The following is a 112,745-nucleotide window of genomic DNA, read 5'->3' as shown; positions in this document are numbered from 1 at the left end:
GGGCATCTATCTGACCCGTCCGGTTTTTCGATACATCCACGCCGCCAACCTGCGCGAAATGTACACCGCACTGGCCCTGCTGATTGTTGTGGGCATCTCATTTCTGATGACTTTGGTCGGGCTATCCCCTGCCCTTGGCGCTTTCCTGGCGGGCGTCGTACTGGCCAACTCTGAATTTCGGCATGAACTGGAAAGCGATTTAACCCCCTTCAAAGGTTTGTTGTTGGGATTGTTCTTTATCACTGTGGGCGCTGGCATAAACTACCAGCTGTTTTTGGCCGATCCCGCTGACTTGATCGGATTGGCGCTGCTGGTGATCCTGGCCAAAGGCACGATTTTGTACTTCGTAGGCCGCGCCTTTGGCCTGAAGCGACGCAATCGCTGGCTATTCACTCTGGGGTTGGCCCAGGCTGGTGAATTTGGATTTGTACTGTTGTCCTTCTCACGGCAACTCGACGTCATCCCACCTGCGCTGACGGAAAAGCTCTTGTTGATCGTTGCCTTATCAATGCTGATCACGCCCCTTCTGTTCATCACCTACGATATTCTCTCTAAACGGCTTGGAGAGGCCAAAACTGAACAAGAGCCAGATGAGATCGACGAAGAAGGCCCCGTTATCATCGCAGGCATCGGCCGCTTTGGTCAGATCGTCAACCGACTGGTTAGCGCCAGTGGCATCAAAACTGTGGTGCTGGACTACGATATGAAAGCGATCCAGTTGATGCGGCGCTATGGGGTCAAGGGTTTCCTTGGTGATCCAACGCGTCCTGAACTTCTTAAAGCAGCAGGTCTGGCCAAGGCGCGGGTACTGGTGGTGGCGCTGGATGATCCCAAGAAGACGATCCAGATGATCAGTCAGGTGCGTAAAGTTAGGCCCGACTTACATATCATCGCCCGCGCCCGCGACCGCACCCATGTGTTCGAGCTATACAAGGCAGGCGCCAATGACATCGTGCGCGAGGTGTTCGACAGTTCCCTGCGTGCGGGGCGCTATGTACTTGAGAACATCGGCCTCAGCGAATACGAGGCTGCACAGGCTGAACAGACCTTCTATGCCCATGACCGGATGACCGTCCGCGATCTGGCCGACTACTGGAAGCCCGGCGTTCCCTCCAGTCTGAACAAAGCCTATATCGCCCGTGCGCGAGAGTTAGAGAAAGATCTGGAAACAGCTCTGCTCGAACTGGCCGAGCAGAAGGATCAGAAACAGGCGTAACTGCGCCTGTTTCTGAATTTGGAAACGGCAATCAGCCGTCAGTGACACCAGCTTCGGCAAAGGTTGCCATACCGCTATGGCAGACCACTGCCCCCTTCAGGATCTGAATAGCCAATGCCGCGCCTGATCCTTCGCCAAGCCGTAATCCCAGCGACAGCAGTGGCTCTTTCCCCAGCTTGGCCAGAAGCACAGGATGCGCGCCCTCTGCGCTCTGATGGCCGGCAACACAGTGATCCAATGCACCATCTGAACTTTGCGCCAGACAGGCCGCGGCCGCACAGCAAATAAACCCATCCAAAACGACCGGGATACGCAACATGCGCGCAGCGGCAATTGCGCCTGCCATGGCGGCGATCTCACGCCCCCCCAAACACCCCAACGCATCCACGCCATCTTTGATTTCGCCCTGATGCAAGGCGACACCTTCAGCCACCACACGGGTTTTGTTCGCCAGACCAGCATCGTCAACGCCGGTGCCTCGACCAGTCCAGTCAGCTGCCTCGCCGCCAAACAACACACAGGCCAGTGCCGCCGCCGGGGTAGTGTTACCAATGCCCATCTCGCCAACCACCAACAGATCGGCGTTTGGATCGACCGATCCCCACCCGGCCTGCAGGGCTGCCAACAAGTCGCCGTCCTCCATTGCAACACCCTGAGTGAAGTCCCCGGTTGGTCGGTCTAATTCCAGCGCCAGAACATCCATCCGTGCTCCGGCCAGCTTGGCCAACTGATTGATCGCTGCCCCACCGTGTTCAAAGTTGATCACCATCTGTGCGGTAACCTCAGCCGGGAACGCAGAAACGCCCTGAGCCGTGACGCCGTGATTGCCGGCAAATATAATCACTTGTGGGTTTTCGATACTTGGACGTCCTGTTCCGCGCCAACCACCGTACCAGATCGCAAGATCCTCAAGTCTCGCCAGCGCTCCGGGCGGTTTGGTCAATTGGCCGTTGCGTTCAGCCGCAGCAGCCTGCGCCGCTGGGTCAGCGGCTGGCGCCTGGGCAAGCAGGGAACGGAAGTGATCAAGATCGGTCAGCTCTGGTAGCATAAAATGCCTCGTTGCATCAAAGGGGGGGACGCGGGTATTGCGGATGCAGACTGTTTAACCCCTGCACACCATACCGCAAGTCCCGCAAGAGGCCCGCAAATGCGAAAAAACGACATCATCCGGGATATTGCACTGGCCCAGGTTCTGCTGACCCGCTTACCGCTCCCCAAGTTGCCCGAACCCTGGTTTCAGCGGCAGGCTCGGGCCGCATGGGCCTTTCCACTGGCCGGGCTGGCGATCACCCTGCCCGCCTGCGCCACAGCTGCCTTAGCCCTCTGGTTAGGCCTGCCTGCGCCTGCCGCTGCCGGACTGTTGCTGGTTATCCAAATTGTTTTAACCGGAGCCATGCACGAAGACGGGTTGGCCGACACCGCTGATGGGTTTTGGGGCGGCTTCACAACGGAACGCCGGTTAGAGATCATGAAGGACAGCCAGATTGGCACCTATGGTGTACTGGCGCTGATCATGTCACTTGGGCTGCGTTGGCTGGCCCTGTCTGCACTGCTACCCATGGCTGGTGTTTGGCCAGTTCTGGCCTTGTCCCTGCTCAGCCGCGCAACGATGCCGGTTCTGATGGTCGCTTTGCCGAACGCCCGCAAAACCGGGCTCTCCCAATCCGTGGGACGCCCTGAAGTTTTTCCCTGCGTCATAGGCATCTCACTGGCCGCTTTTCTTTCGGCACTGATGATTGGCGGTATCACAATAGCGCTTTTTGCGATGCTCTCAGCAACCACTGTTGGCCTTGCCTTTCTGGCCCACAGGAAAATTGGCGGCCAAACAGGGGACGTGCTGGGCACCAGCCAGCAGCTCGCTGAACTCTCGGGGTTACTCCTGCTTCTCCTGGTTCTCTAACTGCCTTAGTTGGAGGATTAGACCAGACAACGACTATTCCACACCCAGCGTGCGGATCTTGATCAGACTGCCACAATGCTTGCAATGCACCGCATCAAGGTCATGGCGCAAAAGGCCGCAATCCTTACAGGTGTGTTTCACCTTTTGCGGGTGAAACAGCGTCTGTGCCAACCGTACAAAAAGCGCGACCCCAACGGCCATAATAAAGACGGAAAACAGCTTACCAACCGCAGTATCCAGCGTCACATCGCCATAGCCAGTAGTCGTCAGTGTGGCCACAGTAAAATACAGCGCATCAATGTAGGGCGTTGGCGTGCTTGTGCTGTCGATAAAGAAGACCAACACGGCTGTGGCCGTCACAAAAACAAACACGAACAAATTGATAGCGGCAATCACCGCATCTTCATGGGCACTGAAGAACCGGCTGTCACGACGCAGATCGCGGACCAAATGATAGGAATGGATAAGCCTGAGCAACCGCAGGATACGCAGAAATGCCAGGTTCCCTGCCAAAAACGGATCCAACAGCAACGACAACACGACCAAGACATCAGCGATCGAATAGATCCGTTTCAACAAAGCCCAGGGATCCGGGTCGATCCACAATCGCGCAGCAAGATCCACGGCAATGACCACCCCGACCAGAGCACTTAGCCCGACAAGGCCCAAGCCATGTTCAATATGTGCGGTTGCAATAAAAAACAGGATGGTAACGACATCAAACGCGATCAGCCCATAGCGAAACCGAACTGCGGCATGGGACCGGCCTCGATATAGAACTCGCAACCTTTTCTTGAGCTTGACCATCAGCGCTCCGGTTTTCCGACGTCCTCTAAGGGTGATATGTTATGGCGTCACAAAAGGCAGGACCAGATACAAAAAGGGCCGTACCACGCGGCACGGCCCTTTTTAGAATAAGGTAGCGGTTTATCAGGCTGCAGCAGCAGGTGCGCGGGATGCCAGTACATCACCAACCTGTTTGGCGGCGAGGATCTCGTCACCGCCAGCAACAGCAGCCACTTCGCGCGTTAGCCGCTCCAGTGCAGCTTCATACAGCTGACGCTCGGAATAGCTTTGCTCGCGCTGATCATCGGTGCGGTGCAGGTCGCGGACCACTTCGGCAATGGCAATCAGATCACCCGAGTTGATTTTTTGCTCATATTCCTGAGCCCGGCGAGACCACATAGCACGTTTGACCTTGGCCTTACCTTTCAGGGTCTTCATCGCATGTGCAATCACATCTGGCGAGCTGAGCGAGCGCATGCCCACTTCGACTGCCTTGTTGGTTGGCACCCGCAGTGTCATCTTGTCCTTTTCAAAGGTGATCACGAACAGCTCCAGCGCAAAGCCGGCTACTTCCTGCTCTTCGACTGAGATGATTTGGCCAACGCCATGGGCCGGGTAGACCACAAACTCATTCGGGCGGAAGTCGAGCTTCTTCGATTTACTCATTCAGATCTTTCCTTACTATCAATCGGCCGCACGGGCCAAAAACCGATCACACCAAACACTCAATCTGGACGGGCCACATAGTGTGACCTGAGAACCCAGATTATGACGTGGTAAAACCAACCAGATGTGCACCAAAATTGGCACACGATCGGGATGAAGACCGGTCGGTGAGTATATTTACCCCATCAGTATAGCACAAAAAACACCTTACCAAAAGCCAAGCACCGACAAAGGATGGTGAAAACTTGTATCTTCAGCGCTGCAATACGCTTTCTGACGGCTCACCAGCACAAAGCGGAGCGAATCGGTAGCGGTGAGCTTTAGCCGCCCTCGCCGGGTGCTTCGGAGAAATACTTCTCCAATTTACCGGTTTCACCGTCTTTTTCTTCGGCACCAGGCATGGGGTCTTTTTTGGAGATGATCACCGGCCACAATTCGGCATACTTGCGGTTAAACTCGACCCATTTGTCCATGTCTGGCTCTGTGTCAGGGCGGATTGCATCAGCCGGGCACTCCGGCTCGCAAACACCACAATCGATACATTCATCAGGATGAATCACTAGAAAGTTTTCGCCTTCGTAAAAACAATCCACCGGACATACCTCGACACAGTCGGTGTATTTGCAGGCGATACAGTTATCCGTAACGATGTAGGTCATGAAGCTCGGTCCCGAATGTCGATTGTCGCCTAGCTAAATCAGAGCCGCCGACACTGCAAGATGTCAATACACGTCATGTTTGCGGCTAAGATCAAGTGCGCGGCGATCTTTCTTACCAGGCCGACCTTTTCCCTCAAAGCTGGGGTTGCGCGGAACATCCGTTCGCTTTTCAGTCATATCAAAGTACAACGCCTGAGCCTCAGGGGCAGGTCCACGTCGCGTGCCGATGGCCTGAACGCGAACCACCCGGACCTGCCGCCCCTGAGTAAAGGTTAGCACATCGTCCGGCGCAACCATCTGCGCCGGCTTAGAGATTTTAGTGCCGTTGAGGCGAACATGACCCGCACTGATCTGTTTGCTGGCCAGGCTACGGGTCTTGAAGAACCGCGCCTGCCACAGCCATTTGTCAATTCGGATCTTAAGCGCCGCGTCCGACATCAGATCACTTGCCCTGCTTCAGCCCCATCAGCGCCGCCGCAAAGGGGTTGTCAGGATCGATCTTCTTTTCCGGCTTCGGAGGACGAGATGAGAAGGTTTTAGCGTTCTGCTGAGAACGCGCGCCCTTCTTGCCACCTTTGCCCTGCGGTTTGCCACCACGACCTTTACCCTGAGGTTTACCACCGCGACCTGCACCACCACCTTCATTCTGTTCACGGCGCTGGCCACGTTGACCGCCCCCCTGACGATTGGTGCGACCCCAGGTGAAGGTAAAGAACTGTTCCATTTCAGGTGCAGCTTCAGCTACGTCTGAAACTACGGGTTCAACAGCTTCAGCATTGGCAGCTTCTTCTGCTGCAACATCCGCTTTCGGGGCCTCGGTTGCCGCCTCGGTGGTCTCAGTTGCCTCGGCTGGCGCCTCGGCGGTTGCGGCAGTTTCCGCAGATGGAGACTGGTCGCCATCCGTATTCACTACAGCTGCATCGTCAGAGCCACTGGCCGCTACAGGTTCGGGTGCAGCTACGGCTTTCACTTTTGCCCGCTCACCTTTTTCAGCCTTATAGCCCAGACCAGTCATCAGATCTGCAAACTGTTCCAGCGTCATACCGGTGATCGACAGCATATCCGCCTTGGCCTCAAATCCACCACGGCTGTCTTCGCCGCGCAGCATGTCAGCCAGACGTTCCAGCATGTCGATACGAATGGATCGCTCACCCGCAGCACGGTAGCCACACATGGTATCATAGCCCTTGGGCGCGTTGGCCGGCGTAGGCACAGTGACCAATCCCGGAGGCGGTGCCTCGGGAAATTCCTGCAAGCCCTGCGCCAGCGACCACAAAACCAGGCGCAGACGCGTCGGTGCGGGCTTTAGCAACAGGGGCATGAAAATGGTGAACTGGCCAAACCGAATGCCGTGCTTGCGCAGAGCGCCACGCGATTCCTGGTCCAGGTCTTTGACCTCTTGTGCAACTTCAGCACGCGGCAGGATGCCCAGTCCTTCAACCATGCGAAAGGCAAAGCCCCGTGCCAGACCGGTCAGCTCAGAGTCATTCTGCAGGTTCTGTAGGGGTTCGAACAGGGCAGCAATCTTGCGGCTGATGAAATGCTGTAGCCGGCGTTCAACTTTTTGGGCGACATCAGCGCCCGCTGCATCGTCCACAAAAACAGTAATTGTAGGGTTCAATGGGTCGGCGCCAGCAGTCAATTTGCCAACAGCATGTTCGCCCCACATCAATCCCCCCTGTTCGGTAAAATCAATTTCGGTATCGGGTGCATTATAAAAGCGGTCCGCGCGCAGATGGAACTGCGGCGCCAAAGCCTGCATTGAGGCAGATTTCAAAGCTTTTGCCTCGGCCCCCTGTGCGCTTTTGTCCGGTGAGAACCGGAACCCTTCCAGCCGACCGACGAATTCACCTTCGACGGTCACATCACCTTTATCATTCACTTCGGCCAAGAGGGCCTCCTTCTGTTTGAGCCGGCGCAAGAGCACGGATGTGCGCCGGTCCACAAATCGCTGAGTCAGACGCTCGTGCAATGCGTCCGACAATCTGTCTTCTACAGCGCGGGTTTGCCCACGCCAATGACTTTCGTCACGAAGCCATCCTTTCCTTTGTGAAACATAAGTCCACGTACGAATAAAGGCCAACCGCTTGGACAAAGTATCGATATTGCCGTCAGTGCGGTCAATCAATTTGATCTGCCGGGCCACCCAGTCATCCGGGATCGCCCCTCGTTCGACCAAATGATCAAAAATAAGCCCTAAAAGATTGGTGTGTTCGGCATGTGACACCCCTCTAAAATCGGGTACTCTGCAGACATCCCAGAGCAGCTTAACGCCGGGTCCAGAGCGGGCACGGGCTGTAACCAGCGGGTCTTGCGACAACATTTTCAACGTACGCAGGTCATCTGCCTCACGCGCCTTGACCAAATACTCGCCTGTCGGGCTGACTTCCAATGAGCGGATAAGCGCCTCTGGCGTGCCAAATTGCAGATTCGCCGAGCGCCAGTTCAGCTTTTTAAGCGGATCAAACTGATGATCCATGATCGAACCCGCGACCTGATCGTCCAGCGGGCGCGCGTCTCCGGTAACACCAAAGCTCCCATGGCTCATCCCGCGCCCAGCCCGACCTGCAATCTGAGCCAACTCGTTCGGCGCCAGTGGGCGCATGCGCTGGCCATCAAATTTGATCACCGAAGAAAAGGCAACGTGGTCGATATCGAGGTTCAGCCCCATGCCAATGGCATCGGTGGCGACGAGGTAGTCAACTTCGCCATTCTGGTACATTTCAACCTGCGCATTACGGGTGCGCGGACTGAGCGCCCCCATCACCACCGCCGCGCCGCCTTTTTGACGACGGATCAACTCGGCGATGGCATAAACATTGTCCACAGAAAACCCAACAACGGCGCTGCGTGGTGGCATCCGGCTTATCTTTTTAGATCCAGAGTACACCAGTTGGGACATACGCTCGCGGTGCATAAACTGCACGTCGGGCACCAGCGCCGCGATAGGGCCACGCATCGTGTCCGAGCCCATAAACAGCGTCTCGTTCAATCCTCGGGCCCGCAACAGCCGGTTGGTAAAGACATGGCCCCGCTCTGGGTCAGCGCACAACTGGATCTCGTCAATGGCGAGAAAATCGCACCCCATGCCTTCGGGCATCGATTCGACGGTGCAGACCCAGTATTTTGTACGCGGTGGCACAATCCGTTCTTCACCCGTCAGCAATGCCACCACCGAAGGGCCCCGGATCGCGACGATTTTGTCATAGACCTCGCGCGCCAGCAGCCGCAACGGCAAGCCGATTACCCCGGTGCGGTGCCCCAACATACGTTCGATCGCGTAATGAGTTTTGCCAGTGTTGGTCGGGCCTAGGACGGCCACAACCCGAGATGCGCTCGTCATTGCATCAGCCCTAATTACAGTTCTTTGCCCACAATTGCAGGCTTTAGTCGTTCCAGCGCACTGGTTACGTCACCGTGATGCGGATGTATAGCCTGAGCGCGCAGATAGGACTGATAGGCCCGCTCCGGGTCGCGGAAATGTTCGAACACATTGCCCAGCGCAAAAATTGCGTTGTAGTCATTTGGGTTCAAAAACAACGCCCGCTCCAGATCCGCCACCGCAGGGCCGTATCGTTCGATCAGGTAGTAGACACGCGCACGCTGATACCACCCGTAGGCAAAATTCGGCGCATGATCGGTCAGCGCAGTCAGATGTTCGACCGCCTGTTTCATATCGCCACGTTCAATCGCGTCCAGACTGCGCTTCAGCAACAGATCCATCGCCGCCGAACCACTATTCCCCCACAACGCCTGCAACTGCCGGTCTAATGCAAGTGCCGCAGCCGAATCTGCCTCGGCAAGTGCCTCCAGTAAGGCGGACTCATCGGTAGAATCCTGTGCATTTGCCGTAAAAGGCGAGAAAAAAGTGACTGTCAGCAGCGTTGCCGCCACGATAGCTTTGAGGTTCTGAGATTTTAAGACCATGATACAAGCCAGTGTAACGACGCTTGCCACGAATTCTAGTGCTGACGGAACCGCCGTCACATAGACGTGTAAGTGCAGATCAGAGTTAAGGACACAAGATGAGCGATATACTTGCCAAGGCTGCAGATGCGCTAAACGACAAGTTTACTGGTGGAGAATTCGACGCCTCGGCAAAATTTGAAATCAATGGGCTGGGTGCCATCGTCATAGATGCCTCCGGTGCGCGGGTCAGTGATGACGAGGCTGACGTAACACTTTCCGCTGATGCGGAAACATTTGAGGACATACTCAGTGGCGAGTTGAACCCCACCAGCGCCTTTATGTCCGGCAAGCTCAGCATCGATGGTGACATGGGTACAGCCATGAAACTTGCGGCGGTTCTGGCCTGATGGACGCGCGCCCGATGGATCTGCAGCCCGCCCCGTTCTTTGCTGATATCGCCAAAGGACCGGCAGGCGGCCAGGCCCATTGGGTGACCACCAGCGATGGTCTGCGCATCCGTGTAGGCCATTGGCAGGCAGAGACTGCGACCAAGGGTACCGTTTTGCTGTTCCCTGGACGCACCGAATACATCGAAAAATATGGGCCAGCTGCCGCAGATCTGGCTGCGCGTGGCTATGCCACCGTGACTGTTGACTGGCGTGGACAAGGTTTGGCCGACCGGATGCTGCCCGAACGCCAGTTGGGGCACATTGATCACTTTCCCAACTTCCAAAAGGATGTCGCCGCAACCCTGGATCTGGCCGACAGGCTTGCCCTGCCAAAACCCTATTTCCTAATCGGCCACTCAATGGGTGGCGCAATCGGCTTGCGCGCTTTGATAAAGGGGCTGCCGGTAAATGCCTGTATCTTCACCGGACCAATGTGGGGTATTCATATCTCCCCTGTGATGCGCCCAATAGGTAAACTCATGGGGAAAATCGGCCCCGCAATTGGGCTGGGAGGGAAACTTGTTCCAACCATGGGGCTGCAAAACTATGTGCTGGCCAATCCGTTTGAAGGCAACACGCTGACCAACGATCCGGAAACATATCAGTTCATGCACGATCAAATGACTGCGCAGCCAGATCTCGTACTTGGTGGCCCAACCATCAGTTGGCTGGGCGAAGGACTAAAAGACTGCACAGAACTCGCCGCAATGGCTTCACCTGCCCTGCCCTGCATCACCTTTTTGGGAGCGCTGGAACAGATTGTCGACTGTCCTGCTGTACATGACCGCATGGCGCGTTGGCCGGGCGGCGAATTGGTTCTGTTAGACGATGTGCAGCACGAGGTCATGATGGAAACACCCGATGTCCGAAAAGCGGTGTTTGACCAGATGTGCAGTCTCTTTGACCAATACCGCTAGCTGGCATCTACATCCGTTCAGCAATGCCTTTGGTGTTCAACCCGTCCGCCAATCGTTGGTGAACACCCAATGTTTTATGAACATCCCTTTGCGTTCAAATCATTGACAGGTGAACTCCGATCGCGGGAAATAGGCATAACATTTTAGAGAGTATTTTTTACATTCATGCGACTTGCACTTTACACATTTGGGATGTTCATCCGCCCTTCCGAAGACCCGGCAAATGATGGGTTTCATGCCTTAAATGACCCCGTATTTGAAACACTTGATCGCGCCAGTGGATTGATCGCCCGATCTGGATACGCGTCCGATCCCGGTCCCGAACCTTGGGGACAAGAGGTTTATCCGAAGTTCTACGAGGAGCGAGGCGATGGGTTTTCGCCAGCCACTTTATCGCTTTGGACTGATTTGGAATCTTTGTTCAGTTTCACCTATTTTGGCTTGCACGCAACGGCTTTGGCTCGCGGGCGCGAGTGGTTTGAAACTCCAAAATGGCCACCGCTTGTATTGTGGTGGCACACAGGTGGCGAATACCCGCAATGGGTTGATGGTGTGGCAAAACTTGAATACCTGCACGAACACGGATCATCGCCCGCGGCTTTTACATTCAAAACCCCATTTGATCCTGACGGCACTCCCACAAAACTCGACAAGAAAAAGGTTCAGCGGGCGCAGGCTAAGGCGTAAGAAATCAACTAAAACCGCTTGCGGACTTACTTGTTCGGTGTAGCTGCACACGCTCCAAACCAATGTCCAACAGTACATGAGCAGTGGTAAAATTCCCTCTTGTCTTTGCAAAACAGCTTTCGTGCGCAGAGCCTCATCTGGTGAGCTTGGAACAGATTGAATTGCCGCCTTCAGTCCAAAACCTTGGCTAGCCTTATGAAAGTGGCATTTTCTAGCTGTTGCTCCGGCTTGTGATCCGCCCGCGCGCAACTTAGATGTTTTGCGAACACAAGACATCGAGGTGACACATGTTTCAACTTCCCTTCCCCGTCCGCGACGCCAATGCCGCCTCTGGATCTGACCAATTCGGCGACCTTCCCGAATGGGACCTAACCGATCTCTATGCCAGCGAAGACGCCCCAGAACTGAAGCGGGATCTGGAATGGCTGGAAAATGAATGTGCCGCCTTTGCCAAGGATTACGAAGGCAAACTGGCAGATCAAGACGCTGCTGACCTATTGAACTGCGTGCTGCGTAACGAAAAGATCAACGGCATCGCTGGCCGCGTCATGTCATATGCCGGGCTGCGCTATTATCAACTGACCACGGATGCCGACCGCGCCAAATTCATGTCCGACATGCAAGAGTCCATCACGGTTTTCACCACACCGCTGGTGTTCTTCACGCTGGAAATCAACCGCATTGACGACGCAGTGCTTGCTGCACATTTCGACGCCAACACTGATCTGGCCCGCTACAAACCTGTATTCGACCGCATCCGCGCGATGAAACCCTATCAGCTGTCGGACGAGCTGGAGAAGTTCCTGCACGATCTGGGTGTGGTCGGCGACGCATGGGAACGGCTGTTTGATGAAACCATCGCCGGCCTCACCTTTACCATCGACGGTGAAGAGCTGAACATCGAAGGCACCCTGAACTTCCTGACAGAACAGGACCGCTCCAAACGCGAAGCTGCCAGCCGTGAGTTGGCCAGGGTGTTTCAGGACAACATCAAGACCTTTGCCCGCGTCCACAACACCCAGGCCAAGGAAAAGGAAATCATCGATCGCTGGCGCGGCATGCCCAGTGCGCAAATGGGCCGTCACCTGTCCAACGATGTAGAACCCGAAGTGGTCGAAGCTCTGCGCAGCGCCGTGGTCGCCGCCTACCCCAAGCTGTCGCACCGCTATTACGACCTGAAACGCAAATGGCTGGGCTTAGACCGCATGCAGGTCTGGGACCGCAACGCGCCGCTGCCTATGGAAGACACCCGCACCGTCAGCTGGGCCGAAGCCGAACAGACAGTCATGGAGGCCTATGCCGCCTTCGATCCTCGCATGGGTGAACTGACCAAACCCTTCTTTTCCAAGGGCTGGATCGACGCAGGCGTCAAACCCGGCAAAGCCCCGGGCGCCTTTGCCCACCCCACCGTCACCGACGTGCACCCCTATGTGATGCTGAACTATCTGGGCAAACCCCGCGATGTAATGACCCTGGCGCATGAACTCGGCCACGGGGTGCATCAGGTGCTGGCCGCTGATCAGGGCGAAATGCTGTCATCGACCCCGCTGACCCTAGCCGAAACGGCTAGCGTTTTTGGTGAAATGCTCACCTTTCGCAAGATGCTGGACAAGGCCGAAACCAAAGAGCAGCGCAAAATTCTGCTGGCGGGTAAGGTTGAGGACATGATTAACACCGTGGTGCGCCAGATCGCGTTCTACGATTTTGAATGCAAATTACACGCCGCCCGCGCCGAAGGTGAGTTGACCCCAGACGACATCAACGCCTTGTGGATGTCAGTTCAGGCTGAAAGCCTTGGCGAGTGTTTTGACTTCATGGAAGGCTATGAAACCTTCTGGGCCTATATCCCCCACTTCGTCCATTCGCCTTTCTACGTTTACGCCTATGCCTTTGGCGACGGCTTGGTCAACGCGCTCTACTCGGTCTATGCCGAGGGCGACGAGGGTTTCGAGGACAAGTATTTCGACATGCTCAAAGCCGGTGGATCTAAGCACCACAAAGAGCTGTTGGCCCCATTTGGGCTGGACGCCTCGGACCCCAAGTTCTGGGACAAGGGCCTGTCGATGATTTCCGGCTTCATTGATGAGCTGGAGGCGATGGAAGACTAAGTTTTTCCACTTGCCCATTGGCCCGGCGACATCGCCGGGTCTCACCTGACTTTCCCGTCGATATGGAAGGGCGCATTACGCCACCTTAAGGTCAGGCATACCCTTCTATTTTTCACGGATATTTCATGCATCCCATTGAACTACGCCCAATCTCAAAACAGGACTTCGATCTGGTGCGCCACATTCAGGTCACGGACGATCAGACCCTCTACTCGGGCACCATCCTCCAGGCATTCAACTCTCCGGAAACAGATCTCGACTTTCACGCCATCTTTGCTGAGGATCGCACCGTAGGTTTTTTCAAGATCGACCGGGGGTTCGGCGTCAAAAATGACTTTGCCCGAGATGGTGAAATTGGCCTGCGCGGCTTTATGATCGACATCAACCAACAAGGCAAAGGTTTGGGCAGGACTGCGGCCTGTGCCTTGCGTGACTACCTCCCAAACCTCTACCCTTCGGCTCCTTCAATCGCGCTGCTGGTCGATATGATCAACCCTGCAGCCTATGCCTGTTATGCAAAGGCAGGCTTTGTCGACACCGGAGAATTGCTATCCAAAGGCCTGACAGGACCTCAACACATCATGCGGATGAGCTTGTCGCAGACCGCTTAAAACAATTCATTTTCTCCTTAACGGATAGGCATCATGACATCTTTTGCAAAAAAATACGCTGCCGGGCAGTATGCAGAGGTCTGGCGAGAGATGGATCAGAACTGGGCGTCTTTTTCTGAATCGATTGCGTTCGAGCAGGGAAGCCATTGGCAGCGTTCCTTCACCGTTGATCGAGAGGATGCAGAAGACGTATTACGGCAGACATTCGAACGTGTTGCACATAATTCCGATCTGTTAATCCAACGCCTTCGCGAAACAGGTTACCGGTTTGAGTGCGAGTCTGGCCGCTATGGGCCGCCAGTTTCTCCGCGTCAGAGCGCGGTAGACCAGGTTGCGCTTTGCAAGGCGTCTCTAGAAGCCGACTTTGGTGATCTTTACGTATTTGACAAAGATCTCTCACCATTTCCTCTTGCATTAGAACGCTTTGGCCAGATTGTCGGCACCTTGGATTTGGTGTAACGGTTTCCTCCATCAACCGCCATAGATCTGGATGCCCTTAAGAAAAACCCGCGCCCAGAAGGTTTCAAGTCATCCGCTGGTTTCAGCTCGGAAGAATGGCTCTCTATTGCAAATAATTTGAGCGCTGCAGTTGAAACCTACGCGCCGGAAAAAACAGAACAGCAAATCCAACTTGAACAAGAACTGGATGACCAAGACCGCCAACCTCACCCGCATGCCGGTGACCCGGTCCTGTCTCGTCTTGGCGATTGGGATCCCCTCACTGTAAGTTTTGAATATCTGTCTATGACATTGACGGACGAAGAGGCCGAACCTCAGATTTTGTCCAGTGGTGGCTTGGCATACGTAGGTGGGATCGCCGCCAGTTTTGAACACAAGGCCAATATTGGCGGTGCCGAAGCCGTCTCATTCGATTTCCCTTCAACGTCGCTCGACCCACTCATAACGGCAGAGGGCATCAAAATACCCTTCACAACTTACCTCCGCTGGGCGTTTGCGCGTGGTGGTTTCTTCGGCGTGCCTCGGCCGGTCCACAGCGAACTCGGGTCCATGAGAGAAGTGGAGCACGGTATGTTTATTCCAGACCATCCAGTGTTTGCGAGCTTGAAGAGAGATTTCCTGCCTTTCTGACAGCCTACTTCAACTGGCTATCCTTAGACCCACGCCGGTTGAACCCACCGCGAGCCTTGTAAACCCCATCCCGTTCCTGCTGGCATTCAACACACAGCTTGACGCCGGGGATTGCAGCCCGGCGCCGTTCGGGGATGGGGTCCTCACAGTCAGCGCAATGGGTCAGGCTGTCCCCCACCGGAACCTTACGTGTTTGCATCCACGCCAACTCATCACTGATTGACGCCTCGATCTGTTCGCTGACTGCGCCGTCTTTTGCCCATCCAGCTGCCATACCCGTTCCTCCAGAATACCCACACGTGCGCTCAGAGAGGCGTCGCCACCTCTAACACCCTATCAATCATCACCTGCGTTCCGCGCGAGAATTCTAGCGGACACGGGTAGTCGACACCGTCACGAACCGAGCGCCCAAAGGCTTCGACCTGCAATTTGTAATGGTCATCCCCCGGAAAGCGGGTCACCTGCACCTCTAACCCAGCGCGATGCAGCTCTACCCGTGCCTCGCCAAAGACCCGCGCATTAAACGGTGCCGTTAGCCTAATCACACCAGTTTCGCCGTGGAACACCATCTCTTGATAGGGGTGCATGCGAATGCTGACATAGGCGGAATAGGAAAAACCGGGAAACTGCGCCTGCACTTCTGTCAGTGTGTCGACACCATTTTCCCAACGGATACGGGCCGAGATCTCGTCAGGTTCCTGACCTGTGGCATAGCGAGCTCCGCCGAAAACATAGACACCGATGTCACGCAATCCTCCGCCGCCAGTCTCGGCTTTGTTGCGGATGTTGCCCATATCCGTGCGGTTATCGTAGGAAAACTTACCGCTGACATGCGCCAGCTTGCCAATGGCACCCTCGTCAATCAACCGCCTCACCATCTGCCACTGCGGATGATGCACGATCATGTAAGCTTCGGCCGCCAGCACACCGGTCTCGTCACGCTTGGCAATCAACTGATCGAACTCAGCTGCCCGCATGGTCATCGGTTTCTCGCACAACAAGTGTTTGCCTGCGGCCATCGCCTTCAGGCTCCACTCGACATGCAGATGATTGGGCAGCGGTACGTAAACCGCATCGATGCGAGGATCTGCCAAAAGCGCATCATAGTCATCATAAACATTGAGGTCCGGGCAGAACGCCTGGAATGGCTCTGCTTTTTCAGGGCTAGAGGTTGCCAATGCCACCAATTGCGCCCCTTCGGCCGCGTGAATCGCAGGTGCCATATATTGACGCGCAAACTTAGCCGCCCCTAAAATTCCCCACCTGACCGGTCTTTGCATCATGTTCCTCCTGATTGAACCGCCAGCTTACCTTGGTTGTGGTCGGCAGCAAGGGATCTTGACCTGATGTTTTGCTTTGCGCCGCTTCTTCACTGCCTTAGGCTGAACAAAAAACGACAGTACAGGTGTTTTTGATGCGCAAATTTGGAAAATGGCTGGGCCGGTTGCTGATCCTCGCCGCCATTTCTGTGATCGCCGGTTTGATCTTCCTGCCAGGCTATTTGGAAGAAAGCCGCAATTTGGTGGCTGAACACTCCCCCTACCCAATCTCACCCGAGGCGGCAAAGCTGCACAACGATCTTATCATCGGCGATTGGCATGCCGACCCTTTGCTGTGGAACCGCGATCTGAGCAAACGGGGCGACCGGGGCCATGTAGACATCCCGCGCCTGATCGAAGGCAACGTCGCGCTGCAAATGTTCACCGCTGTGACCAAATCCCCGGCAGGTCAGAACTATGATCACAACGATACAGATGCGATGGACAATATCACCCTTCTGGCCCTGGTGCAGATGTGGCCACCACGCACCTGGGGATCGCTATACCAGCGCGCCCTGTATCAGGCCGAAAAACTGCACAGTGTACAGGCCCGTTCAGAGGGTCGGTTGCGGATCATTCGAACAGAAGCAGACCTTGACGCTCTCATGGCCTTGAAACTGGCTGGCGTGCCAGTTGTTGGCGGCCTTCTAGGGATCGAAGGCGCCCATCCGCTAGAAGGTGACCTGAGCAATCTACAGGGGCTACAGGACGCCGGGTACCGGATGCTCGCACTACAGCATTTCTTTGACAATGAACTGGGGGGCTCCTTGCATGGCAGTGGCAATGCCGGGTTGACTGATTTTGGCCGCAAAGTGGTGCAGGCTGTGGTGGATCGTGGGCTGATCCTGGATGTCGCCCATTCCAGCCCACAGGTGGCACGGGATGTGCTGAGGATGACGGATATTCCATTGGTTGTGTCACATACGGGAATTTACAAAAACTGCGAGGTAAAGCGCAATTTCCCAGATGACCTGATGCAAGAGATCGCCGCCACAGGTGGTGTGATTGGTATTGGCTACTGGGCGGATGTGACCTGCGACGACAGCCCGGCCGGAGTGGCCAAAACGATCAAAACCGCCATCGAAGTGGTGGGTGAAGATGCGGTCTCGCTAGGATCGGATTTTGACGGGTCAGTGCAGGTTTCGTTTGACACCTCGGAACTGGCGGCCCTGACTCAGGCGATGATGGACGCCGGACTAACCGAGGGTCAGATCCGCAAAGTTGCTGGCGAGAACATGCTGCGCGTGCTGAGGGCGCGACTGGAATAATCGACATAGGTTCTCGTCCGAAATCAATTCCTGACAATTACAGTCAACTATTTGATTTGTAAGGTTTTTTATTGACGCCCCTCCACCACGCAGTTACCAAGAAGACAGAACACACAGCAAGCCAGAATCATCCGGCCTCCAGCTCCTCCAGCCAGCCTTTTGGGCCAGCCAGACAGCCAGATACCCACTCTTACATGATGATTTCAGCCAGCCACGCCAGCCAGGGCATATGACCCTCGCCAGCCGGTGATCTTTCGCACAATAGCCAGCTACCCCGCCAGCCTTCGTGCTTTTCTGTCCGGTGCGTTTAGACGATCTCAGGTTTAGAATTGAGAACGGGCATGAAAAAGGGCGATGCTATTGCACCGCCCTTTTCTATCCAACATCGATGCACCCGGATCAGGCTGTGGCCAACATACCTTTGGCCTGCGCCAATTCACGCATCTTGGTTTGCAGCTTCTCAAAAGCGCGCACCTCAATCTGACGGATCCGCTCGCGGCTAACATCATATTGCCCGCTCAGCTCTTCCAACGTCTTGGCTTTTTCAGCCAACCGCCGCTGGGTCAGAATATCCTTCTCACGGTCGTTCAGCACATCCATCGCTGCTGCCAGCAGCTCACGCCGTGCCTCCAGCTCGTCGCGTGCCTCATAGTCGCCAGCCTGATCAGCGTCTTCGTCTTCCAGCCAATCCTGCCACTGCATGGTGCCTTCGCCTTCGGACCCAACCGTGGCATTCAACGACGCATCCCCACCCGACATCCGCCGGTTCATCGAGATCACCTCAGCCTCGGTCACACCCAGATCAGTGGCGATCCGCTTGACGTTCTCGGGGCGCATATCGCCATCTTCCAACGCACCAATACGGGCCTTGGCTTTACGCAGGTTAAAGAACAGCTTCTTCTGCGCCGAGGTTGTGCCCAGTTTCACCATCGACCACGAGCGCAGGACGTATTCCTGGATCGAGGCACGGATCCACCACATTGCATAGGTCGCCAGACGGAAACCCTTTTCCGGGTCAAACCGCTTAACAGCCTGCATTAGTCCAACGTTGGCCTCTGAAATCACTTCGGCCTGGGGCAACCCATAGCCACGATATCCCATAGCAATTTTTGCCGCCAACCGCAGGTGCGAGGTGACCATGCGGTGCGCCGCACCGCTGTCTTCCTTTTCCACCCAGGCCTTGGCCAGCATGTATTCTTCTTCTGGCTCCAGCAGCGGAAACTTACGAATTTCCTGCATGTAGCGGTTTAGACCGCCTTCGGGTGTTGGGGCCGGTAGGTTCTTATAGTTCGCCATTTGGTGTGCCTCTCCCTAATGTATAAGGACTTAACATGTCAGCATATGGGTCAGCATTGTGTCCCTTTCAAGGGGTGCTGTTACTTTCTGATACCCTATCACGGGAAACACCGTCTGTGACCTGCTTCACAGGGATGTGCAAATAGTTGCCAGATCATGCTCTGCTCTCAGGCTACTGCATTACTTCAATCAAGAACTGTGCGCAGTCGCGCGCAAATACGGTCTTTCGGGCGGATATCCCAAGTGTTCGAAAGACCTGCGGTGCATTGCGCAAGGGTCGCAGAACGACATGTGCATGTGCACCGTCGTGCGACATCGGTACAAAGGCAATGCCAAGCCCCGCCGCCACAAGGTCCAGGACCTGTTGATCATGAACCGCTTGGGCCAGCGGCAAGGGAGGCAGCTCGGGCTCGCTCGGCAACCTGTCGGCATTGGGACAATACGGGCGGTGGATCCGCGCCTCCCCTGCCAATTCGGCAAGATCGACGCTCTCCCCGTCAACAAGCGGATGCTGCCGATTCAGTGCGACCCCATAGGGATCACGGCGCAGCGGCTGAAACGTATGGCTCTCCGGAGCACATCCATCACAAACAAACGCCAAATCAGCCTCGTCAACATGCGGCGTAAAGCCAAGGAACAGCTCTGGGTGGGCCCGCTTCAGCAAGTTTATCCCTGCTGCAAACGGGGTAATCAGCACATCCGGGTGGCAATATATCCGCAGATCGCGGCGGGTCTCTGGCTGTAGTCGATGTACCACCCCGCTGAGTTGGGCAACGCTTCCTGACACTTCGGCATAAAGCCGATCGCCCAGTGGGGTCGCAGTCAACCCGCGTCGATGACGATGGAACAAACTGCCCCCGACCAGCACCTCCAGCTTTTGGATCGCAGCCGAGATCGTCGGCTGGCTCACTCCATTTGCCTTGGCCGCATGGCTGAACGAACCGGTTTCAAAAGCGCTCAGAAAATACTTCAACGGTGTCAATTCCAACATAGCCAATGCCTATGCTGCCTATAGTTGATGCCAGAATATCTTATATCTGAAAGTTCTGCCACTTCTTTGATTACTCCAAGTACAACCAAAGGAATGTCTCAATGCTCCCGAACCAATCCCCTACCAGCGCCATTGAAAGTTTACTGCGCAAGTTTGTCGCCAACGACCCTACACTGATCAGCTATATGGCGCCTGACATCGACTTTCGCATCGACCACTTTCGCGATGAATCAGACGCGAGCTGGCAAGTCGGCAAAGGTATGAAAGACATTGGCCAAATTCTCACCCGTTTGGCCTCTGACATTTTTCCAAAAGGCACCGAAGCATTGGCAATCACAACCCAGGCGCTGCCGCAAGACGGCTGGATGTTCACCACCTTTGAGCAAAAGTTCTTTTACGGGGTGCGCGGGCGTATCTGCACGAGTGTGACCCTTATCTTGTCTCACGAGAGCAACGGCCAAGTTGACTATTTTCGCGAGACTGTAACCAACATCGTCAATGTCGACGAGGCTCCCCAAGCCTAACCGCCATAGTTTACAGGATGCTCACCCTCATCCCCGCTTCAGGCTCTGCCCGAAGCGGTTCATTTTAGCCGCGAGGTTCTGAAATCAAGCCCCAGCCGACAGCCGCAGTTTCACCATCAGCGCTTCCATGTCTTCCGGCATTGGCGCTTCAAACCGCATTTCCTCACCGGTAACCGGATGCACAAACCCCAATACCGCTGCATGCAATGCCTGACGTGGAAATGCCCGCAATGCGTCGTGTGCCGCCGGGGCCAGTGACTTGGCTGCCAGCTTGCGTTTACCACCATAGGTCGGATCGCCCACCAGCCCGTGGCCTGCATGGGCCATATGCACGCGGATCTGATGAGTACGACCCGTTTCCAACCAACATTCAACTAAGGCTACGACGCCCGGGTTGCCAAAGGGTTCAACAATCCGTGCCCTCGTCACCGCATGGCGCCCGCCCTGAAACATCACCGCCTGTTTCTGGCGGTCATGCTTGTGTCGTGCCAGCTGGGTGGTCAGCTTCAGAATATTGCCTGGCTCAAAACTGGTGCCTTTGATCCCGCGCAGACGGGGATCGTTGGCATCCGGCACACCGTAACAAATGGCCCGGTAGTAGCGTTCAACAGTGTGTTTCTCGAACTGCTTTGCCAGCCCCTGATGCGCAACATCCGACTTGGCCACCACCAGCAACCCGCTGGTTTCCTTGTCGATACGGTGCACGATACCGGGACGTTTCACGCCCCCTACCCCTGACAGGTTTTCACCACAGTGATGCAACAACGCATTCACCAAGGTACCCGACGGCGTGCCCGGTGCCGGGTGCACCACCATGCCAACCGGTTTGTTGACCACAATCAGATCATCATCTTCATAGACAACATCCAATGAGATATCTTCAGGACCAATATGGCTGTCTTCGGCTTCCTCGACGCTGACAACAATCACCGCGTCTTCGGCCACCTTGGCCTTGGGATCATCGACCACAACGCCATCCACAGTGACGGAACCAGCGACAATCAGCCGGGCCAGCCGGGTGCGCGACAGGGTTGCTTCTGCTGGCACATCTCGCGAAAGCGCCTTATCAAGCCGGTTAGGCGGATTATCCGCAATGACAAACTCAATTTGGCGGCTGCCCATGACACGTCCTTCCGAACCCGAAATCCAAGAGCCACCACAGCTGAAATTCCTGCGGCGGCTGGTGACCACGCTCACCGCGGTCATGATTGGCGGGCTTGTAGTGGTTATCAGCCTGCTTGTCATCCGTTTGTCTGATAAAGGCGTGACACTTCCCGAAAACATCACCCTGCCCGATGGCACCACACCTACAGCCGTGACCTTTGGCAACGGCTGGATCGCCGTGGTCAGTAATGACAATCGCATCCTGATCATGGATGCCACCAGCGGCGAACTTCGCCAGACAATTGACATCGACTAAAGCAACCCAACAGGCGCGCGTCTTTCTGCACTTTTAGGCCTCACCGTGAACACTGCTTGATTCATCGCGCAGATGGACACAACATGTGCAAATGAAGCCATAAGCTTCGATACGAACAAAGCTCGAAATGAATGAGTTGCAGATGATCAAAACCAAGAAGCTGTCAGCCTTTTTTGCCATAATTTGCTTCGCATTACTTGGTAATCCGGCAAAGTCACAGGAGCTCGACTTTGCGACCATGGATCTGGTTCCCTATGCCTTGCGCGATGACTCCAGTGGTCGCCCTGGTCTGATCGTCGAAATCAACAAGATGATAGCCGAACAGGCCAATGTCTCAATCACCGACGAAATCCTACCGATTGCCCGGGCTCTGAAAAATCTGGAACATGGCGTCACCGACTGCGCAGTAATTGCTCTTACCCCATGGAGCGAAGAGAACTTTATTCCAATAGCTGAGGTGTTGGACAAATTCGATGGTACGGTTGTCACCCGAGCGGGGCTTCCCATCTCAAAAATCGAAGACCTGCACGGACAGCGGCTCGCAATACCGCGCGGGAGCTTCCGGAAATTCCCCATTTCTACAGACCCGAAAATCGAACGCGTGCTGACAACGGGCTACGAGCAAAGCGTACGCTTATTAAAGGCTGGTCGCGTTGACGCAATTGCTGGTTCCGAAATCAGCCTTTTCTTCTATCTCCACTCCGAAGAAATGGATCAACAAGATATCGGCGGCATCTTACCCTTCCTGCAGTCCTCACTGTGGCTGCATTGCGCCAAAGGACAAGTCTCGCCCGAAGCAAGAGAGCGGCTTAAACAATCGACAAACTCATTAAGAGATCGAGGTATTTTCAAGAGGCTGTTGAAATCCTACATCCCCGAAGATTTCAGCTAGATCTATGTCACACTGAAACTTGGAATTCCGAAGCAACGACCAGTTAAACCAGCGCATACCCTCATGTGCTGACGGCGCGATAATGAGCAGATGTAGCATCTTTGAAACTTCAGTTGTGTGAAGGGGGATACCACCCCCACCGCCGTGACCTTTGGCAAAGGCTGGATTGCAGTTGTCAGTGGCAACGACCAAATCCTGCTTCTGGACGTCGGCAGCGGTGAACTGCGTCAAACCATGCCTATCGAATAAGACCAGCCTATACGATTATGATCGCAACAGCACTTTGGTTGAATCTATAGCCTGAGAAATCTGGGCATATTGAATGGACCGGCTGTTGGACCCTTCAGCGCTGCGCAGCAGCTGTGTCTGCGCCTGTTCAAGAATGGCAATCGCCTGCCGCCCAACCTCAGCTTGTGCCGAACTGGAAACAGGCGTGAGAGCCCGTGTCGTCCGATCTGACGAATCAGTGCGACGCGATGCCGGTGCTGATGGCAGGTTCGGGTCCCTATTTGTGCGCGCCAGCCGGGCCAAATCCGCTGATGTTTCGTTCAAGACCTGACGAACTTCATCGTAATCGCTGCCTTCGGGAATAGTCTCAGACACAACTTGCAGCCGTTCAGCCAGGCAATCAACCCGGTACGCCGCCTTGTCTATTCCACCGCAGAACACCTTGGCTGATGCCAGACTGGAAACGAGTTCGCGGGTAAAATTGATGGAGCCAAAATCTCCGGCAGGAACCACAACTGTATATAAAACATTGAGACTTCCCTGCGCCAGCACCCCTACTGGCAAGTGACCAACAGAGAGGACAGCGAGTGCCAGCCCAACCAAATGAAAACGTTTCGACATGACCCAAACTCCTCATTACGCCAACAACAAACCAACGTCGCCTCGATCAAAATGGATCCATTCCCGTGAAACAAACGGCAACAAAGCGAAAGTTGGAGAACAACACAAATAACGGTGATTACCACAATGCAGTTTCCCGGCTATCATAACCTAATAACCGCCAATGAGGGGTGAGAATTATGTTAAAGGAATATATTAATGCTATTGTGATTGGCGCAGCCGTAATGGCAACAGCTCAAACAGTCAATGCACAGGGGTTGGATCAGGCGTTGAACGAAGCCAAATCTCGTTTAGCCTGCGGCGCTGGAACACCCGTATCTGCCCAGTATATTCCCGGTGGACTATTACAGGTGACATGTCGGCAAAACGTCACCAATGAATCGCTCCCAAACGAGTTACAGGGAACCGGGCTGACCCCTGCTGTAGAGGTCGGGCTAGTAGCAGTCGTGACAACTCTGGTCGTTGTCGCCGGCAGCAGTAGCAGCACAACAACGACAACCACAGGAAACTGATCTCGCGCAGTAAACGTACTGGCTGGCTCATTTTCTGAAACTTCTTAAGTGAAGTGGTACCACCTCCCCGGCTCGAACGGGGGACCTCCTGATCCACAATCAGGCGCTCTAACCTACTGAGCTAAGGCGGCACTGAGGGCGATTTAGCCAACCCCCCAGGCAAATGCAAGGGGCTTAAAGCATAACACGCCAAGTTTGTTCAATCAAATTTACTCCGAAAGAAAACACGGGTTTGGTTTCGGTCTTTTGCCAACCGAATGCCCGGTACAATGACCCAGAGCTGCGACGGCTTTTGTGCGTCCGCAGTACCATCTCGCGATACCCCGCTTGTCGCGAAAACCCCATACAGTCGCGCAACAAGCGTTGCCCCAATCCTTGACCACGGGCCTCAGGGGTAAGTAGGAACAACCGCAAACGGGCAACCTCTCCGGTTTCTCTGATACAAAAGATGCTGCCGATCCTTTGTGAACCTTTGGTGGCAACCCACCCTTTTTCGCATAGTGGGTCATGCGCGCTGCAAAAATGATGCAGAACCCCAGCTATAAGCTCGCCATAGCTGGCATCAAACCCTTCCTCGCGCGCATATAGATCCTGGTGGCGCGCGGCCAGCCAGTGCAAATCGCCAGCAACGAATCGGCGTAAACTCACATCAACCATATGCTATCAAACACCGAAGCATGCTTGTCTTTCAATGGTGCGCGCGGTAGCACCTGCAATCAGCCACCAGTGACCTCAGGAGTGCAAAATGGGTATCAACAGCGAACGTGACATCGAGGCAAATATGCAAATTGGCCCAACCGATGCCGGTATGGTGCGCATTTTTATCGAGGCCGGTGGGGTAGAGATTCCAATGGATTTCGATCCCGACGAAGCTGACGAAATCGCCGAAGAGATCCGCGCTGCTGCACAAGCCGCCCGTCAGGTCAAAGGCTAAAGCCAACATCCGGATCACCACTCTATCGGGTTTCGGCCCGAATAGGATGTGGCCAGTCCCCAGATCCCTTTGCCCTGGCTTGTGGGCATTTCGATTGCATGGCAGTTCGTCTAAAGACAAACCAAAACTGTTTACCTGCCCCTATAGCTTTTGCCGAATTGCGGTTTCAACGTCTGTGAATTCCACATCAACGTTGAGGCCAATGACAGCTATAGCCAACAGGGTTGTTACTGCAAAGAACCCACAAATTCTGGCCACGAGTTAGGCAAAACTCTGATTGTCTTGCCTTTTAAAACTTTAACAAATTAACGACCGAAGTTTGTCACCGTTCTAAACGATTTCAAAACGTTTTCCCTGCAAGGCTCCATTTTGAAGGGAACGCAATGTCAAATGCCATTCTAATCACAGCCGCGGCGGCTCTTGTGATCAGCTCACCAATTTTGGCGCTGCTCTCTCAGGGAAGGCCTCAAGCGGGTGACATTGCCTTGGTGATTGCCGCGCCCTGGGGCGGAAATGCTGCACAGATCGCCGCTCAGGCGGGTTTGCAGGAAATTGCGCCAGCGCGCGCACCTCTCGGAATCCTTGTTGCGTTAGACAACGCTCAAAGTGTCGACCGCCTTTACTCAAACGGAGCTTGGCTGGTCATCGATGGAAAAAAGGTTTTAGAACTATGTTCAATTTGACTCCCGCAACGGGAAATCAGGACACCCCAACACCCCACCTTGCAAGCGAACGCAGAATTCAACAAATTTCAAGTTGGTTGATGATGCCTGCCCCTGCTCTTGCAGCGTTCTACCTGAATGGCTCTGCAAACTGGATGTTGTTTGCTGTCCTAAGCCTGACACTTGGTGGCTTGGCCTATGCTTCAAAGATGATGCCTCATTCGACCCGAGACTACGTGTTGAGTTTCTGTTTCGTCGGACACGGTATCCTGTTTACCGCATCGCTGAGCGGCCATGCTTGGCAGCTTGATGCACATATGCTCTTCTTTGCCACACTGGCAATCGTGTCCACGCTCTCCAATCCGCGTGCCTTGATTTTTGCAACGGTATTGGTTGCTTTGCACCATATTTCATTCAGCGTGCTTCTGCCCAAACTGGTCTACCCCAGTGGTAACATGATGCAGAACCTCGAGCGGACAGTCCTGCACGCGGTCATCGTTCTTTTGGAATCCGGGGTGCTTTTGATCAGCATGCTGAAAAGCAATGCAGCCGACGCAGAACTGAAACGCCAACAAGACACCGCGCGTGAACAGGCCGTCGCTGCTGAACAAGCTCAAGCCATGGCGACCCAGAGCCAGAAAGACGCGGAACATGTTGTTGCTGTTGTTGGTGAACACCTAGGCGAAATGGCAAGCGGGCGGTTAGACTGCACCATCGAAGAGAGTTTCCCCGCAGAATATGACCAGCTGCGAGAGAATTTCAACACCACTCTGGGCACTCTAAAAGAGACCATTGAACAAGTTATGGAATCGACCAACAGCATCAACAACGGTGCTATGGAAATAAGCCGCGCCTCTGATGACCTGTCCACCCGCACGGAAAGCCAGGCTGCAACTCTGGAAGAAACCGCCGCCGCGCTGGAAGAACTGACAGTCTCGGTCACATCAGCAGCCGAAGGTGCGCGCAACGTTGAAAACACGATGGGTGAAGCACGTACTGAGGCAGAAAGCAGCGGCAAGATCGTAAAAGAAGCCGTCTCTGCAATGACTGCCATAGAGGCGTCATCCGCCCAGATTGCTCAGATTATCAGCGTCATCGATGACATCGCATTTCAGACCAACCTGCTGGCCCTGAATGCCGGGGTCGAAGCGGCCCGTGCTGGCGATGCAGGCAAGGGATTTGCCGTGGTTGCGTCCGAGGTCAGAGGGCTTGCGCAGCGCTCAGCAGACGCTGCGACCGAGATCAAAACGCTGATCACCGAAAGTTCGCAACAGGTAGATCACGGGGTTGGTCTTGTTGGCAAAGCTGGTGACTCCATCAGCAACATTGTGCAACGGGTCAACCATATTTCGCAGTTGATTTCCAACATCGCCGAAGGCGCCGTTGAGCAATCAACCGGGTTGGGGGAAATCAACACTGGTGTATCCCAGCTGGATCAGGTGACCCAACAAAACGCCGCCATGGTGGAAGAAGCTACCGCCGCAGGTCATTTGTTGCATTCGGACGCCGTGAAACTGTCCGAACTGATGGGACGTTTTCAGTTGGAACAGTTTCCTCCAATGGTCAACGCAGAGGCCGCCTGACGCCCTAATAAGCAACTAAGAACACATTCGGGCATCTGGTGATCATAGTCAGATGCCCGGAGAGCGCCCTGTTAGGCCCCATCATTTCCGCGCATGATCAACCCACTGTCCTGACCGGGGCGAGGATCACGCAGGCAGTGCAATCGCCGGGCGGCATCACGGGCAATTTTCAACGTCAGCTTTTTGCGCCGTGCTGCTGCGAGCTTGTCTTCTGGGGCCATACGGATCACCTCGGCATCATAGGCATCCGCGATAATCAGCCCAGTACCCTCAGGTAACAGATCGGTTGGAAACTCCGTATCCACTGCCCAAAAGTACCGGTCACACCACTCCAGATATCCCTGCCATTTGCTGTCGGACTGAAAATCCGCACGGCTGGATTTGCATTCGATCACCCAGATCTCCCCCTTTGGACCCAGCGCCATCACATCCACCCGCAACCCTCTTGCTGGGACAAATTCCTCAACCGAAACATAGCCCAAGCTCAGCAGATAGCGCGCCACGCCTCGTGCTAGTTTTTGTCCGGGCTGCAGATCTGCGGTCATGATTGGTAATGTGAACATTTCATGAACAAAAGGCAATAGCTGATCGCGCTTGACGTGATACCATTTGGTATCATACAAAAGAGACACCAAATGGTTTCATATCAACGCGAGAGACTGACATGTCCCAACTTACCTTCCGGGCTCTGGCCGACCCAACCCGCCGCGATATCCTGCAACTCTTAGCAACCCGCGACATGACCATCGGCGAGGTGTCCGAGCAATTCGACATCACCCGCCCTGCGGTCAAAAAGCACCTGACCATCCTGCACGAGGGCAACCTGATCCGCATCCAGGCCAATGGACGCGAGCGGATCAACTCACTGAACCCTGACGGCATGGCGCCGGTTTTTGACTGGCTGAACTACTTTGACACCTTCTGGGATGACCGTCTTGGCGCCCTGAAAACGCTTATTGAAAAGGACATACAATGACTGACCTGACCTTGAACAAATCCATTTACCTGAAAGCTGAACCAACAGTTGTCTGGGAATACCTGACGGATCCAGACAAACTGGCGCTTTGGTTCCACGCCCCCAAAGTCCCGCTGAAGCAGGGTGAACCGCTGTCGATGTATGGCACTGAAAGCGGCGACAAACTGATCTGGGGTGAAGTTCTGGTGGCCCATCCGCCGGAATATCTGGAGTATTCGTTCACCGTCAAACCGATGGGCGACGCGGTTAGCCTGGTGAAATGGACACTGACCCCAGTGGCTGGCGGCACCCGGCTGGCGCTGGAGCACAGCGGCCTACCACAACAGGCCGAAGCCTTTGATCTGATGCTGGCCCTGGATAAAGGCTGGGACGATCATATCAGCCGGATGCGGGCCTCGATCCACGAAGTTACCGCCTGACCCCTTGTCGTAGCTCCCGTCAGCGCCTAAATAGGGGCGTGGCGGGTTCTGCCCCTCTCGTGACAGGCAAGCATTCCAGTGGCCTTAAGCATTTCCAAGGGAGCTGGCTCTGTTTGGATCCTGGTCTAATTACCTGGCGCCCACCTGTACATACAGGTCCTCGGGAATCAAATGTCTGACGGTTGAACTCTGGTGGTCCCGCCACACCTACACCAATTCACGAGCACTTTCTTGGTGCTTATTGATTGTGAAGATGTATCAAAAAAACACAATAAAAATTCACGGAATCGAAATGTAAATCAGACACTTTGGCCTCTCAGGAGATAACCAAATGTCAATTTTTACTTTCACACCACCTGACTATGAATTCGCCGCATCAAGTGGAACGAATGTCAATTTTGATTCCTATTATAGCACCTTTGACTATCCTCCGAATTCAACATCCGATCTAACAATCACGTCAAACATGGGGGACGACAATCCAGCCCTGTTCGAAGTGGGCGAGACTTATGACCTGACTTGGGGTGGTCACGGTGGCGGCACGATGGAAGATGCCATGATCATTCGGAGTGATTATCTCGGGACTGAACAAGGCGCGATTGTATTCGAAGGAATCAACTCGAACACTGGCGAGCTGTATCAGATGATGTGGACGCCGAATTTTGATCTGGAGCAATGGTTCTGGGACAATGGCGGCGCTTCGAACCCGCCCGGTTTTTATACATCTGAACAAGATTCCGATAGCTACCTATATCCATGCTTTGCAGCCGGTACATGTCTCAAAACGCCGGGCGGATCAGCGCGCGTGGATGATCTGCGGCCCGGGCACATGGTCACAACGCTGGACAATGGTCCGCAAAAGATACTGTGGATGGGTAAGCGGACCATTCTGGGCGTAGGAAAGTCAGCGCCCGTTGTGATCAATCCAGGTCTGCTCGACAACGAACAAACCCTGGTCGTTTCCCAACAGCACAGAATAATGCTCAGCTCAAAACAAGCCGATCTGCATTTTGGCGAAAATGAGGTCTGGGTTCCGGCCAAATCACTAATAAACAATACGAAAATCCACATCGAAAACCGAAAATCGGTGACGTACTACCATATTCTATTGGCGCAGCACGACGTTTTACTTGCAGACGGTCTTTCGACTGAGAGCCTGTATCTTGGTGACGTGGCCAAAGGATTGATTGGCCTTCAGGCAAGGGAGGAAATCGCTCAGATTGTCCCGGCTACACAGAAGATGCACAGCTCTCGCCTGATGCTGACCACAACTGAAGCGGCACTTCTTGCAACGACTATGGGGATCAGCCCCCCCCAAAAAAAACAGGTCAGAAACAAAGCCGCATAGCGTCTCAACGGCCTGAGCATAGGCTCAATCGGGTCAGGTGGTCTTGAGCTTGTGCAGCGACCGAATTAGCGGTTGCGAAAATGCTGCGGCTTTCGGTCAGAGGATTTAACAGGCACCGGAATGGCCAGAAATTCATGCGCAGCAGGTGTACCACCACGAGGGCCACTGTCCTTTTCAGCCAGTGCCATCACCGCCCAGCCAAACTGCACACCGGCAAACACAATTCCATTCATGAACCACAGGATAAACACCGCCAGCAGCCCCGCATCACTGGTAGATACCAGATGCCACAGGTTCATCACATTGAACCACAACAGCATCCCAACAAAGGCCGCCGCGATGGCAAACCCAATGGCCACATTGCGAATATAGAGCGTGATCAGCTTAGGCATTTATGTGTCTCCGTTTAGCAGATTAGAGGTTAGCACTCTGCAGACCAAGGTCTAGCCAAATAAGAAAATTTCGGCGGATTTTGTCGCTCCACTCGTTATACTCTGACCAAGTGCCGCAGGCGCACCAAAAGAGGGACAGTCAGTGAAACGCATTAGCAAGTTGCTTCTCAAGTATCCTCATCTCGTTTCGGCCTTGGTCACGGCGGCCGTTTTTGCTCTTCCGCTTGCTGTCTGGCTCGATGTTATGGCGATAACAGATCAAAGTATCCGTCGTCAGACCGCCGCGCTTCACTCTGTCATGGACAACCTACGCGTCTACTACACACACAATGTCATCGACCAATTGGCTTCGGATTCACCAACCGTAGCCAAACATGATCACCACGAAGACGAAGGGTCCATTCCACATCTGGACTCTCTTTCGATTGAGCTGGGCGAAATGATCAACTCGGATCAGGACCACCAAGGCTTCAATTTCGAATATCGCTTTCTCACGGATACGCCTTATGCCGATCACGCGCCTTCCGAATTATCCGAAGCCGAAAAAAGAGCCCTGGACAGGTTCCGCAATGGCTTTCCCGATGATCACATTTTCTTCAAGGCCGACGATAGTCCATGGGATCACGCCGTATCCATGGTTACCCCTGTTGTTATAGTTGAAAACTGCGCCGATTGTGAGTCAGAAAGCCCAGGCGCAGCCTCGTCTGACCTGCAGCAAAGTGACATTCTGGGCATGCAGTCTTTCACCGTTCGCCAACCCATTGCGTCGAACCTTTTAGCCCTAAAGTATCTATTGCTCTACATGATCGCGGCAGGAACCTTTGGCATCCTGTTCTCCCGATATCAATTGCGTCTGGCCGCCAAGTTTAAGTCGCAAAGTGAAGAGCTGGCGCAGAACAACGAGTTTCTGGCCGGCATTTCGATGAAGATCTCGCGCTATCTTTCACCACAGGTCTATCGCTCCATCTTTTCCGGCGAGAGTGATGCGTCGATCTCCACTGAACGCAAAAAGCTGACTGTGTTTTTCTCGGACATCAAGGATTTCACCCAGACGACAGAAACCCTGCAGCCAGAAGAGCTGACGGCATTGCTGAACGAGTATTTCAGCGAAATGTCAGCGATTGCCGAGAAACATGGCGCAACTATCGACAAGTTCATCGGCGATGCCATTGTCGCCTTTTTTGGAGATCCCGAAACAAAAGGCACATCTGAAGACGCTCGCGCCTGCCTGCGTATGGCACAGGAAATGCAAGAGCGTTTGGGTGAATTGGCGGGCCAATGGCGGGCGCAGGGCATCGAACATCCATTTCGTGCCCGCATTGGTATCAATACCGGCTACTGCAACGTCGGTAACTTTGGCTCAGAAGCCCGGATGGATTACACCATCATAGGTGCAGAAGCGAACCTCGCAGCGCGGCTAGAAGCCTCGGCTGAGCCAGGGGGCATCGTCATGAGTTACGAGACCTACGCCCATGTCCGTGACATCGTCAGTGCCCGCCAGTTGCCCCCGATGCGGTTCAAGGGCATAGCCCGCGAGGTCATTCCCTATGTAGTGGACCCCGGTCGCAACCGCGCACCGCTTAGCGAAACCACGGCGGATGGTCGGCGCATGACTGTAAATTTAGATCAGCTTGATGACCACACCCGTGAAACGCTTAATAAACTGCTGAAGGATCACCAGTAGAGTTCTCTCATAGATCTGCAGACCCATCTCGGCAATTGTCGCAAAACACAGCTCTCCCCTTCGTCTCATGGCGAACGGCATCATGTTACTGCCTGCAGCCGTTCCGCCCCGGACACCATGCCCCATCTACACGCGTGCTGAACTTGACCTTGGGCAATACGGGTTAACATATATTGGAGAGCTTCATTTGTGCGTGCAGGAAGAAAGAGATGAAAAGGATAGCTTCATTTAGGGTGCTGCCAATCTGATTGCTTGTCCGATGGCAGGTATTTGAGGTGTGGAATGGTAAAGAAGGCCAACAATAAACCTGACTTCAACGGCTCGGATAAGGACCAGCGCACCGTGCAGCTGTCCGCTCTATTTGCCGCGCTGCCTGACAACTATTTTCTCATCGACCAACAGGGAACTATTCTGAGCTATCGAGTTCGCCCGGGGGTTAGCCTTATCGATGACCCTGTTGCTTACATTGGCAGTAACGTCTCCGATATCCTACCGCCTGCGCCATCCGCCCTGTTCAAAGAACACATGCGTAAGCAACATGACGCGCAGGATGTTGTGACCTGGGAATACCACATAGATCTGGAGGGAAAGAGGCGGGATCGCGAGGCACATCTTTGCCCTCTCTCTGGATCCGGCGAAATGGTTCTGGTGGTTCGCGATATTACCAGACGACGTCAGGCCGAGAGAGAACGAGCTGAAGCTGAAGATCGTCTAGAGCGGATTATTTCCAATTTACCCGGCGCTGTAATTAGCCGCAGGTTTGATGGTTCAGAATTTCCTTACCACGACACCAATTTCCCAAAAGTTGTCTACGCAAGCCCGCAGACTGCAGAGATTTGGGGAGTCTCAGCAAAAGACATGTGCGACATCAGGGGCCTTACAGAACCCATGGTGAACACTGACGATATAAAAGATTTCTCCAAGAAAGTACGCAAAGCGCTGGAGAATTTTGAAGCCTATTCATTTCGCTTCAGGATCACCACGTTTGCAGGCGAACAAAAATGGTTAGAGACCAATACAAAAGCGTACAAACACAAAGATGGATACACCTATACAGACGGGTTTGTTCTCGATGTAACCAAAGAAGTCCAGGCACAAGAGCAGCTGGAGGCCCAAAGGAAAATAGCTGACCGCGCCCAGAAGCTTGACAGCATTGGTCAGCTAACGGGTGGTATGGCGCACGATTTTAACAATCTATTGGCGGCAATCATGTTCAGCCTAGAGATGTTACGCGAAGAAGAAACCAATGAAGGCCATCTGTCCCTGATAGATAATTGCCTTACCGCAGCTCAGCGCGGGGCCGATTTGACACGTAGCATGTTGGCCTTTGCAAGCAAGGCAAGCCTGGATCCCAGTGTGATTGATCTCAACAAGTTGGTGGAGGAGACCCGCAATTGGGCTGGGCGCACCTTACCATCGAATATCGAAATCGAAACATCACTGTCGGAAGAGTTAAGTCCCACCATGGTTGATGTTAGTTCGACCGAAAGCGCTCTTTTGAACCTGCTGGTAAACGCCAGAGACGCTATGCCTGATGGCGGCAAGCTGACCATTGAAACTCAGAACGTACAGTTGGATGAGGCCTCTCTGGACGCACACCCAAAAAAGGTTGCTCCAGGTCAATACATCATGCTGGCTGTCAGCGATACCGGGCACGGCATTCCAGCGGAAATAGTAGCGCGTATCTTTGAACCCTTCTTTACCACCAAACCCCCTGACAAAGGTGCAGGCCTTGGCCTGTCGATGGTTTTTGGGTTCATGCAACAGTCGGGCGGGACCGTTCAGGTCACTTCTGAAGCAGGCGTAGGAACGGTTTTCAAGCTCTACTTCAAGGCCTACCTAGAGGAGGACGAAGGCCTGGTGGAAGACACCATCCAAATAAAAAACCTGTTGGGCGACGGACGGAAAATACTGGTTGTTGAAGATGATAAGATGGTACTGTCGATACTTGTGAAGACGCTCGAAAAAGCAGGTTATCTCGTGACGTCCGCCAAAACTGGTGACGAGGCCCTTGCACTATTTAAGGCTGATCCTCGGTTCGATCTTCTTTTGACGGATATCATGATGCCAGGTACCCTAAAGGGACGCGCATTGAGCCGTGCAGTTCGTGAATTTGTTCCCGATCTACCCGTAGTTTTCATGTCTGGCTACGAAAACGAAGCGATTGACCAGAACAACGAACCATACTCGGGTGATATTCGGCTGACAAAACCAGTCTCGCGAATTGATATGTTGACTGCAATTAAGACCTCTCTGACCGCGCAACTCAAAGACTAAGGCTTTCGACGAGATCTCATAAAGAAATTGTCTTGAATTTTCAGCCCGCTTGCCGGCCCTGACCCCAAACCAGATATCAAACAAAACAGGCCTTTCGAATACCGAAAGGCCTGCATCAATAGATGACGCGAAGACGCTATTTCCAAGAGTTCACCGAGCGTTAGAACGTTTCGGGTTTGGCCTCATGCGCCATGTGATCCAGTACAGCGTTAACAAACTTTGTCTCTTTGCCATCCGGGAAAAACGCCCGTGCCACATCGACATATTCGTTGATCACCACTTTGGGCGGAGTGTCCGCCTGGGTCAGCTCTGCACCAGCAGCGCGGAACAAACCGCGCAGGGTTGGGTCGATCCGGGCGATTGGCCATTTGGCCACCAGCGCGCGGTCGGTCATCTGGTCGATAACCGCCTGATGATTGACGGCATCCTCGACCAGCTTGCGAAACAGCTTGGCATTGCCTTCGGCCATTTCTGCACCGTCGTAGCTAGCCCCAAAACGGTGATCGAGAAACTCGACAATCACCGCGTCAAATGTCTGATCACTGTGTTCCATCTGGAACAAAGCCTGCACCGCATAAAGCCGCGCTGCTGATTTCATCTGACGTTTCTGAAGTCCCTTGTTCAGGGCTCCACCTTGGCTGTCCGTGCTCATGCGTTTTTGGGTCCGTTGCTGGTTTCGGCCAATATAATGGCGTCCGAGCGGGCCTTGAAGCCAACGCCCTTGGTCTGGGCGCCCCACTTACGCCCCAAGGCGATCAGATGCAAGGCCGCCGCAGCAGCTCCGCCGCCTTTGTTTTGATCCTTGGGATCGGCGCGCACTTCGGCCTGAGTGCGATTTTCGACCGTCAGGATCCCATTGCCAATGCACAAGCCCTGAAGGCCAAGTAATTGAATAGCGCGGCTGCTGTCGTTGCAGACTGTGTCGTAATGAGTGGTCTCGCCGCGGATCACACAGCCCAGCGCAACGTAGCCGTCAAAATTGGACGCACGATCGGAAATACCAATGGCTGTAGGGATTTCCAGCGCACCGGGGACTTGGATAACATCGTAAGTCCCACCCGCGGCTTCGATCTCGGCAACAGCGCCGGCAACCATGTTGTCGGCGATGTCTTTGTAATAAGGCGACACCACGATCAGCACTTTGACCGGTTTGTCGAACTGCGCGCGTGGCATGATGTAATGTTGCTCGTGACCAGCCATATCAGGCCTCCGACAGGATTGGGCGTGTGCCGGTGATGGACAGACCATAGGCGTCCAGACCCAGATAGCGCGTTTCGGGAGAATCGGTTAACAGCACCAGTTCGTTGACGCCCAACTTGGACAGAATCTGAGCGCCAAGGCCGGTTTGTTTGATGGTGCGCGGACCTTCGTCCTCGACCGCATACAGCGAATTCCGAGGCTGCCGGAACAGACAAACCACGCCACGCCCCTCTTCCGCAATCAGTTGCATCGCCTTGGGCAATTCACTGGTTGGTTTGGGACCAAGCCCCAGCACATCGGATGCTTCGTGCAGGGCATGAGTACGGCACAAAACGGGCTCAGGCGTCGTGATATCGCCCTTGATCAACACAACATGTTCAATGCCGTGGGTCTGGTCGGTGAACAGACGCATATCCCAGTCACCGCCAAATTCAGAGGTCACAGTTTCGCGCGAGGTTTCTACCACCAGATTGTCATTGCGCGAACGATAGCTGATCAGGTCGGAAATGGTGCCGATCTTCAACTCGTGGGTCTTGGCATAATCCAGCAGATCCGGCAGTCGCGCCATGGAGCCGTCTTCGTTCATGATCTCACAGATCACTGACGAGGGGTAACAGCCTGCCAGACGCGCCACGTCACAGCCAGCCTCGGTATGGCCTGCCCGCACCAGCACACCGCCGTTGCGCGCGCGCAGTGGGAACACATGGCCTGGGGTCGCAATATCAGCAGCACCCTGATCAGGGTTGATCGCTGTAGCCACCGTCAGAGCACGGTCAGCAGCCGAAATTCCGGTGGTGACACCCTCACGGGCCTCGATCGAAGTTGTGAATGCGGTTTCGTGGCGCGAGGAATTGTGCATCGCCATCATTGGCAGGCCCAGCTCATCAATCCGCGCGGCAGGCAGGGTCAGGCAGATCAAACCACGGCCATGAGTGGCCATGAAATTGATCGCTGCCGCATCGGCGTGCTGAGCGGGAATGATAAGATCACCCTCGTTTTCACGGTCCTCATGATCAACCAGAATGAACATACGGCCTTGGCGCGCATCCTCAATTATCTCTTCGATAGGGCTGATTGCAGCGCGCAGGTCTGTTTCGACCGGACCGGGGGTTTCAAAGCTCATAAGGGCAGCCTTTCGATGGGCAGGAGTCAGGGACTCTCATGTACAAAGGGCAGATAGTGCAGATGAGGGGAAAATGCCAGACCCGGTAACGGCATGGCAGGGGTAAATCGCGGCGTCGATTATGTGTTTTCACAGTTCAGCACCGCCTAATAGACTTAACCCCCACACCTAATCTGCCGGGCACGCAGAAGCGCCCCACGAGGCCCTGCCCCGTCGGTTGGTCATCTTGTTTAGAAATGTCGGTTCATCTTGATAAAAAGGCGACGTCGCCAAAGCGGAGGCGGACGGGAGCAGTGCCCCCGTGCGTGATCCAGATCAGATGCGCCCCGGCGCACCCCGGGGCCCTGTTTCCTGTGCCGGGGTGATAGGCCCAGCGGTAATCGCGATTGGCAGGCACCCTGCCATAGCCCGGTTAAGCCTGCCTCAACTGGGTGTACGCCAGCTGCGCAACGCTTGGCTGGTTACTCTGCGCCTACACCACTCAAACCTGTCTCAAGATCGGCGATCAGGTCATCGACATGTTCAATGCCAACCGACAGACGCAGCAGGTTGACCGTGACACCCAGCATTTCGCGCCGTTCAGGCGGCAGGATAGCATGGGTCATGCTCGCAGGGTGCTGAACCAGACTTTCAACGCCACCCAGACTGACCGCATAGGCAAACAGCCGCAGAGATTGTGCAACTTTGTTGGCGCGGGCCTGCCCCCCGGTCAGCTGCATGGTGATCATTGCGCCAAAGCTGGTCATCTGACGCTTGGCAAGCTCATGCTGTGGGTGTGAGGCAAGGCCGGGATAGGTCAACCTGGTGATACCCAACCGTTCCTTGTTCTGATCCAGAAACTCGGCAATGGCCATAGCGTTCCCCGCATGACGTTCCATCCGCAATGGTAGCGTCTTGAGCGAGCGCAGCAGGGTGGAACAGGCAATTGGGTCCATCACAGCCCCGGTCGAGTTTTGCAAGAACCTGAGCTTCTCTGCCACCGCTGGATCTGTGTTGGGAGAAACCGCTGCCACACCGGCCAGCAGATCCGAATGTCCGTTCAGGAACTTCGTGGCTGAGTGCATCACGATATCCACCCCCATCTCCAGCGGTCGCTGGCAATAGGGCGAACAAAAGGTGTTGTCGCAGACCGTCAGGGCCCCAACTTTGCGGGCTTGCTCTACCACAAAGGCAATATCGACCACTTCCAACAACGGGTTCGACGGAGTTTCAAACCATAACATGGCAGTGTCCGGACGGATGGCCGCCTTAACCGCATCAGGGTCCGAAAAGTTGACAAATGTAACATCCAAACCTGCGCTACGGCTGCGCACCAGCTCCAGCAGCCGGTAAATACCACCATAGACATCATGGTGTGCAATAACATGCGCCCCAGATTCCAGCAGCTCCAGAATGGTCGAGGCTGCGGACAGGCCAGTTGGGCAAGCAATGGCAGTCGCCGCGCCTTCAAGGTCCGCAAGACAGGCTTCGAGCACCAGACGGGTCGGATTTGCAGATCGGGAATACATGAAGCCACGATTTTCACCGATGCCATCCTGCACAAACGTACTTGCGGTATAGATCGGTGTCACAACTGCGCCTGTCAGCGGATCGGGGTCTTGGCCTGCATGAATAGCCCGGGTTTCAAATGCATCTCGGTTACTGGATCGGTTGGTCAATTGGTATTCCCCTAGAATAGTCGCGCTGTGAGCGACAGGCACTTGAGCACATGAACTCAAGGGCGACAATGCGTAAAGAACGGCTATTCTTGAATATTTCCAACGTCCAGATTACCCGGATCTGACAACCGTTACAGAAGAACGACAACTCAATAAATCTCGATATCCAACGCCCAATAGTAAACTGGATTAGCTATCTAACGTGCGGATTTTAACAATCATATGGCAATCGAAAACAATCGACACAGATTGTTTCCAAGGAAAGCTTAGATGTCTTCCCCCAAATACAGTAATTTGTCGACAAGTTGACCGCAAAGTGAATTTTCCAAAAGGCGCGAACCGGTAGGGTGAATTCATAGTAGCGACCCGTTCAAGAGGACTGGAGAGCCCAATGTCAGATCATTCCAAGGTATTTAATTACGAGATAGAGGGACTGTCCTATACGGTTACCGTCTACGAAGAAGCCGGCGCGTTTTATGCGGACATCCAAATGACCGAAGGCTCCATGGATGTAAACGCGATCTATTTTGGAGATGATGACTCCTCCGGACCGAGTGCATCTCTGGACGGCCCACTCAACATGAACGGTGCCAAGCTCGACGGTGAGAATGTGCAATGGGATGAGGCTGTTGCGCTAAGCGATCCGGGTCTGGGGACCGAAGGATCTGATAAGGAAACCTACCTTACAGACGGCGATACTCTTACGGTTTCCCTAGATATCGACAGCCTAGATGAGATTGATATCTTTGGCATCCGCGCCACTTCAGCCACCAATGATGCAGGTTCGATCAAGGGCGTCAGCGATGATCCAGAGGATCCAGAAGACCCCGAAGAAGCGTCCTATGAAAAAGTGTTCTTTGGCGAAGTGTTTTCCGACGAAGGCGATCCACTGGGTGGCACATTCATCTTGGATGAAGAGCCCGACCCAAACCCCTATAGCATTCCGTCGCTGCCGGAGGGAACCGAACCGACATTTGAAAACTATGTGAATTATTTCGTGTCTGACGAGATTGGCGGCGAAGTATCCTCACTTACTTCAGTTGTGTTTTATGAAACCGATGATGATGGTGATCTCTCAGAAGTGTTCCGCTTAGATGCGCCGGATGGTGGATTTCAGGACGTCGACGAACTGCTGACCGCTTATGACGAAGCAACCGACGGCAGCTCTTTGACTGATGAGTCCTCAGAGAGCAGTGACGGCCAGGACCTGCTTGCTGCGCTCACTGTCGATGGAAGTGCCGACACTGAGGTCGATGCCGGCGAAGACTTCGAAGAAGACGATCTTGAGATTGTTTAACCTCACGTAACAGAAAACCGTCGAATTCCCCCCCCAACACGATCTGTTTTAGACAGATGATGGGGGGGGCGACAAAACGCAGAGAACGACAGGTCGACAGTCTTGTCTTTAGGGTGTTTTTGATTTGCAGCGCTCAATCACCTGAAGCTGCCATCTTTCAAATCTGTTTCCCGCCCTTTCCAGACGCCTGTTAATCAGAGCCAAAACAAATGACGATGCGCCCCTTTTCCCGGTGCGTCACAAGTTTTTGCACAGCGTCCCTGATTGCATCAATTTCAAACGGAATGGCGGCAGACACGGGCATTCGAATGTTGTGCTCCAGTAATTGCTCAACCGCGTCATCTACAACCAATCGGGGGAACTTTGCGCCAAAACTATACTTTGGCCCGGTGGCGAGACGTGTCACCAGCATGCGCCATCCGATATGCGACATCACCTTGAGGACTGCAGGCCAAGACAGTTTTTCCTCGCCAATGTACTGACGCGGACCAACCACCGTTACAAAAGTACCGCTATTTTTAAGGCACCTGAAAGCGCTGGTTTCGATGTCTCGCCCCCCCACGCAGTCAAACACTGCATCGACAGGGTCATTGCCTACAGAAAACACCTCGCCGAAATCATCCTGCGTATAATCGACCACCTGGTCTGCGCCGTGGCTGCGAACAAATTCTTCGCTGGCGCCACTGCAGACCGCCGTCACCCGGCAGTTAAGCGATTTGAGATATTGTAAGACCATGACCCCGATCGCTCCGGAGGCGCCAACCACGACACAATTGTCGCCCGCATTCACCTTCGCAAATCCAATTGCGCCCCAAGCCACGCAGGCCGCCATAACCGCAGCCGCTGCCTCTAAATGCGACAGCTGATCCGGTTTGTGCATGATCCATTTTTCATCAAAGCACTGGTAGGTCGCCCAAGACCCGGCCTGCGGATATTCCGACGGGATTATGATGACGTTATCACCAATTTTGAAGTTTTCGGCCCCATCACCCAGTCCAACAATCGTGCCCGTTGCACAGGACCCAATGCGCGCGGGGTTGGATTGGGATACGTTCTTTGGGCCATAAAACCGGCCAAGGGCAGTCCCCTGCGCAGCATATATTTCGTCAATATGCATCGAAGAGGCTGCAATTTTGACGGTCACCTCCCGCTTGACAGGGCGCGGTGTAGACACCTGCAGCATTTGTAATTCGCGGGCGACCTGGCCAATCGCGGGATCATTCACCATCCCTACGGCCTGCATTTCAGCTGCATCGTTATAGGCATCGACCAAAGGCTTGATGTGGTCTTCCATTTACGTCTCTCTGATTTTTCCGCTTTGACACAGAATGAGATGATGATGTGGGACTTGCTACTCTGGTTGAGGTCTGCAGGCTGGAATCTACTCCCCTGCCTCAATCATTTCACGCACCTTCACCGCTTTTTCAAAATGATCCAGCGCATGCGTTTCGATCCACCATGTCGCCGCCTCCATCAGCAGCTCGGGATTGTCATTTTTGTTGGCAAAGAAGGCGTAGAAGGACAGCCCTACGCCCTCGCCCTTGGCGGCGATCTTCTTGTTACAGATCTCAATCGCTTTGAAACGTAAACTGGCTCGCATCTATGTCGTTTCCTTCTCTTCACAATCGGAACTGGTCAACCTGAAGCACATCCAGCGCGCAGCACCGGAGCCCAAATCCAGTTCCTCTTCGCCCATGTTGACTGCCCCCAGTTTGGCGGTGGCCTTTTGGGAGCGGATGTTTGTCGGATCTATGTGAAACCAGACCTCGGGCCGGAATTTGAACACATGACCCATCATTAGTGATTTCAGCTCAGCGTTCACCGTGCCGCCCCAACAGGCGCGCTCGAGAAAGGTATAGCCGATCGAAATGTCCTGATCCGATGTAGGTGCCTCGTAATAGCGCGAGCAGCCGATGACCTTGCCTGTGCTTTTTTCCAGCACAACAACTGTTGCCTCAGTTGCAAGCAGCATATCGAAATATGGCCTGAAGACTTCCTTTTCGTGGCGGTCCTTGGCCGGGTGCCCCGCCCAAACCAAGGGATCACTTGCGGCCAGATACAACCCCTCAAAATCATCCGCCTTTAGCGGGCGAACAACCAGCGTTTCACCAATTATGTAAGGTTGGAAGTCAAAATCCATGTCTCAATCCACTTCTTACAAACTGCGACCGTTGTATAACCAAAGTCGTTCTTCAGGACGTTACGCGCTGGCGTTAAACTCGCCCAGCCGGGCCACATAACGGGCCAGCGTGTCGATCTCGAGGTTGATCTGCGCTCCCAGCTTGACGTCCCCCCAGGTGGTCACTTCTTTGGTGTGGGGGATGAAATTGATGTCAAAATCACAGCCCCGCACATCGTTCACCGTCAGCGAGGTACCGTTCAGCGCAACGGAGCCTTTAGGGGCAATGAATTTGGCCAGAGCTTCGGGTGCACGCAACGTGACACGGGTGCTGTCGCCTGTTTCAACCATCTCGACCACTTCGGCGACGCCATCGACATGGCCCGACACAATATGACCGCCCAATTCGTCGCCCACTTTCAAGGCGCGTTCCAGATTGATACGTTTACCAGCATGCCAACCATTGCGGCCAATATTGGTCTTGGACACGCTCTCAGCCGAGATTTGCACGTCGTACCAATCCTCACCCAGCGCGATCACTGTCAGGCAAACACCATCGCTGGCAATTGATGCCCCTATATCGATGCTCTCTGTGTCATATCCCGTACGGATCCGCGCCCGCAGGTCGCCCTTTTGCTCGAGCTCGACAATGGTGCCGACGTCAGTGATGATACCTGTGAACATGGCGTGCCCCTTGATGGTCTGAAACTATATTCGAAACAGGTAGTCAGTGCGCCACAGCTGCACAAGCCCAGATCATCCTCCACTTGCCAACCGCCCCGCCCCGGACTTAGTTTCGCCGCAGTGATGCGTTAACCATTGTGTTATTCCGCAGGGCTAATATGAGTGCCAATATGCCGACACCATGCGACACCAACCGCGTTTTTTTGTTCCTGCAGGGACCACACGGGCCGTTTTTTAATGCGCTTGGAAAAATGTTGCGCGCTGCCGGATGTGATGTCTGGCGGGTCGGGTTTAATGCCGGGGATCGCGCTTTTTGGTTTCATCCAGCCAGCTACATCCCTTTTCGTGGCACCCCAGAAGACTGGGTACAGACGCTAGAAGATCTGTTCGAAGACCGTCAAGTCACCGATATCGTGCTCTACGGCGACACGCGCCCCATTCATGCGCAGGCTGTTGAGCAGGCCAAGGCCCGCGGCATTCGCGTACATGTCTTTGAAGAAGGCTACTTGCGCCCTTATTGGGTCACCTACGAACGGGACGGTTCAAACGGCAATTCAAAGCTGATGAACATGTCGATCGAAGACATGCAGCAGGCACTGGAACTGTCGGATATGGAGGCTCCACTGCCGCCGTCGCATTGGGGTGACATGCGCCAACACGTTTTCTACGGGGCACTATACCACTGGTTTGTGATGTTCAGAAACGGTGACTACCGCAATTTCAAGCCTCATCGGTCCATCCCTGTGACCAAAGAATTTCAACTCTATCTGAAACGCCTGCTGTTGATGCCTGTACTGGCGGTCCAGCGCCGCCTTGCCACCTGGCGCATCCGCAGCGGTGGCTTCCCCTATCATCTTGCCCTGCTGCAACTCGAGCATGACAGCTCGTTCCAGAAACACTCACCGTTTTCCACCATGAACGAGTTTTTGAGCGAAATCATCGAGGGCTTTGCCAAAGGCGCCCCGCGGCATCATCATCTGGTGGTCAAAGCCCATCCGCTGGAAGACGGACGGGTGCCGCTACGCCGCGAGGTCAAACGGTTGGCGCGCGAACAGGGCCTTTCTGACAGGGTTCACTATGTGCGGGGAGGCAAGCTGGCACAGCTTCTAAACGAAGCCCGAACCGCAGTGACGGTGAATTCGACCGCAGGTCAGCAGGTCTTGTGGCGCGGCATTCCGTTGAAGGTGTTTGGACAGGCTGTCTATGCCAAGCCACAGTTTGTTTCGACCCAGGCCCTCCCAGATTTCTTTGCTGCGGCGTCGCGCCCAGACAACCGCGCTTACAAGGATTATCGCCGGTATTTGCTGGAAACCTCGCAGTTACCGGGTGGTTTCTATTCGCGCAAAGGACGCCGCCAACTGATGCGTCAGGTGGTCGATATGATGCTAAGTGGCGACGATCCTTACGACGCCTTGCGATCAGGCACCGCGGCCCCGCGGCAACAGTTACACGCGGTGAACTAGACCGAAACAGTTGCAGCACTGGATTTTTGTTCCGCATTACGCTAGTTTGGCAAAAAAAGACCTGAGGCAGAACAATAATAGGTCGAGGAGACCGAGCAGTGAATTCCGTTCCCTTTCGGTGGGCACGCCCCATCGCTATGCTGGCCGCGCTTGCGCTTGCTGCCTCGTGCAGTCTGCCCAAAGTTGGCCCCAACAAGCGTGAAATTTTTGCCGGATCGGTGCAAAAAGAGGGTGATGCCTTTATTGTATCAGTAAATGATCGGGTGACCCGCGCCACAGCTGTGGTCCCTGCCCTTGGCTTTTCCAATGGGTTCCAATCTGCCGGGCAGCTGACATCAGACACTATTCGCCCTGGCGATGTCCTGGGTCTAACGATCTGGGAAAACGTTGATGACGGGCTGCTGGCCGGCGAAGCCACAAATTCAACAGTTCTGGAAGAAGTCCAGGTCGACAGTGCCGGATTTATCTTTGTGCCTTATGCAGGCCGCGTGCGTGCATCGGGCAATACGCCGGATCAATTGCGTGAAACCATCACCACCAAGCTGGAAGACCAGACCCCGGACCCACAGGTGCAGGTGCGTCGTCTGGCCGGTGATGGCTCAACCGTCAGCCTGATTGGTGCCGTTGGTGCACAGGGCGTCTACCCAATCGAACGTCCGACCCGGACACTGGCCACCATGCTGGCCAACGCTGGCGGTGTGGCGATCCAACCAGATATCGCTCAGGTCACAGTGATCCGTGGCAATGAAAGCGGCAAAATCTGGTTCCAAGATTTGTATGATCACCCAGAGCTGGACATTGCACTGCGCGGTGGCGACCGGATTCTGGTCGAAGAAGACACCCGTGCCTTCACTGCATTGGGGGCAACCAGTGCGCAAGCCCGTGTTCGGTTTGAAAGCCAGGATCTGTCAGCCCTTGAGGCAATTGCCCAGGTCGGCGGCCTGATCTCCACCGCCTCTGATCCCACTGGCGTATTTGTGTTCCGCAATGAACCAGCCGAAATTGCAGGTCAGGTCCTGGGCCGTGATGATCTGGAGGGGGCACAGCGCATGGTCTATGTGTTAAACCTGACCCAACCCAACGGGTTGTTCATCGCCCGTGACTTTGTCATTCGCGACGATGACACGCTCTATGTAACCGAGGCTCCATATGCGCAGTGGACCAAGACCATCTCGCTGCTAGCCGCACCACTGACGCCACTGGCAAACGTCAATACTCTGTTCGGCGGCTAACACCGATGACCCGTCTTGACGACAGACATCAGGCCGGGGGCAAACGCTCCCGGTTGTTTGTTTATAACGGCGGATTCGTCAGGCAAAAACGACTGCGCCGAATCCTGAAACTAGCGGGTTATGATATCCGGCTCGGACTACCCGACCCTGAAGATCTGGTTGGCATCTGGGGCAATTCCCCTACCGCCCACCGTGGACGGACCGTCGCCAAAAGACGCGAGGTGGGGCTGCTAAGGGTTGAAGACGCCTTTTTACGGTCCATCCACCCCGGACGCGCCGGTGAACCACCCGTAGGTCTGCAACTGGACCATTCCGGCGTTCATTTTGATCCGGCAACGCCATCAGATCTGGAACAGCTACTTGCGACCCATCCGCTGGATGACAGCGCCCTGATGCGTCGCGCCCGTGATGCGGTGGCGCGCCTGACCGAAGTGCAGCTGAGTAAATACAACGCCTTTGATCCTGCCTCTCCAGCCCCCGAACCCGGGTATGTACTGGTGGTTGATCAGGCGCGCGGCGATGCCTCGGTTCGCGCCAGTAACGCGGATAAGGCCCGGTTCCTTGAAATGCTGGTCTTTGCGCAAGAGGAAAACCCCGGCGCCCGTATTGTCATCAAGACCCACCCGGAAACCGAGCAAGGGTATCGGCCCGGCCACTATGGCCCCGAACAGGCCAACGACCGTATCACCCTCCTCTCTGCACCTGTCTCCCCTTGGGAGCTGCTGGACGGAGCCATCGGCGTTTACACAGTGTCGTCACAAATGGGGTTCGAAGCCATTCTGGCCGGTCACAAGCCCCGTATTTTTGGGCAACCGTTCTATGCAGGCTGGGGTCTGACACAGGATGAGTTCCCACTGGCACGCCGCCAGCGAAACCTTACCCGGCAACAGCTTTGTGCAGCCACCATGTTTCTGTACCCAACCTGGTATGATCCATTTCAGGACCAGCTCTGTGAGCTGGAGACCGTGCTTGATAATCTTGAAGCTCAAGTTGGTGCCTGGCGGCAAGATCGCCACGGTTGGGCGGCATCTGGGATGCGGCTGTGGAAACGCCGCCCCATGCAAAAGATGTTTGGCCGCGAGAAAAAGGTTCTGTTCACCGAGGATGTCCACAAGGCGCAGTCCAGCGGCCGTAACTGGATGATCTGGGCGGGCAAAGCCACTGCGGATCACATCGGTGTCACACGGGTCGAAGACGGATTTCTGCGCTCACGCGGTCTGGGCGCCGAACTGGTGCCGCCCTTGTCGCTGGTGACGGATCGCCAAGGCATCTATTACGACCCAAGCCAGTCGAGTGATCTGGAAGATCTGATTGCCCAACGCACCCGCCTGACCGAAACGCAGGAACGTCGTGCTGAAAACTTGCTACGCAGTTTGGTCCAATCCAGTCTGTCCAAATACAATCTGGGTGGCGATAGTCCGGAGCTGCCCGCTGGTCGCCGTATTCTGGTGCCGGGTCAGGTCGAAGATGACGCGTCGATCCTGACCGGTGCGGGCAAGGTCAAAAGCAACCTCGATTTACTGCGTACCACTCGCACAGCGAACCCTGATGCGGTGATCATCTACAAGCCGCACCCAGACGTTGAGGCAGGCCTACGCAACGGCGAGATAGAGGCCAAAGAACTGGCCGATGTCATTGCCACCAAGGCGGATCCGGCTGCGCTGTTTGATCATGTGGACGAGGTCTGGACCATGACCTCTTTGATGGGGTTTGAGGCGCTGCTGCGGGGGGTAAAGGTCACCACGCTGGGGGTACCATTTTATGCAGGCTGGGGGTTGACCCAGGATCTGGGCAAGATCCCTGAACGCCGCAAAGCCCGCCCCGGACTGCTGGGGTTAGTCCATGCGACGCTCATCGACTACCCACGCTATTTTGACCCGGTCACTGGCCTGCCCTGCCCGGTTGAAGTGGCTGTTCAACGGTTACAAACGGGTGAGATCCCACATCCCGGCGCAGCCAACCGGATTTTATCCAAGCTGCAGGGCCTGCTGACCACCTACGCACATATTTGGCGGTAATGGCCGTGACCATCCAGGCTGTCGGCGTCCGCCAAGCAGGGGGATGGTTTTAAATATTTTTGCTTGTTAGAGGCTTAATTCAATCATGTTCATCGCACATCTTCCAGCGGGCTATTTGACCGCTAACCTGCTTGCCAGGAAACACAAAAACAGATCTAGTTTGATAGCTGTCGGGCTTGTTTGCTCAATTTTGCCAGACTTTGACTTATTATGGTTCTATCTGGTCGATAACCGGCAAACCGCGCACCACGAGTATTTCTTTCACTGGCCATTGTTCTGGTGCTTCCTTGCCTTTGCAACTTGGATTCTGTCATGGATCCTGGGGCAAGGACAAATACGACGCTACATTTTGGTAGCACTGACATGCTTACTTGTTCACATGCTGCTAGATAGTTTTGCAGCAGAAATTTACTGGCTTAGGCCCTTCTCAGATTTTCATCTCAATGCTGTCGAGGTCCCAGCAAAATTCGAATGGTGGGTTTGGAGCTTCGTCTTTCATTGGACCTTCGCCGTTGAGATTGGCATCTGTTTAGCCGCAGCAATTGTATTTCTGCGCAACAAGAAGAACGCGATCTGAGATCTGACTGACATACCTATACATTCAGCCAAGCATACACTGCCAAACCAGACGAGGATCCTAATTAGGGTGCCGTTGTCGCGGTTAGCCCACTCGTGGCTTCTGCAGCCTATTTGAGCGCCCGTGTCCAACGGTGTTCAATGTCTTGCCCAATCTGACGTGTGCTGACCAACTGAAACTTTGGCGCTTGCTCCAGGCGGCTCAGCCCAAGCGCACCAATCATTGGCAGACCTTCAGCACCGATACCCAACCCAGCAGTAAAGCCTACCAGTTCATCCACCAGATCATTGGCCAGCAAAGAGGCTGCAAGCGCACCGCCGCCTTCGCAGAATACCCGTGTCAGCCCAGCCCGACCCAATTGCTGCAAGATGTCAGATGCATCCAGCTGCGTTCCCTGCACCGCACAGGGGATTAATCGGGCGCCTAACCCCTCCCAGGCTCGCAGCCGCTCTGTATCCGCTCCGGGACCATGGCAGAGCCACAGCGGGATCTCTGTTGCGCTGCGGGCAAGTTGACTAAGCAGGGGCAGATCCAGATGCCGTGAAATCACGACACGGGTCGGCTGCTGATCAATCCCCAGATCCCGCACTGTCAACGAAGGATCGTCTGCCCGCGCGGTGCCCGCCCCGACCATCACCGCATCATGACGCGCGCGCATGGCATGGGTCGCGCGGCGTGCTTCGGGGCCGGTGATCCATTTGCTTTGACCGGTTGCAGTGGCAATACGGCCATCAAAGCTGCTGGCCAGCTTTAATGTAACCAGGGGGCGCCCTTGCTCGGTTTTCAAAAAGAAGCCAGCGTGGTCCTGCGCGGCCTGTTCAGCCATCACGCCAGTTTTAACATCAATCCCAGCCCGGCGCAGGATCTCAAACCCTTGCCCCGAAACCCTTGGATCGCTGTCTTCAATTGCCGCCACAACCCGTGTGATGCCTGCATCGATCAGGGCCTGCGCACAGGGTGGCGTTTTGCCGTGATGCGAACAGGGTTCAAGCGTCACGTAAGCGGTAGCCCCCTGCGCCAATTCCCCGGCCTGCAACAAGGCCATGGTTTCCGCATGTGGGCGCCCCCCCGCCTGTGTCCAGCCACGTCCAATGATCCGACCATCCAGAACAACAACACAGCCCACCGCCGGGTTGGGCCAGCATAAGCCCTGCCCGCGCCGCCCCAAACTAAGGGCCAGCGCCATGTATCTGTTGTCAGCGTCGCTCACTCTTCTGGCGGCAAATCTGGCCGCAACTCGTGGACAAAGTCCTCAAAATCATCAGCCGCCTGGAAATTTTTGTAGACACTGGCAAAGCGGACATAGGCAACGGTGTCAATCCGGGCCAGAGCCTCCATCACGATCTCACCAATACGGCTCGACTGAATGTCGGTATCGCCCATGCTTTCCAGGCGCCGTACAATACCCGAGATCATCTGATCAATCCGTTCAGGATCAACCGGGCGTTTCTGCATCGAAATCCGGATTGAGCGCTCCAGCTTGTCACGATCAAAATCTTCGCGTTTCCCCTTGGATTTGATCACCACCAAATCTCGCAGTTGAACCCGTTCGTAGGTGGTGAAACGGCCACCACAGGCCGGGCAAAACCGGCGTCGCCGGATCGCTACATGATCCTCGGCAGGGCGAGAGTCTTTGACTTGGGTATCAACATTTCCGCAAAACGGACAGCGCATCAATCGTTCCCTTCATCCAATTCGACTATAAATTGTACGTAATTCCGTACAGTTATCCACAGTTATAGGACAGCCGCTAGGATTTGGGTAGAGGGATATTCACACCGCTAAATAAGGCCCTCATGACAGGTGCGCCACCACCTTGCGCAGGTGTGGTGCTGTCCGGTGTTCAAACAGATAAATGCCCTGCCAGGTCCCAAGCATCAGCTGACCGTCTTTGACTGGAATAGACAGGCTAACCGGCATCATCGCCGCCTTGATATGGGCTGGCATATCATCTGGACCTTCATAGGTATGGCGCAGGTAATGCATCGAAGGATCGGTGCTGGGCGGCACCAAACGACCAAAAAACGCCTGCAGATCCCCCTGCACTTCTGGATCAGCATTTTCCTGGATCAAGAGCGAGCAAGAGGTGTGCTGGACAAACAGCGTCAACAGGCCGCAATGATCTGCCTGGCTGGCAACCCACTGTGCGGGTTGCCGGGTGAATTCGTACAAGCCGGCTCCATGGGTTTTGATTTCAAACAAAGTGTGCGGCATAGGCGGTTGATCAGAACCAATAGTTGATCAAAATCCGGCGATCACAATGATGAAAGGCAGCCGTGACACTTCGCCCATACCCAACGGTAAGAACATCGCTGACCCAACTTTTTTCGTACGGCTCGATCCCCAGCGCATCCGGGTTGAGAGTAAACTGCACTGCAGATCTGGCGCCTGTGGTCACACTTCGCCCAATACCACTGACCACATAGATCTTAGTATTCCATGGCAGTTGTAATTCACGCCGCAGATAGTCACCTGCGCCACACCAATAGTCGTCTTTAATGGCAGCAGGGCGGCCTATGACTTCGAAAATGTTTGCATCTACACGATTGACATCAAGTGTATTGATAGCGCGAAAGGCCAATGCCGCAGTTGGAAGGGCCACAGCAATAGCAGCAACTAAGGCAAGAGATTTAAAAACTGATTTCATCAATATGACTCCAAAGTCCACTAGACAATATGTGCACGGCAACTCCCGATAGTCACGTCACAAGTTAGGGACCAGATCGTCAGCGCCTTTGCTCGGATCAATACCAGCGCGGAAAAACATTACACTGATTGTCGCCTTGTTGGACGGTCATCGAGTCACCAACGTTGAAGGCACTAACCCGCCAAAACTGACTTTGCGGCGCAGCAGACGCAACGGGATTCAGAGTAAACAAAACTGTTGATCTGCGATCTGCGACTTCGCCTGGGGCCATGCTCCGATAGACATAAATTGGCATCTGCCATCCGGCTCCAAGATGGCGGCGGGCATAGTCTGAGGCTGCACACCAATAGTCAGGACCACCACCGCCAGATTGAGGGACCACTTCAAATACACCGCCCTCTAGTGGGTAAACGCGCGCTCCCAATGTGGTTCGCTTGAAATTGCTGGCTTCGCTGGAACATCCGGAGAAAGAAAAGGCGAAAACAGCAACTAAAGACAGAAAACTTTTCATCTGTTTACCAATGTTAGCGGCACCCAAATTGGCACCCTTATAACGTTGGTCCATCATAGAACACAGCTACGGTGCTGCGCCACCCCTACCCTGGTCGATTTGTGAAACCAGCCATTTATGGCGCAAAAGACGGCCTATCTGCGGGGATCACCTGCTCGGAAAGGGAATGATATCTGCTGACTGACGTGGTGCGAGTATCTGTTCGAGCAGAGCCAGAACCTCTTCATGGTTCTCATCTTCGCCAAATCTTGCCCTCGCCGATTGGCGCAGAAAACCACGGGCGCCTTCGGCGTCGAGGGCTTTTAGCACTGGTTCTTTTTCCCGTAAGGCATCGACCAGGAACTGGTTGGCCTCTGTCATAGCCTGCAACGACTGCAGCTTTTCATCCAGCACACCCAGCGCTGTCGTAAGATTTGAATTTGCAGACATCGGATTCCCCAGTCGAGTTTTCATCACCACCGGGAACAGTCTACGTCCGAGACCAGTGCAGAGCAACGCATCGGGTTAGCAAATGGTTAACGCCTTGGGTGGTGCGGAGCTGTGTTGAGTGGGCTCAGTTGAACAACCGGTCGCCCATCTGGTCGATCACAAGTTTTGCTTTCTGGATCGCAGCCTCGCCAGCAGCTTCGCTTGTATTGAGCGTGTCGGCCCGGATGAGCCTGTGTATCTTCAGCTCGCCATCGATCTCTTTCTCGATCCGTGCAGCAAGACGGTAGTTTTTATCCTCTGCGATAGGATCGGGGAAAATTGTGAAATCCTTGTAGATTTCAGGCTCGGGACCCTTGGGCACCGCCGCGTCAGACCCGCCAAAGAGTTTTTTCAAAAGGGACATGTCAGGCTCCTTATACTTTTGATGAATGGTGACATATCGGGTGGGGCTTGGAAAGTGAACGGGCGGTATTCTCTGAAGGGCGCTTGACCTTGGGGAGGTGCAAAGCGCCTTCATCTGGCTGAAAGCACGCCTGCGGCGTGACAGGAAGGTCAGGCACGGCCCGGCGGTGCCGGGCTGAAGATCAAATCATTCGCCGCAGTGTTCTTCTCAAGTGTCCTATAATTGCCTTGTAGCAATATCGCTGCACAGAACCAGGAGACTAGAATGACGGAATTTCAATGGGGTGCCACCCAGAAAACGCAGATCGAAATGGAATGGAAGACTGGCGACGCAATTTGGAAGTTGAATGATTACATTCATCATTCTTCACTGCCGAATGGGCACGGCCTCGTTGGCCAAGTACTACCAGACCGCTACAAAACCCCAAGCGGAAGTGTGAAGATCACATATGAAATCTATCCCATGTGATCCTCGCTAAAAAAAGGACGCCCAACAGGGCGCCCTCATAATCACTGATCCAGGAAACTCCGCAGCTTCCTGCTTCGGCTTGGGTGCTTCAGCTTCCGCAGCGCCTTGGCTTCGATCTGACGGATCCGTTCGCGGGTCACCGAGAACTGCTGGCCGACTTCTTCCAGCGTGTGGTCGGTGTTCATGCCGATACCAAAGCGCATCCGCAACACGCGTTCTTCGCGCGGTGTCAGCGAGGACAGAACCCGCGTGGTGGTTTCCTTCAGGTTCTCCTGAATGGCGGAATCCAGCGGTAGAACCGCGTTCTTGTCTTCGATGAAATCGCCCAGCTGGCTGTCTTCTTCGTCGCCAATTGGGGTTTCCAGTGAAATTGGTTCTTTGGCGATCTTCATCACCTTGCGAACCTTCTCCAGCGGCATCTGCAGCTTTTCAGCCAGTTCTTCCGGTGTAGGCTCGCGACCGATTTCGTGCAGCATCTGACGACCGGTGCGGACCAGTTTGTTGATGGTCTCGATCATATGCACCGGAATACGGATGGTGCGGGCCTGATCGGCGATCGAGCGGGTGATCGCCTGACGGATCCACCATGTCGCATAGGTCGAGAACTTGTAGCCGCGGCGGTATTCGAACTTATCCACCGCTTTCATCAGGCCGATGTTACCTTCCTGAATGAGATCCAGGAACTGCAGGCCACGATTGGTGTATTTTTTGGCAATCGAGATCACCAGACGCAGGTTGGCCTCGACCATTTCTTTCTTGGCAGCGCGGGCTTCTTTTTCGCCCTTTTGAACCTGCTGAACGATGCGGCGGAATTCCGAGATGTCCAAACCAACATACTGACCGACCTGAGCGATATCAGCGCGCAGCTCTTCGACCTTGTCAGTTGAGCGTTCGATGAACATTTTCCAGCCGCGACCCGGCTTTTCGCCCATCTCGGCCAACCAGTTTGGATCCAGTTCACGACCACGGTAGGCCTCGACAAACTCACGGCGGTTGATACGAGCCTGGTCAGCCAGTTTCACCATCGAACCGTCAATCTGCATAACCCGGCGGTTGATGCCGTACAGCTGGTCGATCAGCGCGTCGATACGGTTGTTATGCAGGTGAAGTTCATTCACCAACTCGACGATTTCAGACCGCAGGGCCTGATATCTGGCCTCGTCCTTTTCGCTAAAAGATCCGTCTTCGTTCAGGGTGGCCGAAATCCGGCTGTCCTGCATTTCCGACAGTTCAGCATAGTCAGACGAGATCCGCTCCAACATGGTCAGAACCTGATCCTTCAGCGCGGCTTCCATCGCAGCCAAAGACAGGTTTGCCTGATCGTCTTCATCATCATCGTCGTCGTCGTTGCTGATTGCATTGCCATCAGCGTCCAGCTCGGGGTTCCCGCCTTCAGGCTTTTCAGCTTTTGTCGCTGTACTTGCGACAACCGGTTCCTGAGGTGTTCCATCCTCATTCATCGTATTGCCAAAGGTGGTTTCCAGATCAATGACGTCGCGCAACAGAATATCTTCGGTCAGAAGTTCGTCATGCCAGATCGTAATCGCCTGAAAGGTCAGAGGGCTTTCACATAAGCCAGCAATCATCGTGTTGCGGCCAGCTTCGATCCGCTTGGCGATGGCGATTTCGCCCTCGCGGCTGAGCAGTTCAACCGAGCCCATTTCCCGCAGGTACATGCGAACCGGATCATCGGTACGATCCAGTTTCTCAGACGCAGCAGAAGCTACAGCAACTTCACGGGTACCCTCAGCAGTGACCAGCTCGGTCGAGCCTTTTTGCTCTTCCTCTTCGGCTTCCTCGTCCTCGATGATGTTGATGCCCATTTCCGAAAGCATCGACATCACGTCTTCGATCTGTTCCGAGCCCACCTGATCGGGTGGCAAAACCTTGTTCAGCTGATCGTAGGTGATGTAACCCTTTTCACGGGCCTCAGCGATCATCTTTTTGACGGCGGCCTGACTCATATCCAGAGAAGTTTCCGGTTCCTGGTCGTCACGTTTGCGGTCGTCGGTGTCTTTGGCGGCCATTAAAAGCTCCTGCAGGGACTAAAGGCGATTCGGTTCACGTTAGTGATTCGCGTGAATCGAGTGATTCGTTACCCGGTTTACCCGGTTTTTTTAAGCACTTCCTTATCAAAACGACTCAGCGCTGTTTTCGTGAGAAGTTGATTCCATCTGTTAGCGCACTTAAGAGGTCACGTTCTTCTCTATCCAGACGCGCGCCGTTGTCTGCAATGTCATATTGAGCGCGGTCTTCGTTTTCACTGCGGACGGCCTTGTTTCGGGCTTCGGCAGCCTGCCCCAAACGCCAGGTTACTGCTTCATCTGCCAGACCTGACAGATCCTCCTCTGCCTCGGCAAGTTCAGCATCCAACCCATGTCGCGCTTCGATTTTGGCGAATTCTTCACTTAACGTCAGGCTGGCGATTTCCAGATTGCCGGGTTTGCGCAGGCAGGGGCTGATTGCGACATGGCGAAGCGCATGCAGGTTTTCAAGGGCGTACGGTCCCAAAGCATAGAGTATTTCATCGCGAAGCTGATCCGGTGCACCCAGTCCATAGCGCAGGATCAGGTCGCGCAGGATGGCATGATCCGGGTCCGCGCAGGGCATGCGTTCAAAATTGGCTTCGAATTCAACGATTACCGCCGGAGTGGCAATGGCACTTGCCAGGATCACGGCCTCGCGCATTGCAATGGCCGCCTGATCGTCAGCAGCGGCTAACATCGAGCTCTTGGTGCTGGCCAGAGGCTGCGGCACTGGCTTGCCAGGCTTCCATTTCCCGCGTGCACCATCCTTGAAGCCTCCACTGGGGTTAAACCCTGCCCGCGGTGGTTTGCGGCTGCCCCGGAACAACGCCCAGCGCATTTCCTTGATGTCATCGCCATAGTGTTTACGGATTGAAGGATCGCGGATCAGTTTGATCTTTTCGCGCAGGCTTTTGTCCAACCCGGCCTTGCGTTCGGGACTGTCAAACACCTTGCCGTCAGTTTCGCGTTGCCACAGCAGCCGCACCATTGGGACCGCCTGATCCAGTAGCGCCTGTACGGCCTGCGGCCCCTGACTACGGATCAAATCATCAGGGTCTTTGCCCTCGGGCATCATGGCAAAGCGTAGCGACTTACCAGCCTCTAGCAGCGGCAGGGCCAAATCGATCAGCCGCATCGCTGCGCGCAGACCCGCAGTATCACCGTCCAGCGCAATGATCGGCTCATCCGCGATGCGCCACATCATCATCAACTGGTTTTCTGTGACAGCAGTGCCCAGTGGGGCCACTGCTGCTTCGAACCCGCCATCCGCAAGGGCAATCACATCCATATAGCCTTCGGCCACCAGTAGCGGTTGACCTTTACCGGCCGAAGTGCGCGCGGGTGCGTGATTGTAAAGACTGCGGCCCTTGTCGAACAGTTCAGTTTCGGGAGAGTTCAGGTATTTGGCATTATCATTTGGATCCATCGCGCGACCACCAAAGGCAATGGCCCGCCCCCGTGCATCACGGATTGGGAACATGATACGATTGCGGAAGGTGTCATAAGGTTTGCCGCCCTTGGTTGACGGTTTCGCCAGACCGGCGCCAATGATCAGGTCTTCCTCAACACCTTTACCACGCAGATGATCCCACAAGTTCTGCCAGCCATCGGGGGCAAAGCCGATCTCCCAGCGCTCCAGCGATTGGGCCGACATGCCGCGCCGATCCAGATAAGCCCGTGCATCATGCGCCCGACCAGTGTTCAGCTGCAGACGGAAGAATTGTACCGCCTGTTCCATCACATCCACCAATAATGTGCGGCGGTCCTGTTTCTGTTGCGCTTTGGGGTCGCGGGCGGGCATTTCCATCCCAGCTTCGGTTGCGATGATTTGGACCGCTTCCATGAAACCGACATTTTCGGTTTCCTGTACAAATCCAATTGCATCGCCCTTGGCCTGACAGCCAAAACAATAATAGAATCCCTTGCGGTCATCGACGTGAAAACTAGCGGACTTTTCATGGTGAAACGGGCACGGCGCCCACATGTCGCCCTTACCCATATTCGATTTACGCTGATCCCACATGACTTTACGCCCGACAACCTGGCTTAGGCTGACACGGGTGCGCAGTTCATCAAGGAAACCTGGAGGCAAAGACATAGAAACAGTGTGCCAGAATAGAGGGCGAAATCCAAGACCGAGACAGGTCTGGAGCGACGTCGTTCAGAGAAAAGCTAGAGGCTTACTGGGACTGCGCCAGACACTGTTCGTTCCAAACAGCGCCCAGATCCTCATTGCGGATCACTTTCATTTTCTGATCATAGATCCAGGGCGCGATCAGCGGAATGGCAGCATTGTAATTCTCGGGCCAGCTTGTTTCATCAGTGATCAACACATCACTCAGATCGCGTTCTTTGACACGGTCCAGCCGTGCCTGCTGAATCGCCGCCACCACGTCCGCCTGATACCCACAGGTTTCCTTGGCGCTTTCAGCGGCGACGACAGGTGAGGCCATTACAACCGCAGTCAGAACGGGGATCAGGGCAGTTCGGATCGTCATTGGGGCAGCTCCGGTGAATCAGATAAGTTGCGCACAGACTAACCGCGTGCATCCACCGCCGCCATCGCTGTTTTCAAATCATGCACCAATGTACGGGCCATAGAGCGAAACACCATGATCTGAAACGCCTCTGGCCCCACCCGAGTGATCGAGCCCATCATGTGCGACACTTCACAGCGTGCGGTGTGTCCTCTTTTGAAAAGGTGACTACGAAGGTCAACGGGCGCCAACCGGGCCAAGACTGCCGCTGCGGATTCACCCTCCAGCCGCACCACGGTCCAAGCGTCGCTTTGGTCGGTAAGCGCTGCGATATCCGCCAATTCTTGCGTCGCAGCAGGTCCTTGCAGCAACGCTGCCCCCTGTCCAAACCAGATGGCCCGCGCACCAGCCTTACCGGTGCTGCGGTTTACTGCGGGAAATGCCATGCCGTGTGCGGCCTCCATCGTCGCGCTCACCGCCTCTTCCTGTCCTGCACAGGGCGCGATCAGGGTCATGGCCGCTGGGACATCTTCGGTCAGGTTTATGCTGCCTATGGTTACAGGCAGAATTCCGTCACAGGGTGTCAATGCTATTAGATCAGCCACGGGCACGGGTTCCTTCCGGGTCAAAGAATACCGGATCGACCACCTCGCAGAGCGCATCAATGCCCCGCAGATGATCCACCAAGCGCACGGTATCACCGATGCGGTCGGGGCCGGATTTAAGGAATGCCAGGCCAATCATATGGCCCAGCGCCGGTGAGAACCCAACCGAGGTGACATAGCCCTGATCATAGATCCGTTCAACTGGATCATCAGGGTTGAACAGATGAGCACCGCTGGTCAGTTGCTTCACTGCACCGACGGGTTTCAACCCCACCAGCCGCTGGCGATCTTCAGCCATGAGCCCCGGACGCGCCGACATCGGTTTGCCGATACAGTCTTTCTTTTTCGACACCATACCCTGCAGTCCAAGATCAAAGGCGGTGACGGTGCCGTTCAGCTCAGCATGGGTCAGAAAGCCCTTTTCAATGCGCAGGACATTCAGGGCCTCCATACCGTATGCCCCACCGTCAAGGGCTTTGGCTCGGCTTACCAATTCACGAAACAGCGCATCGCCATAACGGGCTGGCACCGCCAGTTCATAGGCCATCTCCCCCGAGAAGGAGATCCGGAACAACCGCCCCTGCACCCCCATCACATCAACCGTCCCGCAGCCCATAAAGGGCCAGCTGTCGTTGTCGATTTTTTCGCTCAAGATACCGTTCAACAGCTCGCGCGACTTGGGACCAGCCACAGCAAACTGCGCCCATTGCTCGGTCACCGAGGTGATTTGCACATCCCATTCAGGGCGCAGCGCCTGACGCACGAACTCCAGATGCGCCATCACCTGCCCTGCGGCCGCCGTAGTGGTGGTCATCACATAGTGATGGTCGCCCATGCGCGCAGTGGTGCCATCATCCATGACAAAACCATCTTCGCGCAACATCAACCCATAACGGACCTTGCCAACCTTCAGGGAGCTGAAGGTGTTGGTATAGACGAAATCCAGCAGTTTGGCCGCGTCTGGTCCCTGAATATCAATCTTACCCAGGGTGGAGACATCGCAGACACCGACATGATCACGCACCAACCCAATCTCACGATCACAGGATTGCCGCCAGTTGCTTTCATCACCTTCAGGGAAGTAACTGGCGCGGTACCACAGCCCGACTTCGATCTGCTCTGCGCCCAGTTCCTTGCTGGCCAGATGGGAAGTAAGGAACCGCTGTGGTTTGAACCCCATGCCCGCGGCCCCTGCCCCCATGGCCGCCATGGACACTGGCACAAATGGAGGGCGGAAGGTTGTTGTTCCGGTTTCCGGTATCCCCCGACCAGTTGCATCCGCCAGCACCGCCAGCGCCGCCACGTTCGAGTTCTTGCCCTGATCCGTCGCCATACCTTGTGTGGTGTAGCGTTTCATATGCTCGACCGAACGAAAGTTCTCGGTCGCGGCCTGCTTCACATCTTTGACCGTCACATCATTTTGGAAATCCAGCCAAGCGCGCCCTTTCCCGGGCACGGCCCATATTGCGGTCATGTTATAGGCATCATCCCCCGCCTGCGGCAGCGTGGCATCAACACCCTCCAGCCCGAGCTCCTGCAAGGCCTGCCCGGCGACCTCAGCCCCTTCACGCAGCGCGCCAGCGGTTGAGAATTCACCGTTGCAAGCCCCGGCGCAGGCCAGTCCCGGAACAGTTCCTGGCGTTGGCACAAAGCTGGCGATATCGCGGTTCCACTGGGGGCGGCCGTTCAAATGGCAGGTCAGGTGCAGCGTCGGGTTCCAGCCGCCGGACATCGCCAGACAATCGGTCTGGATACGTTCTTCACCCGCCACCGAACGCACGGTGATACTGTCAATGCGTTTGCGCCCGCCTGTGTTACAGACCTGAGCGCCCTTCATCACTGGGAACAAATCACTATCCGGGGCATCATGGCGACTGTCCACCACCATTGCCACATGCATCCCTGCCTGCACCAAGTCGCGCGCGGTGTGATGGGCCTGATCGTTGTTGGCAAACAGCGTCACCCGCTGCCCCGGTGCGACGCCCCAACGGTTCAGATAACTGCGCACCGCACTGGCGGTCATGATGCCGGGACGGTCGTTGTTGGCAAAGGCAATGGGGCGCTCTATCGCTCCAGCCGCTAAGACAGCCCGCTTAGCCACGATACGCCAAAAGCACTCGCGCGGCAGGCCGGCACGGCGGGAGTGATGATGCGCCACCCGTTCCAATGCACCATAAGTGCCCTGATCATAAGCGCCGGTAATGGCGGTGCGCGGCATCAGACGGACATTATCCATGTCCCCCAGCTCTGCCAGAACCTGTGCCACCCAGTCCACTCCGGGCAGACCGTCAACTTGCTCAACCTCGGACAACAGCCGACCACCCATGCTGGCATCTTCTTCGGCCAAAATCACGTCAGCACCAGCGCGACCTGCCACCAGCGCCGCCATCAACCCCGCAGGGCCAGAGCCAATCACCAGCAGATCACAAGAGGCATAGGCTTTTTCCGAAATATCTGGATCCGGCTGTCCCGATAATGCCCCTAGTCCGGCTGCCTTACGGATAGTGGGTTCATAGATTTTTTCCCAGAAGGCTGAGGGCCACATGAATGTCTTGTAATAAAACCCGGCCCCAAAAAACGGCGCGGCCAAATCGTTGACCGCCTGCACATCATATTCAACCGAGGGCCAGCAGTTCTGGCTGCGGGCTTCTAATCCTTCGAATATTTCTTGCTGGGTGGCACGGATATTTGGATCCTGCTGCGCACCCGACCCAACGGTCACCAGCGCGTTTGGCTCTTCACTGCCTGCGGTCAGAATTCCGCGCGGGCGGTGGTACTTGAACGAGCGTCCAACCAGATGCACACCATTCGCCAACAAGGCCGAGGCCAAGGTGTCGCCTTCCAAGCCCATCATGTGGCGACCATTGAACGAGAAGGTTACAGGTTTCGCGCCCTGCAACAGACCTTTGCCAGCGATCCTCATCGTTTGCCCCCCAGATCCGCAGTTGAAGCCAACCGCGTAGACACAATTTCATGGCTAACGGTACTGCGGCAGACTTCGATCCAGGCACTGCAACCCATTTCGTGATACCATAGCTCTTTGATTTCACCTGCGGGGTTATCGCGCAGATTCACATGGTCGTGCCAGTCTTCCAGCGTTGCGCTGGCTTCGGGTCGTGCCAAGGCCGCGCCTTTGACATAGAATTCACGTCGGTCCCGGTCGCCGCAAATGGGACATATAATCCTCATACGCCAAGCCCCTTCTTTTTGCTAAAACTACTCCGGGGGTGAGGCCCCTGTGCCGAGGGGGCAGAGCCCCTTAGCCGATGGCCGTTCATCAGATCAATGCAGGTTGTGTTGCGCACCGGTCCCCTCCTCATCCATCAACCCCTGCCCCGAGCGGAACCGGTCCAGTTTGAATTTGGTGGCCGCCCCATGCGGGCGGTCCGTGGCAATCAGATGTGCATAGGCATTGCCGGATCCGGGAATTGCCTTGAAGCCACCATAGCACCAACCACAATTCAGGTAGAGCCCTTCAATCCCCGAATGATCAATGATCGGAGAGCCATCCGGCGTCATATCCATGATGCCCCCCCAACTGCGCAGCACCTTGGCCTTTGCCAGTGCCGGAACCATTGAAACGCAGGTTTCCATCGTGTGTTCGACCATCGGCAAGTTGCCCCGCGCCGCATAAGAACTATAGAAATCAAGGTAGCTGCCAAACACCAACCCGCCCTTATCGGACTGGCTGACATAGAGATGGCCTTCGGCAAAGGACACAACATGGTTCAGAACAGGTTTGATGCCTTCACTGACAAAGGCCTGCAGAACGTGGCTTTCGATCGGCAATCGCAGCCCTGCCATCGCCGCAACCTGCCCTGACCGGCCCGCAGCGGCCAGTGCAACCTTCTTGGCGCGGATGACCCCACGGCTGGTTTGCACTCCCCGCACCTTGCCATTCTCAACGTCGATCCCAGTGACTTCGCAGTTCTGGATCAGGTCCACCCCGCGCTGGTCAGCGCCGCGGGCAAATCCCCAGGCAACGGCATCATGCCGGGCCGTACCCGCGCGACGCTGCAACAAGCCACCCATGATTGGAAAACGTGCATTGTCGTAATTCAGAATTGGCACCAATTTGCGCAGCGCTTCGCGGTTTAACAATTCCGCATCGTCACCCTGATTGATGATTGCATTGCCGCGCCGCACCATGGCATCGCGCTGACCATCGTTGTGATACACCATGATTTGACCACGCTGAGACATCATCACGTTATAGTTCAGCTCTTCTTCCAGCCCTTCCCACTGTTTCAGTGAGTGCGAATAGAATTCAGAGTTGCCCGGAAGATAATAATTGGCGCGCACGATGGTGGTATTGCGGCCCACATTGCCGCCGCCAAGATAACCTTTTTCAAGCACTGCCACATTGGTAATGCCGTGTTCTTTGGCCAGATTATAGGCTGTGGCCAGCCCATGGCCACCACCGCCGATGATTACCACATCGTATTCAGGCTGCGGTTCAGGGTCCCGCCAATGTGGCGCCCAGCCTTTGTTGCCTGTCAGCCCTTCCTTGAGCACGCGCCAGCCTGAAAACCGCATGGCATACCTCCAAATTCAAAATATTGGGACACCACCAAACTGGCTGCCGTATCCCGCTAGAGCATTGCTAGCCGCTTTCCCGGCGTGCTCCTACCCCTATTGAAAGAAACACTTTGGTCCGGCCGCTGGTCTCGGTACAAGTGCATGCACTGGGCAGATCTGTCTAGTGAAGATTGCGACATCCTGCGTCGTTCTTTGGCGGCACCCAAATCTTACCCCTGGCGCAGGCTCAACACTGATCAAATGCCCCCATTCGATAAGGCCTGAAGAACACCCAAGAATATGATTAGGAATGGAGCCGATCTGGAAAAGACGGTCACAGCTGTGATATTTTAGCTGCCGCTAAGGTTTCTGGCCCTGGATTTCATCAGCCCGCTTTCAGCGTCTCAGATGGGCTAAGAGACATCATAACGTAAAACGGCGCACTGATGTCAGCGCGCCGTCTTAATCTTATGATTGGTGGTTTACAGTCCTTTGGCGCGGTAGCTGGCAGCCACCTTGCCGATCGACACCAGATAGGCAGCGGTCCGCAGATCGGTGACATCATCACGGCTGTGCCAAACTTCACGCATTGACTGATATGCAATCCGCATAGTGTCATCGAGGCCCGAACGCACCAGTTCCAGCTCACCCGCACCACGCAGATATTTCTGGCGGAAACCGGGTGACATTGACCAGCGGCCTTCCATCACGTTTTCCAGCTGTTCCAGTTCGTTCAGAACCAGCTGATGGCGTGCTTCTTCCTGGCGGCGTTGCATCCGACCAAAGCGGATGTGCGACAGGTTTTTAACCCATTCAAAATAGGACACCGTCACACCACCTGCGTTGGCATACATATCTGGGATTATCACGATACCCTTGTCCCGCAGGATCTCGTCTGCGCCAGCCGTCACAGGACCGTTGGCTGCTTCGATGATCAGTGGGGCCTTAATACGGGCTGCGTTGGAGAGGTTGATCACCCCTTCCAGTGCGGCGGGCACCAGGATGTCGCACTCGGCTTCGAGCAGTGGTGAACCATCCTCGGAATAGGTCGCGTCAGGGTAACCCTTAACGCCTCCGTGCTGGCCAATCCACTGACGGACAGCTTCTACATCCAGACCGTTGGCGTCATAAAGGCCACCATCATATTCAATAATGCCGATGACCTTTGCGCCGTCTTCTTCGCTCAGGAACTTGGCGGCGTGGTAGCCCACATTCCCCAGTCCCTGCACAATGACCCGTTTGCCATCCAGCGACCCAGTCAGGCCAGCCTGTTCCATATCACGCGGATCACGGAAGAATTCCTGCAGCGCATATTGAACGCCACGCCCCGTGGCCTCGACGCGGCCAGCAATGCCGCCAGCATTCAGCGGCTTACCCGTAACACAAGCACGCGCATTGATATCAGTTGTATTCATGCGTGCATATTGGTCAGCGATCCATGCCATTTCACGTTCTCCCGTGCCCATATCTGGCGCGGGAACGTTCTGGCTGGGATGGATCAGGTCTCGTTTGGCCAGCTCATAGGCAAAGCGACGGGTAATCCGCTCCAGCTCATGTTCTTCATACTGGCGTGGATCAATGCACAGCCCACCTTTGGAGCCGCCAAACGGGGCCTCAACCAGCGCACATTTGTAAGTCATCAGCGCCGCCAGCGCTTCGACCTCATCCTGGTTCACGCCCATCGCAAAACGAATACCGCCTTTGACCGGCTCCATATGTTCGGAGTGCACCGAACGATATCCGGTAAAGGTCTGGATCTCACCGCGCAGGCGCACACCAAAGCGCACGGTATAAGTGGCGTTGCAGACCCGGATTTTCTCTTCCAACCCAGGTGGTAGGTCCATCAGGGCGACTGCCCGGCTGAACATCAGGTCCACACTTTCGCGGAAACTGGGTTCGTTGAGATTGCTCATTAGCTGTTCTCCATGATCTTGAGGCGACTCGCCTCCCTTTGTCACAACCAAGTTATGACGACTTCTTTAAGAAGTGCGACCTTTTTGACCATTCCCATTCCAAAAATCTTGTTTTTGACGATTCGACGCCAGCATTCCCCCTAACCGTCAGGAGACGGCGAACCAAGAGGCCAATCAAATTCAGCACAAAATTGCCTTAATTTTATAGCTTAATTGAATATTAACACCATATGAGCGCCCCATTTCCGCCATCTTCATCAAGCATTAACGATTTGAATTATTGCAACTGTATCCATGCGGGCCCAATTCCGTTTATGGGCCGGAGAGGATTGAAATGCTAACGCGCCTTCGCGAAACAACTGCCCTATCCACAAACATGACCCGCCCCTGTTGGGTCGCCTTGCGACGGTACGCACGGGAAGAAGACGGCGTCCTGATCAAACCCACCATTGCGACATTTCTTTCGATGTTGGCGGTGGGTGGCATTGGCGTCGATCTGATGCGGATGGAACGTGACCGCACACAGTTACAGTATACCCTGGACCGGGCGGTTCTGGCTGCAGCAGATCTGGATCAGACCCAGACGCCCGCAGCAGTGGTTCTCGACTACCTGACCAAATCGGGCATGGCTGACTATTACCAGACACCAACCTCGGAAATCGGTTTGGGATACCGTCGGGTATCAAGCACAATCGAAACAGATTTCATCACACAATTCCTAAACTTCACAGGTGTTTCCACTATGCCGCTCAATGCGGTTGCGACGGCTGAAGAAAGTATTGATGGGTTGGAAATCTCACTGGTGCTGGATGTCTCTGGCTCGATGAACTCAAACAGTCGCCTCAGCCGGCTAAAAGTCGCGGCGAAAGACTTCATCGATACAATGGTGGCCAATACCACCGATGGTAAGATGTCTATTTCGATCATCCCCTACGCTACGCAGGTGTCTGCACCTGATGAGTTGTTCAACCAATACAACGTCACAGATGAACACAATTACTCGCGCTGCATTAACTTTGAATCGTCCGACTATAATACAACGGTCCTGTCAAACACCGCCGAGCTGGAACGCACGATGCATTTCAGCCCTTGGGCGAGTTATGACTACCGCACCAGATATACGACACCTAGATTGGTGGACAAACCTGTCTGCGATCCCCGTGAGAGCCGCGAAATGTTACTCTTCGAAAAGAGTGCTGCAACGCTGAAAGCCTTTATTGGCAATCTTTCGGCCTGGGGTAACACCTCTATCGATATCGGAATGAAATGGGGAACGACATTACTGGACCCCAGTGCTCAGCCTGCGATCAGTGCACTTACCTCGGGCCCTGACGCAATTATTCCAGTCGACTTTGCTGCCCGACCATCCAGCTATACTGACGGAGATACGATCAAAATTGTGGTGCTGATGACTGACGGTCAGAATACCTCACAGTACTACATCGAAGATGACCATCGCCGCGGTGACTCGAACATATTCTATACGCATAACTCTGACAGAGACAGGCGGCGGTACTCCACCTACGTCCCGGCCTACAATCAATACTATTGGGACCGGAGAGCGGACTATAGCTATGGTCAATGGGAAGATCATCCGTTTGGCGAAGGGGCATCGTTGTGTACCAGCAGCAGCTGTTACAGCCGTGTTGATGAACCGGGAGACCCGGTGCGACTTAGCTATGCTGACCTTTGGGCGTACACGTCTCTGAAGTACAACTACAATTACATCTACGGCGATTGGATGGGTTCCAGTTCTGCCAGGAGTGAGTGGTACTATGGTGTTTACGACTCTTACGGCACCAGCACCAAGAACGCCCGAACCAAGAGCATATGCGACGCAGCCAAAGGTGCCGGTATAATCGTCTACACAATTGGCTTTGAGGCCCCCAGCGGTGGACAGGCAGTGCTCCAAGACTGTGCCAGCTCGGACGCCCACTACTTTGACGTGGACGGTCTAGAAATCTCGGAGGCGTTTGCCTCGATTGCAACGTCGATCCGCCAACTGAGGCTCACCCAATGATTACGCGCATTCAAAACTCGATCCGCAACTTTCGCTCCCGCGAAGACGGCAGCTCCACGGTTGAATTTGCCCTCGTGGTCCCGGCCTTTATCATAATTCTGTTGTCCACAGTAGAATTGGGACTGATTACGATCCGGCAAACGATGCTTGAACGGGCTATGGACCAAACTGTGAGAGACCTGAGACTGGGGACCGGCACGGGTCAAACCCACGACGGTATTCGTAACGCGATCTGCGATCGGTCTGGTTTCATCGACGATTGCGGCACCTCATTGCGTTTGGAAATGGTTCAGGTTGATCCCTTTAACTGGGCCGGCATCAACGAGGTTCCGGACTGCATCGATCAGGCCGAAGTCGTTCTGCCTGTGCGCGAATTCACCAATGGCCAGTCCAATGAACTGATGTTCATTCGAGCCTGTATGAAATTTGAACCCATCTTCCCATTCTGGGGCTTGGGAAACAGCTTGCACAAAGATGGCGAAGGTCGGGTTAGCCTGTTTGCCTCCTCTGCATTTGTTCAGGAACCGAGGTAGTCATGAAAAAACTTTTCACAAACCGCCTAAAAGCATTCCGCCGCGAAACAGAGGGGATGGTCTCAGTCGAATTTGCCTTCTACGCTCCCTTTTTGCTGTTGATCTTTGCGTCGATCTACACCTTTTTCGACGCGTTCAAGCAGGAAAGTGCAAACCTGAAGGCCGCCTATACGGTATCAGATCTGATCTCTCGCGAGACCAATGCCATCAACAACGATTACATTGATAGCATGCATAAACTGACTGAGCTTCTCATCCGCTCGGACTCGGCAATCTCATTGCGTGTTTCGGTCATTCGCTGGGATGAAGAGGATAATCGCTACTATGTTGACTGGTCAGTTGTACGTGGCACGGCCCTCAGTGCCTGGTCGGATGGCACAATCAGCGATGTTGAGAGCAGTTTGCCCACCATGCCAGACCAAGAACGGGTCATTTTGGTTGAAACGCAAAACAACGTCGACACAGCTTTTCAAATTGGCCTCCCAAGCATGGAAATCTTCAACTTTGTCTTCACCCGGCCACGTTTTGCCCCACAAATCGTGTTTGAAGGGTCAACACTAAGTGGCGGAGCTCATGATGACGCCGTTGACGCAATAGACTAAAGTTTACCATCCCCTGCCTGGTCGCGCATTGCTAGCATCGCGGCCAGGATTTCCGACATCGCTTTGCTCTGGGATCCTGGTGTCACTCCGCCAACGCCAATCTGTCGACCGAAACGCCACCACAATCCAGGCCGCCAGATACGACTGGCTGGAGTTTTGGTTTTGATCAGAAATCCATTCGATGGTTTGAACGCAAAGAACCCCCGGTCGATGTTCTGAATATCGTCAATCCGCGCAATTACGTTGCCATCGGTGCAGCGCAGTTCAGTCTTGGTCAGCTCGATCTGAAATTGGGTGGCTTGCCACATTCGCGCCGCCAGCCAGAGTGCGGCCGACCCGACCACCAGCAGAAAGACCAGCCAGGCCATCGAAGGTGGTGTAGATAGCGCCACATAGATGACCAGTCCGCCGACCATCGAGAGCATCCCTACCCCCATATATCGGCGTGCTTCGGAGGCCTTTACCGTTGCCACGATTTCGTCGCTCATCATTCACTCCCCATGTCGCGCCGATCAAAGGCGCGCGCTGGGTTTAGCTTGAAATGGATAAAACGAACAGCCCCCACAATTGGGTAGTCTATTGCGCTGCTTCACGGTTGATCACCACCTCATAGCCTGCCTCTTCTGGCTCATCGTCGATCAGTTCAGTTGGAAAGCCATCTGCCAGAACCTTATGCCCGGTCACCTCTTCCAACCGTTCGATAATGCGATCAGACTGAGCCCGCTCCCCATAACGTTGCTGCCCGTCTTTCATGATACGAATAATTTCAGGGGACAATTCCAGCGGAACGTCATTGCGATCTGCAATGGCCTGGAACAATCCGATATCTTTGAGTACCAGATCAATGGTGAAATTTACATCTCTTGCCCCGGACAGGATCAGCTGGCTTTCCGTTTCGTGGGTGAACGATGTGCCCGAGCTGATCTTGATCGCTTCATAGGTGGTTGCCATATCCAGTCCAGCGGCTTTCATCGTCACCATGGCCTCTGATAGTGTCAGCAAGTTAGCAGTGGCGAGATAGTTGGTCATCACCTTCAAGATGCTGGCCGTTCCTATCTCGCCTGTGTGCAACACACGACGCCCCATCAGGATGAGCAGCGGCAAGATACGTTCAAACGTGGGGCGGTCGCAGCCCGCAAAGATTGAGATATTGCCGGTATCAGCCCGATGACACCCGCCCGAAACCGGGCATTCGACCGCTGCACCGCCACGTGCAATCACTGCGGCCCCCAAACGTCGTACTTCAGCCTCATCGGTGGTGGACATCTCCATCCAAACCTTACCTTCGGTCACCTCAGGCAACATTTCCTGCAGTACCGCATCTGACGCAGTTGGCGAGGGAAGACAGGTGATCACGACGTCACAATCCCGCATCAGCGCCGCAGCGCAATCACCTGCCTTTGCACCTCTAGCAACAAAACCCTGCACAAGATCTGGATTCAAATCATGCGCAACCAAATCCACACCATTGCGGAGCAGGCTACCCGCCAGTTTGGCACCCACATTGCCAAGGCCGATAAAGCCTACGTTCAGTCCCATTGTCATGTGTTCATCCCCTGAAGATCACTGCTGATCCACGGCTAACTTGACCCAACCTGATAATGAAACGAATAATAACACCTCCTGACCCCAATAAAATTAGCAACAGATGTCCGATCTTCCCAATCTTGTCTGGCTGCGTGCATTTGAGGCGTCAGCCCGGTTGCGCAGTTTTACCGCCGCCGCCGAAGAGCTGGGGTTAAGCCAAGCCGCTGTCTCGCATCAGATCCGCAGTCTGGAGGCGAGTTTCGGCGTCGCGCTCTTCCTGCGTCGTGCCCGTCATCTGGAATTGACGGCATTGGGTCATGCCTATTACCCAACCGTCGCGCAGGCACTGGATGATATTGCCTATTCCACCCGCGGATTGCTGCGCCCCATGGAAGCCCGCGTCATTACCCTGCGGGCCCCGATCTCAACCGCAGTCTTGTGGATCGCACCGCGTCTTAGTGAATTTCAGATCCAGCACCCACACATCAAACTGCGGCTGATCTCTGCAATCTGGGCGGATAGCACCAGTGACAATGATGTGGACATCGACCTGCGCCTTGGGCCCTCCAGCTGGTTTGACCGTCGCGCTCATCTGCTCTCCACTGAACATGTGATTCCAGTGGCCTCGCCGAGACTGGCCGCCCAACTGACCAATGCCCGCGATATTCTCAGCCAAAACCTGATTCACATTCATGGCTACCAAGACAATTGGCTGCGCTTCTCCAAGAGCCACGAATTGGACCCAAAGGATGGTCACGCCGACTTGTTGACGGATACATCACTGGCCGCCATCGAGATGGCCGCAGCGGGTGCAGGTGTGGCAATGATCATGCACCGGTACGCGCAAGCAGCTTTGGATCAGGGTCGGATTACACGGGTGAAGGATTTTGAGATACCTATGGGTCAGGGACATTACTTGATGCCGACCACAGGATCGGGCCCCAACAGCGCCGAAGAAATGCACGTACGGGATTGGATCACTGCGATTTTCTCCTGAAAACAGGGCGGGATACTTCCCGGGGATTGGCGGCCACAGAAGATGTTGCGCCCCCCTGCACGGGTCGCTAGCTTCGCGACATGGTCTGGCCCAACAACACTCCGCCCCAACGTGATGGCGACGCCAACGCTGGCATCGACGTCACCGATGATTTTGAGGGCTTTGCCCAGCGCAACGACATTTTCACCCGTGCCTTTTGGGATGATCGGGTGATCTCAAAACACAGTGCTAAATTCTTTGCCTCCTACCGGATGGAAGCCGCGCCACGCCGTGGTGATGGGTTTAGCCGCCGTGATTTCGCCCTGCGCAACGCCTCTTGGCTGATCTCGGACATGGTGTCGAACCGCACCGCAGATCAGGGCCTGCGTCAGGGGTTTCAGGCGCCGATCCAATCTGACACCCCTGTTGCCGATGAAACCATTGAGGTTGATGACCCGACGCAAATGTCGGCTGAGATCAAACGTATCGCCAAGTTCTTTGGTGCTGATCTCTGTGGTGTCACCGATCTGGATGAACGCTGGCTGTATACCAGCCGCGTTGATACTCGCGACATGACTGACGCGCCGCATGATTTGCCAGAGGGCCTGACAAACGTGATTGTTCTGGGCCATGAGATGGACGAGGAGCTTGTCGCCACCTACCCGTCTGCACTGGCCGGGGCAGCGACGGGGCGCGAGTATAGCCACGAAGCATCCATTGTGATGCAACTGGCCGCCTATATCCGCAATTTAGGGTATGAGGCTGTCCCCTCAATGAATGACACCGGGTTGGTCATCCCCTATGCGGTCAAGGCCGGTCTGGGCGAATATGCTCGCAACCAGATGGTCATCACCCCTGAATTTGGCCCCCGTTTGCGGTTCTCCAAGATCTTCACCAACCTGCCGCTATCCCATGACAGTGCCAACCCCAAAGGTGTGCGCGATTTTTGCGACATTTGCACCAAATGCGCCACTGCCTGCCCGGTCAAAGCCTTGCCCTTTGGCCCGCCTGAGGTGGGCGGCAGCAATGTCTCGGCGATCAAAGGCGTGCGCAAATGGACGTCTGATGCCGAGAAATGCTTCTCGTTCTGGGCCAAGCTGTCCTCGGACTGCGCCATCTGCATGCGGGTTTGTCCCTTCAACCGCGACTATACCAAGCCACAACATAGGTTGTGGCTCAAACTTGCCCTGTCCCCACTGCGCCATCTGGCGTTGCGGTTATCCAAATCCCATGGAGCGCGTAAAAAGCCCGGAGGGTGGTGGACCAAAAACGCCAACTAGCGCTTTCAAAATTCAGCCCAAAAAGCCAGCCAAATGATAATGCCAAACGCCCGCCCCATAGCCCTGATCACCGCCCATGGCCAACCTTCGGCCCCTAAGTCACCCGAGGCAGCACTGGCGCGGTTGGCGGCACGGGTGCAGGATCTATTGCCAGACTGGCAGATCCGGTCGGCCACTTTATCAACACCGGGTCGGTTTGAATCTGAACTGACACCCGGCACTGTCATCTATCCGTTTTTTATGGCCCGCGGCTGGTTTGTTGGCAAAGTACTGCCCAGCCGGATCGGCGACATCCCACATCAGATGGCCTGCCCCTTTGGGCTTGACCCTGCCCTGCCCGCGCTTGTCGCTTCAGCACTGGATCACGAAGTTGCCCAACGCGGCTGGACCGGTCAAACCTATGACCTGTTACTGGCTGCACATGGCTCGGCGCGTGGCCCCAAGGCCGCCGAGGCCGCCGAAGTTTTTGCAAAGGTCCTGCGTCCCCTGCTGCCCTGCGCCCGGATTACGCTTGGATTTGTGGAACAGGATCCAACAATTGAGGCAGCTGCCAGGATCTTGACAGACCGCGCCCTGTGCCTCCCCTTTTTCGCCCAAGCCGGGGATCACAGCCGCACCGATGTTCCACAGTCCCTTATCGCGGCAGGGATCCACGACACGCCCTTGAACGTGACCGGCGCCCTCCCCGGCACCGCCGCGTTAATTGCTAGAGCCCTCCAGGCTTGCGCGGGTGCGGCTGGGACCAGGTAGAAAACACAACAGTGTTGTTGCGAGAATTGAGCCTTCGCACGGCACGGACGCTTGTCTTGAATCACACCACACGGCTTAGGCGGCGCGTTGACGGCGTGGTGGCACAATTGTTTTTTGTTGAAATAGGACAAATTATTGACAACCTTAAAGTGAGAAAGCTCTTCAAAACGCACGGATAGGATGCTTTTCTCAGGCAACCAACATCAAGCTAATACATTGAAAAAACATAACTTCATGTGATTTACACCTATTTTGAACTCTCTCAGCTCCCGAGCAAGAACATGCGATAGGATTTTCGCCGACCACGAAATTTTGTGTGCTTTCTCTAAATCCGAATTTGCGTTAGCGATTTGTTTTCTTGTCTACAACTAGTGTCCAATTGCACCTTGTACCAAGGGTGGCATGCAGACCTGAGGGTCAAGCGTAATGTCAGAATGACCCCCATCAACAGTTTCGAAGAAGACCTCAAAGCGGGCCCCTATTTCGAGCAAAAGTGACCACTAGGAGCACTACAAATGACAAGCATTCTGACAAACAATGGCGCAATGGTTGCACTTCAGACTCTGCAGTCTGTGAATGACAATCTGACCACTGCCCAAAACGAAATCTCCACCGGTAAACGCGTTGGATCCGCCAGCGACAACGCCGCTGTATGGGCGATTTCGAAAACAATGGAATCCGATATCGCGGGTTTTGAAGCCATCTCCGAAAGCCTGTCAGTTGGTGAAGCCACTGTTTCGGTTGCTTCGGCTGGTGCTGAACAGATCGTTGAAAAGCTGACTGAAATCAAAGAGCTGATCGTATCTGCTCAGTCTGAAAACGTCGACCACACCAAGATCCAAAACGACATCGACGCGAAGACTGAACAGGTTGCTGCCATCATTGGTGCCGCCCAGTTCAATGGTGCCAACCTGTTGGCCACTGACGTTGATGGCAATGGTGCTACCTCCTTGGGTGTTCTGGCATCCCTTGACCGCGTTGGAGCAACAGGCACCCCAACAGCAACCGAAATCACAGTTACTACAGTAGATTTTGAAGCCAATGTTGACTTGGCAGCTAACCTAACATCAATTGCAGATGTCACCACTGCGGCCACAGCTTTAGGTGAAATCGAAGGCTTCTTGACCGTGGCCATCACTGGTGCCGCCGCACTGGGATCCGATACCGCGCGTCTGAAGGACCAGGGTGATTTTGTCGGTAAGCTGACAGACTCCATGAAGATGGGTGTCAGCTCGATGACCGACACCAACATGGAAGAGGCTTCTGCTCGATTGAAGGCCCTGCAAACCCAGCAGCAGCTGGCTGTGCAGTCCCTCTCAATCGCAAATGGTGCGCCACAGTCGATCATGACACTGTTCCGCTAAGTAAAATAAACCGGGGCGCTTGATCGCCCCGGTTTTCCAATCGCTCTACCATGTAATGCTGGACTGGAGGCACACTTGCTACAGAAATGAATGTAGCTCGACATTCGAAATGTAAGAATAACTTCAGGCCCGTCCAACATTTCCGGTACGAATTCGCTCCGCCATTGACCTTTGTATTGCTTTCTGGCTTGCTTCTCGACCGACTAACGGCACCTTGACCTTCTGCTTGTCAGGATCGGGCTGAGACAATGGTCCATCACCCACCCAAGCACCAATATCCCCGCATTGCCACGGCCGCTATGGAATCGGCCTCTTTCTCAAGTTATTGGCGATTGGATGCTCCCGGCGGCTCATCAATGAAAGAAGATCGGTAGCCCAGGTTGACGATGGGTATTCGGGGCGGTCGAAGGTGCCCGCGCCGTGCGCCAGAAAAGCCACACCCGCCTATCAAAAGGCATAGGTGATTGAACGGTCAGGTTCACAACAAGAAAAGCGCAAGAACCTGTGGCAAACTGATTGCCAGAGGGCCTTGCGCTCTTTCATGGAATCACCTAATACGCCTGCACCACAGCGACTTAGGCGAGTTGGCGGAGTGGTGACGCAGCGGATTGCAAATCCGTGTACACGAGTTCGATTCTCGTACTCGCCTCCATTTAAAATCAATCACTTACATGACATTCCCAAGCGCCGAAAAAAGCGCTCGCAACACGTTTCGCAACATTCATGTTTCGGTCCCGTTCTGTTCCCCGACATCACCACATTGTCCAACTGGTTGCCGAAACACGGTTCGAGCCTACTTCATCTGCTCGGTTTCAACGCTGGTGCGATAGCCACCACTGTCGAGGCTGTGGGTCGCACGGGTGATCAGCCATTCTCCATCGATGTAAGATCGGAACCCGGCCGCAAGCAGTTTCCCCTCTGCCATGGCATCGGGATCACCTGGCATTGCGACCAACAAGGACCGCCCAGCACGCTGCAGTTTTTGGAATTCTGACTCCGCAGCTGTTTGGGCTGCATCCTTGTTTGGGAACCGGCGCTTTAACCTGCGTACAGGCTCCCCCTCGCCCGCTGTGCACTCCTGCGGCCTGCCCTCAGCGAGATCCTGATACACAGCAACAACAGATCCAGCTTTGGCTTTCACGCTATTGCGATAGCGCCAGCGGCTCACCTTCTTCTGCGTCAACAGCAAAATTGGCATGGCTTGCCCGGATGCTGTCAGGTTTTCGCCCCGCTTTGCCATGACAATGCGTCCATCCCCAGGTTTGGCAATGGCGTCAAAGTCCCGCGCCACCCATGATCAAGATGGAAACGTTGTCCCAATCGCCTGGGACACCGTTGAAATTAACATTGCTGATCTCCACGTAGCTGAGAGTTTTGTTTACGAGATAGGTAAAGTTGCGCTCATCTGAGACTGTTAAGGCATTCGCGGGCACGGGAAAGACAGCGTAATTGGTGTTTGCCATTTGGTTTGCAAAGTTTGCCCTATAGACCTCTGCACCCAAATCGGTGTTGCTCGAGACGTTAAAGGCCTCTCTGATCGCAACTGTGCCCTGCCCGTTGAAGTTCACCCAAGCTGTTGGCAATGCATTTGATTGCAACGCTTTGATCGCCTGATGGGTACGCAGCGACGTCATTAGCCTAGCATTGTCCGTTCCAGCTTCGGCTTGGGCCTGTGTCGCTATAGACGCCGATATGGTCATGTCTCCTCCCAGTGCACCACCGCCGGTCAAACCACTGCCTGCAGTAATTGAGCGGCTGGTTTTTACAAAGCTTCCAGACGACACCCCGTCCAGCTTGTCAGCGTTTAGACCTGAACCTGCACCATCGACCGTCAAAAGCTTGGCCAGAACGTCGGACGCAGTATAGCTCGCAGCATCCAGTTTGGTGCCAATCAAAGCGGTCAGAGCTGCTGACATATCTCCATTATCAGAGATGGCCGTGGCGAGTTCGTTGAGCGTATCCAGTTGCGCAGGCGCAGCACCAACCAGTGCATCGATTGCAACATCGATGGCCTGCTTAGTGCGCAAAGCCGTCATCAGTTTGAGGCTGTTCGTCCCCGCCTCAGCGATAGCCTTATCGGCCAGATCCGCCGAAAGGGTCAGACCACCGTCAAGCGAGCCGCCGCCATCTAGCCCAGTACCGGTCGCAATCACCGTCGCCACAGCCGTCGCGATTTGCGCTTTCAGCCATGCTGTGCGCTCTGCAAGTTGCTTGGCCTGCACATTGGCAATTCCCGCGCCGGTTTCAATGTTAGGCGGGCCGCCCAGCACAGGGTCAGTCATCTCAATTTGATAGATCCCGGCAGCCCAGTCGGCGACCTCAGGCAAGTTGGTCATAGGATAACTCCGTGGGTATAGCTGCCGTCGTAAGACACGGCGGCGTTATAGCGATGTGCGGCTTGGGTGAAGTACAGCCCCTTGAGGTGACAGCGCGCCGGGGCAACATTGGTCAGGATCTCGCGCACCTGGGCGGCCTGATCTAACGTGATGGGCCGGTCCAGATAAATCCGGTATTCGGCCCAGTGATCAGGGCCTTCATAGATTTCCTCGCCATCATAAAGATGGCTGCCTTCATGCAAAAAGCTGGGTTTGCCTTCGATAATCCGTGCCGTTCCATAACCCGCTGCAGCAAGAGCCCGTTTCACGGTGCCCACAGTCCCTTTATGTCGGTGCACTTGTACGGAACCCGCGATCACTGCCCGCTTGTCTTCACTGGCCCAGTCAGGGTCCCTGTTGTCGACAGAGAACGACCAGGCCAGCCAGGGCAGCAGTTCCTCGGGGCAGTTTTCCGGGTCCCAGAGTGTCTGCAGCGAGAATGCTGGAGCCAGTGCCGGGCCGGTCACCGCCTCGATGTCGCGTTCCTGGCTGGTCGCATTATGAGGTAACAGGCTCTCAGGCACTAATGCCCCCAACTGTTACGGTAACACTGGTGCAAAAGGACGCTTGTGCCTCTCCGATAACGATATCTGCTGCCGGGCTTGTCAGGGTCACATTCTGAACCCCAGGCTGATGCAAAGCAGAGTAAAGCCCGGACAGGGTTACATCGCGGCCCAGTCGGTTTTGGGTTGTCGCATAGGCTGTCGCCGCATCCTCTGCTGACTGGCGCACCACCGTGCTGTCAGGACCGGGCAACACCGTCAGCGTGGCTACAATGGAATAATCCACGATAGTTGCAGCCTATACCGTCACCTGATCAGTCAGCGGCCGCACATCATCCGCGCTCAAATCGGCCAGAACCTTTGCGACTAGCGCGGCAACTGCAGTGCCGTTGCCAGAGCGCGACAAGATCGATACCAGCACTTCGCTTGGTGCTGGACTCTGCACCCTGGCATCTGCAACATCGGGGTCAGCCCCCAGCGCGTGGAAGATATAGGCACCGGCTGGGCCTGCACTGCTGAATCCTTCAAATGCGAGCAGCATACGGCGACGGAAATCCTGATCGCTTTCCAGAACCGCTGGCACAGGTGGCAATGCGTCATCATCACCTGGAGCAATCGTCAGTCGCACGACCCCAAAACGCACGGCAATCTGATCCAGATCACGACCCGTGGCATAGGCAGGCATAACGGAGCGCGCACCATCATTTACACGCTGTTCGGTTATCGTTTTGTTATAGGCCGCGATTTCCAGAATCTTGTAAGCGGGATCACTCTCAACCAAGGCGTCAAAGACTGGATCGCGGGCGCGAAGCTCAGCCAGCATTGCCGCAAGCGTCACCTCGTAGTTCACCGGCAGCACCACATTTGGCGCTGGCAGTTGGGACATATCAATTGCAGTAAACCCACCTGCCATCAGTGCACCTCAATTCCATCAAGGGTGACGTGCTGGCCTGTCGGCAGATACTGCCCATCCAGCGAGATCAGGACCTCACCAGGCGCAGGCATATCCACGGACACCTGATCAAGTTGCAATCGCGGCTCCCAGATCTCGAGCGCTTCGTATGTGGCTGCAATCATGTCCAAGCGGGTGGCATCGCTCATCGGCGCATCAATAAGCCGATAGAGACGGCTGCCATAATCGCGGCGCATCACGCGGGTGCCGATGGGGGTGGTCAGGATATCGCGCACCGACTGGCGCAAATGCGCCATGCCGGAAAGCTGCTTACCAGTGGATGCGTTGAGACCAATCATGCGCGATCATGGTCATAGGGTCAGTGGAAAGACCTCTGGCGGTTTTCCCTTTGCTTTTGCAGGTTTAAAGTTTTTGCAGCGAGCTCGGGATATCCCATCATTTACTTGTTTCAGCACGTTTGTCTTCCGGCTCTTCGACCCGACCAATCTCACTTATCGGATACAATCTATCAATGTAGATATAGGCAAATCCCAGAGAAAGCGTGAGAATAATGATCCCAATTATTTCAGAGCTCACTTCTACACCATCCGAACCGAACTTCAGTGTCGTATTTCCTGAGCTTCCTTTAATGAATTCAAAAATCGCGAGCCCTACCCCAGCAAAAATAACACCACTAACCAAAACAAACGTCGCTATGGTTGATGCCTGTTGCCATAACAATGCTGTTGCGCGGTTTTCCATGGACCACGCTTGATAGTCTCCTCTGATTTGCTTGATGAGCATATTGTATTCGACTTTGCAAAGCTCAGCATCAGATTCCGCGCCAACTGAGCAACTAGGTAGGCTCGACGCCGAATTCGACATTTCGACCCAACTCCACTCTAAAATCAGCCAAGGTAACACTAAAATAAGCACAACAAAAAAAGCGACTATTGCCAAAACTATTCTTAGGTCAACCTTCATCGTTATCACAACCAGTTGGCAGAGGGTCGACATCTGTACAGTTTGGGCATAGTTCCGCTGCTACAATGCCTGCATATTCGGCAATTTCACTTTCTAACATCCCCATCAGATTAGTGTCGCTCAATTCGCCCATGATAACAATTTTTTCTGCATTAAAATCTACTGGGCCATTATCCAGAAAATCAGCAACATACCTAGGTGATGCCTGCATTCGGTAACCAGAATAACCCATGTCCTTAAGCTGGCTTTCACATTCAGGCAGAGGGTCCACTTCTGTACAGTCTGGACAAAACTCCACGCCTGCGAGTTCAGCGTGCCCGGCGTCGTTGAGGCGAACTACCGGCTTACTCGGCAACTCCCAAGCATCGCAATTTTCACATATCACCGGCTCGAGCCCACGCTGAAGTACTTCGTCGAAGCCTGAATCATAATCGACCTCAAAGTCTCCAGATTTAATTATCTGCCACTCAATTACTCTTTCACTGTGTTTGGAAACGCTCAAAGCTCTGAGCCCGGCACCAACGTCATCTACTGCACCAAACATTTCCAGATTAAACGACGGCATTTCACCAACCTGATCTTGCGCATAGGCACCCGTCACCGATACTGACCCTAAAATCAAATAGGAAAGAAAATTTTTCATATTGGTTTCCCTTTGAGAACAGAAACTACTAAATTGCTGTTCAATAGCTGCTCAAGCGTCACTAGTAAGTCGCGCCTGTAGCCACATTAAAATCACCACACCGAGGATCATTGATAACTTTGGATCCACACGTTATTCCAGCAACTGAATAAGAGACGGATATCACCTTTAGGTAGAAATAGCACCGTTATTTTCTAAAATGAGTATATTCTGCCCAACTTATACCCAAACTTGAGGCTCAGCATTTGGGTGTCCGAAATTATTGGCGCATCAGATCACCAACCAACATCAAGTTACACCTGAAGCCCGGCACAGATATTCTCACCTAACAGATCCGACGCATTCCATTGCTTTGATGGCTATTTTAGCCTCCCGCAAAGACATCGCCAGACCCGCCAGCAACCGAAGACCCACAATCCACCGGATCACCCACCCGGCCCAACTCTTGACCATTGGCATCTACCGTTCCAGACCCAGACGCCAGGCTCCCGCCATGACAAATAGGCTCAGGATCACAATGAACCGCCCAGCTGTCGCCTTGGCGATGCACCGGAATGCCATTGGCAAACACATTGCCACTTCCTCCAGTGCTGACCCGTGGCGGATATGGCCCATGTCCAGTGCAGCTATCGCCTTTGCGCGTAACTGCAGTCATCAGTTCAAATCAACCCGGGCGCCGTTAATCGCGACATCCCCGGCGTCCAAAACGATTGTCGATCCATTGCTGGACAAGGTGATTGCAGAGCCGGTGATAGTGATCGAGGACCCGCCAATTTTGACGCGATGAACAGCCTCGGCTGACCCAGCGGCCGGGTTTCCATTACTGAACAGCGAACCAAGGATCACCCCCTGCGCTGTTTCCCCGGATTCAGACCGCACAACCACCTGTTCGCCAATTGAGACCGGTGCCCAAACTGTGATCGCAGCCGCCCGCTCCGCCATCCAAGGCAACCAGGTGCTCTCGCTCTCACCGCCAAAGCTAACCTTGGCGCGGGCCGTTGTGGCATCGACGGCCGTCACAACACCAAACCGCACAATGCCCTCTCGCGCCTGCTCATTGCGAGCAGCTGCATAGCCCATCAGTCACCCCCTCCAAGCTGGGTGTAATCTGTTTCCTGCCCGGTGATCTCGAAGCCCAGATCGAAGCCTTCGTCGACCACTACAACCACCAGCGCCACCACGAGAGCCTGAAAAACGTCACACCTGCCGACGTCTACTTCTGACGGGACAAAGCCATTCTACAACAGCGAGAAAGGATCAAACGAAAGACACTCGAAACGCGCCGCTTGCATCACAGGCAACACGCCGCATAATCAAACCAACCAGATGAGCCAAACTTTCTCTTAGTTTAGGCTGCCTTTGGACCCAAAAACTCTGCCGACGCACATGGCCTTTGCTGAGCCACACCGTGTGAAACCATTAATGAACCATACTCAACGGATTGAAAATATTGGTGGAAAATTTACAAGCATAGGCACTCTTCAAGCTTACTAAAAACACCCGAATATTGCTTGAATTTTTTTACGTCCAGAAATTCCTCTTAGTTTGCCAAAGAATCTGACATCAATCAACGTTATTTCAATTGTTGGGCAGATTTCAGGCTGCTCAACTTCACGCACCATTGGTCAGCCGCATCCAACAGCCCCTTTGCCGTTTTCTGATCCACCAACAGTTCGCGTGCAATTTCAGGCAGCTGTGCGGCTTTATTGCACAAATCGGTTGATGGGATTCACTGCATGAATCCAGCGTGATAGTTGGGGTTCATTAGCAGGTGGACACTACCGAACTTCGGCACTTGGTGTCGACGGCAGAGACCGTTATCGGTCGCGGTCCCATTCCGAGGCACATCGGTGCCCTTGCACCTTCTGGTAGACAGTAGCGGAGGATGGAGGTAAGTGAATGCCCGCACAAGCACGGCCGCCCCAAACGCCGTCTGTGGTGCAAGATCCACATTGGTATCGATGAAGAAACACTGGAAATACGTTCCATCTAGGTCACCAATTGCAGCATCGGTGACCCACCCATACTACCTGACCTGCTCGATCAGATCCCACCAAACGAAGAGATTGGCAGGTCGCAGAGATCCAAATCCGAGCCGCAATCCTCAACGGCTTTACTGCACCTGGCATCCCCAAAACGGAGGCGGTAGGCTAAATCCGTCCGGTGTCAGGGGAACTCCGACCTAAACCCTATTTGTGCAACAAAGCCCTAAGAACGCGCCATCTTGGTTTGTGCCAATGTAAATTGATTGTCATCAATCCCGTCACCTAAACCAAATGATCCGCTGTTGTCCTCTAGAATGTCAATAATATCGCCCAATTTTTAGTCCAGCTCACTCGGTGCAATCACTAAAGGTATTATTTTGAAATTCATCACCCAGCTCACGTTTAATCTCAATAGCCAGATGAAGAGCAAAGCACTTTAGTGGCGCGTAGCCGCCATCGGAAAGAGAGTAAAAAATGAATTGTAAGAAACGACCGTCATTTAGTTCGATATAAGTGCCATGAGCCAAAGCTGGGCTTTTGACTTGATAGACCCGCTCAAAAATATATGGCAGCTCCTGTGCGCCCGGTGCATTCTGCGCGGCACTCCATGAATCTAGCAAATAAACAACAGTGTCCGTTTCGTCGAAACTCTGGGGCCTGAACAACCCGTCTATATCAGGGTTTGTTTGCTCTAGGAGAGTGTAAAAGGCGTCAATTTCTGCGTCGTTCATCGCTGAAAAAATTATTACTCGCTTCTTTACCGTCACCTCTCCCATGGCGATGGCTCCTGTCGATATGATCGTCAAAAAGAAAACAGAACATGCAGCAATGAACCCAGTAGATATATTCTTCACCAGTGAACCGAACATCTTCTCACCCCGTAGTTGATTTTTCGCAAAACTACCGTCTACTCAAAGGCTCACAAGCATAAAGTGCACAGCGCATATTTCGACAAATTATCCCGGCGCATGTTTTTCAACACAAATTCAGCCCCTTTGCGCACCACCCCACATCCCGCAGAACGTCCCACACGGATAACCGAACGGGTCAGCGCAGTCCCCCCTCAACAAAACCCTCCGCCCGGGAACCAAACAGGCCCAGCGCCAAGCGATGTCCAGAAGCCATCCTGCAGAAAACCAGTACAGCCCCCGCCCCACTGCCTCGCCCAGTCTGCTGATGTTGTAACCTGAACGATATTGACCTGCTCAACGAAGTGAACAGCCAAGTCACACCTGTTGACCATGTCGATATTCACTGCATTGGGCATGCGATAAACAGGTAGGGGCGCCCCCATCCCCGCGACATTCAACATTGATAGCTGCGCAGAGAGTCGGGGGTTAACGCCCCGACCCTCATCGCTATCTCAAAGTACTCTCAGCGCCGAACGCAGAAGAGTTCTAGAACAGTTGCAAATCCTTCTCGCCGCTTTGGATTTCCGCGAGGTTCGGCATGTTCAAGACTGTCAGGGGGGGCGGCGCCTCGCCAGGCATCGCCACTGTTGGCTTCGTCGCCGCCCCCATACCAAAGGCGGGTTGCTTCAGCTCTCCCCGGATATCGCGCAGTAGCGTTTTGTGATCTGGCATCGTTTTGATAATCTGCGCAAGATCGGCTTTCGCACCCTTCATCCCCTGGAACCAAACCGGTTTCTTCAACGGACGCAGACGATCGCGGATACCAGCGCCATAACCTGTATCATAGACCTGTTTCCCCAAAAGAACCGCCTGATAAACGCGAAAATTAAATAGCGTAGCGAACTCGATATCGTGGTCCATTGGCAGGCGGTGCTGCCACAGATCCAGGTTCTCGGCCAACCGGTCCGATATTTTCAGATCTGTGCGCGCGTCGATCCAATACTGATCATCCGTGCGGTTGCCCAACCGATAGTGCAGACAGATGAAATCCAGAACCTCTTCATTGAGCTTATTTACTTGCCGGTTATACCTTGTCCGCAGGGAAGGATCGATGTCTCGCGTGGGCAAGTGCTCTGCAAACCAGCGCACCGCATGATCAATCATATGAATCGCAGTACTCTCTAACGGCTCAATAAACCCGCCGGACAGACCGATCGCCACGCAGTTCTTGACCCATGCATTGCGCACTCGCCCGATGCGCAACGGGATCACGCGCGGCGTCGCACCTTTACCACTGTCCCCTAGCCATTCGAGATATTCATCAGCCGCCTGATCATCCGTACGATGGGCGGAGGAGAACACATAGCCCGTTCCCACACGATTGTAGAGCGGCACCCGCCATGTCCATCCCGCACCAAGTGCAGTCGATCGCGTGAGGCTTTCGATTTTCTCTGGATCGGGGTGTTCGATTTGCAAAGCGAGGGCGCGATCGTTGGGCAGATAGTCCGAGTAATCCACAAACGGCTCGCCAAGTGCTTTGTTGATTATCAACCCGCGAAACCCGGTGCAGTCTATGACCATTTCGATGTCATGACGACCCTTACGTTCTAGCATCAGATGGCTGACGTTGCCCTGCTCATCCAACTCCACCGATTGCACTTCATCTTGGATATGCTCGACACCGCGCTTGGTGCAGATCTTGGTGAGCATGCCTGCAAATTTAACTGCATCCAGGTGATACGCATACCCAAACCGCTGCTCAAACTCGGGCTGCCTCAATTGACGCGCGCCTTTGCATAGGCGGCCTAGATGATCGTGTGGCGAAATGGACTGGGTAAAATCTCGATCCCCATTGCCAAAGCGCAAGAAATATTCGGCGGCCTCTAGCCCATGCATCATCTGACCGTGGGCAAAAGGGTTCACATAATCGATGCGATTACCCTTCGCGTCCACGTTCCAATTGCAAAACTTTACGCCCAGCTTGAACGACGCATTGGTCTCACGGAAAAAGTCCCGCTCTGAAATGCCTGCCTCACGGATCATGCGCGGCATGCGCGGAACCGTGGCCTCGCCGACACCCACGGTGGCGATATTGGGGCTCTCAATCAGACAGATGCGCGGGCAATCCTTAGGCGCGGACGTTCGAGAAAACATCATATCCAGGTTTAGCGCGGTCATCCAACCTGCCGTGCCGCCGCCCACAATGGTGATTTTTCGCAAACGATTTTCCATGTATTCTGTTCCCCGATTTCAATACCCATTCGAACACAATCATGTGATTTTCTACATAAGCAAGGAAATTTGCCAAATAAGTAAATTTGAAAGCCGCTTTTCGGCCGCCAACATGAAGCTTTCGGTCTTTTCAATGCGGCTAAAACCATCATTGCGCTAGCGAAGTTGTGTGACCAAAGGAATTGCTCAAACTAGGTGCTACGGCCCAGAGCTATCACCGGTTAAGACGCTGCTTCTCTACGGCATCAGCCCACATTTGGGCCTTGAAGTGCTCACACCGTAGAAACAAAACTAACGTACAAGAAACAACCTGCCCCTGAACAAAGCTAGCCCATAGACTGGCCCCGGTGGAGAGTAGCCACCAGTCTTGCGGTGAGACATAAACGCATCATGCAGGCGCCAAAAGCCCCCTTACTGCACTGGAGAAACTTGACCTGCATTTGGTGCTAATTTTCATGCGACTGTGAACGACCCTGATACAGTTATCCGATACTCGAATAGTGTTCCCACTGAAAATTCGAAAGTAGTTCCAAATTGGTCTTGCCAGGAACGCCAATTTGTCCCTGCCAGGTTGCTCCCCAATCTTAGGTCAAAGCACCGGCAATCTTGGCAAGATTATCAACTGCACCTTTCAATGCATTTGCTTCATTGGCCGAATTCACAGCACCACGGATGATTGGAAAACTGGAACTTTGCGCTTCTTTATAGGCATCTACGGCAGTTTCAGCCGCATTATAGAGCTCCATATGTAGCTCGTGTGCGTTCAGCACAGAAACCGCTTTTTCGATGAGTTCAGCATTCGCAATTCTCAACTTTTGCAGGGTTTTGAGTTTGTCACTCTTCTCCACGCCCAATTTTTTGGTAATCAAATGCTCCATATGGGTGAGTTGGTTCATCCCACTCTCAGCACCACCCAGCAACTCTTTGGCCTTGTCACGCACCTGATGGGTTTTAGCCAAAAGCTTGGTCATGTCATCTTCGGCAGCTTTACAGCTCTTCAAAAATGGAACACCCAAAATTGACAATAGCTCCTTAGCATTTGCTGAAGGACTTGCAGCAGTTCCAGCTTCCAGCGCTTTGGAAATGGCTGCAACTTTCTTTTGTACATCGGCCGCCGCCGCATCGGCACTTTGCGCCAGCTTCTTTATCGTCAGCGCGATACCCACCAAGTCCTTGATCATTTTGCCGTAAACAATAATGGCTGTGCCAAAGGACGCCACACAGGCCACTGCCCCTGCGCTGAGGCTCAGAACACCAAAAGCGATTTTCTTAGCGCACTTAATCCGCATCGCCTTTAGAGCATCCCGCCCTTTCAAAAGGTTCTTCCAGTGGTTCTCTATGGCTTTTACGCAGTCATCCCCGGCCTTCGATGTGTATTGTTGCAAGTTTTTGTTCGCCAAAGTTTCCAAACCATCCCATTCCAGAACGTTCAGATGCACAAATTGGACCTCGTCCAGCGCCTTCTTCTTGTACTTTTTCGAAATTTCAGCCTCTGCAACGCGCTGCATCGTGGCCAGGCTCACTCCCTCCACACCCTTGACAAGATCGTCCAGAAGATCGGATGGCAGCTTCATCTCAACCTCAACAACGAAGCTACTAACCTTTGCTGGATTGACGTTTGAGTATTGGCGGACCTCTCCTTTGGTCAGCAGCGCAACATTAGCCACGGTCTCTTGTGTGGTCTGCGCCTTGATCAAGCGTTTGCGTCTGGCTTCAATGCTCACAAGAATGCCCGAAATAGAATCTGCTAAATCTCCGGGAGCTTCGCCGCCTTCGTACCAAGCGAGCTTGGCCTTTTTTGCGGACTTCTTCAGCGCCCCCTGAATAACCCCAATCCGACGCATAAGGGCGGGAATTTCGTTGCTCTTACTAAAGGCTGTTTCCTTGTCAAACCAATCCACCATGCCGCTTGCATCATCCAAGCCCTTCAGATGGTTTCCGATTTTCGAGCTAATGGAGACATCCTTGGCCTTAAGCCCAAACGCATCATTATCCAAAATTTGTTTGATGCAGTTGTCATAGCCGGTCAGCGCCCGCACCCATTGTTTTTGAAAGTCAGTTTTGGGCAATTTAAAACTCTCTTCCTACCGTATCGCGCAATACCCTTGGAGAACTCGAAACTGACGGACACTGCTCCTCAGCTTCCTTAACAAGGTTACGTTGCAGAGGTTTTACGTCCCAATCAAGTTTTGTTTGCCCCCCTGCAAAGAATACAATGTCCATTGAGCTACTTTGTTGAGCTAAAAATGGTTATCTTTTCCCCCAAGGAGAAGATGCATTTCTATGCGCCGTGGTTGCTGGCCCCTTCGAGATGTTTACCGACGAAGGGAGCAGCTTTTGCTTAACTTGGTGTACAAGCTTTTTCGCTCAGACTAGTCAATTGCAAGCTTTGAAAGTTGTTCAGTAAAGCGTTGAACGGCCTTTTTGGGAATGCGACCTTCCAGAAACCCTTCGGGGGCTTGCAAGGTTTCAGCCCCAACCGCGACAGTCATCACCATGCCCATGTTGTAATGCGGTTTGCATTTTACGCCGTAAAAACCTTCTGCCTGAAAAACGAACTCAACCTCTTCGTTAATGGCTCCCTTGAAGCCCTCCTCGCCCGCGGGGACCATCGTCTTCACTGTTTCCGCATTATGTCCTTTATCCGTCACGAGAAAGCGAACGGTGTCACCGACGTCCACTCTTAGGAACGAAGGTTCAAAAACCATGCGCCCTTCTTCCGATCGGTTCATCATGCGAACCTCATGGATTTCCGCACTCGAAACCGTCGCAAGTCCAGCCAATACAACTGCAATCGCTGTGTTAACAAACTTTGCCATATCATTCTCCAATCTGAGCATTTTTGCCGCACCATCACTTACGATCTTAAATAGGTATTTACAATGCCAATTTAAAAAACTACACCAGCCTTGAGCAAAATCGGGGTTGGCTGATGACGAAAACTGCACATAGAACTGCCCTACTAAGGCGCACTGAGGTTCAAAGGCGCGCCGCTGAGATGGGCTTCAACACCGAGTCCATTCGGCTGGTCATAACTGTCTTCTACAACAAGGTGCGCCAACATCAGGTTCTGGGCCCCCTCTTCCATGCCTCGGTTGCAGACTGGGGCGAACACCTTGCAAAAATGGAGCGGTTCTGGCGTGGGGTTCTGCTAAACAGCGGCGAATATTCAGGCAAACCGGTGCAGATACACGCAGGCTTACCCACCCTGGAACCCGATCATTTTCCGATCTGGCTTGCACTTTTCTCCCAAACGCTATCCGAAGTCAGCCCGAACCCAGACTTCACAGCACACATGATGCGGCGCGCGGAAAACATTGCCGTCAGTCTTGTTCGGGGCCTGGGTGGCACAGGCAACGGCGCGGCTTCAACGGAGGTGACGTCATGACACCCAAATTTACATCTGCGGTTTTCTTTTTCTGGGCTGGCGTGTCTGTAGGTGGCAATATCCTTGCCGCAGCCGCAAAGTTTCAGGTTTCAACGCTCACCACGGCGGAGCTGTTGTTGGTGGGCCGTGCTCAGTTCGCTTGGCTGGGGAACGCTGAATGGATCCTCTGTGCGACAGTTCTTTTGCTTTTGGCAGCACGACGGCAACGTCCAACGCCCGCTCACTGTCTGATAATATTGCTACTGGTGTTACAGCAGCATTGGTTGACCCCTTTGCTGCAACACCGCACCGATATGATCATCGCTGGCAACGTGCCGGATGGACCTGCATTGCATTTTCTTTTCGTCGGGGCCGAAGTCGCAAAACTTACCCTCCTGATGTTCGCCGGTTTTTTGCAACTTGACACTCAAAGAAAGGCACAGCGTCTGACATGGCAGTTGCCTCGTCACCCTCTCAACTTGAAAGGCTGTTCCGTTGAAAAACTTTGATATTTCCGGTGATCAAATCGACCTTGTAGTGGCTGCCTTTTATGCGCGCGTACGCAAGGATCCACAGCTCGGACCAGTCTTTGCTGCAGCGGTTGGCACTTCGCGCGAGCATTGGCGGCACCACGAGGCCAAAATCGCAAGTTTTTGGCGCAACGCGGTGGGATTGGATCGAAGTTACACTGGGAGCCCGATGATGGTTCATGTGGAAAACATGGACATTGAACCCCGGCACTTTGCACATTGGCTGACCCTGTTCCGGCAGACAGCAAAGGAGGTCCTGCCTCCTGCAACTGCGGATGGGTTGTCCAACTTGGCCGACAAAATTGGCCGAAGTCTGTCTTTTGGCATCCAGCAATATCGCCAACGCGCGGATTCTCCGCCGCTTTTCTAAACGAAGCAACCAACTACCCTTTGAATTTCACGGGGCTAGTTGCAAGGCCAGCGACACTTAAAATGAGTAAATGAGATGCATCAATCAAACCAAACAGTCTCCTCTAGACGCAAGGCACGCATTCTCGACCAACCTGTTTGGCCAACAGTAAAGCACTGGCTTGCCTTGGGAACAGCTGACTTTCGTAATCACCTTGGACATTCAATTCTGTATGGCCTCGGCTTGGTGACAGTAATCTGGCTAACCCTACTGGCGCTTGGCTACTTCAGGTTGGGCTGGATGATCCTGCCGATGATTTCCGGTGCTATGCTATTGGGTCCGCTGACAACGGTAGGGTTATACCGCATCAGTCGCCGGGCCCAGGGATTGGGGGGGCAAGGCGTCGCCGCACCCGGCCAGATCTTTCTGGTCAGCGTTGTCATGATGGTCTTGATCCTGACTTGGGTGCGGGCAGCCGTGCTGTTGTTCGCGGTTTTCTTCGGCCTTCGTCCATTTGCCGGCTTTTGGGAAACACTGCAAACCCTGTTCACCACACCTCAGGGCATTCTGCTGTTTGTGACCGGGTCAATCACCGGAGGCCTATTTGCAGCGCTTGGTTTTGCGATCTCTGTGTTTTCTTTTCCAATGCTGGTTCAGCGCGACATCGACGGGTTTTCTGCGATGGGTCTTAGCTTTAATGCCACCACCCAAAATTTTCGGCTGATGCTGGCCTGGGCCACCTGCGTGACTGCCTTGTCAACCATCGCTGTCCTCACCGGCCTGTTGGCCTTGATCCCTCTCTTTCCAATCCTCGGCTTTGCCACATGGCATGCCTACGCCGACCTCTTTCAGGACTAAAACCATGACCCAAACCCTACCAGCAAACGCTGTAAAGTACTCGGAATCTCCACTGTTTACCCAAGACACCATTCCCGAAGCGTTACGCCGAGATCACAACACAAAGCCCGGTGTCTGGGGGCAGATCGTCGTCAGTGAAGGTACATTGAATTACCTGCGTGAAAACCTGCCTGCCCAACAAATCCCAGCTGGGCAAACCGCCGTAATCTGGCCTCAGGAACTACACAAGGTTGCACCAATAGGTTCGGTTGCTTTCAAAGTCGAATTCTATCGCATCCCGGATGCGGCGGAGGACCAGACATGACACGACAATCTGAGATTCTGCTCACTCTGACCGCTGTGTTGTGCGTTCTAGTGCTGGGCATTGCCATCTTGGGATGGGGGATCGACACCGGCTATGTCCTACATGGCTGGATCATCGCCATCGCAGCCGGCTGGGGTGCGATGTATCTCATAAACCGCCTGACCGATCCCTCTCCGGATATCCCGCTAGAATACAAGGACGACGTAATTAAGTGGGGTGTTCTGGCCTGCTTCGTCTGGGGTGTAATCGGGTTTACAATCGGAGACCTTCTGGCCTGGCAACTCGCATTCCCGTCACTGAACGGTGACATGTCCTGGAGTAACTTTGGCCGCATTCGACCAATTCACACAACTTCGGTGATCTTTGGATTTGGTGGTAATGCATTGCTCGCCACTTCGTTTTATGTTGTTCAACGCACCTCGCGGGCCCGACTGTCCAGTGAAACACTGCCTTGGTTAGTGTTTGGAGGCTACAACCTCTTTGTTGTGCTTGCTGTCACTGGCTATCCGCTGGGGATTACCCAATCCAAAGAATATGCCGAACCAGAGTGGTACGCAGACCTGATCCTGCTGTTCACATGGGTGGCTTATCTGCTGCTCTATATGCGGACGCTTGCCCGCAGAGCCGAACCGCATATCTATGTAGCCAACTGGTACTACCTCGGGTTCATTGTGGTGATTGCAATGTTGCATGTGGTCAACAATTTGTCGGTGCCGGTCTCGATTTCCTACGCCAAAAGCTATCCCCTGTTTGCGGGCGTTCAGGACGCCATGACACAGTGGTGGTATGGCCATAATGCGGTTGGGTTTCTTCTGACTGCGGGCTTCCTTGGGATGATGTACTATTTCCTGCCCAAGGCAGTTGGCCGACCAATTTACAGCTATCGCATGTCAATTCTGGGGTTCTGGGGGATTACTTTCCTGTACCTCTGGGCCGGATCACATCACCTGCATTACACCGCCCTGCCAGATTGGGTTCAGTATCTGGGAATGACCATGTCGATCATTCTGCTGGTGCCTAGCTGGGGATCTGTGTTCAACGGAATTCTCACCCTCAATGGGGCCTGGGACAAAGTACGCACCGACCCTGCGGTACGCTTCATGATGGTGGCAGTTCTGTTCTACGGTCTCACCACGTTTGAAGGTTCGTTTATGGCTATTCGTCCCGTCAATACGTTGAGCCACTATACCGACTGGACCGTTGGTCATGTTCACGCTGGGGCCCTCGGCTGGGTTGCCTTCATCACATTTGGGGCAATGTACAAAATGGTTCCATGGCTCTGGAAACGCGAGAGCATGTACTCGCTGCGGCTCGAAGCCTGGCACTTCTGGCTCGCGCTGACTGGGACCCTGATCTACGTGGGCGCCATGTGGAACAGTGGCATCACCCAGTCCCTGATGTGGCAGACTTACGATCCAAACGGTGCCTTCACCTATGCCTTTATCGACACTGTGGATGCGATGCGCCCCTATTACATAGCTCGCGCGATTGGTGGGCTTCTCTATCTGATCGGGGCGTTGATTGGGTCTTACAATATCTACATGACCGTCGCTGGCCCCCGGCTTCGAGGTGCTGACAAACTTGCGTTGCCCTTGGCGCGACCTGCGGAGTGAATTCAATGGACACCAAACACGCAAAACTTGAACGCCACAGCATGGCCTTTGCCACGGCTATTCTTTTTGTGGCCTCTTTGGGCGGTCTCTTTGAAATCGCGCCTTTGTTCACCATCGAAAACACCGTGGAAAAGGTTGACGGCATTCGCCCCTACACCCCGCTTGAGCTGGCCGGGTTCGACATCTACGTGCGCGAGGGATGCTATGCATGTCATAGCCAGATGATCCGCACCTTGAAGTCGGATGTCGATCGTTATGGCCCCTATAGCCTGGCGGCGGAATCGATGTATGACCACCCTCACCAATGGGGGTCCAAACGCACAGGACCAGATTTGGCGCGGATTGGAGGCAAGTACTCAGACGACTGGCACGTTGCCCACCTCTCGGACCCGCGCGCAGTTGTCCAAGGGTCTGTGATGCCCGGATATGCTTTCCTGTCTGATACATCCTTAGACACAGCACGCCTGCCCTCTTCTCTCACCGCACTGTCTCGTACTGGTGTTCCGTATACCGACAGCCAGATCGAGAATGCCCAACGTGACGCAGGATATCAGGGCGATCAGGACGCCGATAATGAGGACGAACTGTTCGAACGCTACGGTCCAGATGTTCAGGTGCGCGATTTTGATGGCAATCCAGATCGCCTAACCGAAATGGACGCATTGGTCGCCTACCTTCAAATGCTTGGCACTCTGGTGAACTTCGACACTCTGAACCACGAGGAGATCGCACGATGACTGGTGATGTTATGCATGACGCCGTTCTTGTTTTTTCAAAAACCTGGGGTGCGATGTACCTGCTGGTTGTCTTCCTCTTGGCCGCGCTCTGGACCTATTGGCCGGGCCGTAAATCAATCTATGAGGCGGCAGCACAAAGCCCGCATACTGATGAGGAAATCAAACAATGACTCCAGAACGCGATGAGGTCAGCGGCGAATTGACCACTGGCCATGAATGGAACGGCATCAAGGAACTGAACACCCCCATTCCCAAGGTCTTTCGCATTTGGCTATGGGGATCCATTGCAATCTGCATGGTGTATTGGTTGTTGTATCCTGCTTGGCCCTTTGTGTCAGATTACACCAAGGGCGTGTTGGGCTATTCTTCCCGGCTAGACGTACAGGAAAAAGTCGCTGATGGGCGTGCCTTGCGGGCAGAAGCCTTTGCCCCGTTTGAAACCCTGGATGTCACAGCCCTATCTGAAGACCCGGATCTACAAGCGCGTTATGAACCTGCGGCGCAAGTTCTCTATCGTGACAATTGTTCTGTTTGCCACGGCCGGGATTTGCAGGGGCAAGAGAGTTTTCCAAACCTGACTGACGGGCACTGGCTTTGGTCCGGCACACCGGAGGAAATTGAATACACACTACAAGTTGGCATCAACACGACGCACGAAGACACCCGTTATGCCGAGATGCCTGCCTTTGGTCGGGATGATATGTTGGCTGCCGCCGAAATTTCGGACGTCACCGACTATGTTCTCATGATTTCGGGCCAAGACCACGACGCCACCGCTGCCTCTCGTGGGGGTGACCTCTTTGCAGAGAATTGTTCCGGCTGCCACAACGATGGTGGCGTTGGGGGGCTGGAAAGCGGTGCGCCAAGCCTGACCGATGAGGCCTGGATTTATGGGAAAGATCCTGACGCCATACTGGAGACACTAAAAGGTGGTCGCGCAGGGGTTATGCCATCGTGGTCCACACGGCTTAGTCCTGCTGAGATCAAGTTGCTGACACTCTATGTGCTCTGGGCAGGAGAGGGTGATGCGAGACAGTGATCGGGAACGCAAAACCCAACGCCTGTTCTATGCTCTGATCCTGGGACTGTTGGTGGCCTACGCCGGTTTGAAATACCGGCACATCTCGCTCGCGTTTACAGCCTACGAAGGTCAGGTTTTGAAATCCAATACATCTGGAGCCGCAAAATGAGCGCCGCGACCCAAACCTTCGCATTACAAGGGGTTCGCTGCGCCGGCTGTGTCCTGAAAATTGAACGCAGCCTGCAAGCCCTGCCCGGAGTTCAATTCGCGCGCGGCAATGCCACACAAAAGCGTTTGCGTCTTATCTGGGACGAGGACGAACATAGTTTGGATGGGCTGACCAAATCCATCCAGGATCTGGGGTACGAAGCCAGCGTTTTATCTGGCGATACAAAAGGCCATCAGGAACCTTCATTATTGCCCAGGCTTGCCGCAGCAGCGATTGGCATGATGAACATCATGGCTTTCTCTATCTCGGTCTGGTCTGGGTTGGTGACTGATATGGCCGCCGGGACAATGCAGTTCATGCATTGGCTGTCTGCTGCGGTGGCCCTACCTGTTGTTCTTTATTCGGGGTCCGCTTTTCATACCCCTGCCCTGCGGGCAATGCGGGTGGGACGCATGACCATGGACACACCCATTACCCTGGCTATCTGGATTACTTTTGCTGCCAGCCTGTTTGAAACCTGGCGTGGTTCTGATCACGTCTACTATGATGCTGTCGTATCGCTGATCTTTTTCTTGTTGATTGGCCGAGTGTTGGAACAATCGTTGCGGCGGCGTTCTGGGGATGCTGCTGGAAATTTACGAACACTGATGGAGATCACTGCCCATCGCATGGAACCAGACAACACCACGGTCGACATTCCCGCAGACGCATTACGCTCTGGCGACCGGGTTCTTGTTGCATCTGGGGAACGCGTGCCCGCTGACGGTGTCCTTCTAAGTCAACAAGTAGAGCTGGATGAAAGCATCCTTACCGGTGAGACTCTGCCACGCTGCGCCATCAAAGGATCTGAAATAGCAGCCGGTGCAGTGTTGCAAACCGGGCCCGCAGAAATACAGGTCACCCGGGTTGGAGACGCAGCCTATATCGGGCAGATGGCGCAACTGGTTGATGATGTCGTGGCACATAAAGGGGCAATGCAAAAACTCTCAGACCGTTTTGCCGCTGGATATATTCCACTGGTTCTGGGCGGCGGCGGAATTGGATTTTTGCTGTGGTATTTTGCATTGGGCGCAAGCTTTGCAGATGCGCTGATGATCGCTGTCGCTGTATTGGTCGTCACATGCCCCTGCGCTGCGGGTCTGGCAACCCCGGCAGTGACAACCCGGGCAGTTAACTTGCTCATGCGCGCGGGTGTTGTGGTGAAGTCGGGTGACGCATTGGAAACTCTCGGTGCGGTCGAACACATATACCTCGACAAAACCGGAACTGCATCAAACCCAACCCTCACTGTTACAACCGGTCTTGATGTGTCGGTCCTGAATAACGCACGGAGCCTTGCTGCCTCCAGCCAACATCCACTGGCCCGTGCCTTGATGGGCGAACATAGCGTAGCGGCTGTCACTGGCGCGGTTGAAGTTCAAGGGCAAGGAGTCGAAGCGCCAAGTGGCGCCCGTCTTGGTTCTGCAGAATTTACCGGCGCACAAACCAAGGAGCAGGAAAAGCCGTCGCTTTGGTATCGCGCCCCTTCGGGGGAGATTGAACAGATCACCTTTGACGAGGCCCCCCGTGCGGATTTGGGTGTCTTCCTAGCGCAGACCAGCAAGCTATCCCTACCCGTTACGCTGCTGTCTGGTGATACCAAACTTGCCGTAAAACGTTTTGCCCAGGAACAGGGCTTTTCCGATTGGCTGGGCGAACAGAAACCAAAGGACAAATTGCAGGTTGTTCAAACACTGCAATCTGGGAACACTACCGCCCTGATGGTTGGCGACGGTATCAACGATAGTGCGGCGTTGGGTGGAGCCTCGGTTTCAGCTTCATTTTCAGGTGCAACACAAATTGCTCAGGTCGCTGCTGATATCCTATTGCTGCAACCCCGTCTCTGCCTGATCACCGACGCCATTGTTCTGGCCCGTCAGGCCAGTCAGCTGATCAAACAGAACCTTTGGTTTGCAACGGTTTATAACGTCATCACCGTTCCACTGGCCCTGTGTGGAATGCTCAATCCTTTGATCGCGGCATTGCTGATGTCCTCTTCGTCGCTGATCGTACTCACCAACGGGCTGCGTCTGAAAGGTCAAAAATGATAGCAATCACCTATCTCATCCCGCTCTCTATTATCTTGGCGGTTGTAACGTTTGCAGGATTTTTGTGGACGGTTCGTACCGATCAATATGCCGATCCCGAAGGCGATGCAGCCCGAATGCTCGAGGCCGAAGATGTCCCGCTCTCATCACAAGAGCGGGACAATCTGCGCGGTTAGGCGCTTTTGGGTCGACCCGCAGCGACCCAATAACCACCGCCCATGAAAATAGCCCCAGCGACGGCATTTCCTGCACTGACATAAGCCAGATTTCTCAACGCGCCTGCCAGCGACACACTTTCTGAATGCTCGGACAGCAAAGCAATTGCAAAGACCGTCATATTGGCCACCGAGTGCTCAAACCCTGCGGCGATAAAGGCGTAGAGGCAGAACCAGATGAGGGCGATTTTGGCCATGTCATTCGACGTGCGCGCGCCAGTCCAGATTGCCAGGCAAACCAGCCAATTGCAGAGCATCCCTTTCAAAAACAACCCTAGGCCATCGCCTTTCATTTTCTTCTCGGCAATCAGATGTAGCAGGCTATTTTCTTCGGCCCCCAATATCAGACCACCACCTCCGTAAACGAACACCACTGCAAGTAAGCTCGCCCCGAGCAAATTGCCTGACCAGCTTGCCAGCCAACACCGGATCAGGTCACCTAAGCCCGTGCGTCCGGTTAACAGTCCTAGTGTCATGTACATTGTATGGCCGGTGAAGAGTTCTGAACCCGCGTAGATCACCAACATCAAGGCGATGCCAAAACTTGCCCCCATCACCACCGGGCGAATACCCGGATCAACCCCTTGACCGACTGAGAAAATCAGCAGGATACCCAGCCCAACATAAGCTCCAGCCATCATCGAGAGAACAAAGAAACCCAGTGGGTCCTTGCGCAGGTGTTTGCGCTTTTTCACCGCGAGATCAGCGAAGTTCGATACGGTGTCGTGAAACGTCATTGTCGTCGTCTTTCTTATTTGATGAGATTTGCCCAAAGAACACCGGGATGATCCACCAGAGGATCAACGCGCAGGCGAGGTAAACAAATCCAAGCCCCAGACGTTGCTGGTCATCCACCAGGTATGAATTGCAAAGTCGCATCGGAGCATGTGTGTAGAGGAAGCCTAGGAACAGCAGCATTGAAATGGCCTGTGCTTTCAGGAACCCGCGCAGTACAGAACCAACGTGAGACCAGGCGGCAGCAAGTGGCAGCCCCACGCAAAGCGGGAGCGTAACAAATTTGGCCACCATCCAAACCGGATCCAACAAAGCGGCATCCAAGGAACGGGGCAACATCCAGATTGCCAGAGACACAAGTGCCAAAACCAATGTGGGGCCCGTGAGGTGTTGTGGTAGTCGAAACCGCCCCCCCAACAGGCTCCCCGCAAGGATCAAGGCAGGAAACTGCGCCAAAACATGGATCACAGGGTCCTGTCCAACCAAAGGCTGCAGGCTACAAGCAACTGAAAAAGCAGTACCAGCCATGACAATTCGGATCACAGCATTGCCTCAACTGCTGAACGGATGTCTGCGAACGCCCGTGTATCGTATGCGCCTGCGAACTCTCCGTTTGGATTAATGACCAAAACTGCGATGTTGTGCTGATAACCACCCCAACGGTCCGGTATGACAGTGACGCGGAACAAATCTAAAAGCCCTGCCACTGCGTCTGTTTCCGGTCTCGCTATAGTCCAGGGCTGACCAGATGCACCATGAGCTTCGCCATATGACTGCAGTTCCGGCAAGGCATCTGTGACTGGATCAAAGCTGACAGAATACATCGGCACATCCAGCCCCTTGTCCGTCAAATGATCCCGCAACTCAGCAAAGTCACCGCCTGATGTCTGACAGATTGTTGGACAGGTGGTGTAAATGAACTCCAGCAGGATGGGTTGCCCCTGCGCGGGCCACATTTGCAGACTGCCATCCATTGTCTCCAGCGAAACGGGCGGAACATGTACTGGATTTTCAGCTATCTGGACACGCCGTGCCCCCTCGGCGGTCACCGCCCGCCCCCCGTCTGTAGCTTGCCAGATCGCAGCACAGCCCAACAGGGCTGCGCTAAGGGTGAAAGTCACCTGTTTCATTGTGACCGCCTCGCCAGACCAGCCACATACCGCACAACCAATACCAAGGTGGCCAGCACCACAATCAGGGCAAAGCCGCTCGCCAACTGGCTTTGCAACTGCCACTGTTCATAGTGCACCGCCCAGCGACGCGGAATCGAACTGGCCCCAGACCACAGGAAGACCAAAACAAACCCAGCGCCGCCGAACACGTAGGCGCGAAACACCAGACGATCCAGGCTGGATAGTGTTGTGACTGCTTTGTCCCGAACCAGCCAAGCTGCAAAACCAAAAGCCATGGCGACCTCTCCCAGCAACAGGTAGGTATGAAAATGGCCGGGGACCCATTGTGTGTTGTGCATCAGCTTGTTCACCGAGACCATGCCATCAACCATCGCCGGAATGGATCCCAGCCCCCAGCCGACCACACCCAATGTCAGCAAACTGATGGGGAGATCCCACTTCAGCCCTGATCCCTTGATGTAAACCGCCAGGGAAAACACCGTGACACCAATCAATGGCACGCCTGATGCGTATGAGACGACCTGGCCCACAGCCATGGTCCAAGCCGGCATGTTTACGTCTTGCAGCAGGTGGTGGAAGTACACCGCCTGAACAAAGATCACGACAGCGGCCCAGGCACCGATAAACAGCTTGGTCGATTTCCAAGGGCGCCCGGTATAGTCCGGCAAGATCTCGTATACCGCTGTGACTGCCATGTAGATCGTCGCATTGATGAAAACATGCCCAAAGAAGTAAATCGCGTTCTTGGCTAAGAGCGGATCAACCTCAAAACTGGGGAGCAGCAGATTAACGATGCTCGCTGCCAATACGGCTGCCCCAAATACAATCCCAATCGTATTGAAAACCAACACACTGGATGCGGCCACAATGGTTGGAGGCGGAACATCAGTGCTGTTGTTGGCAAAAAGGTAACGCCAGCCCAAACCACCCAGAAGACCGTTGTAACGACTGGCAATTTTCAACCCCAGTTCAAGGTAATACAACAGGAATCCAACGCCAATCAGCAAATAGCCAACGCAGAACATAACACCGGCCCAGGCCTCCCATAAACCACCAGACATGGCTGGCAGTGGGAACAAGAACGTCCATGCCCCACCATATCCGCCGATAAAGATAGACCCAAGGATCAACACCACACCCGCCAGAAACAGGCCCAAAAACGCGATGTAGATGCTGGATCTCAGGTTCAAATGGCGCGCAGAGAAGAACCAAAGGATCGCTGCACCGGACAATGCGGCGGATCCGACCATCCCTGCTCCATGAGCCGTCAGCAACAGGTAGAACATCTCAGGATCCAGAGAAATCAGATCCCCCTGCGCGACCCGCATAATCAACCCAAAAACCATCATGAGCAGGAACACCACACCTCCCAAAAGCATAGTGAATTTCACCAAGGCCTCTTGTGGGTTTGGTCCGCTCTCAGCGGAATACACATCAGTTGCAGACATCAGTTTTGCTCCAGTACTTCAAAGTCATAAGTCATGTCGTGGTGCGCGATGCCGCAGAATTCCATACAGAGGATCTGGTATTGCCCGGCCTTGTCAAAGGTGTGGACAACCTTGTTTGTATAGCTTGGCATTGCCTGAACCTGCGCCACCAGGTTCATGTCCGGGTCATAGATGCCCAATCCGTGGTTGACGTCCTCGGTTGTGACCCGGAACTCCACTTGCTGCCCAAGAGGAATTTCCGTGGTGTCGGTTTCCCACCACCATTGACCGCTGGTGATATTCACGATCAGGGCATCGTCAGCTGCGGATGTGTGCGGCCATTCCCGTAGTGATCCAACTGAAATGACAACCCCAACGGCTATCATCCCCCACAGGAAGCAGGACCGGGTTCGGTTAATGGTTTTGGGTGCCGAGGGCCCTTCTGTGGCCCAGACCGCACGCAGGATCAGCCACCCAGCCACGCCCATCAGACCCAGAGTTATAAGAAGAATCGAAAGCTGCATATTGGCCTCACTTTAGTTGTGCTTCTCGTTCTGGGTACAAATTGGTATTTCAAATGTCAATTTTAATTTGCACTTTGAATACCAGATATAGGATGCTACCAGTGTCCTATGCAGTTATCGAAATTTTCAGACTACGCTCTTCGCATATTGATCCATCTGGCAGCTTCGCCTGACCAGTTGCTGTCAACCCGGCAAATTGCCGAGTTGCATGATGCAAAATACAATCACCTCGCCAAGATCACTGGCTGGTTGGTCAACGAAGGCTATGCCATCTCATCTCGTGGCCGTGGCGGCGGGCTGAAGCTGGCAAAGCAACCTGACGAGATAAACCTCGGCAAAGTTTTTCGCGCCCTCGAAGCAGACAAACCTTTGGTCGAATGTATGTCGCCTGACGGCGGCAACTGTAGGTTCTCAACTGCGTGCGGATTATCGGTTATTCTCGACACCGCACAAGAAGCTTTTTTTCAAAGTTTAGAACAATTTACCCTGTCTGATCTTCCCCGGATGTCCCCCGGGATGACCAAGTTGCTAGACATGGTGAACTCTGAAATCGCTTAGATTACACTAGCCGCGTCTCACTGCCTTAAGGCCGGTGCTATCCACTGTTGGATACACCGGCCCCTGTAATCCCTAGTGTGGAATGGCGAATGGCGATACCGGTATATTCAGCTCGGGCTTGGATAAACGCCATGTTGCATGTGAAGACCATACCTCCGGCAACCTGAAAGCACCATCTACGGTCAAGGGTTGGTCAAAACGACCCTGCAACCTCTGCTGCGAAGGTGTTGATGTCAGTTGCCTTTTCTCCAGTGATTTTCTCGTAATCACTGGTTGTCGGTTGGTCCTCACCGTCCGACCAGCGCTTGAACAGACTCATGACCGTTTGAACAATCATGTCAGGGGTTCCATAGGCTTCGAGCCCAGCTTTCTGATCCTCATAAGGTAAGTTGACGTAGCTGATATCTTTACCAAGAGGCCTTGAAAATGCCTTGGCAACATCGTCAAAACTGATCGACTGCGGACCGGTTATGTAATGAATTTTGCCATTGAATGCATCCGAGGTCAGTCCAGCCAAGGCGGCCTTAGCAATATCCCGCGCGTCAACCATCGGAATGCGCGTGTCACCCATGTATTGCGCAAACATCTGACTGTCCTTCATGAAAGACGCGTGCATCTGTGGGATATTCTGCATGAAATAATGGGGTCTCAGAATGACATAGTCCAGCCCACTCGCCACCAGATAGTCATCAACCTCAGCATGTTGTTCATACATCGGAAGGCCTTCACTATATTTGGCTGGCTCCGCCGAAAGCCGCACAATTTTGCGGACATCTGCAGATATGGCGCGATCAATCAGCCCTTTATGCAGGTCGGACATGACTGGCGATGGGGCGCTAAGAAGAAATATGGTATCCACGCCTTCCAGGGCGGCCTCAACGCTTCGCCAATCTCCCAACTCAGCGCGGACGGTAGGAATACCCAACGACGTCATCTTGGTCTCGTTTTCGTCGCTGCGCACCATAACGCGATAGCTTTGATCGCTACCTTTCAGAAGGTCGACCAAACGGGGTGCCGATGTTGCCAGTGCCGCCTATGATAAGAATTTGATTTTCCATTTTCTGATCTCCTGTGTGCCCGCTGGTGGGGCGATGTTACGTTTGCACTTGGAGATATCAGGTGCAAATACGGTGAAGAACTGGCTATAATCGAAACATGTCGTTCCGTTTGTGCACCACTTCACCAGTTCACCACCAACAATTTGAGAGATCGCGATGAAGGTTTTTGAATGGGATGACCTGCGATTTTTTCTAGCAATCCTACGTGGGTGGTCAGTGCGTGCCGCAGCCAAGCATCTAAATGTCAGCCATTCGACGGTGTCGCGTCGGCTGCAGGCGATGGAAGACCAGCTGGGTATTAAGTTGTTTATACGTCAGCCCGATGGGTTTGTTTTGACCGATGTCGGAGAGGCTCTCGTTGAGCGGGCCGAGCGGGTGGAAAGCGAAATCCTGAGTATGGAACGCGAGGTGTTTGGCCGTGATGCCCGCCTGGCAGGGTTGGTGCGCATATCAACGCCCCCGCTCTTGGCGCAAGACTTGCTGATGCCAATTCTGGCCGATTTTACAGAGCGCTACCCACAGATTGAAATCGAGGTCGATGCCACCTTTGACGTGGCCGACCTGCGACGACGCAATGCCGACATTGCCATTCGGTTTCAAGTACAGCCCGACGACGGTCTGGTCTCTCATCGACTACCAGATTTTGCCAATACGATCTATGCCACGCAGGACTACATCGACGGGCACAGCTTTACCGGAGACGCTCCAAATGCCAAATGGGTAGCTCTAGGCGGTAAAGGTGTTCAGGCGCACTGGCGCGATGCTTCACCGTATTCAGGTTGCAAAGTGGCCCATGTCATCTCTGACATGCAGGCACAGCAAAGTGCGATCAGGTCGGGAATGGGATTTGGATACCTAAACTGCTTTGCCGCAGATCCCGACCTTGCATTGGTTCGCCTGACAGCCCCCCAAAGCGCACACGCCCTGCCAACTTGGGCACTGACACATCCAGATCTGGTCGCAACCGAACGGGTGCGGATCTGTGTTCGTTTCTTGGTGGAGGCGATTTACACACGTAAACATCAGATCCAGGGAACCGCAACGAACACGTTCTGACGAAGCGCGACCGCCGATGCAGTTGTAGCGTACCTCAAAAACAGCATGTTCACTTGTCGTTGTTTCCCTGCCGTTTTTTTCCGAAATTGGTTGGGTGTCATTCCAAATTTGCGACTTGAAAAACTGCGTGAAGTTGGCGGGTTCAAAATACACGATCTGCGCAGCTATATTAGCGATAGCGGTATACTGCGGCTGGCAGGCCATGCGATGTTGCCATTTGCGTGAATGTGTCAGGTCGGGTCTCCAAAAAAGGGGATAACCGAGATAGATCAGCTCTACACCGTTGACCTTCGTCTGGGCGGTGCCCATTGCCAACTGCTCCAGTTTGTTCGGATCATCACCGTGCACGGGCGCAGCGGTAAGCTGGAAGTTTTCCTCTTCCGCCAACGCTCGGACTTCCTCAAATTCTCGCAACGAGTTATCTGCCTCAAGTTCAAAGATGTGACCCAAGTGACTGAAGTCCGGCATAACCCACCTAAGACCATTGAGACTGCCGACTTTCGGTATCCGGTTTCGGGTCCCCGTGACTTGGGTTCTGCCCGTCGCAATGTAACTGTCTACAATAACGGAGGCCACGGGATCGGACACTGCGGTATCAGGCCAATCAGCCGGGTACTCCCTCACGATGACGACTTAAAAAGTCATCGATCTCCTGCTGGGTGGGCGGTTCGCCAGCAAACACCTCTACGTAATGGCACCCAGCAAGTGCACGATCCAAACGAGCCTCGATGATAGGCTTCGAATAATACCCGCTTTGCGTCAGGATCGTCGTCAATGCCCGATAGTGAGCTGCGTCCGGCGTCACACCAAATCGTAGAAATACTGCCCGAACCGCCTCTAATCGGTCCGCATCCGAAGCCTCCACCAATTTTTGCAATTTACTATCGTTGCGGGCCCAATTGTGGATTGCCAAGTCAAGTGGCGCATCAAAAAGATCAGGATCAATCCAACAATCAGTCAGGTTGAATAAAGCGGAACACAGACTATCCGCAGGGGCAGAGCAGCGTTCAAGTATGATGCCGGTATTGCGAGCCTGCCAAATATCGACAAGCGCGTCGTGCAACTCGGCCAGATCTTTGAAATGCCAGTAAAATCCAGTTCTGGTCAGATTTAGCTTCTTCGCAAGAGGCATGATTTTGACAGCTTCGATACCGTCCTGCACAAACAGGTCATATGCAGCGTCAAGCCAAATGCTTCGGGTCGCACGTGCGCGGCGTTGTAGGGCGGTTTTCATGGTTTGACTCTAGTGCACTTGACATAAGTGTCAATTGTGTAAAGCATAACCTGACACATGTGTCATGATCGATTCTTCAGCCACTCCCCAGAGGTTGCCCAATGTCCAACGACCCCTTGCTTCAGCCATTTCAACTCAAGCACCTAACCCTGCGCAACCGGATCATGACAACCAGCCATGAACCTGCTTACCCAGAAGATGGAATGCCCAAAGAACGCTATGCGGCCTATCATGCGGAACGCGCCAAAGCTGGTGTGGCTATGGTGATGACTGCAGGATCAGCTGCGGTCAGTAAGGACAGCCCACCTGTATTTAACAATATCCTTGCCTATCGCGACGATGTCGTTCCATGGATCCAGAACCTGACCGATGCGGTACATGAGCACGGCTGCGCCGCGATGATACAACTGACCCATCTTGGACGACGCACAACCTGGAACAAAGGGCATTGGCTGCCCTCTGTATCCTCCTCCAGACATCGTGAGCCTGCCCATCGCGCCTTTCCAAAGCTCATCGAAGACTGGGATATCGAACGGATCATTTCCGACTTTGCTGACGCAGCAGAGCGCATGCAGGCAGGCGGAATGGACGGCATTGAATTGCAGGTCTACGGTCATCTGCTGGATCAGTTCTGGTCGCCTCTGACCAACGACCTGACAGGTCCCTATGGCGCCGACACTCTAGAAAACCGCATGCGGTTCCCGATGGATGTTTTAGACGCAATTCGCAAGCGCGTGGGAGCCGAATTCATCGTGGGCCTACGCTACACGGCCGATGAAGCGCAAAAGGGTGGCATCTCTCATACAGAAGGGTTGGAGATTTCCAAACGGCTGGCCGCCACCGGTAAGATTGACTTTCTCAATGTGATCCGGGGCCGCATCCACACCGATCCCGCAATGACCGATGTGATCCCGGTGCAAGGCATGAAAAACGCGCCTCATCTGGATTTTGCCGGCGACGTGAAGAAGGCAACTGGTATGCCAACGTTTCATGCTGCCAAGATCCCCGATGTTGCCACGGCCCGTCATGCAGTGCAGGCCGGGCTGCTGGATATGGTTGGAATGACCCGCGCGCATATGGCCGACCCCCATATCGTGCGTAAGATAGTTGAGGGCCGAGAAAATGAAATCCGCCCCTGTGTTGGCGCCACATATTGTCTCGATCGGATCTATCAGGCTGGCGACGCACTTTGCATCCACAACGCAGCCACCGGCCGCGAGCTATCTATGCCACATGAGATCACGCAGGCCGATAATAAGAAAAAGGTTGTAATTATCGGTGCAGGTCCAGCCGGATTGGAAGCGGCACGCGTCGCATCAGAACGTGGGCATGATGTTACGGTGTTTGAGGCCGCTGCTGACCCTGGAGGACAAATTCGTCTGACTGCGCAAAACCCACGGCGACGTGAAATGATGTCGATCATCGACTGGCGCATGTCACAGTGTGCCGCCCGCGATGTTACATTTCAGTTCAACGCCTGGGCTGAAGTCGAAGACGTAACCGCGCTTAATCCCGATGTGGTGATTGTTGCAACCGGGGGGATGCCCAACATCGCACTGTTTGAACAATCAGACGAACAGCCCAATGTGGTGACAACCTGGGATATCATTTCGGGCGATGTGAAACCTGCAGATACCGTCCTGATCTATGACGAAAGCGGTGACCACCCGGCATTGCAGGCAGCGGAGGTAGTGGCAAAGGCTGGCGCAGTCGTTGAAATTATGACACCTGATCGCACCTTTGCACCTGACGTAATGGCAATGAACCTCGTGCCCTACATGCGATCACTCCAAGACAAGGACGTGACGTTCACCCTCGCCCGCCGCCTGCTCGACGTGAAACGCGAAGGCAATAAACTGACTGCAACAGTTGGCACAGACTACAGTGATCACACCTATAAGGCAGAGTATGAACAGGTTATCGTCAATTACGGCACCTTGCCGTTAGACGACCTCTACTTTGATCTGAAACCTTTGTCTTCAAATCAGGGCGCTGTGGATCACGAAGCGCTCATCGCGGGCAATCCCCAGACCGTCACCCGTAACACAACTGGGCAGTTCCAGCTGTTCCGCATTGGTGATGCCGTTTCCGCCCGCAATACACATGCAGCGATCTATGACGCGTTGCGTCTGATGAAGGATGTCTGAACTGCAAAGCTGCAAAACACCTTCTTGAGCAGTTCAACACAAAATGCAGTATGACGCGACCCCTACCCGCTTGCCTTAAACTGACAGACACACATTGGCACGCGACGCCGTTCGCCGCGTGCCTTTTCATGATCGTTTCGCAAAGCAGAAAAGTACTACCGCAACTGCGCCGCTGCAAAGCTGCTCTGGTCCGCGATGAATTGCCTTAACATCACGTCAAATTGGTTTGGCACAGCACTGACAACGGACGAACGATGTGCCAACGCATGGCTCCACCGTCTCAGCCTTGGACAGGCTGCGAGTAAGTCCATCGTTGCAAGGAGGCCCAAAGCAGGAAGGAAACGGAACACTGTTGCGTAGACCGCATCTATGAGTTGGAATTGGCTTCCCGCAAAATAGGGGCCTTCACTCACTTGTTTGTCGAGTATTGCAAACATTCCAGCAATCTTGCCAAAAGCCTCGACCTGTTCAGTTTCAGTCTGTGTGCGGTAGATAATGGTGGCGATGACATCCAGAATTTGGTCACCATATGCAATCCACGCCCTATGCAATCCGCGATCCAATGCGTCGCTCGGATGAAAGGCCTGTGCACCGTTCTCCTGCAAGTACTCAGAAATCACAGTGGATTCGAACATCGCGGTGGTTTGATCCACGATCAAGACGGGAACTTTGCCTGTCGGAGAAAGCTTTGAAAGCCAGTCAGGTTTGTTGTTCAGTTCGATGTCGGTCCGGTCAAAGGGAATGCCCAGCTCCAGCATGGTGATGACTGCTCGCTGGACATAAGGGCAAAGTTCGTGACCTATGATGTGGAACTGCGATGTCGACATCAGGTTGTGCCTATCATGCAATGAAGGTTGAGCTTGTTGCCATCCGGATCTCGGAAATAGGCTGCAAAAAATCCACTGTCACCATGGCGCGGTCCCGGTGCACCACAGTCTTCACTGCCAAGTTCGATTGCCTTGGCATGAACTACGTTGACCATTTCCGGATTTTCAGCATGCAGCGCAATCATCATTCCATTGCCCACAGTTGCTGCGGTTTTGTTTTCTGGAACATGGACAGAGAAATTCGCTGCTCCATTTTTGGTGCCCCAAACAATGAAGTCGTCCATTTCCATGATACGAGACGCGCCCAGCATCCCCAAAATGGTATCGTAATAGGCCGAGCTGCGCGCAAGGTCATTGGTTCCAACTGAGATGTAGCCAATCATTGATTAGTCCTTATTTTAGATTGCCTCTTTGATTAGGGTATTGCGCAGATGCACGAAATGAGCGATTCTTAACTTTCAGTTTTCAAATTTGAAATGGTACAAATGGACTGGAACGACCTCAAGATTTTCTACACAGTCGCCGAACAACGAAATCTCACAACCGCGGCGGATGTCCTTGGGATGAGCCACACAACGGTGTTTCGCCGTTTAAAGGCATTTGAAAGCAGTATCGGCTCCCGGCTTTTTGACCGCATTCAGGGGCGCTACGAACTAACAGAAACAGGCCTGCGCCTGCTTGGCAAAGTACGTATCATGTCCGGTATCGTCGAAGACGCGGCACGTGAAATCGTTGGTGACGACCGAACCCCCGGGGGCACGGTCATCGTGACCGCTCCCAGTAGCTTTGCTCAGCATTTTTTGCCAAGTTTTTTACTGGAGCTTTCAACGCTCTACCCGGAAATTGCTGTCACGCTCCTGGTGACCAACGATGAGTTGAACATGTCGACCAGGCAGGCGGACGTAGCCCTGCGCGTCACGAAATCTCCACCTGATCATCTGGTGGGCCGCAAGCTGATGTCTATCAGGTGGGGGATGTATGGTGCGCCCAGCTATTTTGAGCGACATGGAAAACCTGAATCCAGTCAGGACCTAACAGGTCACACATTCATTGGTGCAAGCGGGCGTTTGACGACACTTGAGGGCTACACTTGGCTCGAGCGGCAAAATGATCTTCTGTCGCGCACGCATACGGACGATCTGACCACCATGTCATCCCTTGCGGCAGCGGGTCATGGTCTTGCTCTGTTACCGGACGACCTGTCCCGTGATGACCTAGAGCGATGTTTCACGCTTGAGCTGGCTGGCAAAAACAGCCTTTGGATCCTGACACATCCTGACCTGAGACGTGTCGAGCGCATAAATATCGTCATGCGGTTTTTAGGCGAGAAATTCAAAACTGAGCTGCGCCTGCAGAGATAATGATATGATTGACCACACAAGTAGTCCACGAGCACCTATGGGACGCAATACCTCGACGGGGCCTAGATCAATTGGTCTTGTTACGCGAAGATAGCAATCAGCACCGAAGGACAAACCTGAACAACTTTGGGTACAACTGATTGTTCCTGCCGTTTCGCTGCGCCGACTTTCTTGCTGCCCTCAGGAACGTTTGTCAAAATTAACAACACTGACAAACCTATGGTTGAAGCTTGAACCTTCCCGACTACATTGGAGAAGCATTTTGGAGGGCTGCCAGTTGAGCGATAGAGACATTTCAGATCTGGCACTACAGACACAGGTGACTTATCAGCGCAACGCTCGCAGATTTGCCGATGAACGCCCAAAGTCGTTGATTGAGAAATCATGGCTTGACCGGTTTCTGAAATGGATACCAGAAGGTGGCAAAATTCTGGATTTGGGTTGTGGCCCTGCAGAGCCGATCGCCTCGTATTTCATGGGGCATGGTCATACGGTTGTTGGGCTGGATGCATCATCAAACATGATAGACATGGCCCGTTCGAACATCCCGAGTGGTGATTGGAGACTTGGGGACATGCGCTCATTTGAATTCTCCGAACGGTTTCACGGTATCATTGGTTGGAACAGCTTTTTCCACTTAACACGTGACGAACAACGAAGTGTGCTTCCCTGTCTCGCCAATCATCTTCACCCGGATGGTGTTTTATTGCTTACAGTCGGCCCGCGTGATGGTGAGGTCGCAGGATGTGTTGGGGATGATCCAATCTATCATGCAAGTCTGTCTCCAGAGGAATACGACAGCATCCTCTCAAGCTTAAGCATCCAAATACGGCAATTCGTGCCTGAAGACCCAGAGTGCTATGGCATGACTATTCTGCTTGCCCAGAAGTCCAAAGAAGCACCAATTACTGCATAGGTTTTCAGTGTTCTGGAGCGAAGGCCCTCTCAATTTCGCAATTCAGCTATAGAAGCTGTGGCGACACACCGTCATCAGCAGCTAGGCGACCAGATCGCAAGCTGAGAACTCAATCTATGAGGCGCAGACTTGATTCCAATATCAAATGGTCACAACATGTAAGGATCAACAATTGCTGGGCGAACTATAAATTGCACAGACGTAAGAAAAGTGAGGGCAAATGAACTTCGCTAAATCGATGGCTACATGCCTTAGTATGCTCGGCCTGGCCTTTTTCGCCAAACCCGTTTTTGCAGAGAGCTTAAGCTTTGCAGCTGTGGATCTCGTTCCCTATGTCCTCCATGATGACCCCGGCGGTCGCCTCGGCTTAATGGTCGATATAGACACCGCTATTTCCGAACGGATGGGCATTCCTGTTGAAGATGAAGTGCTTCCTATGGCACGGGCCATGAAAAACCTGGAGCGTGGTCTCACAGATTGCGTTGTCATTGCGCTTACCCCCTGGAGCGAAAGAAAGTTCCAGCCAGTAGCCAAAATTCTCAATCGATTTGATGCAGCCATTATTACGCGTGAAGGTGTCCCAATCACACGGATTGAAGATATACATGGCCTGCGTCTGGCAATAACACGAGGTAGCTTCGCAGATTCCCCGATATCATCAGACCCCAATATCACGCAGGTTCCAACAAATGGGTATGAGCAAAGTGTGCGCCTGTTCAAAGCGGGCCGGGTTGACGCCGTTGCCGGGTCTGAACTCAGCATCTTCTACTATTTTGCCGCCGAGCAAATTAGTCGCGAAGATATTGGTGGCATTTTACCAATCATCCACGCATCGTTATGGCTACATTGCGGCAAAGGTCAGGTGCCGGATGATGTAATACTACGGCTGCAAGAGGTTACAAACGAACTTCGAATAGAAGGTGTATTCACCCGGCTTCTCAAACGCTATATTCCCGACGATTTCAGCTAAGTCGAGGATGGAAACTTCGTTGTCCAAAAAGTTCACGAAAAGCCTATCTTTCAAACAAGCGCGTGCAGCCGTCATCACCGGGTTTGTATTGGGAATTGGGTTTGGTGCCCTTCAGATTGCCGCCGATTTGCGGAGCGAAATTGACCAGACTGATAAGACATTCAAACAATCCCTTAGGGCATTCGAGCAGACTGCGTTTCAAGCCGCCTATGGTCTGGATAAAGAGTTGGCGCAAACGGTGGTCAACGGCCTTTTTCAAAAGCCTGCTGTCGTCGAAGCGAAGATCATCGATAGCTACAACGACACCATGTACTTTAAGAGTCGACCTCAACTAAAGAACTCATTTTCCTGGTTGGCCGAAGGCATATTTGGCGAAGCAAAGTCATTTTCGACACGACTAACAGACAAGCAGACAGGTTTTCATGCTGGCGATCTAACTATCAGCGTGGACACAAATGTGATCGCGCAAGCATTTTTTCAACGCTCGGGTTTGATCCTCAGTTTCGGAATTCTGAGGAACGTCTTTCTGGCGATCATTCTCACTGTTCTATTCCACAACATGTTAACCAGACCGCTTCGAAAACTCTCGGGTTTGATCCATGATGGAGCGCAAGAACTGCCTGTCTCTGCCTCTCACAAAAACGACGAGCTGGGCGCAATCGCCCTTGAGTACAATCAGCTTTCGCGCGATCGATCCGAGGCTATTGAGCGTCTTCTACAGGAAGAAGTTCGTTTCCGACGGCTCTTCGAAAACAGTGAAGTCTCCCTTTCAAACGCCGACTATTCTAATGTTTTCAAAACTCTAAATCAGTTACGAGAGGATGGGGTAACCGATTTACGCGAGTACCTTGACAACAATGAGGATGCGACCTGGGACATTTTTACGACGATCAACATTCTCAGCGCAAATCTCGCAACACTTAGACTTTTTAATGCCTCGTCAGAGGCCGAGCTGCTTGAGCATAGTAATAAAACTTTCAACCCATCAACGATGGAAATGTTTAAGGATCAGCTTTGCGCAATCTGGGCTAAGCACAGTACATTCAGGGCGGAAACCACCTTCAAAACTCTCGATGGCGTCGAGATTGTCGGTGTGATTTCACTTCCCCTTCCTGAGACAGAAGATGGGTTCCGAAGCATTCCCGTCAGCATTTTGGATATAACCGAGTTTAAAAAAGCAGAAACAGAACTCACATTTCGTGGCGAAATCATTGAAGGAATGAGTGAAGGTGTTCAGGCTTCTCGTATCTCGGACGGGATTATTATCTACACAAACGCGATGTACGATACCATGTTTGGCTATGAAGAAGGTGAACTCATAGGTGAGTTTGTTGGAACAACCAGTGCTGAAAAAGACAAGACACCCGAGCAGACCACCGCACATATACATGGTGAAATTGAAGCCAATGGAAGTTGGGTAGGGGAAATTCGAAGTATCAAAAAGGATGGAACCGTTTTCTGGTGTGAAGTCTCAGCGACCAAATTTGAGCATCCCTTGCATGGCAGCTTGTCAATTGCCGTCCAATCCGACGTAACAGAGAAAAAGATAACGGAAGAAAAACTCAGACAATCTCAACGGTTAGAGGCCGTCGGCCAGCTAACAGGAGGTGTAGCCCACGATTTCAACAACCTTCTTGCGGTTATCATGGGAAACCAAGAATTGCTCCGTGATGAAATAACCGACCCGGAGAACTTGAAGTTCATTGATGCCAGCATTGGCGCGACCCGACGTGGTGCAGATTTGACCAAAAGCATGCTGGCCTTCGCACGTCGTTCACAATTGGCCCCAGAAAGCACCGACTTGAATGCACTTATTCTGGATACCAAAAATTGGATCCACCGAGCCCTTCCGGAATACATCGATTTTGTAACGGTGCTCGAGTCCAATTTGTGGGCTGTTGAAATAGACCGGAGCGCTGCGGAAAGTGCGGTGTTAAATTTGATCGTAAACGCCCGAGACGCCATGCCCGATGGAGGCGAGTTGTCCATCACAACAGCGAATGTCACATTTGATGAAACATCGAAACCCTACCAGGCTGACGAACTAAAGACAGGACGGTATGTAACTGTTGCTGTCAGCGACAGCGGGCACGGGATCTCTCAAGAGATTATTGCAAAAATTTTTGAACCCTTTTTCACCACAAAACCAATTGGTTCAGGTTCAGGGCTTGGCCTGTCAATGATTCAAGGGTTTATGCGGCAATCCAGAGGCACTGTCCGCGTCACTACTGAGCTCGGCGTAGGAACGACATTCACACTCTATTTTGATGCAGGAACAGGTACCCCTGTCAGACCAAAAAAAGAAATGGAACATGCAGCCATCGCAACAACTTCAGGGGCTCGAGTTTTAGTTGTTGAAGATCAACAGGATGTTCTGGACATCATCAAATTGATCTTAAAACGTGCTGGCTATATTGTGTCATCCGCCAACTCGGGTGACGCAGCCAAGGCTCTGTTTGACGATGATCCTGAATTCGATTTGCTTATCACCGATCTTGTTATGCCAGGGGAGACCCAAGGGGCTGAATTGGCGCGCTACGTTTCCCAAATATGCCCCGGTTTACCAGTTGTCATCATGTCCGGCTATGTTGGAAATGACGCTCCACAAGATAACCAAACCCAACAACTGGGACCTCAATCGTTTCAACTGACTAAGCCAATCCGACGTAACGAACTTCTTTCAGTGATCGAAGCCGCACTTCAACACTCGGCCTGATTTTTGAAGCCATTTTTTGCGATGTGGGCCGAAGTTCTCTTGTCTTTTGATACCATGACAAAGGCAAACCACATCCCGAAACCGTAACGAGTTAGTGAGTTTTCGTAGACTGCCCACTTTGCTGAAGGATGTGTAAAACCACCGCAATGAAAACCATAGCGCCGCCAGTTATAGTTTCAGCACTTGGAATTTCGGCAAAGCACAGCCACACCCAAATGGGAGCAAGAGGTGCGTCTAGTGCACCAATCAGCGCAGTTTCGATTGCGGGGATCATCCGCGCTCCAACGGTAAAGAGCGCCAGGCCAATTGCAGAGTTTACAAGGCCAAACAAAGCAAGAAGACTCATGTCATAGCCACTAACAAAGAGACCATTGCTGAATGGGAAAGCCGCAACGCTACTTAATAGCGCGGAAACACAGGCGGCGGGCAAGATTGGGATATCCTGGAAGCGGCGCGATATTACCATCATTACCGCAAGTGAAAACGTCATTCCAAATGCCAATACATTGCCGACAAGATTTCCTTCGGCACCAAGCCCAACAATAATACCCACACCAAAAAGCGAAAAGACACTTGCTACAACAGCGCTGCGCGCGGGTCTTTCACCGATTAAAACCCAGGCAAGCGCAGCGGCAACCAATGGCACCGTCGCATAAATGATCGAAACATGTGCTACGGTTGTCATGCGCAACGACGTGATAAAGCACAACATTCCAACGGCTGAAACCATTGCAAACGACCATCCTGCACCCCCCATTTTGCGGATATCACGGATTGCATTGCGCCCCTGTATCGCGAATGCCAGTGTAAGAATTCCAACCGCTCCAAACACGCCCCGCCACACCAAAATAGTTCCGGTATCAAGCGGTATCAGACGTGTAAACAAGCCGGCTGTGCTCCAGGCTACGGCAGAAACGGTCACTAGGAGTAAGCCCAATTGGTGACCGTTTCGTTGGGCAAAAACTGCCTCACTCACTTGCTGTTTTCCAATCGCCACTTTTATTCCACCAGCGATGAGGATTGGCTTGGTCATCTAATCCTTTGCAGGTGCTCCGCAGGACCTCCTGCACGGTAATGACGGGTTCGTAATAGCTGTGCACCTCATAGATCGCCTCGATGATCTGATTGAGCGCGTCAGCCTCACGTGGGATGAAAAACCGCATTTCACCTACGTCAGGACGGCGCCGGATTTCATCTTCCGCGCCAGTTGGTGTTCCTTCCAGCGGGCGATAATATTCGACCCCGCCCGGTGCGAGATATCCGTTGCAATCCGTCTTACCTTGTTGCAACGAATCGATTTTTAAAACCTCATCGAATACTCGATCAACATCTGCCGATGGAGCCTGATACTGAACCAGCCAAAGCGGTTCCATGGTAATCGGTCTGGTGTCAAAACCGGCTTGAATAATGCTTTGTATCATGTGTGATTTCCCGTTTCCGAATTGCGTTATCAGTTTGCTACCGGATCACTGCTGACATGTATCTGTCAGCAGTGATGTGTTATCTGCAGGAATGTTCTAACCAAGGGGAAACAGGATGCGGTCTGCTCGCATGTTCGAGATTATTCAGCTGCTTCGAAGCGCCAATGGTCCGTGTACCGCCCA

At 53.9% G+C, this 112,745-nt stretch carries 122 protein-coding genes, 2 tRNA genes and 2 pseudogenes (2 of these 126 running past the window's edge); 59 read left to right on the top strand and 67 right to left on the bottom strand.

Annotated elements, in window-relative coordinates:
- Positions 1-1,216: the 3' portion of a monovalent cation:proton antiporter-2 (CPA2) family protein gene (locus GO984_RS10785; RefSeq protein ID WP_157022534.1), read on the top strand. It extends 674 nt beyond the left edge of the window; the window shows 1,216 of its 1,890 coding nt (coding positions 675-1,890); its start codon lies off the left edge, out of view; the stop codon is at positions 1,214-1,216.
- A gap of 31 nt (positions 1,217-1,247) precedes the next feature.
- On the opposite strand, the gene cobT is transcribed toward GO984_RS10785, so the two are convergent.
- The gene (gene cobT, locus GO984_RS10780) at positions 1,248-2,264 is read right to left on the bottom strand and encodes a nicotinate-nucleotide--dimethylbenzimidazole phosphoribosyltransferase (protein ID WP_157022533.1); all 1,017 of its coding nucleotides are present in this window, start codon (positions 2,262-2,264) and stop codon (positions 1,248-1,250) included.
- A 99-nt stretch (positions 2,265-2,363) separates the two neighbouring features.
- Here cobT and GO984_RS10775 point away from each other — a divergent pair, with 99 nt between their 5' ends.
- Positions 2,364-3,116, top strand: a complete 753-nt coding sequence (locus tag GO984_RS10775; protein ID WP_157022532.1) for an adenosylcobinamide-GDP ribazoletransferase — start codon at positions 2,364-2,366, stop codon at positions 3,114-3,116.
- 33 nt (positions 3,117-3,149) lie between these two features.
- Here the strand turns inward: GO984_RS10775 and GO984_RS10770 are convergent, their stop codons facing one another.
- The 6 genes from GO984_RS10770 to GO984_RS10745 all read right to left on the bottom strand — a co-directional run bounded on the left by GO984_RS10770 (position 3,150) and on the right by GO984_RS10745 (position 9,154).
- Positions 3,150-3,923, bottom strand: a complete 774-nt coding sequence (locus GO984_RS10770) for a potassium channel family protein (protein ID WP_157022531.1) — start codon at positions 3,921-3,923, stop codon at positions 3,150-3,152.
- Between the two features lie 123 nt (positions 3,924-4,046).
- The gene (locus GO984_RS10765) at positions 4,047-4,568 is read right to left on the bottom strand and encodes a CarD family transcriptional regulator (protein WP_138162184.1); all 522 of its coding nucleotides are present in this window, start codon (positions 4,566-4,568) and stop codon (positions 4,047-4,049) included.
- Between the two features lie 320 nt (positions 4,569-4,888).
- Positions 4,889-5,227: a ferredoxin FdxA gene (gene fdxA, locus GO984_RS10760; RefSeq protein ID WP_138162185.1), complete on the bottom strand. Its 339-nt coding sequence runs from the start codon at positions 5,225-5,227 to the stop codon at positions 4,889-4,891.
- Between the two features lie 63 nt (positions 5,228-5,290).
- Positions 5,291-5,665, bottom strand: coding sequence for an RNA-binding S4 domain-containing protein (locus GO984_RS10755; protein WP_138162186.1), 375 nt, complete (start codon positions 5,663-5,665; stop codon positions 5,291-5,293).
- Between the two features lie 4 nt (positions 5,666-5,669).
- Positions 5,670-8,570 (bottom strand): helicase-related protein, encoded by a 2,901-nt coding sequence (locus tag GO984_RS10750; RefSeq protein WP_157022530.1) that lies wholly within the window; start codon positions 8,568-8,570, stop codon positions 5,670-5,672.
- Positions 8,571-8,584: 14 nt separating this feature from the next.
- On the bottom strand, positions 8,585-9,154 hold the full coding sequence (locus GO984_RS10745) for a tetratricopeptide repeat protein (RefSeq protein ID WP_157022529.1): 570 nt from the start codon (positions 9,152-9,154) through the stop codon (positions 8,585-8,587).
- Between the two features lie 98 nt (positions 9,155-9,252).
- On the opposite strand from GO984_RS10745, the gene GO984_RS10740 reads away from it, so the two are divergent.
- From GO984_RS10740 to GO984_RS10710, 7 genes are all read left to right on the top strand, one after another.
- Entirely contained in the window at positions 9,253-9,543 is a 291-nt protein-coding gene (locus tag GO984_RS10740; RefSeq protein ID WP_157022528.1) for an SCP2 sterol-binding domain-containing protein, read from the top strand.
- Positions 9,543-10,502, top strand: coding sequence for an alpha/beta hydrolase (locus GO984_RS10735; RefSeq protein ID WP_157022527.1), 960 nt, complete (start codon positions 9,543-9,545; stop codon positions 10,500-10,502). The genes GO984_RS10740 and GO984_RS10735 overlap by 1 nt, the downstream gene beginning before the upstream one ends.
- A 165-nt stretch (positions 10,503-10,667) precedes the next feature.
- Positions 10,668-11,189, top strand: coding sequence for a DUF3291 domain-containing protein (locus tag GO984_RS10730; protein ID WP_157022526.1), 522 nt, complete (start codon positions 10,668-10,670; stop codon positions 11,187-11,189).
- Positions 11,190-11,476: 287 nt separating this feature from the next.
- Complete coding sequence (locus tag GO984_RS10725; RefSeq protein WP_157022525.1) at positions 11,477-13,297, top strand: M3 family oligoendopeptidase; 1,821 nt, start codon at positions 11,477-11,479, stop codon at positions 13,295-13,297.
- A gap of 125 nt (positions 13,298-13,422) precedes the next feature.
- Complete coding sequence (locus tag GO984_RS10720; protein ID WP_157022524.1) at positions 13,423-13,908, top strand: GNAT family N-acetyltransferase; 486 nt, start codon at positions 13,423-13,425, stop codon at positions 13,906-13,908.
- A 33-nt stretch (positions 13,909-13,941) separates the two neighbouring features.
- The gene (locus tag GO984_RS10715) at positions 13,942-14,367 is read left to right on the top strand and encodes a hypothetical protein (RefSeq protein WP_157022523.1); all 426 of its coding nucleotides are present in this window, start codon (positions 13,942-13,944) and stop codon (positions 14,365-14,367) included.
- A gap of 117 nt (positions 14,368-14,484) precedes the next feature.
- On the top strand, positions 14,485-14,997 hold the full coding sequence (locus tag GO984_RS10710) for a hypothetical protein (RefSeq protein WP_157022522.1): 513 nt from the start codon (positions 14,485-14,487) through the stop codon (positions 14,995-14,997).
- Between the two features lie 4 nt (positions 14,998-15,001).
- Here the strand turns inward: GO984_RS10710 and GO984_RS10705 are convergent, their stop codons facing one another.
- Positions 15,002-15,271: a DksA/TraR family C4-type zinc finger protein gene (locus tag GO984_RS10705; RefSeq protein WP_157022521.1), complete on the bottom strand. Its 270-nt coding sequence runs from the start codon at positions 15,269-15,271 to the stop codon at positions 15,002-15,004.
- Positions 15,272-15,302: 31 nt separating this feature from the next.
- The gene (locus GO984_RS10700; protein ID WP_157022520.1) at positions 15,303-16,277 is read right to left on the bottom strand and encodes a Gfo/Idh/MocA family protein; all 975 of its coding nucleotides are present in this window, start codon (positions 16,275-16,277) and stop codon (positions 15,303-15,305) included.
- A 134-nt stretch (positions 16,278-16,411) separates the two neighbouring features.
- On the opposite strand from GO984_RS10700, the gene GO984_RS10695 reads away from it, so the two are divergent.
- On the top strand, positions 16,412-17,584 hold the full coding sequence (locus GO984_RS10695; RefSeq protein ID WP_157022519.1) for a dipeptidase: 1,173 nt from the start codon (positions 16,412-16,414) through the stop codon (positions 17,582-17,584).
- A 399-nt stretch (positions 17,585-17,983) separates the two neighbouring features.
- Here GO984_RS10695 and rpoH read toward each other — a convergent pair whose 3' ends face one another.
- On the bottom strand, positions 17,984-18,880 hold the full coding sequence (gene rpoH / locus GO984_RS10690) for an RNA polymerase sigma factor RpoH (protein WP_157022518.1): 897 nt from the start codon (positions 18,878-18,880) through the stop codon (positions 17,984-17,986).
- Positions 18,881-19,052: 172 nt separating this feature from the next.
- Positions 19,053-19,871 carry a LysR family transcriptional regulator gene (locus tag GO984_RS10685; RefSeq protein WP_157022517.1) on the bottom strand — a complete coding sequence of 273 codons (819 nt, stop codon included), beginning with the start codon at positions 19,869-19,871 and terminating at the stop codon, positions 19,053-19,055.
- 101 nt (positions 19,872-19,972) lie between these two features.
- On the opposite strand from GO984_RS10685, the gene GO984_RS10680 reads away from it, so the two are divergent.
- Positions 19,973-20,395 carry a hypothetical protein gene (locus GO984_RS10680; protein WP_157022516.1) on the top strand — a complete coding sequence of 141 codons (423 nt, stop codon included), beginning with the start codon at positions 19,973-19,975 and terminating at the stop codon, positions 20,393-20,395.
- Between the two features lie 84 nt (positions 20,396-20,479).
- Here GO984_RS10680 and GO984_RS10675 read toward each other — a convergent pair whose 3' ends face one another.
- A complete protein-coding gene (locus GO984_RS10675) occupies positions 20,480-21,517 on the bottom strand; it encodes an RluA family pseudouridine synthase (protein WP_157022515.1) in 1,038 nt (345 codons plus the stop codon).
- Here GO984_RS10675 and GO984_RS10670 point away from each other — a divergent pair.
- The 3 genes from GO984_RS10670 to GO984_RS23625 all read left to right on the top strand — a co-directional run bounded on the left by GO984_RS10670 (position 21,516) and on the right by GO984_RS23625 (position 22,956).
- Entirely contained in the window at positions 21,516-21,815 is a 300-nt protein-coding gene (locus tag GO984_RS10670; RefSeq protein WP_157022514.1) for a DUF6476 family protein, read from the top strand. The genes GO984_RS10675 and GO984_RS10670 overlap by 2 nt on opposite strands.
- Before the next feature lie 142 nt (positions 21,816-21,957).
- The gene (locus GO984_RS10665; protein ID WP_167740294.1) at positions 21,958-22,707 is read left to right on the top strand and encodes a substrate-binding periplasmic protein; all 750 of its coding nucleotides are present in this window, start codon (positions 21,958-21,960) and stop codon (positions 22,705-22,707) included.
- 117 nt (positions 22,708-22,824) lie between these two features.
- The gene (locus GO984_RS23625) at positions 22,825-22,956 is read left to right on the top strand and encodes a DUF6476 family protein (RefSeq protein WP_245231073.1); all 132 of its coding nucleotides are present in this window, start codon (positions 22,825-22,827) and stop codon (positions 22,954-22,956) included.
- 15 nt (positions 22,957-22,971) lie between these two features.
- On the opposite strand, the gene GO984_RS10660 is transcribed toward GO984_RS23625, so the two are convergent.
- Positions 22,972-23,556, bottom strand: coding sequence for a hypothetical protein (locus GO984_RS10660; protein ID WP_157022512.1), 585 nt, complete (start codon positions 23,554-23,556; stop codon positions 22,972-22,974).
- Between the two features lie 179 nt (positions 23,557-23,735).
- Here GO984_RS10660 and GO984_RS10655 point away from each other — a divergent pair, with 179 nt between their 5' ends.
- On the top strand, positions 23,736-24,068 hold the full coding sequence (locus GO984_RS10655; protein WP_157022511.1) for a hypothetical protein: 333 nt from the start codon (positions 23,736-23,738) through the stop codon (positions 24,066-24,068).
- Between the two features lie 54 nt (positions 24,069-24,122).
- On the opposite strand, the gene GO984_RS10650 is transcribed toward GO984_RS10655, so the two are convergent.
- Together GO984_RS10650 and GO984_RS10645 are read right to left on the bottom strand one after the other, a co-directional pair.
- A tRNA-His gene (locus GO984_RS10650) sits at positions 24,123-24,199 on the bottom strand.
- 43 nt (positions 24,200-24,242) lie between these two features.
- Complete coding sequence (locus GO984_RS10645; protein WP_157022510.1) at positions 24,243-24,725, bottom strand: GNAT family N-acetyltransferase; 483 nt, start codon at positions 24,723-24,725, stop codon at positions 24,243-24,245.
- A gap of 88 nt (positions 24,726-24,813) precedes the next feature.
- On the opposite strand from GO984_RS10645, the gene GO984_RS10640 reads away from it, so the two are divergent.
- From GO984_RS10640 to GO984_RS23930, 3 genes are all read left to right on the top strand, one after another.
- The gene (locus tag GO984_RS10640) at positions 24,814-25,002 is read left to right on the top strand and encodes a DUF6324 family protein (RefSeq protein WP_157022509.1); all 189 of its coding nucleotides are present in this window, start codon (positions 24,814-24,816) and stop codon (positions 25,000-25,002) included.
- Positions 25,003-25,385: 383 nt separating this feature from the next.
- Positions 25,386-25,685: a hypothetical protein gene (locus tag GO984_RS10635; protein WP_157022508.1), complete on the top strand. Its 300-nt coding sequence runs from the start codon at positions 25,386-25,388 to the stop codon at positions 25,683-25,685.
- The gene (locus GO984_RS23930; protein ID WP_157022507.1) at positions 25,673-27,247 is read left to right on the top strand and encodes a methyl-accepting chemotaxis protein; all 1,575 of its coding nucleotides are present in this window, start codon (positions 25,673-25,675) and stop codon (positions 27,245-27,247) included. The genes GO984_RS10635 and GO984_RS23930 overlap by 13 nt, the downstream gene beginning before the upstream one ends.
- Positions 27,248-27,318: 71 nt before the next feature.
- Here the strand turns inward: GO984_RS23930 and GO984_RS10625 are convergent, their stop codons facing one another.
- The gene (locus GO984_RS10625) at positions 27,319-27,792 is read right to left on the bottom strand and encodes an MmcB family DNA repair protein (RefSeq protein ID WP_157022506.1); all 474 of its coding nucleotides are present in this window, start codon (positions 27,790-27,792) and stop codon (positions 27,319-27,321) included.
- A 119-nt stretch (positions 27,793-27,911) separates the two neighbouring features.
- Here GO984_RS10625 and GO984_RS10620 point away from each other — a divergent pair, with 119 nt between their 5' ends.
- From GO984_RS10620 to GO984_RS10610, 3 genes are all read left to right on the top strand, one after another.
- Positions 27,912-28,223, top strand: coding sequence for an ArsR/SmtB family transcription factor (locus tag GO984_RS10620; protein ID WP_138162208.1), 312 nt, complete (start codon positions 27,912-27,914; stop codon positions 28,221-28,223).
- On the top strand, positions 28,220-28,642 hold the full coding sequence (locus GO984_RS10615) for an SRPBCC family protein (RefSeq protein ID WP_157022505.1): 423 nt from the start codon (positions 28,220-28,222) through the stop codon (positions 28,640-28,642). The genes GO984_RS10620 and GO984_RS10615 overlap by 4 nt, the downstream gene beginning before the upstream one ends.
- Positions 28,643-28,973: 331 nt before the next feature.
- Positions 28,974-29,990 (top strand): Hint domain-containing protein, encoded by a 1,017-nt coding sequence (locus GO984_RS10610; protein WP_157022504.1) that lies wholly within the window; start codon positions 28,974-28,976, stop codon positions 29,988-29,990.
- A gap of 65 nt (positions 29,991-30,055) precedes the next feature.
- Here GO984_RS10610 and GO984_RS10605 read toward each other — a convergent pair whose 3' ends face one another.
- Complete coding sequence (locus GO984_RS10605; protein ID WP_157022503.1) at positions 30,056-30,382, bottom strand: hypothetical protein; 327 nt, start codon at positions 30,380-30,382, stop codon at positions 30,056-30,058.
- Positions 30,383-30,524: 142 nt separating this feature from the next.
- Here GO984_RS10605 and GO984_RS10600 point away from each other — a divergent pair, with 142 nt between their 5' ends.
- Together GO984_RS10600 and GO984_RS10595 are read left to right on the top strand one after the other, a co-directional pair.
- Entirely contained in the window at positions 30,525-32,066 is a 1,542-nt protein-coding gene (locus GO984_RS10600) for an adenylate/guanylate cyclase domain-containing protein (RefSeq protein WP_167740293.1), read from the top strand.
- A gap of 282 nt (positions 32,067-32,348) precedes the next feature.
- Positions 32,349-34,343, top strand: coding sequence for a hybrid sensor histidine kinase/response regulator (locus GO984_RS10595; RefSeq protein WP_157022502.1), 1,995 nt, complete (start codon positions 32,349-32,351; stop codon positions 34,341-34,343).
- Between the two features lie 160 nt (positions 34,344-34,503).
- Here the strand turns inward: GO984_RS10595 and nusB are convergent, their stop codons facing one another.
- The 4 genes from nusB to GO984_RS10575 all read right to left on the bottom strand — a co-directional run bounded on the left by nusB (position 34,504) and on the right by GO984_RS10575 (position 38,324).
- Positions 34,504-34,995, bottom strand: a complete 492-nt coding sequence (gene nusB / locus GO984_RS10590; protein WP_157022501.1) for a transcription antitermination factor NusB — start codon at positions 34,993-34,995, stop codon at positions 34,504-34,506.
- A complete protein-coding gene (locus GO984_RS10585; RefSeq protein WP_157022500.1) occupies positions 34,992-35,543 on the bottom strand; it encodes a 6,7-dimethyl-8-ribityllumazine synthase in 552 nt (183 codons plus the stop codon). The genes nusB and GO984_RS10585 overlap by 4 nt, the downstream gene beginning before the upstream one ends.
- A gap of 1 nt (position 35,544) precedes the next feature.
- Positions 35,545-36,666, bottom strand: a complete 1,122-nt coding sequence (gene ribB, locus GO984_RS10580; protein ID WP_157022499.1) for a 3,4-dihydroxy-2-butanone-4-phosphate synthase — start codon at positions 36,664-36,666, stop codon at positions 35,545-35,547.
- A gap of 461 nt (positions 36,667-37,127) precedes the next feature.
- Positions 37,128-38,324 carry a trans-sulfuration enzyme family protein gene (locus tag GO984_RS10575; RefSeq protein WP_157022498.1) on the bottom strand — a complete coding sequence of 399 codons (1,197 nt, stop codon included), beginning with the start codon at positions 38,322-38,324 and terminating at the stop codon, positions 37,128-37,130.
- 391 nt (positions 38,325-38,715) lie between these two features.
- On the opposite strand from GO984_RS10575, the gene GO984_RS10570 reads away from it, so the two are divergent.
- Positions 38,716-39,621: a hypothetical protein gene (locus tag GO984_RS10570; RefSeq protein ID WP_157022497.1), complete on the top strand. Its 906-nt coding sequence runs from the start codon at positions 38,716-38,718 to the stop codon at positions 39,619-39,621.
- A 190-nt stretch (positions 39,622-39,811) separates the two neighbouring features.
- Here GO984_RS10570 and GO984_RS10565 read toward each other — a convergent pair whose 3' ends face one another.
- The 4 genes from GO984_RS10565 to GO984_RS10550 form a co-directional block, all read right to left on the bottom strand.
- A complete protein-coding gene (locus GO984_RS10565) occupies positions 39,812-40,915 on the bottom strand; it encodes a quinone oxidoreductase family protein (protein WP_157022496.1) in 1,104 nt (367 codons plus the stop codon).
- A gap of 87 nt (positions 40,916-41,002) precedes the next feature.
- Entirely contained in the window at positions 41,003-41,221 is a 219-nt protein-coding gene (locus GO984_RS10560) for a DUF6500 family protein (RefSeq protein ID WP_157022495.1), read from the bottom strand.
- On the bottom strand, positions 41,222-41,761 hold the full coding sequence (locus GO984_RS10555; RefSeq protein WP_157022494.1) for a GNAT family N-acetyltransferase: 540 nt from the start codon (positions 41,759-41,761) through the stop codon (positions 41,222-41,224).
- A 60-nt stretch (positions 41,762-41,821) separates the two neighbouring features.
- Positions 41,822-42,424, bottom strand: coding sequence for a riboflavin synthase (locus GO984_RS10550; protein ID WP_138162221.1), 603 nt, complete (start codon positions 42,422-42,424; stop codon positions 41,822-41,824).
- A gap of 170 nt (positions 42,425-42,594) precedes the next feature.
- Here GO984_RS10550 and GO984_RS10545 point away from each other — a divergent pair, with 170 nt between their 5' ends.
- The 4 genes from GO984_RS10545 (at position 42,595) to GO984_RS10530 (ending at position 47,714) form a co-directional block, all read left to right on the top strand.
- Positions 42,595-43,887, top strand: a complete 1,293-nt coding sequence (locus GO984_RS10545; RefSeq protein WP_157022493.1) for a capsule biosynthesis protein — start codon at positions 42,595-42,597, stop codon at positions 43,885-43,887.
- A 98-nt stretch (positions 43,888-43,985) separates the two neighbouring features.
- Complete coding sequence (locus GO984_RS10540) at positions 43,986-45,119, top strand: polysaccharide biosynthesis/export family protein (protein WP_158980629.1); 1,134 nt, start codon at positions 43,986-43,988, stop codon at positions 45,117-45,119.
- Positions 45,120-45,124: 5 nt separating this feature from the next.
- On the top strand, positions 45,125-47,137 hold the full coding sequence (locus GO984_RS10535; RefSeq protein WP_157022492.1) for a capsular polysaccharide biosynthesis protein: 2,013 nt from the start codon (positions 45,125-45,127) through the stop codon (positions 47,135-47,137).
- 85 nt (positions 47,138-47,222) lie between these two features.
- Complete coding sequence (locus GO984_RS10530) at positions 47,223-47,714, top strand: metal-dependent hydrolase (RefSeq protein ID WP_157022491.1); 492 nt, start codon at positions 47,223-47,225, stop codon at positions 47,712-47,714.
- A gap of 109 nt (positions 47,715-47,823) precedes the next feature.
- Here the strand turns inward: GO984_RS10530 and ribD are convergent, their stop codons facing one another.
- The 7 genes from ribD to GO984_RS10495 all read right to left on the bottom strand — a co-directional run bounded on the left by ribD (position 47,824) and on the right by GO984_RS10495 (position 51,704).
- Positions 47,824-48,924 carry a bifunctional diaminohydroxyphosphoribosylaminopyrimidine deaminase/5-amino-6-(5-phosphoribosylamino)uracil reductase RibD gene (gene ribD, locus GO984_RS10525; RefSeq protein ID WP_342448076.1) on the bottom strand — a complete coding sequence of 367 codons (1,101 nt, stop codon included), beginning with the start codon at positions 48,922-48,924 and terminating at the stop codon, positions 47,824-47,826.
- Entirely contained in the window at positions 48,921-49,388 is a 468-nt protein-coding gene (nrdR, locus tag GO984_RS10520; RefSeq protein WP_157022490.1) for a transcriptional regulator NrdR, read from the bottom strand. Before nrdR ends, ribD begins: the two co-directional genes overlap by 4 nt.
- Before the next feature lie 120 nt (positions 49,389-49,508).
- Positions 49,509-49,928, bottom strand: coding sequence for a secondary thiamine-phosphate synthase enzyme YjbQ (locus GO984_RS10515; RefSeq protein ID WP_157022489.1), 420 nt, complete (start codon positions 49,926-49,928; stop codon positions 49,509-49,511).
- 10 nt (positions 49,929-49,938) lie between these two features.
- Positions 49,939-50,361, bottom strand: a complete 423-nt coding sequence (locus GO984_RS10510) for a hypothetical protein (protein ID WP_157022488.1) — start codon at positions 50,359-50,361, stop codon at positions 49,939-49,941.
- A gap of 97 nt (positions 50,362-50,458) precedes the next feature.
- On the bottom strand, positions 50,459-50,929 hold the full coding sequence (locus tag GO984_RS10505) for a hypothetical protein (RefSeq protein ID WP_167740292.1): 471 nt from the start codon (positions 50,927-50,929) through the stop codon (positions 50,459-50,461).
- A gap of 90 nt (positions 50,930-51,019) precedes the next feature.
- Positions 51,020-51,301 (bottom strand): hypothetical protein, encoded by a 282-nt coding sequence (locus GO984_RS10500; RefSeq protein ID WP_157022486.1) that lies wholly within the window; start codon positions 51,299-51,301, stop codon positions 51,020-51,022.
- A gap of 124 nt (positions 51,302-51,425) precedes the next feature.
- On the bottom strand, positions 51,426-51,704 hold the full coding sequence (locus tag GO984_RS10495; protein WP_157022485.1) for an HlyU family transcriptional regulator: 279 nt from the start codon (positions 51,702-51,704) through the stop codon (positions 51,426-51,428).
- A 264-nt stretch (positions 51,705-51,968) separates the two neighbouring features.
- Between GO984_RS10495 and GO984_RS10490 the strand changes: the two genes are divergently transcribed.
- Positions 51,969-52,172, top strand: a complete 204-nt coding sequence (locus GO984_RS10490; RefSeq protein ID WP_157022484.1) for a hypothetical protein — start codon at positions 51,969-51,971, stop codon at positions 52,170-52,172.
- A 41-nt stretch (positions 52,173-52,213) separates the two neighbouring features.
- On the opposite strand, the gene rpoD is transcribed toward GO984_RS10490, so the two are convergent.
- The 8 genes from rpoD to GO984_RS10450 form a co-directional block, all read right to left on the bottom strand.
- Positions 52,214-54,199 (bottom strand): RNA polymerase sigma factor RpoD, encoded by a 1,986-nt coding sequence (gene rpoD / locus GO984_RS10485; RefSeq protein ID WP_157022483.1) that lies wholly within the window; start codon positions 54,197-54,199, stop codon positions 52,214-52,216.
- A 115-nt stretch (positions 54,200-54,314) separates the two neighbouring features.
- Positions 54,315-56,297, bottom strand: a complete 1,983-nt coding sequence (gene dnaG / locus GO984_RS10480) for a DNA primase (protein ID WP_157022482.1) — start codon at positions 56,295-56,297, stop codon at positions 54,315-54,317.
- A gap of 82 nt (positions 56,298-56,379) precedes the next feature.
- Positions 56,380-56,697, bottom strand: a complete 318-nt coding sequence (locus tag GO984_RS10475; protein WP_138162236.1) for a hypothetical protein — start codon at positions 56,695-56,697, stop codon at positions 56,380-56,382.
- A 38-nt stretch (positions 56,698-56,735) separates the two neighbouring features.
- The gene (locus GO984_RS10470) at positions 56,736-57,281 is read right to left on the bottom strand and encodes a sarcosine oxidase subunit gamma (protein ID WP_342448075.1); all 546 of its coding nucleotides are present in this window, start codon (positions 57,279-57,281) and stop codon (positions 56,736-56,738) included.
- Entirely contained in the window at positions 57,274-60,204 is a 2,931-nt protein-coding gene (locus GO984_RS10465; RefSeq protein WP_157022480.1) for a sarcosine oxidase subunit alpha family protein, read from the bottom strand. Before GO984_RS10465 ends, GO984_RS10470 begins: the two co-directional genes overlap by 8 nt.
- Positions 60,201-60,470 (bottom strand): sarcosine oxidase subunit delta, encoded by a 270-nt coding sequence (locus GO984_RS10460; RefSeq protein ID WP_157022479.1) that lies wholly within the window; start codon positions 60,468-60,470, stop codon positions 60,201-60,203. Before GO984_RS10460 ends, GO984_RS10465 begins: the two co-directional genes overlap by 4 nt.
- Positions 60,471-60,563: 93 nt before the next feature.
- Positions 60,564-61,817 (bottom strand): sarcosine oxidase subunit beta family protein, encoded by a 1,254-nt coding sequence (locus GO984_RS10455; RefSeq protein ID WP_157022478.1) that lies wholly within the window; start codon positions 61,815-61,817, stop codon positions 60,564-60,566.
- Between the two features lie 464 nt (positions 61,818-62,281).
- Entirely contained in the window at positions 62,282-63,712 is a 1,431-nt protein-coding gene (locus GO984_RS10450) for a Glu/Leu/Phe/Val family dehydrogenase (protein ID WP_157022477.1), read from the bottom strand.
- A 376-nt stretch (positions 63,713-64,088) separates the two neighbouring features.
- Between GO984_RS10450 and GO984_RS10445 the strand changes: the two genes are divergently transcribed.
- Genes GO984_RS10445 through GO984_RS10435 form a run of 3 tightly spaced genes read left to right on the top strand, consistent with a single transcriptional unit; the run spans position 64,089 to position 66,867 of the window.
- On the top strand, positions 64,089-65,732 hold the full coding sequence (locus GO984_RS10445) for a TadE/TadG family type IV pilus assembly protein (protein ID WP_245231071.1): 1,644 nt from the start codon (positions 64,089-64,091) through the stop codon (positions 65,730-65,732).
- Positions 65,729-66,265, top strand: coding sequence for a TadE/TadG family type IV pilus assembly protein (locus GO984_RS10440; protein WP_157022475.1), 537 nt, complete (start codon positions 65,729-65,731; stop codon positions 66,263-66,265). The genes GO984_RS10445 and GO984_RS10440 overlap by 4 nt, the downstream gene beginning before the upstream one ends.
- A 2-nt stretch (positions 66,266-66,267) precedes the next feature.
- Entirely contained in the window at positions 66,268-66,867 is a 600-nt protein-coding gene (locus tag GO984_RS10435; RefSeq protein WP_157022474.1) for a TadE/TadG family type IV pilus assembly protein, read from the top strand.
- Here the strand turns inward: GO984_RS10435 and GO984_RS10430 are convergent.
- Both GO984_RS10430 and GO984_RS10425 read right to left on the bottom strand, forming a co-directional pair.
- The gene (locus GO984_RS10430) at positions 66,864-67,355 is read right to left on the bottom strand and encodes a hypothetical protein (protein ID WP_209279398.1); all 492 of its coding nucleotides are present in this window, start codon (positions 67,353-67,355) and stop codon (positions 66,864-66,866) included. The two genes, GO984_RS10435 and GO984_RS10430, sit on opposite strands and share 4 nt — an antisense overlap.
- Before the next feature lie 88 nt (positions 67,356-67,443).
- Positions 67,444-68,400 carry an NAD(P)-dependent oxidoreductase gene (locus tag GO984_RS10425; protein ID WP_157022572.1) on the bottom strand — a complete coding sequence of 319 codons (957 nt, stop codon included), beginning with the start codon at positions 68,398-68,400 and terminating at the stop codon, positions 67,444-67,446.
- A 115-nt stretch (positions 68,401-68,515) separates the two neighbouring features.
- On the opposite strand from GO984_RS10425, the gene GO984_RS10420 reads away from it, so the two are divergent.
- The 5 genes from GO984_RS10420 (at position 68,516) to GO984_RS10400 (ending at position 73,416) form a co-directional block, all read left to right on the top strand.
- On the top strand, positions 68,516-69,391 hold the full coding sequence (locus tag GO984_RS10420) for a LysR family transcriptional regulator (protein WP_157022472.1): 876 nt from the start codon (positions 68,516-68,518) through the stop codon (positions 69,389-69,391).
- 80 nt (positions 69,392-69,471) lie between these two features.
- Complete coding sequence (locus tag GO984_RS10415) at positions 69,472-70,650, top strand: 4Fe-4S double cluster binding domain-containing protein (RefSeq protein WP_157022471.1); 1,179 nt, start codon at positions 69,472-69,474, stop codon at positions 70,648-70,650.
- Positions 70,651-70,683: 33 nt separating this feature from the next.
- Entirely contained in the window at positions 70,684-71,400 is a 717-nt protein-coding gene (locus GO984_RS10410) for a CbiX/SirB N-terminal domain-containing protein (RefSeq protein ID WP_157022470.1), read from the top strand.
- A 515-nt stretch (positions 71,401-71,915) separates the two neighbouring features.
- Positions 71,916-72,764: a flagellin N-terminal helical domain-containing protein gene (locus tag GO984_RS10405; RefSeq protein WP_157022469.1), complete on the top strand. Its 849-nt coding sequence runs from the start codon at positions 71,916-71,918 to the stop codon at positions 72,762-72,764.
- Between the two features lie 578 nt (positions 72,765-73,342).
- Positions 73,343-73,416 (top strand) — tRNA-Cys (locus GO984_RS10400).
- A gap of 141 nt (positions 73,417-73,557) precedes the next feature.
- Here GO984_RS10400 and GO984_RS23615 read toward each other — a convergent pair.
- From GO984_RS23615 to GO984_RS10355, 10 genes are all read right to left on the bottom strand, one after another.
- The gene (locus GO984_RS23615) at positions 73,558-74,004 is read right to left on the bottom strand and encodes a phage late control D family protein (RefSeq protein WP_167740291.1); all 447 of its coding nucleotides are present in this window, start codon (positions 74,002-74,004) and stop codon (positions 73,558-73,560) included.
- 34 nt (positions 74,005-74,038) lie between these two features.
- Positions 74,039-75,100, bottom strand: coding sequence for a hypothetical protein (locus GO984_RS10390; RefSeq protein WP_157022467.1), 1,062 nt, complete (start codon positions 75,098-75,100; stop codon positions 74,039-74,041).
- Complete coding sequence (locus GO984_RS10385) at positions 75,097-75,663, bottom strand: phage tail protein I (protein ID WP_167740290.1); 567 nt, start codon at positions 75,661-75,663, stop codon at positions 75,097-75,099. The genes GO984_RS10390 and GO984_RS10385 overlap by 4 nt, the downstream gene beginning before the upstream one ends.
- Positions 75,656-75,928: a baseplate J/gp47 family protein gene (locus GO984_RS23610; protein ID WP_245231070.1), complete on the bottom strand. Its 273-nt coding sequence runs from the start codon at positions 75,926-75,928 to the stop codon at positions 75,656-75,658. Before GO984_RS23610 ends, GO984_RS10385 begins: the two co-directional genes overlap by 8 nt.
- Positions 75,929-75,940: 12 nt before the next feature.
- Complete coding sequence (locus GO984_RS10380) at positions 75,941-76,528, bottom strand: baseplate assembly protein (protein WP_245231069.1); 588 nt, start codon at positions 76,526-76,528, stop codon at positions 75,941-75,943.
- A 26-nt stretch (positions 76,529-76,554) separates the two neighbouring features.
- A complete protein-coding gene (locus GO984_RS10375) occupies positions 76,555-76,893 on the bottom strand; it encodes a GPW/gp25 family protein (protein ID WP_157022465.1) in 339 nt (112 codons plus the stop codon).
- A 97-nt stretch (positions 76,894-76,990) separates the two neighbouring features.
- Entirely contained in the window at positions 76,991-77,518 is a 528-nt protein-coding gene (locus tag GO984_RS10370; protein ID WP_157022464.1) for a hypothetical protein, read from the bottom strand.
- Entirely contained in the window at positions 77,508-78,161 is a 654-nt protein-coding gene (locus GO984_RS10365; protein WP_157022463.1) for a hypothetical protein, read from the bottom strand. Before GO984_RS10365 ends, GO984_RS10370 begins: the two co-directional genes overlap by 11 nt.
- Positions 78,162-78,525: 364 nt before the next feature.
- Positions 78,526-78,816 carry a PAAR domain-containing protein gene (locus GO984_RS10360; RefSeq protein WP_157022462.1) on the bottom strand — a complete coding sequence of 97 codons (291 nt, stop codon included), beginning with the start codon at positions 78,814-78,816 and terminating at the stop codon, positions 78,526-78,528.
- A complete protein-coding gene (locus tag GO984_RS10355) occupies positions 78,816-79,241 on the bottom strand; it encodes a phage baseplate assembly protein V (protein WP_157022461.1) in 426 nt (141 codons plus the stop codon). Before GO984_RS10355 ends, GO984_RS10360 begins: the two co-directional genes overlap by 1 nt.
- A 32-nt stretch (positions 79,242-79,273) precedes the next feature.
- Between GO984_RS10355 and GO984_RS10350 the strand changes: the two are divergent.
- A pseudogene (locus tag GO984_RS10350) lies at positions 79,274-79,474 on the top strand (integrase core domain-containing protein); the annotation flags it as partial.
- Positions 79,475-79,933: 459 nt separating this feature from the next.
- A pseudogene (locus GO984_RS10345) lies at positions 79,934-80,229 on the top strand (transposase); the annotation flags it as partial.
- Between the two features lie 264 nt (positions 80,230-80,493).
- Here the strand turns inward: GO984_RS10345 and GO984_RS10340 are convergent.
- The 4 genes from GO984_RS10340 to GO984_RS10325 all read right to left on the bottom strand — a co-directional run bounded on the left by GO984_RS10340 (position 80,494) and on the right by GO984_RS10325 (position 86,048).
- Complete coding sequence (locus GO984_RS10340) at positions 80,494-81,015, bottom strand: hypothetical protein (RefSeq protein ID WP_245231068.1); 522 nt, start codon at positions 81,013-81,015, stop codon at positions 80,494-80,496.
- Positions 81,016-81,543: 528 nt separating this feature from the next.
- Positions 81,544-83,229, bottom strand: coding sequence for a tryptophan halogenase family protein (locus tag GO984_RS10335; RefSeq protein WP_157022460.1), 1,686 nt, complete (start codon positions 83,227-83,229; stop codon positions 81,544-81,546).
- Positions 83,230-83,813: 584 nt separating this feature from the next.
- A complete protein-coding gene (locus GO984_RS10330) occupies positions 83,814-85,298 on the bottom strand; it encodes a hypothetical protein (RefSeq protein ID WP_157022459.1) in 1,485 nt (494 codons plus the stop codon).
- Between the two features lie 303 nt (positions 85,299-85,601).
- A complete protein-coding gene (locus GO984_RS10325) occupies positions 85,602-86,048 on the bottom strand; it encodes a pseudoazurin (protein ID WP_157022458.1) in 447 nt (148 codons plus the stop codon).
- Between the two features lie 113 nt (positions 86,049-86,161).
- Here GO984_RS10325 and GO984_RS10320 point away from each other — a divergent pair, with 113 nt between their 5' ends.
- The 12 genes from GO984_RS10320 (at position 86,162) to ccoS (ending at position 94,440) form a co-directional block, all read left to right on the top strand.
- Positions 86,162-86,617: a group III truncated hemoglobin gene (locus GO984_RS10320; protein ID WP_157022457.1), complete on the top strand. Its 456-nt coding sequence runs from the start codon at positions 86,162-86,164 to the stop codon at positions 86,615-86,617.
- On the top strand, positions 86,614-87,105 hold the full coding sequence (locus tag GO984_RS10315; RefSeq protein ID WP_157022456.1) for a hypothetical protein: 492 nt from the start codon (positions 86,614-86,616) through the stop codon (positions 87,103-87,105). The genes GO984_RS10320 and GO984_RS10315 overlap by 4 nt, the downstream gene beginning before the upstream one ends.
- Positions 87,092-87,496: a group III truncated hemoglobin gene (locus GO984_RS10310; protein ID WP_157022455.1), complete on the top strand. Its 405-nt coding sequence runs from the start codon at positions 87,092-87,094 to the stop codon at positions 87,494-87,496. Before GO984_RS10315 ends, GO984_RS10310 begins: the two co-directional genes overlap by 14 nt.
- A gap of 75 nt (positions 87,497-87,571) precedes the next feature.
- A complete protein-coding gene (locus GO984_RS10305; RefSeq protein ID WP_157022454.1) occupies positions 87,572-88,333 on the top strand; it encodes a DUF2189 domain-containing protein in 762 nt (253 codons plus the stop codon).
- 4 nt (positions 88,334-88,337) lie between these two features.
- Positions 88,338-88,637: a TehB family protein gene (locus GO984_RS10300; RefSeq protein ID WP_157022453.1), complete on the top strand. Its 300-nt coding sequence runs from the start codon at positions 88,338-88,340 to the stop codon at positions 88,635-88,637.
- Positions 88,634-90,250 (top strand): cytochrome-c oxidase, cbb3-type subunit I, encoded by a 1,617-nt coding sequence (gene ccoN / locus GO984_RS10295; protein ID WP_157022452.1) that lies wholly within the window; start codon positions 88,634-88,636, stop codon positions 90,248-90,250. The genes GO984_RS10300 and ccoN overlap by 4 nt, the downstream gene beginning before the upstream one ends.
- A gap of 5 nt (positions 90,251-90,255) precedes the next feature.
- Positions 90,256-90,987, top strand: a complete 732-nt coding sequence (ccoO, locus tag GO984_RS10290) for a cytochrome-c oxidase, cbb3-type subunit II (RefSeq protein WP_157022451.1) — start codon at positions 90,256-90,258, stop codon at positions 90,985-90,987.
- Positions 90,984-91,157, top strand: coding sequence for a cbb3-type cytochrome c oxidase subunit 3 (locus GO984_RS10285; protein WP_157022450.1), 174 nt, complete (start codon positions 90,984-90,986; stop codon positions 91,155-91,157). The genes ccoO and GO984_RS10285 overlap by 4 nt, the downstream gene beginning before the upstream one ends.
- Positions 91,154-92,026, top strand: coding sequence for a cytochrome-c oxidase, cbb3-type subunit III (gene ccoP / locus GO984_RS10280; RefSeq protein ID WP_157022449.1), 873 nt, complete (start codon positions 91,154-91,156; stop codon positions 92,024-92,026). Before GO984_RS10285 ends, ccoP begins: the two co-directional genes overlap by 4 nt.
- Entirely contained in the window at positions 92,013-92,177 is a 165-nt protein-coding gene (locus GO984_RS10275) for a hypothetical protein (protein ID WP_157022448.1), read from the top strand. The genes ccoP and GO984_RS10275 overlap by 14 nt, the downstream gene beginning before the upstream one ends.
- Positions 92,174-94,264 (top strand): heavy metal translocating P-type ATPase, encoded by a 2,091-nt coding sequence (locus GO984_RS10270; protein ID WP_157022447.1) that lies wholly within the window; start codon positions 92,174-92,176, stop codon positions 94,262-94,264. The genes GO984_RS10275 and GO984_RS10270 overlap by 4 nt, the downstream gene beginning before the upstream one ends.
- Positions 94,261-94,440 (top strand): cbb3-type cytochrome oxidase assembly protein CcoS, encoded by a 180-nt coding sequence (gene ccoS / locus GO984_RS10265; protein WP_157022446.1) that lies wholly within the window; start codon positions 94,261-94,263, stop codon positions 94,438-94,440. Before GO984_RS10270 ends, ccoS begins: the two co-directional genes overlap by 4 nt.
- On the opposite strand, the gene GO984_RS10260 is transcribed toward ccoS, so the two are convergent.
- The 5 genes from GO984_RS10260 to GO984_RS10240 are packed head-to-tail and all read right to left on the bottom strand — an operon-like array spanning position 94,437 to position 98,298.
- Positions 94,437-95,216 carry a formate/nitrite transporter family protein gene (locus GO984_RS10260; RefSeq protein ID WP_157022445.1) on the bottom strand — a complete coding sequence of 260 codons (780 nt, stop codon included), beginning with the start codon at positions 95,214-95,216 and terminating at the stop codon, positions 94,437-94,439. The genes ccoS and GO984_RS10260 overlap by 4 nt on opposite strands.
- Entirely contained in the window at positions 95,182-95,757 is a 576-nt protein-coding gene (locus GO984_RS10255; protein WP_157022444.1) for a hypothetical protein, read from the bottom strand. Before GO984_RS10255 ends, GO984_RS10260 begins: the two co-directional genes overlap by 35 nt.
- Positions 95,754-96,344 carry an SCO family protein gene (locus GO984_RS10250; RefSeq protein ID WP_157022443.1) on the bottom strand — a complete coding sequence of 197 codons (591 nt, stop codon included), beginning with the start codon at positions 96,342-96,344 and terminating at the stop codon, positions 95,754-95,756. Before GO984_RS10250 ends, GO984_RS10255 begins: the two co-directional genes overlap by 4 nt.
- On the bottom strand, positions 96,341-97,795 hold the full coding sequence (locus GO984_RS10245; protein WP_245231067.1) for a cbb3-type cytochrome c oxidase subunit I: 1,455 nt from the start codon (positions 97,793-97,795) through the stop codon (positions 96,341-96,343). The genes GO984_RS10250 and GO984_RS10245 overlap by 4 nt, the downstream gene beginning before the upstream one ends.
- A complete protein-coding gene (locus GO984_RS10240; RefSeq protein WP_157022442.1) occupies positions 97,795-98,298 on the bottom strand; it encodes a cupredoxin domain-containing protein in 504 nt (167 codons plus the stop codon). Before GO984_RS10240 ends, GO984_RS10245 begins: the two co-directional genes overlap by 1 nt.
- Before the next feature lie 108 nt (positions 98,299-98,406).
- Between GO984_RS10240 and GO984_RS10235 the strand changes: the two genes are divergently transcribed.
- The gene (locus GO984_RS10235) at positions 98,407-98,856 is read left to right on the top strand and encodes an RrF2 family transcriptional regulator (RefSeq protein WP_157022441.1); all 450 of its coding nucleotides are present in this window, start codon (positions 98,407-98,409) and stop codon (positions 98,854-98,856) included.
- Positions 98,857-99,049: 193 nt separating this feature from the next.
- Here the strand turns inward: GO984_RS10235 and GO984_RS10230 are convergent, their stop codons facing one another.
- On the bottom strand, positions 99,050-99,862 hold the full coding sequence (locus GO984_RS10230) for an NmrA family NAD(P)-binding protein (protein WP_157022440.1): 813 nt from the start codon (positions 99,860-99,862) through the stop codon (positions 99,050-99,052).
- Between the two features lie 208 nt (positions 99,863-100,070).
- On the opposite strand from GO984_RS10230, the gene GO984_RS10225 reads away from it, so the two are divergent.
- Complete coding sequence (locus GO984_RS10225; RefSeq protein WP_157022439.1) at positions 100,071-100,970, top strand: LysR family transcriptional regulator; 900 nt, start codon at positions 100,071-100,073, stop codon at positions 100,968-100,970.
- A gap of 604 nt (positions 100,971-101,574) precedes the next feature.
- Here the strand turns inward: GO984_RS10225 and GO984_RS10215 are convergent.
- The gene (locus GO984_RS10215) at positions 101,575-102,204 is read right to left on the bottom strand and encodes a TetR/AcrR family transcriptional regulator (RefSeq protein WP_157022437.1); all 630 of its coding nucleotides are present in this window, start codon (positions 102,202-102,204) and stop codon (positions 101,575-101,577) included.
- Positions 102,205-102,305: 101 nt separating this feature from the next.
- On the opposite strand from GO984_RS10215, the gene GO984_RS10210 reads away from it, so the two are divergent.
- Positions 102,306-104,351 (top strand): NADH:flavin oxidoreductase, encoded by a 2,046-nt coding sequence (locus GO984_RS10210; protein WP_157022436.1) that lies wholly within the window; start codon positions 102,306-102,308, stop codon positions 104,349-104,351.
- Between the two features lie 155 nt (positions 104,352-104,506).
- Here the strand turns inward: GO984_RS10210 and GO984_RS10205 are convergent, their stop codons facing one another.
- Entirely contained in the window at positions 104,507-105,178 is a 672-nt protein-coding gene (locus GO984_RS10205) for a glutathione S-transferase family protein (RefSeq protein WP_157022435.1), read from the bottom strand.
- The gene (locus GO984_RS10200; RefSeq protein ID WP_157022434.1) at positions 105,178-105,561 is read right to left on the bottom strand and encodes a VOC family protein; all 384 of its coding nucleotides are present in this window, start codon (positions 105,559-105,561) and stop codon (positions 105,178-105,180) included. The genes GO984_RS10205 and GO984_RS10200 overlap by 1 nt, the downstream gene beginning before the upstream one ends.
- A gap of 102 nt (positions 105,562-105,663) precedes the next feature.
- On the opposite strand from GO984_RS10200, the gene GO984_RS10195 reads away from it, so the two are divergent.
- From GO984_RS10195 to GO984_RS10180, 4 genes are all read left to right on the top strand, one after another.
- Positions 105,664-106,539 (top strand): LysR family transcriptional regulator, encoded by an 876-nt coding sequence (locus GO984_RS10195; protein ID WP_167740289.1) that lies wholly within the window; start codon positions 105,664-105,666, stop codon positions 106,537-106,539.
- Positions 106,540-106,816: 277 nt separating this feature from the next.
- Positions 106,817-107,455, top strand: coding sequence for a class I SAM-dependent methyltransferase (locus tag GO984_RS10190; protein ID WP_157022432.1), 639 nt, complete (start codon positions 106,817-106,819; stop codon positions 107,453-107,455).
- 220 nt (positions 107,456-107,675) lie between these two features.
- Positions 107,676-108,425 (top strand): substrate-binding periplasmic protein, encoded by a 750-nt coding sequence (locus GO984_RS10185; RefSeq protein WP_157022431.1) that lies wholly within the window; start codon positions 107,676-107,678, stop codon positions 108,423-108,425.
- A 7-nt stretch (positions 108,426-108,432) separates the two neighbouring features.
- Positions 108,433-111,141, top strand: a complete 2,709-nt coding sequence (locus GO984_RS10180; protein WP_157022430.1) for a hybrid sensor histidine kinase/response regulator — start codon at positions 108,433-108,435, stop codon at positions 111,139-111,141.
- 91 nt (positions 111,142-111,232) lie between these two features.
- On the opposite strand, the gene GO984_RS10175 is transcribed toward GO984_RS10180, so the two are convergent.
- Together GO984_RS10175 and GO984_RS10170 are read right to left on the bottom strand one after the other, a co-directional pair.
- Positions 111,233-112,174, bottom strand: coding sequence for a DMT family transporter (locus GO984_RS10175; RefSeq protein WP_157022429.1), 942 nt, complete (start codon positions 112,172-112,174; stop codon positions 111,233-111,235).
- A complete protein-coding gene (locus GO984_RS10170; RefSeq protein WP_157022428.1) occupies positions 112,110-112,562 on the bottom strand; it encodes a YqfO family protein in 453 nt (150 codons plus the stop codon). The genes GO984_RS10175 and GO984_RS10170 overlap by 65 nt, the downstream gene beginning before the upstream one ends.
- Before the next feature lie 115 nt (positions 112,563-112,677).
- On the opposite strand from GO984_RS10170, the gene GO984_RS10165 reads away from it, so the two are divergent.
- On the top strand, positions 112,678-112,745 hold the beginning of the coding sequence (locus GO984_RS10165) for a helix-turn-helix transcriptional regulator (RefSeq protein ID WP_157022427.1). 595 nt of this gene lie beyond the right edge of the window; only the first 68 of its 663 coding nucleotides appear in the window; the start codon lies at positions 112,678-112,680; its stop codon lies beyond the right edge, outside the window.

It is taken from the genome of Parasedimentitalea huanghaiensis (genome assembly GCF_009753675.1).
GTDB classification, from domain to species: domain Bacteria; phylum Pseudomonadota; class Alphaproteobacteria; order Rhodobacterales; family Rhodobacteraceae; genus Parasedimentitalea; species Parasedimentitalea huanghaiensis.
The sequence above is the reverse complement of the archived record's forward strand: the minus strand, read 5'-3'. Positions and strand labels throughout refer to the sequence as shown.

Excerpts from the sequence above, each read along its gene's own strand:
- cobT (WP_157022533.1), bottom strand. The coding sequence starts at position 2,264 with ATGCTACCAGAGCTGACCGATCTTGATCACTTCCGTTCCCTGCTTGCC.
- GO984_RS10775 (WP_157022532.1), top strand. The coding sequence starts at position 2,364 with ATGCGAAAAAACGACATCATCCGGGATATTGCACTGGCCCAGGTTCTG.
- GO984_RS10770 (WP_157022531.1), bottom strand. The coding sequence starts at position 3,923 with ATGGTCAAGCTCAAGAAAAGGTTGCGAGTTCTATATCGAGGCCGGTCC.
- GO984_RS10765 (WP_138162184.1), bottom strand. The coding sequence starts at position 4,568 with ATGAGTAAATCGAAGAAGCTCGACTTCCGCCCGAATGAGTTTGTGGTC.
- fdxA (WP_138162185.1), bottom strand. The coding sequence starts at position 5,227 with ATGACCTACATCGTTACGGATAACTGTATCGCCTGCAAATACACCGAC.
- GO984_RS10755 (WP_138162186.1), bottom strand. The coding sequence starts at position 5,665 with ATGTCGGACGCGGCGCTTAAGATCCGAATTGACAAATGGCTGTGGCAG.
- GO984_RS10750 (WP_157022530.1), bottom strand. The coding sequence starts at position 8,570 with ATGACGAGCGCATCTCGGGTTGTGGCCGTCCTAGGCCCGACCAACACT.
- GO984_RS10745 (WP_157022529.1), bottom strand. The coding sequence starts at position 9,154 with ATGGTCTTAAAATCTCAGAACCTCAAAGCTATCGTGGCGGCAACGCTG.
- GO984_RS10740 (WP_157022528.1), top strand. The coding sequence starts at position 9,253 with ATGAGCGATATACTTGCCAAGGCTGCAGATGCGCTAAACGACAAGTTT.
- GO984_RS10735 (WP_157022527.1), top strand. The coding sequence starts at position 9,543 with ATGGACGCGCGCCCGATGGATCTGCAGCCCGCCCCGTTCTTTGCTGAT.
- GO984_RS10730 (WP_157022526.1), top strand. The coding sequence starts at position 10,668 with ATGCGACTTGCACTTTACACATTTGGGATGTTCATCCGCCCTTCCGAA.
- GO984_RS10725 (WP_157022525.1), top strand. The coding sequence starts at position 11,477 with ATGTTTCAACTTCCCTTCCCCGTCCGCGACGCCAATGCCGCCTCTGGA.
- GO984_RS10720 (WP_157022524.1), top strand. The coding sequence starts at position 13,423 with ATGCATCCCATTGAACTACGCCCAATCTCAAAACAGGACTTCGATCTG.
- GO984_RS10715 (WP_157022523.1), top strand. The coding sequence starts at position 13,942 with ATGACATCTTTTGCAAAAAAATACGCTGCCGGGCAGTATGCAGAGGTC.
- GO984_RS10705 (WP_157022521.1), bottom strand. The coding sequence starts at position 15,271 with ATGGCAGCTGGATGGGCAAAAGACGGCGCAGTCAGCGAACAGATCGAG.
- GO984_RS10700 (WP_157022520.1), bottom strand. The coding sequence starts at position 16,277 with ATGCAAAGACCGGTCAGGTGGGGAATTTTAGGGGCGGCTAAGTTTGCG.
- GO984_RS10695 (WP_157022519.1), top strand. The coding sequence starts at position 16,412 with ATGCGCAAATTTGGAAAATGGCTGGGCCGGTTGCTGATCCTCGCCGCC.
- rpoH (WP_157022518.1), bottom strand. The coding sequence starts at position 18,880 with ATGGCGAACTATAAGAACCTACCGGCCCCAACACCCGAAGGCGGTCTA.
- GO984_RS10685 (WP_157022517.1), bottom strand. The coding sequence starts at position 19,871 with ATGTTGGAATTGACACCGTTGAAGTATTTTCTGAGCGCTTTTGAAACC.
- GO984_RS10680 (WP_157022516.1), top strand. The coding sequence starts at position 19,973 with ATGCTCCCGAACCAATCCCCTACCAGCGCCATTGAAAGTTTACTGCGC.
- GO984_RS10670 (WP_157022514.1), top strand. The coding sequence starts at position 21,516 with ATGACACGTCCTTCCGAACCCGAAATCCAAGAGCCACCACAGCTGAAA.
- GO984_RS10675 (WP_157022515.1), bottom strand. The coding sequence starts at position 21,517 with ATGGGCAGCCGCCAAATTGAGTTTGTCATTGCGGATAATCCGCCTAAC.
- GO984_RS10665 (WP_167740294.1), top strand. The coding sequence starts at position 21,958 with ATGATCAAAACCAAGAAGCTGTCAGCCTTTTTTGCCATAATTTGCTTC.
- GO984_RS10660 (WP_157022512.1), bottom strand. The coding sequence starts at position 23,556 with ATGTCGAAACGTTTTCATTTGGTTGGGCTGGCACTCGCTGTCCTCTCT.
- GO984_RS10655 (WP_157022511.1), top strand. The coding sequence starts at position 23,736 with ATGTTAAAGGAATATATTAATGCTATTGTGATTGGCGCAGCCGTAATG.
- GO984_RS10645 (WP_157022510.1), bottom strand. The coding sequence starts at position 24,725 with ATGGTTGATGTGAGTTTACGCCGATTCGTTGCTGGCGATTTGCACTGG.
- GO984_RS10640 (WP_157022509.1), top strand. The coding sequence starts at position 24,814 with ATGGGTATCAACAGCGAACGTGACATCGAGGCAAATATGCAAATTGGC.
- GO984_RS10635 (WP_157022508.1), top strand. The coding sequence starts at position 25,386 with ATGTCAAATGCCATTCTAATCACAGCCGCGGCGGCTCTTGTGATCAGC.
- GO984_RS23930 (WP_157022507.1), top strand. The coding sequence starts at position 25,673 with ATGTTCAATTTGACTCCCGCAACGGGAAATCAGGACACCCCAACACCC.
- GO984_RS10625 (WP_157022506.1), bottom strand. The coding sequence starts at position 27,792 with ATGACCGCAGATCTGCAGCCCGGACAAAAACTAGCACGAGGCGTGGCG.
- GO984_RS10620 (WP_138162208.1), top strand. The coding sequence starts at position 27,912 with ATGTCCCAACTTACCTTCCGGGCTCTGGCCGACCCAACCCGCCGCGAT.
- GO984_RS10615 (WP_157022505.1), top strand. The coding sequence starts at position 28,220 with ATGACTGACCTGACCTTGAACAAATCCATTTACCTGAAAGCTGAACCA.
- GO984_RS10610 (WP_157022504.1), top strand. The coding sequence starts at position 28,974 with ATGTCAATTTTTACTTTCACACCACCTGACTATGAATTCGCCGCATCA.
- GO984_RS10605 (WP_157022503.1), bottom strand. The coding sequence starts at position 30,382 with ATGCCTAAGCTGATCACGCTCTATATTCGCAATGTGGCCATTGGGTTT.
- GO984_RS10595 (WP_157022502.1), top strand. The coding sequence starts at position 32,349 with ATGGTAAAGAAGGCCAACAATAAACCTGACTTCAACGGCTCGGATAAG.
- nusB (WP_157022501.1), bottom strand. The coding sequence starts at position 34,995 with ATGAGCACGGACAGCCAAGGTGGAGCCCTGAACAAGGGACTTCAGAAA.
- GO984_RS10585 (WP_157022500.1), bottom strand. The coding sequence starts at position 35,543 with ATGGCTGGTCACGAGCAACATTACATCATGCCACGCGCGCAGTTCGAC.
- ribB (WP_157022499.1), bottom strand. The coding sequence starts at position 36,666 with ATGAGCTTTGAAACCCCCGGTCCGGTCGAAACAGACCTGCGCGCTGCA.
- GO984_RS10570 (WP_157022497.1), top strand. The coding sequence starts at position 38,716 with ATGTCAGATCATTCCAAGGTATTTAATTACGAGATAGAGGGACTGTCC.
- GO984_RS10565 (WP_157022496.1), bottom strand. The coding sequence starts at position 40,915 with ATGGAAGACCACATCAAGCCTTTGGTCGATGCCTATAACGATGCAGCT.
- GO984_RS10560 (WP_157022495.1), bottom strand. The coding sequence starts at position 41,221 with ATGCGAGCCAGTTTACGTTTCAAAGCGATTGAGATCTGTAACAAGAAG.
- GO984_RS10555 (WP_157022494.1), bottom strand. The coding sequence starts at position 41,761 with ATGGATTTTGACTTCCAACCTTACATAATTGGTGAAACGCTGGTTGTT.
- GO984_RS10550 (WP_138162221.1), bottom strand. The coding sequence starts at position 42,424 with ATGTTCACAGGTATCATCACTGACGTCGGCACCATTGTCGAGCTCGAG.
- GO984_RS10545 (WP_157022493.1), top strand. The coding sequence starts at position 42,595 with ATGCCGACACCATGCGACACCAACCGCGTTTTTTTGTTCCTGCAGGGA.
- GO984_RS10535 (WP_157022492.1), top strand. The coding sequence starts at position 45,125 with ATGACCCGTCTTGACGACAGACATCAGGCCGGGGGCAAACGCTCCCGG.
- GO984_RS10530 (WP_157022491.1), top strand. The coding sequence starts at position 47,223 with ATGTTCATCGCACATCTTCCAGCGGGCTATTTGACCGCTAACCTGCTT.
- nrdR (WP_157022490.1), bottom strand. The coding sequence starts at position 49,388 with ATGCGCTGTCCGTTTTGCGGAAATGTTGATACCCAAGTCAAAGACTCT.
- GO984_RS10515 (WP_157022489.1), bottom strand. The coding sequence starts at position 49,928 with ATGCCGCACACTTTGTTTGAAATCAAAACCCATGGAGCCGGCTTGTAC.
- GO984_RS10510 (WP_157022488.1), bottom strand. The coding sequence starts at position 50,361 with ATGAAATCAGTTTTTAAATCTCTTGCCTTAGTTGCTGCTATTGCTGTG.
- GO984_RS10505 (WP_167740292.1), bottom strand. The coding sequence starts at position 50,929 with ATGATGGACCAACGTTATAAGGGTGCCAATTTGGGTGCCGCTAACATT.
- GO984_RS10500 (WP_157022486.1), bottom strand. The coding sequence starts at position 51,301 with ATGTCTGCAAATTCAAATCTTACGACAGCGCTGGGTGTGCTGGATGAA.
- GO984_RS10495 (WP_157022485.1), bottom strand. The coding sequence starts at position 51,704 with ATGTCCCTTTTGAAAAAACTCTTTGGCGGGTCTGACGCGGCGGTGCCC.
- GO984_RS10490 (WP_157022484.1), top strand. The coding sequence starts at position 51,969 with ATGACGGAATTTCAATGGGGTGCCACCCAGAAAACGCAGATCGAAATG.
- rpoD (WP_157022483.1), bottom strand. The coding sequence starts at position 54,199 with ATGGCCGCCAAAGACACCGACGACCGCAAACGTGACGACCAGGAACCG.
- dnaG (WP_157022482.1), bottom strand. The coding sequence starts at position 56,297 with ATGTCTTTGCCTCCAGGTTTCCTTGATGAACTGCGCACCCGTGTCAGC.
- GO984_RS10475 (WP_138162236.1), bottom strand. The coding sequence starts at position 56,697 with ATGACGATCCGAACTGCCCTGATCCCCGTTCTGACTGCGGTTGTAATG.
- GO984_RS10465 (WP_157022480.1), bottom strand. The coding sequence starts at position 60,204 with ATGAGGATCGCTGGCAAAGGTCTGTTGCAGGGCGCGAAACCTGTAACC.
- GO984_RS10460 (WP_157022479.1), bottom strand. The coding sequence starts at position 60,470 with ATGAGGATTATATGTCCCATTTGCGGCGACCGGGACCGACGTGAATTC.
- GO984_RS10455 (WP_157022478.1), bottom strand. The coding sequence starts at position 61,817 with ATGCGGTTTTCAGGCTGGCGCGTGCTCAAGGAAGGGCTGACAGGCAAC.
- GO984_RS10450 (WP_157022477.1), bottom strand. The coding sequence starts at position 63,712 with ATGAGCAATCTCAACGAACCCAGTTTCCGCGAAAGTGTGGACCTGATG.
- GO984_RS10445 (WP_245231071.1), top strand. The coding sequence starts at position 64,089 with ATGACCCGCCCCTGTTGGGTCGCCTTGCGACGGTACGCACGGGAAGAA.
- GO984_RS10440 (WP_157022475.1), top strand. The coding sequence starts at position 65,729 with ATGATTACGCGCATTCAAAACTCGATCCGCAACTTTCGCTCCCGCGAA.
- GO984_RS10435 (WP_157022474.1), top strand. The coding sequence starts at position 66,268 with ATGAAAAAACTTTTCACAAACCGCCTAAAAGCATTCCGCCGCGAAACA.
- GO984_RS10430 (WP_209279398.1), bottom strand. The coding sequence starts at position 67,355 with ATGAGCGACGAAATCGTGGCAACGGTAAAGGCCTCCGAAGCACGCCGA.
- GO984_RS10420 (WP_157022472.1), top strand. The coding sequence starts at position 68,516 with ATGTCCGATCTTCCCAATCTTGTCTGGCTGCGTGCATTTGAGGCGTCA.
- GO984_RS10415 (WP_157022471.1), top strand. The coding sequence starts at position 69,472 with ATGGTCTGGCCCAACAACACTCCGCCCCAACGTGATGGCGACGCCAAC.
- GO984_RS10410 (WP_157022470.1), top strand. The coding sequence starts at position 70,684 with ATGATAATGCCAAACGCCCGCCCCATAGCCCTGATCACCGCCCATGGC.
- GO984_RS10405 (WP_157022469.1), top strand. The coding sequence starts at position 71,916 with ATGACAAGCATTCTGACAAACAATGGCGCAATGGTTGCACTTCAGACT.
- GO984_RS23615 (WP_167740291.1), bottom strand. The coding sequence starts at position 74,004 with ATGGCAAAGCGGGGCGAAAACCTGACAGCATCCGGGCAAGCCATGCCA.
- GO984_RS10390 (WP_157022467.1), bottom strand. The coding sequence starts at position 75,100 with ATGACCAACTTGCCTGAGGTCGCCGACTGGGCTGCCGGGATCTATCAA.
- GO984_RS10380 (WP_245231069.1), bottom strand. The coding sequence starts at position 76,528 with ATGTCCCAACTGCCAGCGCCAAATGTGGTGCTGCCGGTGAACTACGAG.
- GO984_RS10375 (WP_157022465.1), bottom strand. The coding sequence starts at position 76,893 with ATGATTGGTCTCAACGCATCCACTGGTAAGCAGCTTTCCGGCATGGCG.
- GO984_RS10370 (WP_157022464.1), bottom strand. The coding sequence starts at position 77,518 with ATGAAGGTTGACCTAAGAATAGTTTTGGCAATAGTCGCTTTTTTTGTT.
- GO984_RS10365 (WP_157022463.1), bottom strand. The coding sequence starts at position 78,161 with ATGAAAAATTTTCTTTCCTATTTGATTTTAGGGTCAGTATCGGTGACG.
- GO984_RS10360 (WP_157022462.1), bottom strand. The coding sequence starts at position 78,816 with ATGACTGCAGTTACGCGCAAAGGCGATAGCTGCACTGGACATGGGCCA.
- GO984_RS10355 (WP_157022461.1), bottom strand. The coding sequence starts at position 79,241 with ATGGGCTATGCAGCTGCTCGCAATGAGCAGGCGCGAGAGGGCATTGTG.
- GO984_RS10340 (WP_245231068.1), bottom strand. The coding sequence starts at position 81,015 with ATGTTCGGTTCACTGGTGAAGAATATATCTACTGGGTTCATTGCTGCA.
- GO984_RS10335 (WP_157022460.1), bottom strand. The coding sequence starts at position 83,229 with ATGGAAAATCGTTTGCGAAAAATCACCATTGTGGGCGGCGGCACGGCA.
- GO984_RS10325 (WP_157022458.1), bottom strand. The coding sequence starts at position 86,048 with ATGGCAAAGTTTGTTAACACAGCGATTGCAGTTGTATTGGCTGGACTT.
- GO984_RS10320 (WP_157022457.1), top strand. The coding sequence starts at position 86,162 with ATGACGAAAACTGCACATAGAACTGCCCTACTAAGGCGCACTGAGGTT.
- GO984_RS10315 (WP_157022456.1), top strand. The coding sequence starts at position 86,614 with ATGACACCCAAATTTACATCTGCGGTTTTCTTTTTCTGGGCTGGCGTG.
- GO984_RS10305 (WP_157022454.1), top strand. The coding sequence starts at position 87,572 with ATGCATCAATCAAACCAAACAGTCTCCTCTAGACGCAAGGCACGCATT.
- GO984_RS10300 (WP_157022453.1), top strand. The coding sequence starts at position 88,338 with ATGACCCAAACCCTACCAGCAAACGCTGTAAAGTACTCGGAATCTCCA.
- ccoN (WP_157022452.1), top strand. The coding sequence starts at position 88,634 with ATGACACGACAATCTGAGATTCTGCTCACTCTGACCGCTGTGTTGTGC.
- ccoO (WP_157022451.1), top strand. The coding sequence starts at position 90,256 with ATGGACACCAAACACGCAAAACTTGAACGCCACAGCATGGCCTTTGCC.
- GO984_RS10285 (WP_157022450.1), top strand. The coding sequence starts at position 90,984 with ATGACTGGTGATGTTATGCATGACGCCGTTCTTGTTTTTTCAAAAACC.
- ccoP (WP_157022449.1), top strand. The coding sequence starts at position 91,154 with ATGACTCCAGAACGCGATGAGGTCAGCGGCGAATTGACCACTGGCCAT.
- GO984_RS10275 (WP_157022448.1), top strand. The coding sequence starts at position 92,013 with ATGCGAGACAGTGATCGGGAACGCAAAACCCAACGCCTGTTCTATGCT.
- GO984_RS10270 (WP_157022447.1), top strand. The coding sequence starts at position 92,174 with ATGAGCGCCGCGACCCAAACCTTCGCATTACAAGGGGTTCGCTGCGCC.
- ccoS (WP_157022446.1), top strand. The coding sequence starts at position 94,261 with ATGATAGCAATCACCTATCTCATCCCGCTCTCTATTATCTTGGCGGTT.
- GO984_RS10260 (WP_157022445.1), bottom strand. The coding sequence starts at position 95,216 with ATGACGTTTCACGACACCGTATCGAACTTCGCTGATCTCGCGGTGAAA.
- GO984_RS10250 (WP_157022443.1), bottom strand. The coding sequence starts at position 96,344 with ATGAAACAGGTGACTTTCACCCTTAGCGCAGCCCTGTTGGGCTGTGCT.
- GO984_RS10245 (WP_245231067.1), bottom strand. The coding sequence starts at position 97,795 with ATGTCTGCAACTGATGTGTATTCCGCTGAGAGCGGACCAAACCCACAA.
- GO984_RS10240 (WP_157022442.1), bottom strand. The coding sequence starts at position 98,298 with ATGCAGCTTTCGATTCTTCTTATAACTCTGGGTCTGATGGGCGTGGCT.
- GO984_RS10235 (WP_157022441.1), top strand. The coding sequence starts at position 98,407 with ATGCAGTTATCGAAATTTTCAGACTACGCTCTTCGCATATTGATCCAT.
- GO984_RS10225 (WP_157022439.1), top strand. The coding sequence starts at position 100,071 with ATGAAGGTTTTTGAATGGGATGACCTGCGATTTTTTCTAGCAATCCTA.
- GO984_RS10215 (WP_157022437.1), bottom strand. The coding sequence starts at position 102,204 with ATGAAAACCGCCCTACAACGCCGCGCACGTGCGACCCGAAGCATTTGG.
- GO984_RS10210 (WP_157022436.1), top strand. The coding sequence starts at position 102,306 with ATGTCCAACGACCCCTTGCTTCAGCCATTTCAACTCAAGCACCTAACC.
- GO984_RS10205 (WP_157022435.1), bottom strand. The coding sequence starts at position 105,178 with ATGTCGACATCGCAGTTCCACATCATAGGTCACGAACTTTGCCCTTAT.
- GO984_RS10200 (WP_157022434.1), bottom strand. The coding sequence starts at position 105,561 with ATGATTGGCTACATCTCAGTTGGAACCAATGACCTTGCGCGCAGCTCG.
- GO984_RS10195 (WP_167740289.1), top strand. The coding sequence starts at position 105,664 with ATGGACTGGAACGACCTCAAGATTTTCTACACAGTCGCCGAACAACGA.
- GO984_RS10185 (WP_157022431.1), top strand. The coding sequence starts at position 107,676 with ATGAACTTCGCTAAATCGATGGCTACATGCCTTAGTATGCTCGGCCTG.
- GO984_RS10180 (WP_157022430.1), top strand. The coding sequence starts at position 108,433 with ATGGAAACTTCGTTGTCCAAAAAGTTCACGAAAAGCCTATCTTTCAAA.
- GO984_RS10175 (WP_157022429.1), bottom strand. The coding sequence starts at position 112,174 with ATGACCAAGCCAATCCTCATCGCTGGTGGAATAAAAGTGGCGATTGGA.
- GO984_RS10170 (WP_157022428.1), bottom strand. The coding sequence starts at position 112,562 with ATGATACAAAGCATTATTCAAGCCGGTTTTGACACCAGACCGATTACC.